The following is a 111,253-nucleotide window of genomic DNA, read 5'->3' as shown; positions in this document are numbered from 1 at the left end:
CGCCGTTAGCCACCCGCTTGCCGTCGCGGCCGATTGCACCGCAAAGGCCAGGTCACGACACCTCCTGCAAAGACAGCGAGCCAGACGACGACCGGTTGCAGCGGCAGCCTGACGGCGTGATACAGCCACTGCCAAGGAGCGACTTCCGGCGCAGTCAGGCTGTCCAGCGCATGCTTGATATTGGCCGGAAAGACGAGCACCGCATAAAGGGCGAGCGCAATGCCGGCATATTTGCGAAGAGCCGGGATCAGCAGACCGATCGCTCCTGCGATCTCGCAAAGTCCTGTCAGCAAGATCATCTGTGGCGCGTCAGGCACCCACGAAGGGGTGATGGCGACAAAGGGCGCTGGAACGGCCATGTGCAGAACGCCCGCCGTTCCATAGAGCGCGACCATGCCGGCCCTGCACCTCAACCGCCAGTGATCAACGCTCGCCATCTGCCGCGATCCGCGCTTCAATCGTCCTTGCCACGGCACTCAGATCGACTTTCCGGCCACTGATCTTTTCGATCGCCGCGACGGCCAGATCGCTTGCGACATAGTCCGACTTGTGCCCGAGATTGTGCACGACCATAAGCCTCGCGCCGCGGATATCCCGGGCCAGGTGCCGTGCATGCACATTGGGTGAGACAATCCTGTCGACGTCGCCGGTTATGATGACCGTCGGCACCCTGATGTTGCGGTATTTCCGACTTGCCGTCCGGGTCCAGTCGTTGAGTGCCGCCACTTCCTGGGCATTGTGCCGGAAGGCTGCGGGCCTGAGGGCCTGCAGTGTCCGGGCTTCACGCAGATAGTGTTTCGGCATTTTGTTCGGCGCAAATGTCGCGCGGGTCGCGCTGCCGATCGCAAGAAGGCCGATTGGCGGGGCGATCAGAGTGCTGAAGAGCGCACCCGACACAGGAACGGCTGCTGCGTCATAATACCAGGCGACGCCGCCGTTCCAGGGGTAGACGGCTGGCGACAGGAAGACGAGACCGACAACCCTTTCGGGATGGCGCACGGCAAGGGCCGCTGCGATCGCGCCGCCAAAGGAGTGGCTGACAATGATCGCCTTCGGGATCCCGCGCCTTGCCATAAGAGTTGCAATGGCGTCCGCCTGTCCGTCAGGCAGTATGTTTTCAGATCCGCCGACATCCGAGCCGCCATGTCCCGGCCGATCGACGAACAAAAGCGTCGCTCTTCCTTCGAGCTTCCCGCGAAAGGCATACATCGGGTCGTAAAGACTGGCGCTGGCACCGTGGATGAAAACGATCGGCGGCAGGCTCGTCTGCTTGCCGGGTTTAAGAAGTACGCTGTTCAGACTGAAGCCGCCGACATCGATGCGAACCGGGCGCGCCTCGTCCGCGATCGCCCTGAGCGGCTCGAAAATGGTCCCGATCAAAATCAGCAGGCTTAGGACTACCTGAAATCTTGCGCGCGCTTTCATGACGTTCCTGAAGAATAGCGACCTCCAGGGGATATACGTGCGAGAAGCGCAATCGGTTTTGGTCTCTAATCCGGTGTGGTTCGCGACAGCATCGAACACTGTCCAACCGTCGATGCGGCGGAACTCCGTCGCATCGCCGAGAGCAGCGTCAAGGTGCGATGCCGAGTGACGTGTCGCGAGCCCGCATTCCTACCGGCTCGCCGGCGCGCGACCATAAAGCAGTAGCATCAGGATAATCACCACACCGTAGATGATCTGGCGCCCGGCTTCGGGCATCTGCGTAACGGAAAGGATCGATTGCAGGAGCGTGATCAGAATGACGCCCGCGACCGTACCGAGATAGGATCCCTTCCCGCCGAGGATTGACGTTCCTCCAAGGACGACCGCCGCAATGGCCGGAAGAAGATAGGCATCACCCATGGATTGCGCGGCCTTAGAGGCATAGCCCGCGAGCAGCACCCCGCCAAGGGCCGAAAGCCCGCCCGAGGCGGCAAAGGCAATCATGACGATGCGGCGGGTGTTGATGCCGGAGAGATAGGCCGCACGCTCGCGATTGCCGATGCCGTAGACCGCGCGCCCGAAGCCCGTCCGGCGCAGAAGAAAGACCATCGCCGCGCCGATCAACGCCCAGATGAAAACCACGTTCGGAATACCGGGAACCAGAGCGCCGGTGGCGAGATAGCGCATGGCTGTAGTGGCGGAATCCTGCGGCGAGAACCCGCCCGTATAGACCACCATCACCCCTTGGGCGACGGCATTGGTCGCCAGCGTCACGATCATCGAGGGGATGCGCAGGTAGGCAACCCCGACGCCGTTGACGAGCCCGATGCCGATGCCGCACAGGACGCCGAAGGGAATGGCAAGCGCTGTCCCGACCGGACCATAGGCCGCGGCCGCACAAGCCATCATCGCGCCCGTGGCAACGGTCCACGGCACCGAAAGATCGATCTGGCCGAGCAGGATGACGAGCATCATGCCGGTGGCGATGATGCCGAGGAAGGACGCCACCTTCAATTGCTGCAGCAGATACTCCGGCGACAGGAAGCTGCGCGAATAGAGGCTGCCGAGCACAAGCAGCAGCAGGATGCAGCCGAACGCAGTGACCACCGCCGGGTCGAGATTGCGTATGAAGGTCGATTTGCGTCCGGTTGCGCCAGTCATTGCCGTCTCGCTCACAGGAACCACTCCAATCTATTGCGCACCCTGAAGAGCGCAAGGGCCCCGAGACTGATGGCCGCCAACAGGATCAGTCCCTGGAACAGCGGTTGCCAGAGTGGATCGAGATCGAAAACGAACAACAGGTCGCCGATCGTGCGGAATGCCAGCGCACCGAAGACCGCGCCGATGGCGCTGCCCTTGCCGCCGAACAGCGAAACGCCCCCCAGCACCACGGCTGCGATCGAAAACAGCGTGTAGGCGTTGCCGCTGGCGAGTGCTGCGTCGCCGGTATAGGTAAAAAAGGTGAGGAACAGCCCCCCGAGTGCGGCGACCAGGCCCGCAAGCGTGTAGGCGAGCAACTTGCCGCGGCGGATCGGCATGCCGGACATGTAGGCGGCCGTCTCGGAGGAGCCCACGGCATAGGCTGCACGCCCATAGACCGACCGGCTGAAGGGCACCCATATCACGACGACTACCGCTGCAAGCGCGACGAGGCTCGCCGGCACAACCCCGAAAATCCGGCCGGTCAGGGCATCCGCGAGCCCCTCGTTGACGGATCCGCCGGGAAAAGGCCGCAGCAACAGGGCAAAGCCGAAATAGACCGCCCCCGTTGCGATCGTCGCCACGATCGGCTGTAGCCGCCCATAAATGACAATGGCGCCATTGATCGCGCCGCAGGAGGCCCCGACGCCAAGGACGACCACGACGCCGAAGGCCGTCTCAAGCGGCGAGCCAACGACCAGCCACGAGGCCAGGCAGTTGGTGAGAAGGAAGATCATGCCGACCGAGAGGTCGATGCCGGCGGTGATCACCACCATGGTTTGAGCCATCGCGACAAAGGCAAGCAGCACGCCTTTGTTGGCGGCCGTCTGGATAACGTTGGCGGTGAAGCCGGCCGGATGGTTCGCTGTGTAGATGATGAACATCACCACGAAAATCGCAACCGCCGCCAGCGTGCCCCGATGCTCCGTCAGTCGGTACCGCCAGTCGTTCATTGGATGGGCTCCCGGTGGCTTGGGTCTGCGGAGGATATGTTAAGTGCGCTCGCAATCAGCGCGCGCTCCGTTATCTCAGGGCCCGCCAACTCCCGTTTTACCGCCCCGTCATAGAGCACGAGGACCCGGTCGCAGCAGCCGATGAGTTCGGCATAGTCGGTCGAATAAAAGAGGATAGCCGCCCCTTCGTCCGCCAGACGCCGCAAGAGCTGGTAGATCTCCTGTTTGGTGCCGACGTCAATGCCGCGCGTGGGGTCGTTGAGAAGGACGATGCGCGGCTGCCGCATCAGCCACTTCGCAATGACGACCTTTTGCTGGTTGCCGCCCGAAAGCGCCCCGACCGGCGCGTCAATGTTGCCCGCCTTGATGGAGAGCAACGTCATCATCCGGTCGATAGCGCTCTCTTCTTTGGGGCGATCGATGATCCCGCCACGCGTCAGCCGGTCGAGAGAGGCGAGCGAGAGATTGTCACGCACCGTCATCGGCAGCATCAGCCCCTCGGTCTTGCGGTCCTCGGGAATGAGCGCCATGCCGATGCCGTGCCGGCGCGCTTGCGCAGGGCTGCCGATGCTGATCGCTCTGCCGTCGACGAGAACCGTGCCGCGCAGCCCGCGCAAGACCCCGAACAGCGCCAGGAGGAGGTCGCGCTGTCCCTGCCCGTCCAGCCCGCCGAGACCGACGATTTCGCCTGCACGCAATGAAAACGAGATGTCGTGAAGGCGGTTCGCCCAGGACAGATTTCGCGTCTCAAGGACGGGTGCCGCTGGTGCAAGCGGGCCCGGCTTGGGTGGATAGACGCTGTGATATTCACGACCGATCATCATCTCGATGACCTCGCTGTCGCTCCTTGTCCCTGCCGCGTAGCTTGCAACCTTGCTGCCGTTTCGAAACACGGTGCAATCGTCTGCCAGTTCCGCAATCTCGTTCATCCGGTGCGAGATGTAGACAAGCGCCAGCCCCTCAGAGCGCAGCCGCTTCAACACGGCAAAGACCTTGGAAACATCGGCCGATGTCAGTGCCGACGTTGCCTCGTCGAGAATGAGGATGCGTGGCTTGCGCGCGAGCGCCTTGGCGATCTCGACGATCTGCTGGCGCGACAGCGGCAGGTCCTTGACCAGCGCCAGAGGGTGGATGTCTGCCGCACCGGCACGCGCCAGCGCCTCTTCTGCCAGACGCCGCTGGGCCTTGCGGTCGATCATGCCGAACCGGGTCGGCGGATTAAAAATGACGATGTTGTCGGCGACGCTGAGTTCCGGGATCAGCGACAGCTCCTGGAAGACGCAGGCGATGCCGGCGGCGTTGGCGGCGGCCGGTGACGCAAACGTCACGGGCTGTCCATCGAGCGTCATCTGCCCCTCGTCGGCGGCGACAACGCCCGCCATGATCTTGATGAGCGTCGACTTTCCGGCACCGTTCTCGCCGAGAACGGCGTGAATGGCGCCGGTCCTGACGGACAGTTCGGCATTTTCAAGCGCCCGCACCCCGCCGTAGCGTTTCGATATACCTTCCATGCGAAAGAGCGGTGCGCCGCTTTCCATTGCGCTCTCCGGAAAACCGTTGTTGACGACAGGGCACTGCACAGCTGTGCGGTGCCCTGATCCTGATCGAACTACTGGTTATCCTTGCTCTGCTTCATGATCTCCTGGGCGGAGAAATTGATCCCGCAGGTGGGGAACGAATTGCCGACGAAGAAATTGTCGGACTCCGCCTGGAAATAATCCTGGCCTTCCTTGAAGTTCGGATCTTCGACGATGGCCAAGGGCAATTTGACCGACTGCGGCACCACCTGACCCTCGAGCGCGGCAATCGCCGTCTTGATGGCGACGGCCACTTGCGCGGGTCCGGTTCCAGCCGACGAGCATTTCAGGCCGTCGGCGGCATGTGCCGCACAGAACTTGCGAAATCCGTTTTCGGTTTCGCCGCCGAAAGGCACGAAGGGGTGCTTTGCATCGATCATCGCCTGAACGATGCCGGTGTCGCCGCCCTGCCCGGTAATGCCGTCGAAGGGGCCGCTGGTTGCGATTGCGTCCGCAGTCACCTTCTGGGCGACGCCGTCGTCCCATTTGCCCATGACCTCGACGACCTCGAACTTCTTGCCCGACGCCTGGAGCTTCTCATGGATGCCGTCGTGCCTGTCGGTATCGACAGACGTGCCGGCGACACCGCGCACCTCAAGCACCTTGCCGCCATCAGGCAGATGTTTGACGAGCCAGTCGCCCCACAATTGCCCGAGCCCCTTCTGGTCGACGTTGACGTTGATGGCGTCCTCGGTGTCGAGGATGTTGTCGAAGGCGACCAGCACCACGCCAGCTTCCTTCGCCCGCTTGATGACCGGCGCAAACGCCGTCGGATTCTGGGCATTGACGACGATCGCGTCATAGCCGGAGTCGATGAAGTTGTTGATCGCCGAGATCTGGGCCGGCACATCCTCGCCCGTCGAAACGACCTTGAACTCCTTCAGTTTGGCTGCGACGTCGGGTTGAGCGGCATAGGCCTTGGCGGTCTGCACCATCTGGATACGCCAGGTGTTGGCGATGTAGCCGTTGGCAAGTGCTATGCGATACGGGCCGTCCTTTTTCGGGAACTTGAAGAATTTCGTGTCCGCCGACCACGGCGCGAAACATTCCGGCTCGGCTGCAGGCCCTGAAACGATTTCCGGATCTGCATAGGCAGCAGATCCCAGCATGAAAAAGGCAGTGGCGGCAACGATGCCGCCAGCGAGTGACTTCACCATCGACATTTCCTCCCATTGGCGCGCCACTTGTTTGTTCTCCAGCCCGGGGATGAAACTCACCCTCGAGCGGCACGAACTCCTGCGGCACCGGCACGCTGGATGCCTGCTTTCACCATTGACGAGGCGCTCTGGTTTCCTCCCGAAAACACCGCTGTCTCTTAATTAGGTAGCGCTACCACATGCGATTGTAAAGTAACATTTGCGGATTACGGAGGACCGAATATCACCGGTTTTAGATCGAAATCAGCGTGATTTCGACGTCTCGGAAGGAAGCCTATTTCCTTCCGCAATGATAGCGCTATCATATCGCGACGCTCAAGAATACGTTCTTTGCCGCATGAGGGAGCCCTATGGCCGAGGATTTCGAGATCGTAGACCCGCGCTTTGCCCGGCTGGTCAACCACAGCGCCCGCGTGGAGCAGCTTTATACGGGGTGTCGCTGGGCCGAGGGGCCGGCCTATTTCGCCGCCGGACGCTATCTCGTCTGGTCGGACATCCCCAACGACCGGATGCTGCGCTATGACGAGACCGATGGGCATGTGAGCGTCTTCCGGCAGCCGTCGAACTTTTCAAACGGCAACACCACCGACCGGCAGGGCCGCCTGGTGACCTGCGAGCACGGCGGCCGCCGCGTGACCCGCACGAACCATGACGGCAGCATCACAACCATCGCCGATCGCTGGAACGGCAAGCGGCTCAACTCACCGAACGATGTCGTCGTGCGCTCCGACGGGTCGATCTGGTTTACCGATCCTGCCTACGGCATCGAGAGCGATTACGAAGGCCACAAGGCCGAAAGCGAAATCGGCGCCTGCCATGTCTATCGCGTCGACCCGGCGACGGGCGCGGTCACTGCCGTCATTAAAGACATGGTGCGGCCGAACGGCCTTGCCTTCTCCCTTGACGAAAGACGGCTCTACGTCGTCGACACCGGACGGACGCACGGCCCTGATCTTCCAGCGCATATGCGTGTCTTTAATGTTGATGAAACGGGTACCGCGTCGGGTAGCGAGGTCTTTGCCGATTGCACCGCCGGGCTGTTTGACGGCTTCCGTCTGGATGACGAAGGCCGGATCTGGACAAGTGCCCGCGACGGCATCCACTGCTATCACCCGGACGGCACCCTGCTCGGCAAGGTCAGAGTGCCTGAAAACACCGCCAACTGCGTGTTCGGCGGGCCCAAGCGAAACATCCTCTACATCTGCGCGACCAGTTCGCTTTATGCCGTTCGGCTGATGGTCAACGGCGCACGTCTCTACTGAGGCAGGAGGTCAATCATGCCGTTCGTGCGGATCACCATCGTACGAGAGGTCCTCGGCGACGATCCTTCGGTCAAGAAAGCTGCGATCGCAAGCAAGGTCGTAACGGCGATTGCCGAAGCGACCGGGCTTGCCGAGCGTGAAATTTCCGTCGTCTTCGATGAGGTCGACGCAAGGAACTGGTACGTCGGCAACACCGATGTGGAGACCTTGCGCGCGCGCAACCGGCAGGGATCGACGTGACGGACGACATTGTCTCCAGAGACCGGGGCCGCAAGGCAAGCCGGCGCGGCAGTGGCAGGCCGACGATCGCCGACGTCGCCAAACTGGCCGGCGTCGCGGCGATCACCGTCTCGCGCGCGCTGCGCGACCCATCGCTCGTTTCGGCCGAACTGCGCGCCGAGATCGATACGGCGGTGATCCAGCTTGGCTATGCGCCCGATCCCAATGCTCGCGCGCTCGCGTCCGCGCGAGCCGATGTGATCGGCGTTCTCGTGCCGTCGCTGACGAACATCGTCTTCGCCGACACCCTTCGAGGCATCTATGACGGGCTCGGCGACGGCCCGCTGCAGATCCAGATGGGCAACACCCACTACTCTCCACGGGAAGAGGAACGGCTGATCCGGATGTTTTTGGGCCAGCGGCCATCGGCGTTGATCGTGTCCGGTATCGACCAGACCGAAACGACCCGCAAACTGCTCGAGAGCGCGGATTGCCCCATCGTGCAGATCATGGAATATGGCGAAGATCCGGTCGATATGCTGGTCGGCTTCTCCCACTTCGATGGCGGCAAGGTGGCCACCAATCATCTGATCGAGGCGGGATATCGCCGCATCGGCTTCATCGGCGCCCGAATGGATCCACGCTCGCAGCGCCGCCTCGCCGGCTACCGCTCGGCGCTCGAGGCCGCACAGTCCTTTGATCCCAAGCTGGTGACCACCACGTTGACGCCGTCTCGCGTCTCGCTCGGCGGGCAGCTCCTGGCCGACGCATTGGCAAAGGTCGCCGATCTCGACGCCGTCTTCTGCAACAATGATGACTTGGCCATGGGCGTGCTGTTTGAATGCCAAAGGGCAGGCATCGCCGTGCCGCACCGCATGGCAATTTGCGGCTTCAACGACCTCGACATGATGCACGTCGCCTATCCGTCCCTCACCAGCATCCGCACGCCGCGCTATGAAATCGGCCGACAGGCTGTACAGATGGTGCTTGATCGACTGGCTGGCCTGCCAATCGCATCGCCAATCGTTGACCTGGGCTTCGAGCTCAAGATACGTGAAAGTACGATGCAATGACAACGCACCGCGCTGGAACCGAGCGGATCGGAACATCCGGAAACTTGCCGCAGACACCTCATCGCCTCGTCAATACCTCTGCTTCGAAGGCTGAGGCCTTGGTGGTATCGTCGGGCGCCTAGCTACCGCCCACTGAAGCGTCCGCAAATTGCCACCATGAACTGACTTTTAGTGCCGATGTGCGGAATGTTCACCGAGCACGGCTACGGCAACTCGAGTTCGGCCTAACTGCGCTTCGTTCGCGACAATGATTGTCGAGGATGGGTGGTGCTGAAGCCGAGCGCGACGATCAGGCAATTGATTAAGCGGCCCGGTCGTCTGGATTTCATCCTAGCCGGCTAAGGATCTTCACGGCGGCTCGATGGAGGTCGGCGTTTGCAGCCATCAACACGGTGTCGTACCGTGTCGCATCCGCAAGAGGCTGCCCATCCCAGTCGGTCACGATGCCGCCTGCAGCCAGAATAATGGGCATCTGTGGCAGGATGTCGTAGTCGAAAACATTGCTTTCGACGAGTAGGTCGATGCCGCCCAGCGCCAGCAGCCCGGCCGCGTAGCAATCATGAGATATGCGGGTGAAGCGTACCTTGGCAGTCAAGGCGTCGAAGCGCTCGTGGCGCGCGCGGTCGAACTGCTCAAGGGCCGAGGTGTAGAGGATCGCCTCGCCGAGTGCGGTCTTTTCGCTGGTGCGGATAGGCTCCTCATTAAGGGTCGCGGAGGAGCCTATGCCGAACCATCGTTCGCCGGTGATCGGCTGATTGATCATGCCGAGGACAGGTTTGCCGCGATGGAGCAATGCGATCTGCGTGCCGAAGGCGAGCGAGCCGGAGATGAAGGACTTCGTGCCGTCGATCGGGTCGAGCACCCATACCCATTCGGCATCCGTTCGGCATGCGCCGAATTCTTCGCCCCTGATCCCGTGGTTGGGAAACTGCGCCTCGATCATCCGCCGCATCGTGGCCTCGGCGTCGCGGTCGGCAATGGTGACGGGGCTGGAGTCTGCCTTGGCGTCGACGACAACACGCTTGCGGAAGTGTGGACGGATAACGCTGGCTGCGGCATCGGCCATGGCGTGCGCAAGTGTCAGGTAGGGCGGTGGGCAGTCAGGCTCATGGGTCATCGGTCGATCCTCAAAGCTTCGGCAGCAATCTGATTGAGCATGGTTCTTACAGTTTCGAGCTGCCGATGAGCGGCGATGGCCTCTTGGCTAAGCCGCGCGCCAAGGTCAGTGGTCCCGATGTCCGTGAAGCTCGCGGAGCGAGCCGCGATGAACGGGTCGCTTTCCTCCGAGGGGAAGCGCAGGGCGGGTGCGAAATAGCCCTCCTCTTCCTCGAGCCCGAAGCTTAAGACCTGCGGACGATCCTGGCCAAGCAGAAGCAGGTCCACGAACATCGCATGCAGCGGCAGATGGCCGGTGCCAGTTTGGCAGGCGAGGTGCGCCCAGCCGTCGCGATCTTGCTGAACGAGGCAGTCTTTGACATGCACTTCGGTCACATAGGGTGCCTGTGCGGCAAGCGCCGGCAACGGCAGCTCATAGGCATTAATCATGTTGCCGAAGTCGAACAGCAGGCCGAGGCGCGGATTGGCGACCGCCTTCACGATGCCGATCAGCTCCTCCGACTTCAGGTCCTCGTGCTGTTCGAGCGTGTAGCGAAGCCGCCCCTCGGGATCGAAGGTCTCCAATCGTCGCAGATCAACAATCGTTTGTGAGACAATTTCCGAGACGCGTCCCTCGTAGCGCGGATAGCAACGCAGCGACGTCGCGCCAGTGGCAAGCGCGATACGTACCGCATCAAAGAGACCTGTCTCCTGCGTCGTGCTGGTCTCGATATGGAGCTCCAGTCCGAACTGCTCGACTGCGGCACCATATTCAGAAAGCGCTGCGTCTGACATACCGGCGAGACTGGCTGCCTCGCCGTCCTCGACATGGACCTTGAGGCCGACGAGCCGCTGCTCATAGGCGAATTCGGCAAGCTGCAGCGGTGTCACTGCGCCAAAACGCATGTTGAGATGAAAGGCATAGGCGTGCGCAAACAGCGGCGCGTTGCGCGCCCGCTCCGCCAGCCGGGCGCGGGCCGGGCCGGAAAGGGTGGCAATTTTTGCGCGCCAGTCCGGCGACGACAGAGCGTCAAACGTCGTTTCGGTCAAAGAGCCGGCTCCTTCACAGGCGACTTCAAAGCTGAGGGAACATCAGGCGGCAAGCACCAGAAGATCGCGATGCGGCAGGCTGACCTCTACGGTGGTGCCAACCGAGGGCGGCGGCCTGTCGGGCTGGTTGAACGTATCGAGCGAAACGAACTGGCCCGCGACCGCCACTTTGATGCGGATCACTGAACCGAGAAAATGCACTGCTGCAATCTCGCCGGAAAGGACGACGCGATCGCAGTCGCTGCGCCCCAGTTCGACCGATTCTGGACGCATCGCCAGGCTGATGCGCTCGCCGGGCCGACCATTAAGCGGCTGGTCCAGCGCCACCGGGACACCACCAAGCCGCACCTTGCCGGTGGTCGCATCCAACACGTCGGCGTCGAGAAGATTGAGCGTACCGACGAATTGCGCAACGAAGCGCGTCGCCGGCCGGTTGTAGATCTCGAACGGCGTGCCGACCTGGTCGGCGACGCCCCGGTGCGTGACCACGACGCGATCCGAAATGGACAGCGCCTCCTCCTGGTCATGCGTCACGAAAATGGCGGTGATGCCGAGATCGCGCTGGATTCGACGGATCTCGTCACGCAGGCTAATGCGAACCTTCGCGTCCAGAGCCGATAGCGGCTCATCCAGCAGCAGCACTTGCGGGCGCGGCGCCAGTGCGCGCGCAAGCGCCACACGCTGCTGCTGGCCGCCGGAGAGCTGGAAGGGATAGCGCCCCCCGAGTTGAGGCAGGCCAATCAGATCCAGCATTTCACCGACGCGCCGTGCAGTGGCCGCCTTGCCCTCACGCGCGACCTTGAGGCCAAAGCCTATGTTTTCCGCCACCGTCAAATTTGGGAAAAGTGCATAGGACTGGAACACCATGCCGATATTGCGCCGGTTGGCGGCAAGCCCCGTCACCTCCCGTCCGTCGATGCGGATCGCGCCTGATGTCGGCGTCTCGAAGCCGGCGACCATGCGCAAAACCGTGGTCTTGCCGCAGCCAGACGGGCCGAGGAAGGAGACGAACTCCCCTTTTTCGATGTCGAGGTTGAAATCCTTGACGACACGGGTCGGGCCAAAGGATTTTTCCAGGTGCTGGATATCTAGGAAAGCCATGGTCAACGCCTCACGGTGGAGAATTTGGAGAAACGGGTGACAAGCTGGATCAGCGCCATACAGGCCCAGGTGATGGCGAAAGCGACAACGGCGAGCGCCGAGGGTTCGTAGGCGCGGTTGCCACCCATCCAGACCATGTAAGGGCCGAACGAGCCGACGTTGAGCAAGGCGGCAAAGACATATTCGCCGATGACGATCGCGAAGGTCAGGAAGGCGCCGGATAGCACCGAAACGAAGACGTTTGGCAGGATGACGACGGCAAGGATCCGCGTCCAGCCGGACCCCAGGCTCTGGGCCGCCTCCGTCAGGCTGCCGACATCGATGGTGCGCAGGCCCGTGTCGACCGAGCGATACATGTAGGGCAGCGACAGTGTCGCATAGCCGAACAGAATGAGGAGATTGGTACCCCACCAGCTTCCTGTGAGCGGCAGGACCGAGGATGTGTTGTAGATGCGGATGTAGCCGAAGACGATGACGATCGGCGGAATCACCAGTGGCAGCAGCGTCAGGAACTCGACGACCGGGCGCAACCCGGGAAACCGCAGCCGGACAAAATAGGCCGTCGGCACGATGAGCAGGATTCCAAGAACGATCGTGAGCAAGGCCAGAACGACGGAGTAGCCGAAGGTTTGCTGGAACTGCGGATCGGCCAGCACCACGCGGTAAGCTTCGAAGCTGTAGCCATCGCGCTGCATGCGCATGGAGAAGTCAAACATGCCGACGAGCGGAAGCAGGAAATAGAGCCCGCCCAAAGCGACGGCGAGCCAGGACCAGAGACGCCCTTCCCTCATTTGGCCCACCTTTCCGCGCGCATGCGCAGGAGGATATAGATTGCGTTTGCAATGGCGGTGAGAAGGATCATGGCAAAGGCGATCGCATAACCCAGATGCGGATCATTGAGCACGTCACCGCGGATCTGGGCGAACAGGACGATCGGCGCGATCGAGAGCGATGAGCCGGTCAGCGCAATGGCGGTCGCAACCGCTCCAAAGGCATTGGCGAAAAGCAAAGCCAGCGTGCCGAGAAGCGAGGGCCAGAGCACTGGCAACGCCACCAGGCGCCAGTACTGAAAACCGTTGGCGCCGAGACTTTCGGCCGCCTCTCGCCATTCGCGGCGCAGCCCCTCCAGTGCCGGCGTGATGATCAGCACCATCAGCGGGATCTGAAAATAGAGGTAGGTAAGCGCCAGTCCGAGGAAGGAGACAATGTTGAAGCCGGCGCCATAAAGATTGATGCCGAACCAGTGGCGCAGCAGCATCGTCACGAAACCAAGGCGGCCGAGGGTTGCGATGAAGGCGAAGGCGAGCGGCACGCCGGCGAAATTCGAAGCGACGCCTGAGAAGGTCAGGATGGCATTGCGAAGGGGTCGCGGAAGGCCGCCGAGCGTGATGGCAGCGGCAATGAGGAAGCCGAACAGACACCCGAGCGCCGCTGTCAGCAGGCTGAGCTCGATCGAGATCCAGAAGGCCGATCGTATGGATGGCGCAAGAAGCTTGCCGAGGTTCTCCAGCGTCATCTGTCCCTCAGCGTTGCGGAACGCGCCGAGCACGATGTTGAGCGTGGGCAGGATGAGGAACAGCGTGGCGAAGACGAAGAAGGGGGCGACCCCGAACCAGCTGAGAACCTGTCGTGGCCGGAAGACGGCCGGCAGGGATGCGACGCTTGTCGTCATCGGATTTGTCCCTGGGAAAATTGCGCCAAAGGGGGGCGAGAGGCTTCACGACCGGTGAAACCTCTCTCTCAAGCGGAGGATTACTTCACGTTGGCGCCGACCACCTTGTCCCAGCCCTCGACGATCGCCGTCTTGTTGGCGGAAAGCTCGTCGACCGTCGGGAAGATCGCCTTTTCATAGGCTTCGGCAGGTGGCAGCTTGTCGAGCAGCTCCTGCGGGAACTTGCCAGCCTTCAACATGGCATTGAAGCGCGCCGGGTGGCAGTAGCCCTTCAGCCAACCGGTCTGGCCTTCGTCGGAATAGAGATATTCCATCCACAGCTTGGCGGCGTTCGGGTGTGGCGCGTAGGCCGAGATTGCCTGAACATAGACCCCGGCGACGACACCGGTTGCCGGTACGACGACGTCCATCGGCGGGTTGCCCTTCAACGCGTCACGCCAGGCCAGCAGATTGTAGTCCCAGGCGGCGACGATCGGGGTTTGCCCCTGCGCGATCGTGCCGGCCTTGCCGAGCACAGGCACGAAATTGCCGGATTTGTTCAGTTCCGCAAAGAGCTCCAGGCCCTTGCCGCCCGATTCCGTTCCAGGCTTGGCGCCCCGCGAGATGCCTGCCGACATCAGCGCCAGGATGGCCTGTGCCGAAGACCGTGGATCGCCGGTGAGTGCCACAGCCCCGGAGTACTCCGACTTCGACAGATCCGACCAGTCGACCGGTACAGTATCAAGCAGGTCCTTGTTCACACCGAAGGCCATGACGCCGTAGTAGTCGCCATACCAATAGCCTTGCTCGTCCTTGATGTTTTGAGGAATTTCGTCCCAGGTCGCCACCTTGTAGGGTTGAAGGAGGCCCTCCTTGGCGGCAGCCGGCGCAAAAGCCAGGCCCAGATCGACGACGTCAGGCGCCTGCGAACCCGTGTTGCCCTTGTTCGCGCGGATGGCTTCGAGCTCGTCGGCGGTACCGGCGTCGGGGTTCAGTTCGTTGACTTCGATGCCCGGATACTTCGCCTTGAAGCCGGCAATGACGTCTCCGTAGTTGCACCAGTCGTGCGGAAGCGCAATGACGGTCAACATGCCTTCCTTCGTTGCGGCAGCGACCAGCTCTTGCGATGCCTCAGCCTGGGCAAGACCCGGCAGGGCCGCCGCCAGGGCGAGTGTGGAGACGAAGGCGCGACTGGTTGCACGCGATAGAAGCTTGTTCATGAATTCCTCCTGTTGACCGTCGACGACGGATCGTGGGCGATGGCTGCTTTTTGTCCTTGCATCCGGTCGTCGGCACCGCCGCCTGTCCCGGTTCCCCCGCACCTTGTCTGCGTCCTGCGAAGGGCTGCATCGGTGCGTTTTCGTGTAGGGACAGGATGTAACAATTGGACGACGAAGAAACGTCCATTATGGTGCATTCTACTGTACCAATTTTTGGAGGCGCACCGGTGGTCAAACAGCTTGAAGGGCCAATCCTGCCTTTCCTTCGCCTCGACGCGACAGTCGCCCTGCCGAAATTCCGCCAGGTGCAGGACCAATTGCGCATGGCAATCCTGAAAGGGCACCTGCGCGCCGGAACACGGCTCCCTGCAAGCCGAATCCTTGCCGAGGAGTTGGGCCTGTCGCGCCAGACGCTGGTGCGGGTGCTCGATAACTTGAAGGCGGAGGGCTATCTGGAGGCACGACAGGGTGCCGGTACTTTCGTCTCGGCCGCCTTGCCGCGCCAACCGGCAAAGCCGCTGTCGAGGCCCACCCGCCACGATGTCGCCGACCGCGCGCCGCCGCGGCTATCGCGAATTGGCGACTTGTCATGCCGGATGTCGGCCGATATCGGCCAAATGGAAGACAGGCCTTTCCTGCCCAACCGTCCGGCGCTCGACCGGTTTCCCTTCGCTGTGTGGAGGAAATGCTGGAACGCCGTGACGCGCGGCGGCAAGGCCGTGGCCATGGGCTATGGCGACGTCGCGGGCGAACTGGTGCTTCGCCAGAGGATCGCCGAATATCTGGCCCTGCACCGGCGCGACCCTTGCGATCCCGATCAGATCGTCATCACGCCCGGGGGGCACGCCGCCTTCACGCTTTCGGCTTTGGCGCTTGCCGATCCTGGCGACGGGATCTGGTTCGAAGATCCGGGGCCGGTGACCACCAGCAACCTGTTTCGCACGCTTGGGCTGCGGCTGTGTCCGGCCGATGTCGATGCAGACGGCATGGATGTCGAGGCTGCGATGGCTCGCTATCCCGACGCGCACCTCGCCTTCGTCATGCCGTCGCGCCACCACCCGCTCGGCATCACCCTATCGCTTCCACGCCGGCTTGCCCTGCTCGAATGGGCGCGCGCGAGCGACGCCTGGATCATCGAGGACGACTACGACAGCGAATTCCGCTACGACGGCGCGCCTTTGCCTTCGATGCGCTCCATCGACAGCGACGACCGGGTGATCTACGCGGGCAGTTTTAGCAAGGCGCTCTATCCGGGCATCCGCGTTGGCTTTCTCGTCCTGCCACCCCAACTCGTCGGGACATTTCGCACGCTCTCGGGGCTGATCCACCGCAGCGTCCCGGTGGAAACCCAGCTCGCGCTCGCCGAGTTTATCGGCGGCGGTCACTTTGCCAGCCATCTGCGCCGGATGCGCGGCCTTTACGCCGAGCGCCGCGAGGCTTTCATGTTAGCCGGGCGGGATGCGCTTGCCGGACTTGCCCGCATCGACTGCTCCGAAAGCGGGCTCAATGCACTCGCCTGGCTGGAGGGCGGCCGGCAAGACCAGGCCTCCCACCGCGCCGTGCTCGATGCCGGACTGCAATGCTATCCCCTGTCCGACTACACGATCGCGACACCTCAGCCGGCTGCGCTCATTCTGGGCTATGCAGGCGTTCCGGCGGATCGAATGAGGCCTCTTCTTTTCCGGCTGGCCGATGCGATCGCCCGATCGCAAGGCCGCATCGGGCGATCAGGCGGTTGAGGAGCCTTTCGACCGCCATGGCCCAATCCTCCGGGTCCTCGTCATCGCCGCGAAGCCGCCGGGCGGCCACGTAACCGATACCGCGCAACATGACGCACCGCCCTTTCCAAGGATCATTATTGCCGGACGGCGCGAAGCGGCTTTCCGCTGCGCTGGGTGACGCCAACGCCGGGGGCGACGCCGACTGCGGCGTTGGAAGCCGCAAGCAGTGGTTTGCCGCGCACCATGTCGGAGGCGCGCTCCGCCAGCATGATGGTCGGCGCATTTAGGTTGGCGTTGGGCTCTGACGGAAAGACGGAACTGTCGATCACCCTCAGCCCGTTGATGCCGCGGACCTTGAGCTCGCTGTCGACGACTGCCATCCCGTCCTCACCCATGCGGCAGGAGCCGCAAGGGTGGTAAGTGCTCTCCATTGTCTCGCGCACCCAGGCGTCGATCTCGTCGTTGCTTCGAACATCCTTGCCCGGCGCCATTTCCTCGCCGCGGAAGCGGTCGAAGGCCGGCTGGGCGATGATTTCGCGCGTCAGCCGCAGGCAGCGGCGGAAGCCCTCGCGGTCCTCCTCGCGGTCGAGATAATTGAAAAGGATATCCGGTTGCTCATGGGCTTCCGGAGAGCGTAGCCGGACATAGCCACGGCTCTTCGGCTTGTTCGGACCGGTCAGCACCATGAAACCGTGGCCGTCGAGCGGCTTCTTGCCGTCGTAGCGCATGGCGGCCGGCAGAAAGTGGAACTGGATATCCGGCCATTGCAGCGACGCGTCGGAGCGAATGAAGCCGCCGCTTTCGAAGTGGTTGGAGACCGAAAGCCCCTTCTTGAACAAGAGCCATTCGGCCCCGATCAAAGCCTTGCTGAAGAGCCCCATCTTGCCGTTGAGCGTGATCGGCTCCTTGCAGGCATACTGGATGTAGACCTCGGAATGATCCTGCAGGTTCTCGCCGACCCCTGGCAGATCGTGCAGCACGGGAACACCGGCCTTCTGCAGCACGGCGGCTGGCCCGATACCGGAGCGCTGCAACAGGTGCGGCGATCCGATCGGTCCGGAGGAAATCAGCACCTCGCGGTTGGCGCGCGCGACATGACGCTCGCCGCCGAGCTCGTACTCGACGCCAACGGCGCGCTTGCCTTCGACAAGCACGCGCCGCGTCATCGCATGGGTGATGACCGTGAGGTTCGGCCTCTCCATCGCCGGCTTCAGATAGGCGTTGGCCGTCGACCAGCGCACGCCGTCCTTGACGGTCATGTGCATCGGCCCGAAGCCCTCCTGCATGTGCCCGTTCGGGTCGTCTGTGGTGATGTAACCCGCCTCGCGGCCGGCATCGACGAAGGCGCCATAGAGCGGGTTCTTCATCCCGTTGCCGGCATTGGTCGCAAGAGGCCCGGAGGCGCCGCGATAGCTGTCGCCTCCGTCCTGCCAGCTTTCGGCGCGCTGGAAATAAGGCAGGCAGTTGGCGTAGCGCCAGCCGCGCGCGCCAAGTTTCTCCCACTCGTCGAAGTCGCTGGCGTGGCCGCGCATGTAGACGAGCCCGTTGATCGAGGACGAGCCGCCGATGACCTTGCCGCGCGGGCAATGCACGCGCCGGCCGTCGAGACCGGGCTCCGGCAGGGTCATGTATTTCCAATTGTACTTCGTTCCGTTCATCGGGATCGAAAGCGCCGTCGGCATCTGGATGAAGATCGACTTGTCGCTGCCGCCGAATTCAAGAACCAGCACCCTGGTCGACGGGTCCTCCGAAAGGCGGTTGGCGAGCACGCAGCCGGCCGATCCTGCGCCGATGATGATGTAGTCGTAGGTGTCGCTCATGGCGGTCTTCTCCAGGCGTTACGGGTATTGGCCCCAACCACGGCCACGGGCAAAAAGCCGCGTGAGCACGTAGTGGGTGGCGCCTGCGGCAAGGCAGGACGGCACGGAGGCGGTCAGGTATTTGAAGGCCGGCAGGCTTGCCAGCGTCTGCGGATTGAAGACGGCGACATAGACGATGAAGCCGACCGCAAGGGCAAAGAGCCCGATGGGGTTGAAGCCCGCCCAGAACCGATAGGGACCGTTTTCCTGCGGTCCGTGCAGGCTGCGCATGTCGAGCTTCTGGCCACGCAGGAAGAAGTAGTCGGCGATCCCGATACCGGCGAGCGCGGAATTCAGCGCCGAAGTCCAGACGAGGAAGATGAAGAAACCGTCATACATCTGCGGGTAGAAGACCACGAGCCCGAACGGGATGAGGCAGAAGAGGAACAGGATCGCGCCCCAGGAAATGGCGCGAACCGATGCAGTTCCGACCTGCCTGAGGCCAACGATCGACGTGTAGAGGATGTTTGCCATCGAGGTCATGTTGGCGAAGGCGACGAAAAGCAGCGCAACGATGCCGATCATCGGACCGGCGATCTTCGTCATCCAGATCGTCGGATCGCTTTCGCCGAGTGCGACTGCTGCAAGCAGGCCGACAATTTCGCCGAGTGCTGCCGCCGCGAAGATACCGAGAACATTGGGCCAGAAGGCGGTGCGCTCGTTCTTCGTCAGCCGCGCCAGATTGCCGATATAAGGCCACCAGGAGAAGCCGGCTGCCAGATTGACCTCGACCGCGACGATGAAGTTCAGCGTCTTGTCCTCGAAAGGCGGCGCAAGGGCCGGCAAGGCCAGAAGCTCGCCGATCGAATGATGGCTGAGGATGAGGTAGAGCATCGCCACCATCAAGAGGACCAGCGCCGGCGACACGACCATGTTGAAGAACTTGATCGAGGTCGGCCCCTTGGCGACGATGAACCAGGTGAGCAGGATTGCGCCGATTGCGGCGATGATCATCTTCGCGCCCGTCGGATTGGCGGCCTCACCGGCGCTCAGCGCCATCAGCCCGTCGATCGAGCGACCGAACATCATCGCGAGAACCGCAAGCCACCCCATGGTGAGAATGACGACGGCGAGCACATAGACGACGCGGCTGCCGTTGTAACCAAATTGGCTGCGCAGCGCCACGAACTGCTCGACGCCGTAGCGGCCGGTCATGGTGGTGGTGGCAAGCGCCGTCAGCACGACGCCGACGATGTTGCCGATGATAATGGCGGCGATACCCTCCTTCGGCCCGACGAAGAGGCCGACAGAGCCGCCGATCAGAAAGGCCCAGGTGGCAATCGCCAGTGCCGAATTGGCATAGGTGAACTCCCAGAAGCCCCAGAGCCGTTCAGACGGCAAGAGGGGCGCATCGCCGCGCTCGGCGGCAGCACGATTGCGGGCGGCCTCTTCCTGTTCCGTCTTCAAAGTGGAGATATGTTCGAGTGCGACATGATCGGTCATCTCAAGCCCCCCAGAGCCAGAAGCCGACGACCAGCACGAGCGTCAATACCGTCATGCCGGTGTAGTCGAGCGCAGTCATCGTGCCCTCGAAGCGGTCGCCCGCCTCGATATCTTCGTAGATGCGGGCGCGCCGCGCCAGTTCGCTCTGCCAGGCGATATCGTTGTTTTCCATCGTCGTTCCCCTTTTCGCGTCGCGCCTTCTGGCGTCTTTCCGCGAAGTCCATTGCGGCTCCATCAGCCGCCGATCTTCGGAAGCGGATAAACCCGCTGCCGGCTACCGAACCGTGACGGGCTCGGAATAAAAGGGCAGTCGGTCAATCCTCGGCGACCAGCTGCCGTTTTCGGCAACACGCCGCACATGGGCGGCAATCTCCTCCATCGGCGCGAACCAGACGTCACCGCGCGTGAGAACCTGTTCGAGGAAGCGATGCACCACCTCCCAACGGGCAAGCCGGCCGGTGGCAAAGGGATGCACGACCGGCACCCAGAGCGCGCCGTGGCGATAGGCCGCCTCGAACTCCTGCGAAAAGGCGGCAAAGCCCTGCTCCGGCGCGCGGATTGGCATCATGTAGTCGAGGTCCATCGACTGAACATATTGCGGCCAATCGTCGAGGCCCCAGTGCGACGGCAGCTCGACGAGGCTGCCGGCGTCGCATTCAAGCAGATAGGGAATGTCGTCACCCATCAACGAGGCGTCGTAGGCAAAGCCCCGCGACACCAGGAGGTCAGCGGACCGGTGGGAAAAGTTGTAAAGCGGCGCCCGCCAGCCACGCGGTCGCTTGCCGCTGGCCTTCACGATCACCTCGATGCCGCGGTCGAGCCAGTGCGCCTCTTGCTCGTCCGAAAGTTCGCGGGGGTGCTCGTGCAGGAAGCCGTGATGCGCCAGCTCGTGGCCGCCTTCCAGTATGGCCTCGATCGCCTGCGGATATTGTTCGATGCACCAGGCCGGCACGAAGAAGGTCTGCTTGATGCCCAGTTGCCGATAGCTCTCGACAATGCGCGGGATCGCGACTTTCGGCCCGTATTGCAGCATCGAGATCGCCGATACGCGGCTGTGGCCATCCTTTGGATGGGCGATATGGACGAGGCTGTCGGCATCCATGTCGAAGGTGATGGAGGCGGCGCATTTGGCGCCGTTCGGCCAGGGAATGGGATTGGCGATCATGGCATGATGCTCCCGCCGTTGCTGCCGATCCCCTGGCCGGTGAAGTAGCGCCCGCCGGAGCCGGCGAGAAACCATGCGAGTTCGGCGATCTCCTCGGGCTTGCCGAAGCGCGCAAGCGGGATCGCCAGTTCCCTGGCACGCCATTCGGCGCTCATGTTCGCCGCCCCAAGCATCTCGGTATCGATCGGACCGGGGCAGATCGCATTGACCAGCACGCGCGGCGCAAATTCCTTTGCCCAGGAACGCACCAGACCGAGCACGCCGTGCTTGGACGCGACATAGGGCGAAAAGGTCTCGCGGCCGTAATAGGCCATGTCGGAGGCAATCATGATCAGCCGCGCTGGCTCCTCAGCCGTTCCCCCCATCAGCCCCAATGCCATCTTGCCGACGAGGAAGCTGCCACGCAGGTTGATGGCGATGACCCGGTCGAAATCCGCAACGGGCGTTTCAAGCAAGGCCGCTTCATGAATGACGCCGGCGCAGTGGACGACGATATCCAGTCCGCCGAACGTCTGTTGCACCACCTCGCCGATGGCGGCGACCGAACCTTCGTCTGAGACATCGCAGGCAAGCGTCAGGGTTTCCGTAGCCCCTGCCTGTACAGCCGAAATCGCCGTCTCGTCCGGTTTGCGAATATCGGCAAGCGCAACCCGAGCTCCTGTCGCTGCGAATGCCAGGGCGCAAGCAGCCCCAATACCGCGATAGGCGCCGGTGACAAGAACGCGCGCACTCATGCCATCACCTCGCCGCGGTCGAGCATCAGCGCCTGGCCCGTCATGTCCCTTGCGCCATCGGAAGCGAGGAAGAGATAGGGTGCAGCGAGGTCTTCCGGTTCCAGGAGGCCCGGCAGGACCTGGGCTCCCACGATCTCGTCCAGCAGGTCCTGCTCGCTGCGCCCGGTGCGCAGCGACATGTTCTTCAGCGACAGCATCGCCGCCTCGGTGCGCACCCAGCCGGGGCAGACGGCATTGACGCGAATGCCTCGTCCCCCAAGTTCCTTGGCCATCACCCGGGTGAAACCAAGATTGGCGTGCTTGGAGGCGATATAGGCGGAGAACTCCGGCACCGCGACACGGCTCCAGATCGACGCGGTGACGACGATGCGGCCCCCCTCGCGCATGTGAGGCAGCGCATGGCGGGTCACATAAAAGGTGCCGTTGGTGTTGATATCGGTGATGCGTCGGAACGTGTCTTCTACGCTATCGTCTTCGTCGGTCACCGGCGTAATGCGCTCGAGCCCGGCATTGTTGACGAGGACATCGATGCGACCAAGCGGCGAAAGCGTTGCCTTAACGGCAGCACTGTCGGTGATATCGCATTCGAGCGCCGCGATCCTGCGGCCGAAGCGTTCAGACATCTCGCGGGCGGCCTCGTAAATTCCACGGCCGGAGGAAAGAATTGTGACCTCTGCCCCGGCGGCGGCAAAACCTTCCGCGACGGCGCGGCCGATGCCGCGGCTGGCGCCCGTCACCAGCACGTGTTCGCCGGAAAAATCGTAAGCGATACGACCCATGGTCTCAGCCTCTCTTGGCGTGCATGACGCGGCCGATGAGGTTCATCAGCACCTGGGCGGCGAGGATCGAGGTCGAGCCTGAGTGGTCGTAATCCGGCGCAACCTCGACCAGGTCGATGCCGACGATGGTGCCGCGCCTGGCGAGTATCGAGAGGATCTCCAGCACCTCGTAATAGATGAAGCCGCCATGGGACGGCGTGCCGGTGCCCGGCGCAATCGAGGGATCGAAGCCGTCGATATCGATCGTGACGTAGTAGCGGGCTCCGGCCGGCACGCGCGAAGCAACCTTCTCCGTGCCGAGCGCGCGGATCTGGCGCACGGACAGGATATCCGAGCCCATTGACCGCGCATCCTCGTAGCCTTCCTTGGCCGTCGAGGAAACGTTGCGGATGCCGAACTGCGAGAGCCCGGAGACATAGGGCTTCTCGGCGGCCCGGCGCATGGGATTGCCGTGGCCGTAGCGAACCCCGTGCCGCTCGTCGACGAAGTCGAGATGCGCGTCGATCTGGACGATATGGATCGGGCCGTGTCCAGCACAGTCGTCTTCAAACGCGTTGATGCAGGGGATGTTGACCGAATGGTCACCGCCGAGCACCACCGGAAGCGCGCCGGCGGCCAGGATCTTGCGCACGCCGAATTCGATGTTGGCATGGCTCTTCATCGTGTCGGTGTGGACGATGTCGGCGTCACCGATATCGACGATCGAAACCTTGTCGCTCGGCAGGTAGGTGACGTCGTCCTCGTGATCGTAGGCGCCCCCATGGCCGAAGGAAAACAGCGTCGATGCCTCGCGGATGGCCCGCGGCCCGAAGCGGGTGCCGGCGCGCCATTGCGTACCGCAGTCAAACGGCGCGCCGAGGATCGCCACATCCGCATCGATCGCATCCCAGTCCGGCTGGTAGGGATATTTGCCGAAGGTGCAGATGCCGACGAACGGCAGGTTCAGCCGCCCGGTTTCATAGGAATTACCCGCCATGTCTCTCCTCCTCAGGATGAAGGGAGTGTGTGGAAGGTCGATACGCTTAAAAATATCTATGATTGGATGTTTAGTTGTGACTTAATCAATGAATGATCAACAAGGTTCGCCATCGCATCCTCAATCTGTCGCTCGGCGATGCAGAGTTGAGATTGTTGCGTGTCTTTGCCTCCGTCGTGCAGCATGGGGGGTTTTCCGCCGCGCAATCATCACTCGGGATGACGCAGGCGACCATCTCCACCCATATGCGCCACCTTGAGGAGCGGCTGGGCTTACGCCTCTGCAGCCGCGGGCGCAGCGGTTTCCTTCTGACCGACGAAGGACGCCTCGTTTATGAGGCGACGCTGGATCTTTTCGGCTCGCTGGAAAAGTTCCAGAGCCGTGTCGGCGAGGCGCAAGGGGAACTGACCGGCAGCCTGACCTTCGGCACGGTCGACGCGATGATCACCAACCGGGATCTCGATCTCCAGGGGGCACTCGCCGCCTTCCACCGACAGGCGCCGCGTGTGCATCTGGAGATCGACGTCGCCGCGCCGCAGGTGCTACATCAGGGCCTTCTAAATGGTGGTTATCAGATCGTGCTGATGCCGACGGTCGGCAGCGCGACGCCGCATTTGCGCACGCAGCCCGTTTTTTCCGAGGTGCAGAAACTCTATTGCGCGCAGGGTCACCCGCTATTCGACCTGCCCGACGATGCGCTCACCGACGCAGTTCTGGAAGCGCAGTCTTTTGCTGGTCGCACCTACATGCTTACCGAGACGATCTGTGGGGTAAACTTCCACTGGGCGGCGGCCACGCCGCACATGGAGGGCACGCTGCTATTGCTCCTCTCCGGCGCCTATATCGGCTTCTTGCCCGACCACTACGCCGACGAATGGGTACGCAACGGTCGCCTGCGGCTGCTCGCCCCCGAGCGCATGACGTTCGAGGACATGTTCCACATCGCCCATCCCCGCAGCAAGCCCTCGCGTGCCGCCGAGACGCTTGCCCAGGCGATCCTCGCAAGCGCGCGCCCCGGCTAGACTCGATGGCGATTTCGGGGTGATCCTCGACACGCGGATTGGATGTGTCGGACGACTCAATCGTGGTAACGATCTGTTCGGTGGACTGCGGCAACGCCCATAGCGAACCTGAATCAGCCGGCGGCACCTTTCCGCTAGCGCCCTCGGCATGATCATGTACCCGACGCGCAGGGATTGCAGCAGCGTCATGCTGAAGGCGCCGATATAGATGACCTGGCGGGCCTGATCGAGCGCTTTCAGCGGTGGAATCGGACCGCCCCGATAGCGAAACTCGCTGCCCAGATCGTCCTCGATGATCAGCGCCTCGTGGCCGGAATGTCGGACATAATGCAGTCATGCAGGTAATCGGCGAAGGTGTCGCCATTCTGTCGGACAGCGCAACGGTCGCCATGGCGGTGCCAAGAGCAATGGCGGCATCCATCAGTATAACCCCGCACGCAACTCGACGGCATGCCAGCTTGCTGCATTCGATGAAGGCGGGCGCATTGCCCATAAGCTGACGACGCGCTCTACAGTTCGAGGCTCGGCGTGCCGGCCGGACCGGGCGAGCGAACGTATGACAGAACGCTTTCGCGCGCTATTGCCCGAGCCATGCGGCACAACATGCTTGAGCAGCACTCGAAGCTGACGCTCCGGGGTTTCGATTCCATCTGGCAGGGCAATCACAGACGGCTCACGCCGCATAAGCGGGTAGGACGGGATGCGTTCTCCCGCCCGCCTCAGGCAAATTTCTGATCGATGGCTCGACGAAAGCCGAAGAGGGTTTTCCTCGTTGTTTGGTATTGGACACGATGTTGTCCACGGCAGGCGCTTCCGTGCCGGGCAAGGTGCGCGATCTCTGATCTGTCAGCCCGTCTTGTGTATCCCCAGCGCGTCCGCGATGGACTTCACGCGTCTGCTAAGCTTGATGTAGAGCTGCACGGCTCTCATGCGGTCTTCGTACGAATACATGAACTATCTCCTGTTAGTCCAAGAATTCGTCCGCACCTCCAGGGGGATCAGTTTTTCATTTCGCCCGACACTGCGACTGCGTGAATGTCTTCATATCGTCTTCCTCGGTTCAGTTCGGCTGGCTAACTCCCCGTTCGAACCTCAAGAGCGGGCGAACGCCAGCAACGGTCCTATGTCGTGGTTATCAGCCGCCCGAAGGGCCGCAACATAACGAGCGCGGGTCTCGCCCGCATCCACCAGATCAGCTCTGCCCCAGGTAAAGGGCGGCCGGCCAAGCCGACGTGCCAGCAGATCACCAGCCAGCCGGGAAAATCTGCCGTTCCCGTTCGGAAAGGGATGAATGGCCACGAGCATATGACTGAACCGCACGGCGATCTCGTCGGGCGGAAAAGTTTCGTGTTCGACCCAGTAGCGTACGTCGTCGACCACCTGCCTGACTGCCACTGAGATGCGATAGGCATCGATACCGATATTGCGAGGCGTGGTTCTGTAGTCCCCAGCCCAGTCCCAAACGTCCCCAAACATGCGGCGATGCAGCTCACAAAGAAAAGCCTGGTCGAGCACGTCCCTTTTTCGCGACGTTGCCCACCGCAGGCCCTCGCCGATATTGACTTGCTCGGCCTCATTCAACTCGTGCCGCAAGGTGATGTAGGAAGGGATGAGCCGCTCCCGCTCCTCAGGGGGTAGAGGGGTGTTTGCCTCGTCGTCGTGCTCGAATAGAGGATCTTCAGCCATGTATCTCAATCCTCATCCCAAAGGCGCCGTGCAGCGTCGGTAAGCAGGGATTCCACGAGCCGCCGACGTTCTGCCTCCAGGTCCGACTTAAGCAGCGCCTGATTCTCCAGCCGCATGGTGTGGTCGAGCCTCGTCATATCCTCGCCCACCTTTTCGGCGGCACGCTCGTAAAGGATATCGTCGAGCGGTTTTATCGGCACGAAAGCGTAGACGAACGTGCAGTTCATTGCCGCAGCGGCCTCACGAAGGGTCTTGATTGTTGTCGCTCCGGAAACCTCGGCCTTCTCGATGGCCGGTATGCGAGACGGAGCCGCTCCCATGCGGTGGGCAAGTTGTCGGGTGGTCATACCAAGAGCTTCCCGGATGGCCTTCATCCAACCGCGAGGCGGCGAGATGATTTTGAGTTCTCGCACGGGCGCGAGACGTCTTTCCAACTGTTTTCGCGCGAGCGCGGCTTGCTTTCTGTTCATATATTTATGTCCATAAAGAAGAAAATTATCACAAATAAATGATCATGGTCAGCTTAATAGAACATATAAAGATAATCAATATTCCCATTCTTGATCATATATCCATGAGCAGTGGCCGCAATTTCAACGTGACTCTCTGGTCGCAGTGAACGCTTGCCGGCTTTCCAACCCGACATCAACAGCTGCATGGCGCCTTTTACCGCTGATTATTTCTACGCTACGAGCTCCACCGCCGGCTCGCGGACCGCATCTCGACCTTGCAATGGGATTGGAGGGTCTACACGTCATGCGCGTTTTTCTGATAACGGGCCTGTTGCGTTTCCGATGAAGCGACATTTCCGCCTGCTGACGGCAGCAAACTTTTGAGAGCTGCTTGATTGTGCGGAACCGTTTGGTTCAGATGCTCGACCACCAGTTTCGAGCCGCCGGAACCGCCACCTTCTTAGAACGCGTCGCGAACTCTTCGCGCAGGGATGGTCAGTATGGTCCAATATCAAGACTGGTGCGACTACAACGACGGGGCTCTTGGAAAAGACTACCTCCGGGTCATGACTGCGCACGGGGCCGATGTTGCGCCGTCCAAATGACAGCAAAAGCCCTGCCCGCTCACTACGTCGCCGAGGAACGGATCGCCAGACCGCTTGCAAGGATGGGTAAGAGCAGCGTGGCCAAGATAATCACCGATCTACTGCCGAAGATGCCGCAGATCCGCTCCGGCGACCTTGGTGCGACCGAAGGGATCAATGCCTATAGCGGCTACAAAGCGCCCATGTCGTTTTGCATTTAACCGCAAGACTCCGACAGCAATAGTTTCAACAAGATAGCCTGGCACTAAATTTAAGAGTTGGCAGTTAATTGAGATTGCCCCTTTGGAGACCGGTAACTTCTCGAGGGTCCGGCGGCGCAAAGGGGGTGGCTTGGGTTTGAATATCGAAGGCACGTTCGGGTCTGGCTGTCGGAATGGTGCCCTGAAGCGATCGCGAAGTCCGCCGTTCAACGCGGTCGTCCGGACCTGCGTGAGCATGTGAGCGCCGTGGAGCGACCATCGCGTCTGCTGCTTCTTGACCATCCGCTTTCCAACAAGCGAATTACCGCCGACATGGAATCGCCGAAACAGCGGAACAAGCTTTTGAGACTGCCAATCAAATTGCACGACTGTTCGACGGCGACCGCGAACGCATCGTAAGGGAGTCTGAGCGTACGGGGTCAGTCCTCCAGATCCACGAAGCCATGCGCACCAGCCCTTATCTGACCGCCCCCACGGCGATGAAACGGAGCGGACTAACCATGCCCACCGTCAACGCAGCTCTAGACCAACTCCAGAAACTTGGGATCGTCGAAGAAGCAACAGGTCGACGGCGTGGCCGAGTCTTCGTCTATCGCGCGTACATGGAAATACTGAGCGAGGGAGCAAGCGGCTAAAGCGTTCCTGTCGATACATTATGCGACCTTGGACGCACAGAAGGAACATTCCATAGCAAAGCGTCCGCCTTGCGTCACATGGAGTCATTGAGATCGCGGACAGCGTTTTTTGGTGGTTCAACCCTGTCGCGCTCTCGCGCGAGCGCGCCCTTGAATTCTATAGTTGTGAAAGCGAGATGCGTCCCGCCGATGTTGGTCAGATCGTGAACCATCGTCTCGTCGGCAGCAAAGGCGAAGACCTTGCAGTCGCCGGCGTTGTAGTCGGTAACGACAGCCTTCCCATCTGAATATGTGGAGCGGGACCGTCCTGACGTCAGCGCAATCCAGCAGTAATCCAGCTGATGTCGGTGGAAACCGAGACGTTCACCGGGGGCGAGGCAGATGTGCCAGACACGCACGAAGTCAGTTTCGGACACGAGAACCTGTCCGACCCGCTCGTCCGCATTCGCAATCTCATCGCGAAAAGCCTTCGACATTCCAACGCTGCTCTCAATCATCGGTATCATCCCGGTTTCTCCGTCACGTGGTGGGTATGACCCCACCATCGATATTGATCACGTCGCCACTAATGAACTCGGAGAGGTCCGAGGCCAGGTAAAGAACCGCCATGGCCACGTCCCGGGCGGTGCCAAGCCGCCCCGCGGGCAGTCTTGATTCAGCAAGGAACGCGTCCACCGCGCCGTCGATCGTGGTACCGTAGCGCTCCGCAAGCGCGTGAAGGAACCCGCCCGGACGGTCCCACAGCTCAGTTCGTATGTGGGCGGGCGCAACCACATTCGAGCGAATGCCCTTGGACGTGAACTCACGTGCAAGCGCTTTGGACAGAAGCGCGATTGCCGCTTTGGAGGTGCTGTAGTCTGGCAACAGCGGATGCGGCATGCGCCCGGCCTCCGAACCACAATGGATAAGCACACCCCTCTTCTGCGCGAGCATGGTGGGAATTACAGCTCGCGCCATACGGACATAGCCCATGAGATTGACATTGAGCGTCTGCGCCCAATCCTCGTCCGAAACGTCGAGAAAACCGCCGCGCGTTGGACAGATGCCAGCATTATTGAAGAGCACGTCGATGCGGCCGAAGGCTTTGAGCGCCGTGTCCGCAGCAGCTTCCCCTGCGCCTTTCTCCCCAAGATCGACCTCGTATGTCCGCCAGCGGGCATGTGCGGCTAGGTCTCTCACCGGCGCCATGTCACGGCTGACCCCCAGCACGCGGGCGCCTTCGGCAAGAAGCGCCTTGGCCGTTTCCAGCCCGATGCCGGAGCTTGCGCCGGTGACGATGACGACCTTGTCTTTCAGGTTCAGATTCATGGCTGCAGTCTCCTCCACATACTTCTCGACGGCCGCAACAAGGATGCCACGGCAATCGAGGAGCGCGTCAAGGTTTCTTCAGCATCCTCCCTCGACCGGTTGGTCAAAGAAGCTTCAGCTTCGTCGTGCGGGAGACCACCGACACGGCGATGACGATGATGATGCCCTTGACGATGCTTTGCACGTAAGTGTCCATGCCCACCAGGTTGAGACCGTTGTTCATGATGCCGATCAGCAGCGCCCCGAAGAACGTGCCCATCACGGTCGCCGTGCCGGGGCGAAGCATCGTCATGCCGATGAACACGGCAGCAAGGCCATCCAGAAGATAGGTTTCACCGCCATTCGGCTGACCCGAACCAAGCCGGGCCGAGAGTATGATCCCGGAGATCGCGGCAAAGAGCGAGCTCAGTGCAAGGCCATAGACCCGATAGGAGCGCACCTTGATGCCCGAAAGTTCGGCGGCGCGGGCATTGCCGCCGACGGCATAAAGGTAGCGACCAAAGGTCGTGCGCTCCATGACGAACCACGAACTGCCAACAATGACCAACATGATCAGCGCCGGATAGGGCAGTATGCCTAAGACCTTGCCCTGGCCGACCGCCAGATAGTCGGCGGGAATGCCGCCATAGATCGCTCGCCCGCCGGAAATCATGAAGTTGATGCCCCACAGAATGGAGCCGGCCGCGAGTGTCGCGATCAGCGACGGAACTCCGACGCCGACGACGAGCGCGGAATTGATGAGGCCGACGCCAAGACCCGCGACGAGCGCGCCGACGATCGACAAGGGGATCGGCACGCCCGCCACCATCAAGAGGGGGGCGAGCAGACCGGCGAGTCCAACGACATAGCCGACGGAAAGATCCATCTCCTTGGCGGCAAACCCAAAGGTCAGACCGACCGCGACGATGGTCAACATCGAGATCTGCTGGAGGATGTTGACGAGGTTGGTGCCGGTGAAGAACCGATCCGTGCCGACCGCGAAAGCCAGGAAAAGGATGATCAGAACGGCAAGCGTGCTGTACTTCTGGATGAGTGTGCCAATGCGCATCGGGCGGGACGCTTTCTCCGGAGCAATAGTCGTTGTCATGGTCATTGGGTTACCCCCGCAATTGCATTGATGAAGACGGCCTCGCTGAAATCGCGACGGGCAATCTGGTCGGCGTCCCGGCCATTCCTGAACGCCACGACCCGGTCAGCCACATGGGCGATCTCGAGGAGATCGCTCGATGCAACGATGACAGCCGCGCCACGTTCGGCGAGCGAGACGATGAGCTCGTGGATCTCGCGCTTTGCGCCGACATCCACGCCTTCGGTTGGCTCGAGAAAGACGAAGAGCTTGTACCTGCCCTCGGAAGCGAATTGCCATTTGGCGACGGAGACCTTCTGCTTGTTGCCGCCACTCAGTTCGACGATCTTCGTCTCCGCACTCGATGTCTTGATGTTCAGCCGCTTGATCAGACGCTGTGTCTCGGCACGCTCGCGGCCGGTCTGAACAATTCCGAAAGGCTTGAGGCTCGTTTCCTGGATCCCGGCCATCGACATGTTCTCGCGCACGGTCCAGTCGCCGATCATGGCATTGATCATCCGGTGATCCGGGATAAGTGCTGCACCACAGCGTTTCATGTCGCGCACGCTGGCCCGCCCGACGTCCTTGCTCTTGAACCGGTATCGACCGGCCGTCGCCAGGCGCGGCTCGAACAGCGACTGGGCGAACTCGAAATGCCCCGAACCGGTCAGGCCGATCAGACCGACAATCTCGCCGCTGCGAACCTTAAGGCCGTCCATATGGAAACGCTCGCCTTGCCAGCCCTCGATATCGACGACGATCTCCGCGTCGGCAGCAAGCGTGCGCTCCGTCAGGGCACCATCAGGCAGACGATGTTGGTTGCCGGCCTGCCCACGATTGAGCATTAGGTCGATCAGTTGACGCTCGGTGACTTCGTGCCCGGCATTGGAAAGGTGGCTCACCTTGCGGCCATCCTGCAGCACGGTGATCTCATCGCAAAGATCGATCACTTCCTGCAGGAAGTGACTGATGAGGACGACCGCCATCCCGGCATCGGACAATTGGCGGATCAGCGTCCAGAGGCTCTGCTTTTCCTTAGCCGGCAGCGTCGCCGTGGGCTCGTCGAGGATCAGAACCTTGGGCCGCGAGTGCAGGGCACGAAGGATTTCGATGACCTTCTGATCGGCATAGGGAAGCTCGTCAACCTTGCGGTTGAGCGCGATTGCCGTATCCGGGAACCACTGTTTCGCGAGCTCTTCCGCCTGCCGCTGAACCCCGCGCCGGTTGATGAAGAACCGGCGTTTGACCGGCTCGAAGCCGAGACAGATGTTCTCGGCGCCGGTCAGATGCGGCACCAGGCTGCCTTCCTGCGATACGAGCGAAACGCCGTTTGCCACAGCCGCCGCCGGGTTTTCGAATGCGACCGGTTGGCCCGCCATGCTGAGCGTGCCGGCCGTCGGCTGGACGGCACCGCTCAAAATGCTGACAAGCGTCGTCTTGCCGGCTCCGTTCTCGCCGACAATGCCGTGCACACGGCCCTCGACGATCTCGATGGATACGCCATCGAGTGCGAGCGTGCCCGGCCATTGCTTGGTGATGTTCTCAAGAACAATCGACATGTTGCACCTCCGAAATGGACGGGCGGCAGCACCGCCCGCCCGACGGTTCACTTGCAGTTGTCCTTGGTGAAGAGCGTGGCACCGTAATAGACGATGTCCTTGCCGTTCGTGACTTCCTTTGGATGATCACCGTCCAGCATGACCCGCTTGGCATAGGTCGCAAGGTTCACGCCCCACTCCTCGAACTGCTGCCGCCCGGTCGCAACGAACATCGAGTTCGGCTCGCAGATCGCCTTGATCGCTTCCGGGTGCCCGTCCATGCCAGAGACCGGAACGTTCAGCCCAGCGCCTTGGAGAGCCGTGATTGCCGCTTGCGCCGGCTCGTCCCAAGGTGTCCAGACGGCAGTGATCTCTTCGCCGTAGCGTGTGGCGAAGTCCTGCACGGCGTTCAACGTTTCCTGATAGAAGTTGGCGACGTCAAAGTTGTATTCGCCGATGACCTTGATGTCGGGATATTCCTTCAGGATCGCCCGCAAGGTGTCGGTGCGCTCGCGCACCGGCTTGATCTTGTCGGTGGTGATAATGATGAGGTTGCCCTTGCCCTTCATCTGGCTGATCAGGCTCAGCGACACCTCAGCAGACATCTGCCAATTGTTGGTGGTGATGTCAGCGGTCGAGCCGGGGATCCAGCCGGAGTCGACCGTGTAGACTGGAATGTGGGCTGATTCTGCGCCCTTGAGGGCGTTGCTGGAGGCGCGCAGATCCGCATAGGTCACGTAAATGACGTCGACACCGCGGTTAACCGCATCCTCGATGTTGTTGGCGACCTTCTCGGCAGAACCGGCAGAGTCGAGATAGGTCACCTCCCAATCATCGATGTTGTTTTCGGTCAGGTACTTCTTGAAGCCGTCCTGGGTGCGCTGTTCGGCCTGGAAAGCGGCGTTACCCTGGATCCAGCCGATCTTGACGGGCTTGGCGAGCGCCGGTGACGCGGCCAATAAGGCGATGATCGCGGCGCTGGTAAATTTCAGAACTGTCGACATGATTTCTCCTCCCACTCTGTCGTCAGATTGATAGAAAACCGCCGTCGATATTGAGATCGACACCGGTGCAGTAACTCGCCGCCTCGCTTGCGAGGAACACCGCCGGCCCGCCCACTTCGTGTGGCTGCCCCATGCGTTTCATCGGTGTCATCTCGGCGAACTTGCGGACGTTCTCGGCCACTTCCGGCCGGCTGTTCATGGGCGTGGCCATGAAGCCTGGACTGAGGCAGTTGACGCGCACACCCCGCCCGGCCCATTCGGCGGCAAGGCTCTTCGTCAGGCGGATCACCGCCGCCTTCGTCGCGTCGTAGTGCACCTGCTCAAGACCGGGGATGGCGGTCGAGCCACAGATCGACGCCATGTTGAGAATGGAGCCGCGGCCACGCTCCAGCATGCGGCGGCCCTCGACCTGGCAGGACCAGAAGAGCCCGTTGAGGTTGATGTCCATCATCCGCAGGAACTGCGACTGCGGCATAGTCTCGGCCGCACTGACATTGGCGATGCCGGCGCTATTGGCGGCGATATCGATCTCGCCGAGCTCGCGCTCGGCTCGATCGAATGCGGCCTCGATGGAACTGCGATCGGTGACGTCGCCCTCGAGGGCCAGCACTCTGTTGCCGGTCGCGGAGATGGCTGCCAGCGTCTCGTCCTGGCCGGCTGCACGCGGCAAGTCGAAGCAGGCGACATGGGCACCCGCTTCGGCAAGCGCGATTGCGATTGCCTGCCCGAGTCCACTTGCTGCGCCAGTGACGAACGCACGCTTGCCGCCAAGATCAAATCTGTTCACCTGCACCTCCCGAAACCTGCTGATTTTATTGATAAACCGATTGGTGCTTGCGATTGAGGACGTTGCCCTGAATTCACTCTTCAGCCCCGCTGAAGAAGGCTCAGAGAATGGCCCTGATGGTGCCGCCCTCCGCACGCATCGCCATGCCGTTGAGGTGCGAGCTTGCCGCCAGATGCACGACGCTGCGCGCCACCTCGTCTGGCTCGATCATTCGCCTGATGAGCGAGGTCGGCTCGGTTTCGTCGAAGTAGTCGGAGACGACCGTGTCGCGGGTCGTACCCTTCTCGTCGGCGATTTCCTGGTGGTATCGGCGCACCGCTTCGGTGTTCGTCGGCCCCGGCAGGATGGTGTTGACCCTGACCCGGGTGCCTTTCGTCAGTTCGGCAAGCGCGCGCGACAGACCGAGCAGGCAGGTCTTCATGGCGCCGTAATGCGCCATCCATGGCTGCGGCTTGACGGCGCTTTCGCTGCTGATGAAGACAACGCTGCCTTCGCCTCGCGCCAGCATGTCCTTCAGCACCAGCCGCGACATGCGCACACCAGTCATGACGTTCACGTCGAAATAGCGAAACCAGTGTTCATCCGTCGTCTCGAAGAAATCGCGCACTTCGAAGATACCGATGTTGTTGATAAGGATATCGACGGGGCGGTGGGACGAAGCGAATGCATGGAGCCGCTCGGCTTCACCCGCAGCGGTCAGATCGCCTGCGATCCCCCGGCATCGTTGACCGAGAGCGGAAACCGCCTCCTCGACCTCCGCGGCACTGATGCCGCTTACCGTGACATCCGCTCCCTCGGCGAGAAAGACGGAGGCGATGGCGCGCCCGATGCCCGTGGCACCACCCGTTATCAACACGTGCTTGCCGGTAAGACCATAATCCATTCTAAAAAACTCCATGCGTCGTCGTTCGGTGGTCAGCAAGGGCGCACCGTTGGAAACAAGGGCGATGAGAAAGCGATCAGGCGGCGCCGCGCAGCCTTGGGTACTCGGTCCTGCAGAGCTCCGCGCTTCGGCTCAGGCGCTTCACGCGCTGCAGGAGAAAATCGATGAACTCGGCCGTCCGCAAAGGCAGGCGGTGTCTCGGTTCAGACAGAAGATGAATGATCTCCGGGTCGCAGTCGAAGTCCCTGAGGACCGCAACCAGCGTTCCCTCTTCCAGTTCGCGCGCAACATCCCAGGACGACACGCGAATGAGGCCTTGTCCGGCCTTGGCAAGGTCGATCAGCGCCTGCCTGTCGGAAACAATGCGGTTGCCGCTGACGCGAACGAGCGTCGGTTCGCCATCGACGGCGAAACCCCATTTGTCGGCAACCATCTTGCCGTCGAGATAGACGAGACAGTTATGGGCAGCGAGATCGGACGGGACATCCGGTGCCCCCACCCGCGCCAGATAGTCGGGAGCCGCACAAATGACCATCGGGTTTTCGCCAAGCTTGCGCGTGGTGAGCGCGCTGTCAGGCACGGCGCCAAAGCGAATGACGATGTCGCAATCGTCGTCGACCAGATTGACGTCCTCGTCACCAAGGATGAGGCGGAAACCGATCTCCGGGTGAGCGGCGCCGAACTCGCTGGTCAAGGGGATCAGGTACTTCCGCCCGAATTCAGTGGGTGCTGCGATCGTCACCGTTCCGTTCGGGTTCTTCTTGCGCGCGCGCATCGTCTTGTCGAGCCGCTCGAAATCCTCAAGGATCGTCTGCGAGGTTTCGAAGAGATAGCGCCCTTCCTCCGTCAGGCAAAGCGAGCGTGTGGTCCGCTTCAACAACGCGACCCCGAAGTGACATTCGAGCGCCTTCAGCCGTCCGCTCATCGTTGCCGGCGACAGGCCGAGCTTCGAGGCTGCTAGAGAAAAGCTGTTCGATTTGACGATTTCCGAGAAAACGCGGAGGTCTTGGATGCTGTTCATCGGCTGACCTCCAACTCGGGCAGGAACTGTCCGAGATCGCTCATGCTCGCGGCAAGGCCGGTGACAAACACTTCGACGCGCGCGCGGATAATCGGATCGAGATCATCCGGGATATTGTTGCGGTAAACGTATTTCCGCACGCCCATGTAGAAGAAACTGGAGTGAAAACCCCAGACGATTTCAAGCACCAGTTCGTCCGCCTTCGGACCTGTCGGAACCTCGACACCCACTTCAGCCGCGATTTCGGCGAAGATCAGCGGAAAGGTCGTCTCATGCAGCAAACCGAGATATTTCTGGGTGATCTGCGGGTCTTCCAGCGCCGACGCGATGAAGATCCGGATCCAGCGCTCATCGAGGATCGCAGCCGTGTAGGCCCTAAGGTAACGGACGAGGCGTTCGCGGATCGACAGCGAACGATCGGCGAGCAGATCGTTCCAGCCCGCATCCCAACGCTTCAGGTAGACTTCGTCATAGATCTTCTGGAGCAGGTCGTCGCGGTTCTTGAAGTACCTGTAGAGCAGCGGCTGAGAAACGCCGAGCGCATCGGCCAGTTCGCGCGTTGTGAACCGCAGTCCTCGCTGGGCGACGAAATCGATCGCAAATTCGAGGATCTGCTGCTCCCGATCGGCCGCGTCGAGGTATTTTCGTGCTGCTTTTGCCATAGCCAATCGTTCTGACACCTTAGCGACGTCAGCCCTCATGCTTTGAAAATCAGACTTGGCTCCGACCCTAACGGCGGTCGGGAACCTCCCATGCTCTCTCCCTGAGCTAACACAAGAGGTAACACCATCGCCAAAACTGATCAAGTGATAATTTATCAACTGATCACTTCTCGTCAGATCGCGCGCGCCAGGAAATCCAAGAACCTGCGAATTCTCTGCGGCACATGCGTCTGGGCCGAATAGATCGCCGATATGGGTTCAGTCTCCCCTGCATCCCAAGGACCGAGCAGCTGAACGAGGCGTCCTTCGGCAAGATCGCGACTGATATGAAATGCAGAAAGCCGGGCGATACCGGCCCCCTGCAGCGCGAAGTGGCGCATGGATTCGCCGTTGTTGACGACCAGCCTGCCGGCCACGTCGACATGAACCGACGCACCGTCTACCGGGTCCTTGAACTGCCAGGTGTTGAGATGCGGACGGCCGCCAAAGGTAAGACACGCGTGCTTGCGCAGGTCCTCCGGTCTGGCCGGCTCGCCGTGCCGGGCGAGATAATCCGGCGCGGCGACGACGTGCCTTGGTGAACTCAGCAACCGACGGGAACGTAACGAAGAATCGCGCAGAACGCCCGTTCGGATCGCGATATCGGTCTTCTCCGCAATCAGGTCGATCGGTTCGTCGCTGAATTCGAGATCGATCCGCATGCCCAGGTTTTCGTCGAGAAACCGCACGACGAGAGGTGACAACACGTGCGTGCCGAACGGCAGGTTGGTGCTGACTTTCAAAAGCCCACCGACGGCCTCTGCCTTGCGTGCGATCTTTGCTTCGGCCTCGGCAATTTCCTGAACGATGGCCCGGGACGTCTTGTAGAAATCGTTTCCTTCGGTGGTCAGTCGGAAACTGCGGGTCGAGCGCACCACGAGCTGTACGCCGAGGCGTTTTTCAAGACGCGTGACCAGCTTGCTGATGGCCGAAGGCGACATCGAGAAGACCCGGGCCGCCGCCGAAAAGCTGCCGGCTTCGACGATCGTCACGAAGACTTCCATCTCGAGTGCCCGGTTTTGCATTCCAATCGCCTTCGTGAACTTAATTCACTTCAGTTATTCCTCAAGCCGGCCTACCTGACCAGAGGGTAAACCGTCATCCTCTCCACCACATGTCACAAAGGGAGGAATCCATGTATCAAAAACGCGCATTGATCGTCGGTGCGACGGGTATCGTCGGGCTGAACGTCGCCGAGCATCTGAGAGATCTCGGCGGCTGGGAAATCCATGGCGCTTCACGGCGGCCGCCGCTCGGGTCGTCCTACATCAAGCCGCACGCGGTTGACCTTTTGAAGCGGGACGAGGCGATCGCGGCCCTCTCCCACCTGGCCCCTACACACATCTTCTATTGCTCATGGACGCTCGGATCGAACGAGGACGAGAACATTCGCCTCAACGGCAATATGCTGAAGAATGTGCTCGATGCCTTCAAGGACAAGGGCTGCGTCCAGCATGTCGGCATTGTCACCGGCACAAAGCACTATCTCGGGCCCTTCGAGGACTACGGCAAGGTCCAGCCAGTCACGCCCTTCCGTGAAACAGCGCCGCGCCTGCCGAAGAAGAATTTTTATTACGAGCTCGAAGACATCGTCATGGCCTATGCCGCCGAGTACGATTTCGGCTGGTCTGTGCACCGCTCTCATACGATCATCGGCTACGCGGTCGGCAACCTGATGAACATCGGCGCGACGCTGGCTACACACGCCTCGATCTGCAAAGCCACGGGCCGTCCCTTCCGCTTCCCCGGAAGCCCGACGGCCTATCGTGGCCTCAACGATATCACCGACGCGCGCATCCTCGCCAAGCAGATCGTCTGGGCCGGCACGGAACCGAACGCCCGTAATGAAGCCTTCAACGCGGTCAACGGCGATGTCTTCCGCTGGGAGCAGCTCTGGAAGACGATCGCCGACTATTTCGACATTCCCGTGGCGGAGTATCCCGGCCAGTACAATTCGCTTGCCGAGCAGATGAAGGACCTCGGCAATGACTGGGACCGGCTCGTCACCCAGCATGCCCTGCAGCCGAACAAGCTCGATCGCCTTGCCTCTGCCTGGCACACCGATCTCGACCTCGGGCGACCGATGGAATGCGTGCATTCCATGGCCAAGGCGAGAGCGCTCGGCTTTATGGAAACGCAGGACACGGAACGCTCCTTCATCGACGTGTTCGACCGCCTGCGCGCCGAACGCATCATTCCCTAGTCGACCAAACCAATTCGAACGAAACCGCGGCGCGCCAATGGCGCGCCGTTTTCTTTTCTGGTTCGCGAAAATTCGGAACGCGTCCCGTGACGCAAAGAAGCCGCGCTCCTTGCGGGGGCGCGGCTTCTGACGTTTCTCAGTCTCTCCGCCTTTTCAGGCGATGAGCGGCCTTGAACCCAGTCTACGGGCAAGTCGATCGAGCGTCTTGATGCTTGCATTGACCTGTTCGCAGCGGACCTCCGCAACGCCGTCCACTTCCATGAGATAGGTGCGGATCGGCCCGACATAGGTCATCGCCATGTTGGGGCAGGCCTTGCAGGCGCCAACGAGCTTGATGCTCACGACGCCGTCCGAGCTGATATCGGCGATCTCGATATCGCCGCCATGGCCAAGGATCAGGGGGCGGATGCGCGCAAAAGCAGCTTCGAGCGCATCCGTCGATATGGCAGAGCGGGCCGTCATCAGACCAGCCCCAGTTCGATCTTCTTGGCCTCGATGTCGATGCCCATGCCGCGGGCAAAGGCCTTGCCGAGGATATTTTCCTTCATCTCCCGGGTGATCTCCGGATAGCCGTAGCGCTCCTGCAGCTCCTCCGGCATTTCGAGATTGGCGAGCATATCGATGTAGGTCTGGACATGCGGCCAGATGAAGGCCTCGGAGCCGTAGCAGATGCGGTCGGAGCCGACATAGAGCAAGGCTTCGCCGAGGCGTGCCAGCATCTTCCAGGGCTGGAGGTAGTACTGGTTAAACCAGAGCGGCAGGATCAGGTAGATGTTGTCAAAACGGCTGGCGATCGAGATCGTCTCGTCGACATAGGGATCACCGAGGTGATGTATCCCGAAGTTCAGCTCGGGGAAGTCCGCGGCGGCATACTGGATGTCGTTGGGTTTGAAGGCCTCGACCGGGCCGAGTTCCAGCGGAAAACCCTTGTGGAACTGCACCATCTTGATGCCAAGCTCGATCGCCTTCTCCCAGAGCGGATAGGCGATGTCGCGATCGTCGGCGCGCCATGAACAGCCACGGCGCTGGTACTGATAGAACTTCATGCTAACGGCGCCGAGTTCCCTGACCTGGCGCTCCATCTCTTCGAGCGCAAAATCAAGCCCGTGATAGGCCGGGTCAACACCACCGGTGAGTACCACGCGTTTCGGGTTCGACTTGGCGAAGGCATCGCTGAGTTCGACCGGACCAAGCCCGGCCCGCCAGTGCGAGAACAGCGGCACGGAGCAGGCGCTTGCCATATCGGTGTCGGAGTTCTCGAAGAGCATCTTGTTGCCCCATTCGAGATCGGGGTTGGAGAAGGTTTCCGTTTCCGGCGGCGGCCCTCGGCGACCCGTCAAATTGATGAACCCGGCGATCTGCGAGCGCAGCAGTTTCACACGTCTGCCGTCGCTTCCCGGCTTGATCTGGTTGTCGCCGAAGTCCTGGGTATGGACCGCCGCGTCGAAAACAAACATCCCGTCTTTCATTGTTTACCTCCTTGAGAAAACCGCCGCCTTCACTTGCGTCCCTCACTAGGTAACATGAGCCAACCCGTTCATTTCTTTGGAATAGTTGAAGATTGTTTTCAGCTATTCGTGCGGGCGGCCGCGCGTTTCTAAAGCTAAAACAGACCTCGTGATCAAGCATTCCGTGGGGCGACCCACCTTGAGGACGAGGACAGCACGTGACCCAACCAGGCAGGATCGAAATAACCGGGGGCCGAAACAGCCTCAGACCGACTGACGAGGAAATCGCGTTCCTCAAGGACCGCGCGAAGTTCTGTCGCCTCGAGACAATCAGGCTGATCGAGATCGCGAAAGTCGGCCATTATACCTCGGTCTTTTCCGCAGCCGAGCTGTTCTCGGCTCTCTATTACGACGCGATGGACCTCAGACGTGGCGAACCGAAATGGGAGGATCGCGACCGTTTCATGATGGGCAAGGGGCACGCGGCCGTCGGGCTCTTTCCGCTTCTCGCCGACCTCGACTTCATCGATCGTGACGTGCTCGACGGCTATACCCGCCTCGGCAATCCGCTGGGCGATCATCCTGATATGACGAAGGTGCCCGGCATTGATTTCAGCTCGGGCTCGATCGGCCACGCCCTTTCGGCTGGTTGCGGCATGGCGCTTGCCGGCCGGATGCTGGGCAAGGACTTCTACACCTACGTGATGATCGGCGATGGGGAGTTACAGGAAGGTCAGGTCTGGGAGGCTGCCCTCTTCGGCGCGCACAACGGGCTTGGAAAACTGATCGGCATCATCGATCGCAACGGTTACCAGCTTGACGGATCGGTCGACGACATCATCGGCGTCGAGCCGATTGTCGAGAAATGGCAGGCCTTCGGCTGGGAAACCCATGTCGTTGACGGCCACGATGTGGCGGCAGTCGCAACCTTGCTTCGCACGCTCAAGGCCGATCGCGAGCGGACACGCCCTGTGATGATTATTGCGGAGACGGTCAAGGGCAAGGGCGTCTCCTACATGGAAACCGAACCAGGCTGGCACCTCGGCTATCTCGACCCTTCGGATGCTGCGCGCGCAATTGCCGAAATCGAAGCGATGGAGATCTGAGATGAACAAGCCGCTTTCCGACAAGTCCTGGCAATACCGCCAGCTCAATGCCGTGACACCCGGCCTCGATGCACTCTCGGACGCTCTTATCGAACTCGTCGCTGCGGGCGAGCCGATCGTCGCGGGCACCGCCGACCTGCAATATTCGAACGGCCTTGCGAAGTTCCACGCGCTCCATCCCGATCGCTTCGTCCAGTTCGGGATCTCGGAGCAGAACATGGTGTCGGCCGCAGCAGGCATGGCCGCTGTCGGCATGAAACCTTATGTCGCAACCTTCGCATCTTTCCTCGCACTGCTCTGCTGCGAGCAGATCCGCATGGACGTCGCCTATTCCAAACTGCCGGTTCGGCTGATCGGCCACCACGCCGGCATTTCGCTCGGCTTTTACGGCACCTCGCATCATGCGACTGAAGACCTCGCCATCATGCGCTCGATCGCCAACCTCACGGTCATCGCGCCGGCCGATGGCAATCAGCTGAAGGAAGTGATCAAGGCTGCGAACGACTATCCTCATCCGATCTATATCCGTATCCAGCGAGGACGCGATCCCGAGGTCTATGCGCAGCGCCAGCCGTTCACCATCGGCAAGGCGATTTCGCACTATTCGGGAACGGACCTCATGATCATTGCCACAGGCTCCACGGTTCACCCCGCCCTCGAAGCGACCCGCGCGCTGCGGGCCGCAGGCGCAAGCGTCGGCTTCCTCGACATGGCGACGGTGAAACCGATCGACCGTGACGCCATCCTAGACGCCGCTGGTCAAAGCCCGCGAATCCTAACGGTGGAAGAGCACAATGTGCTCGGAGGACTGGGCGGTGCGGTCGCCGAGGTGCTGGCAAGCGAGGGCCTGCCGGTCAAGTTGACCCGGCATGGTATCTACGACGAGTACAGCCTGATTGCGCCGCCGACCCATCTCTATGCGCACTACGAACTCGACGCGAAAGGCATTGAGGCGCGCGCCACGAGGCTGCTCGAAGGCCGCGCGTAAAAAGCCGCAGCGCGCGTGACGTTTGGCTCTAAAGACCACTCTACTTGAAAGACCGCGGGGCTCGAGCTCCGCGGTCTTTTCCTTGTCTCTTATCAGCCAACGCCGCCGAGGCAGACATATTTGATCTCGGTGAACTCCTCGATGCCGTAGCGCGAGCCCTCGCGGCCAAGGCCGGAAAGCTTGACGCCGCCGAACGGCGCTTCCGCCGTTGAGATCAGCCCGGTGTTGACGCCGACCATGCCGTATTCCAGCGCTTCGGCGACCCGGAACACCCGCGCCAGGTCCTTGGCGTAGAAGTAGGACGCGAGACCGAATTCGGTGTCGTTTGCCTGCTCGACGACATCCGCCTCGTCGGTGAAGCGGAAGAGCGGCGCCACCGGCCCGAAGGTTTCCTCACGCGCAACCGCCATCGCCTGGGTGACGTCGGCCAGAACCGTCGCTTCATAGAAGGTGCCGCCGAGCGTGTGGCGCTTGCCGCCCTGGATCACCCGCGCACCCTTGGACGTCGCATCGGCGATATGCTCCTCGACCTTTTCCAGCGCCGCCTTGTCGATCAGCGGGCCAAGGATCACGCCTTCGTCGAGACCGTTGCCGATCTTCAGCTTGGCGACCGCCTTGGCGAGCTTGTCGGAGAAGGCATCATAGACCTTGTCCTGAACATAGATGCGGTTGGCGCACACGCAGGTCTGGCCGTTGTTGCGGAACTTGGCGATCAGCGCGCCTTCGACCGCGGCATCGAGATCGGCATCGTCGAAGACGATGAACGGCGCATTGCCGCCGAGTTCCAGCCCGAGCTTCTTGATGGTGGCAGCACTCTGGCGATAGAGCTCGGCGCCCACCTCCGTCGAGCCGGTGAAGGTGAGCTTGCGCACGACCGGGTTCGAGGTCATCTCGGCGCCGATCTCGCGGGCAGAACCGGTGATGACGCTGAAGAGGCCCTTCGGCAGGCCTGCACGCTCGGCAAGGATCGCAATGGCGATCGCCGAGAACGGCGTCTGGGCAGCCGGCTTCAACACCATGGCGCAGCCGGCGGCAAAGGCCGGGCCGGCCTTGCGGGTGATCATCGCATTGGGGAAGTTCCAGGGCGTGATCGCCGCAACGACGCCGATCGGCTGCTTCATGACCAGGATGCGCTTGTCGGGCTGATGGCCGGGGATCAGGTCGCCATAGATGCGGCGCGCCTCTTCGGCAAACCACTCGACGAAGCTTGCACCGTAGACAATCTCGCCGGTCGCCTCAGTGAGCGGCTTGCCCTGCTCCAGCGTCAGGATGCGGCCGAGATCGTCCTTGTTCTCGATCATCAGCTCGAACCACTTGCGCAGCACGCCGGCGCGGTCCTTGGCCGTGCGCGCTGCCCAGGTCTTCCGGGCGACACGCGCGGCCTCGATCGCAGCCCTGGTTTCCTTGGCGCCGAGCTTCGGCACCCGGCCGATGATCTCGCCCGTCGCCGGGTTGTTCACCTCGATCGCGTTTGCCGCGTCCGCCTCGATCCACTCGCCGCCAACGAGGGCCGCCTGGCGAAACAATGATGGGTCTTTAAAGTGTGAGAGCATTGGTCCTCCGACGATCTCCTGGAGCTTCCGAAACACACCTCCGGCAATCCGGGCGGCGCACGGCGCTGCCTTTAGTTTTGAGGATTTCGGCGGCCTTGTTTCATCGAAAATCCTGAAAGCTCTCTTCGGCATTCCGTGCGTGATTTGCGAGCCGGATAGTCAGTAAGATCAACGCAGGTGAGAAATCCGTCGCGCCATGAGGAAAATGGAGGCCGCACACTGAAGCTCGCCAGATCAAAAAATTGGGAGGATGCCAGCAACATGCCGACGACTATACCGGCTCGAAAGAGCGAATACCGGATGACCCTTCTTGAACGAGTGATTGTTTTGCTCGGTCAGGGCAGCATCTGGTACACCTGCTACGCCTATCCGTACGACCGGCGGGAATTTAACCCATCCGTCGATTTCGGGTTCATCTGAAGAGAAAGCTCTCCCGGCGGTCCGGCGGCAAATCTGCACCGTGAACAGGCTGCTGAAGCGACCGACGCTCCAGGGCGGCGCCCCGAAGCGTCGGTTCGGCTACCTTACTCTGTCATTGCACGCCAGCAGATGACGAGGCCGTCTTCGGCATCGACACGTTGGCCGACACGCAGGAAGCCATTTCGCTCCAGAACGCGTTGCGACGCGATGTTTTCGACGCCCGTCTCAGCCGAAATCTGAGCGACCCGTGGATCGCTCCGCGCCCAGGAGAGTATCTGGCTTACGGCCTTTGTAGCAAAGCCCCGCCCTTGACGCGTCGGTGCGATGCCATAACCGATATGAACGTCTCTTTCATGGGGAACTCTGATGACGGAGCAAAGGCCGACGACTTCGCCTTCATTCACGATCCACCAAGCCGCGGGCGCGAACCGTTGCCCAACGTCGTCGGCAAGGCTGCGGAGCATGACCAGCACTTCCGGAGGTGCGATTACAACGTCGGGCGCAAGACAGAGCCCTTCTCGTGCGAAGCCGGCAAGCATCGCATCGAAATCATCTTTCGTTACTTCAGTGATCATTTTCGGCTTTCTGACAAACCCAAAGGTATTCAAAGCCGAACGGGAGCGCTGACTATCCTCTGCTCGAGGACAAGACTGCCATTCCGCTCGCCGCTGCGGCCAGCGATGTCGGAAGCGATACGAAGGCAATCATAGGCATTCTCCTGAGGGTGAAAGCAACGCTATCCAACCGTGACTATAACCACAAGGCGTATACGCCAGTCTTGATATCAGGGCACCGTCCTATAAGTCCATCAGGCGGCATTCTGCGGAGAAATCTCTGGTCTCGCTCCCGGCCCTGTCCACGCAGGCCATGCCGCCCGCCATCCGACCATTACATATTCGGATAGACCGGGCCTTCACCGCCTTGTGGCGGCACCCAGTTGATGTTCTGGTTCGGGTCCTTGATGTCGCAGGTCTTGCAGTGCACGCAGTTCTGCGCGTTGATGACGAAGACTTGCCTGCCGTCCTTCTCCACCCATTCGTAGACCCCGGCCGGACAGTAGCGCGTCGACGGACCGGCATAGACGTCATGCTCGGAGCGCTTCTGCAGCTCCATATCCTTGACCTGGAGATGGACCGGCTGGTCTTCCTCGTGGTTGGTGTTCGACAGGAACACCGAGGACAGCCGGTCGAAGGTCAGAACCCCATCCGGCTTCGGATACTCGATCTTCTGGTGCTGCGCTGCGGGTTCGAGCGACTGCGCGTCGGTCTTTCCGTGCTTCAGCGTGCCGAAGAAGGAGAAGCCGAACAGCTGGTTGGTCCACATGTCGAGACCGCCGAGCCCAACGCCGATCGCCGTGCCGAACTTCGACCACAGCGGCTTGACGTTCCTCACCCGCTTCAGGTCCTGGCCGATGGCGCTGTCGCGCCAGCCGCGTTCGATCTCGATCGGCTCGTCATTGGCGCGGCCAGAGGCGATCGCTGCCGCCAGCTTCTCGGCCGCGAGAATGCCTGAAAGTACCGCATTGTGGCTGCCCTTGATGCGCGGCACGTTGACGAGACCGGCCGAACAGCCGATCAGCGCGCCGCCGGGGAAGGACAGCTTCGGCACCGACTGGTAACCGCCCTCGGTGATGGCGCGGGCGCCATAGGAAAGCCGCTTGCCGCCCTCGAACGTGCCGCGGATCGCCGGATGCGTCTTGAAGCGCTGGAACTCCTCGAAGGGGAACAGATAGGGGTTCTTGTAATTGAGGTGCACGACGAAGCCGACGGCGACCATGTTGTCTTCGAGATGATAGAGGAACGAACCGCCACCGGTCTTCATGCCGAGCGGCCAGCCGAAGGAGTGCTGTACCAGACCCGGGCGATGGTTCTCGGGCTTGACCTGCCAGAGTTCCTTCAGACCAATGCCGAACTTCTGGACGTCGCTGTCCCTGGAGAGATCGAACTTGGCGATCAGCTGCTTGGCGAGCGAACCGCGCACGCCCTCGCCGATCAGGGTGTATTTGCCGAGCAGCGCCATGCCGCGGGCGAAGTTCGGGCCCGGCTCGCCGTTGCGCTCGATACCCATGTCGCCGGTGGCGACACCGATGACCGCACCCTCGTCGTTGTAGAGCACTTCGGTGGCGGCAAAACCCGGATAGATCTCGACGCCGAGTTCCTCCGCCTTTGTCGCCAGCCAGCGACAGACGAGCCCAAGCGATACGATGTAGTTGCCGTGATTGTTCATCAGCGGCGGCATCAAAAAGTTCGGCAGGCGGATCGAGCCGGCGGGTCCCAACAACAGGAAGTGGTCGTCCGTCACTTCGGTCTTGAACGGATGGTCGGCCTCGTCGCGCCAGCCCGGCAGCAGCCGGTCGATGCCGATGGGATCGACGACGGCGCCCGACAGGATATGCGCACCGACTTCGGCGCCCTTTTCCAAGACGACGACCGAAAGCTCCGGATTGACCTGCTTCAGCCGGATCGCTGCCGCAAGACCCGCCGGCCCCGCACCCACGATCACAACGTCGAACTCCATGCTCTCGCGTTCGGGCAGATCACTCATCTTGGACATGTTCGCTTCAAAGTGCTTTTTCGAGTTCCGGCAGAGCGTCGAAGAGATCGGCAACCAGGCCGTAGTCGGCGACCTGGAAGATCGGTGCCTCTTCGTCCTTGTTGATGGCGACGATGACCTTCGAGTCCTTCATGCCGGCGAGGTGCTGGATGGCACCGGAGATGCCGCAGGCGATGTAGAGATCGGGCGCGACCACCTTGCCGGTCTGGCCGACCTGCCAGTCGTTCGGCGCGTAACCGGCATCAACCGCAGCGCGTGAAGCGCCGACGGCAGCGCCGAGCTTGTCGGCAACCGGCAGGATCACTTGCCTGAACTTCTCGGAAGAACCGAGCGCACGGCCACCGGAGATGATGATCTTGGCAGACGTCAGCTCCGGGCGGTCGGACGACGACAGGGCGTCGGCGACGAAGGAGGAAACGCCCGGGTTGGCGGCAGCCGAGACGCTCTCGATCGCGGCCGAACCGCCTTCAGGGGCGGAAGCGAAGGAAGCGGTGCGCACGGTGATGACGCGCTTGGCTTCGGTCGTCTGCACCGTCTGGATGGCGTTGCCGGCATAGATCGGGCGCTTGAAGGTGTCGGAAGAGACGACCTCGATGATTTCCGAGACCTGGGAAACGTCGAGCAGGGCTGCAACGCGCGGCATGACGTTCTTGCCGACCGAGGTCGCGGCGCTCACGATGGTGTCGTAGCTGCCGGCGAGCGAGACGATCAGGGCAGCGAGCGGCTCTGCCAGGTTGTTGGCAAGCGAAGCGTCGTCGGCAACGAGCACCTTGGCAACGCCCGCAAGCTTGGCGGCCTGCTCGGCTGCAACCTTGGCGCCGGCGCCGGCGACCAGCACATGCACATCGGCTCCAGTCCCACTGGCGATTTTCGAGGCCGCGCTCAGCGCCTTGGCGGTCTGGTCGGAAAGGTGGTTGCTGTCGTGGTCAGCCAGAAGAAGAATGGCCATGATAAAATCTCCCTTCCTAATCAGAGCACGCCGGCTTCGACTTTAAGCTTTTCGACGAGCTCGGCGACCGACTTGACCTTGATGCCGGCCTTGCGGCCCGACGGCTCCTCGGTCTTCAGCACCTTGAGGCGGGCAGCGGTGTCGACGCCGAAGTCGGCCGGCGACTTCTTGTCGAGCGGCTTCTTCTTCGCCTTCATGATGTTCGGCAGCGAGGCGTAGCGCGGCTCGTTCAGGCGCAGGTCGGTGGTGACGACGGCCGGCAGCTTGATGTCGATGGTCTGCAGACCGCCGTCGACTTCGCGCGTCACGGTTGCCTTGCCATCGCCGATCTCGACCTTGGAGGCAAAGGTGCCTTGCGCCCAGCCGAGCAGGGCGGACAGCATCTGGCCGGTCTGGTTCGAATCGTCGTCGATTGCCTGCTTGCCCACGATGATCAGGCCCGGCTGTTCAGCCTCGGCCACACCCTTGACGATCTTGGCGACAGCGAGCGGCTCGACCTGGTCTTCGGTCTCAACCAGGATGGCGCGGTCCGCCCCCATGGCGAGCGCGGTGCGCAGCGTCTCTTCGGCCTTGGCCGGACCAACGGAAACGACGACGACTTCCTCAGCCTTGCCGGCTTCCTTCAGCCTGAGCGCTTCTTCGACCGAGATTTCGTCGAAGGGGTTCATCGACATCTTCACGTTCGCAAGTTCGACGCCCGAACCGTCTGCCTTCACCCGGATCTTGACGTTGTAGTCAACGACCCGTTTGACGGTGACCAGGATCTTCATGTTTGCCTCCCAAATCGTCAGCAGCCAAATCGTCAGCAGATTGTGCGGAAGCGTTCGACCATTACGTCGAGGACTTCGCCCGGGTCCCGCTTCCACCAGTTGTTTGCGGAAAAGATCTCGACCTCGCAGGGACCCGCATAACCCGCGTCTTCGACGCTCCGTCGCAGCGTCTTCAGGTCAGCGACCCCATCGCCCATCATGCCGCGATCGAGAAGCACGTCGCGCGTGTCGGCAAGCCAGTCGCAGAGGTGATATCCGAAGATCCGCGCGGCGCCCGCGCGCTGCAACTGGGCTTGGATCTCGCTGTCCCACCACACATGGTAGACGTCTATGGCGACGCCGAGATTGGTCGCCCCGACCACATCACAAATATCGACGGCATCCCGCAGCGTCGTCAGGCAGGACCGGTTCCCCGCATAAACAGGATTGAGCGGCTCGAGCGCCAGCTTGACGTTGCGGCCGGCGGCATAGGGCGCAATCTCGCCGACGCGATCGGCGACGATCTTCAGGCTCTCTCCCGTGCCCTTGGTTCCCGGATGCACGCCGCCGACCACGATCGTCAGCACCGGTGCTCCGAGCCCCGCTGCCATGTCGATCGATGACTTCGCCTCGTCGATGACCCTTTGCCGATCGACAGCTTCCGCACCGACGAGAAACGGTGTGCGGCAGAGACCGGCAATCGAGAGGCCGCATGCCCGCGCTCGTTCGCCGATTTCAATCGCGCGCGAGCCGATCTCGCGGCGCCAGAAGACGATCGAGCCGAAGCCACGTTCCGCACAGGCGTCGATAACGCGCTCGGGCGACCAGCCCGCCCCATGGCCATCGAGGTTGTGCCCGAGGCTGGCGGTGTTCAGCGCCAGGGCGGAATGGTCGGTGGTGAAATCACGCATAGCTACGCTCCATAGAGCGCAAGCAGCTTCTTCATCCGATCCACGGCAAGCGCCGGATCCCGCAAGAGCCCGCATTGGTCAGCGAGCCTGAACAGCTCGACGAAGTAAGGCAGCGGCCGCATGGCCTGCGCGCCATTCAACATCACGAAGTGATCCTGAAAGCCGTTCAGCCAGGCAAGGAAGACGACTCCGGTCTTGTAGTACTGCGTCGGCGCCCGGAAGATCAGCCGCGCGAGCGGCACGGTCGGATCAAGCGTTGCGCGAAAGCCTGCGCGATCCCCTTCGCCAAGTCTCTCCACCGCGTAAGCCGCAGCCGGGGCCAGGGGGTCGAATATACCGAGCAAGGCATGCGAAAATCCTTCGCTGTCGCCCTCGATCAGTTCGGGATAGTTGAAGTCGTCACCCGTGTACATCTTAACGCCGGCAGGCAGCCGGCGGCGCATGACGATTTCCTTCTCCTTGTCGAGAAGGGAGATTTTTATGCCGTCGACCTTGGCTGCATCTGCGTTGATGACGGCAAGCGCGGTCTGCATCGCCGGGTCGAAATCCCTGCTGCCCCAATAGCCGGCGAGCTGCGGATCGAACATCTCGCCCAGCCAGTGCAGGATCACAGGCGCGTCACAGGCGGCCAGCACATCGGAGTAGACCTTGACGTAATCGTCCGGTCGCTCAGCGACCCGCACCAGGGCGCGAGACGCCATGAGGATAAGTCGCCCGCCGACCTTCTGGATCGCCTCGACCTGTTCCAGATAGGCTCTCCGAACATCTTCGATACTCGTGACGGTCGCCGGGTCGAGATGATCAGTTCCGCAGCCATTGGCGACGACGGCGTCCGGCAGTTCTTCCCGCGTGCGGCGGATCAGTTCCAGAGCGCCCGGCCAGTCGAGGCCCATGCCGCGCTGCGCCGTATCCATCGCCTCGGCGATGCCGAGCCCGAGGCCCGCGAGATAGCGGCGGAACTCCATGGTTTTTTCCCAGTCAACGGCGGCGCGGCCGGACGGATCGCTGGCTGTGAACGGGTCGGCGACCACGTGAGCCGCGGAATAGACGACACGCGCCGGGTTCCTGCCAAGTGTCGCAGTCGCGATCGGCGTGCCGCTGAGGGCATAGTCGGACAGGCGTCCATCAGTATCGGGAAGCGCGATTTTCATGGGGACCTCAAAAGCGCGGGACGAGCATGCCGGCGTCAGCCGGGATCGTCATTCCAGTGGTGTAGGGAAGACGCCCCGCCGCAAGCGATGCGATCAGGGCACCGACTTCCTCGGGCCTTCCGACGCGCGGGAAGAGCGTGAGCCCCTCCTCAGCCCGCTCGCGATAGGCGTCGATGACGGGTGCGGTCATCTCCGTGGCGATCAGACCAGGCTGGACGTCGTAGACGGCGACATCTTCCCGTCCAAGCCGGACGGCGAGCGTCTTGGAGACCATCGCGGCTGCCGCCTTCGACGCGCAGTACTCCGACCGCTGTTCGGCCACCGCGACGGCATTCGACGAGGTGACATTGATGATCGAATGGAAGAGCGCCCCCTTGCTACGGGCGACAAGACGCCGGGCAAAGGCCTGGCTCAGAAAGAACATGCCCTTGGTGTTGACGGCGAAGCAGCGATCCCAGCTTTCCTCCGACACCTCCAGCATGTCGCCGCGCCTGAGAACGCCGACACCCGCATTGTTGACGAGCGTCGTGATCTGGCCCAGTTCGGCTTCAATCGCTGCGAGCGCGCTATCGTGGCCGGCAATCGCGCTGACATCGAAGGCCGCAGCCATGACCGGGACACAGTAAGCGGCGATCCGCTCGACTGCTGACGGCAGCTCGGCATCATCCGGCAGTCCGTTGAGCGCGACCGCAAATCCTTCCCGCGCCAGGGCTTCTGCGGCGGCAAGCCCGATCCCGCGCGAGGAACCCGTCACCAGTGCGACGGGGCGAGGCTCAGACCCGGTCATGCCCGTGCGCCCTTCTTCAGGAGTTCGCGCGCGATGATCATGCGCTGGATCTGGTTCGTGCCCTCATAGATCTGCGTGATTTTCGCATCGCGGTAGAGGCGTTCGACTTCGAATCCGCGAATGTAGCCGGAGCCGCCAAAGACCTGCACTGCATCGGCCGTCCGCTGCACGGCCACATCACCGGCAAAGCACTTGGCGATCGAACAGGCCTTGGTGGCGTCGGCGCCGCTATCGATCTTGGAAGCGGCCGAATGGACGAGCAGACGGGCAGCCTCGATGTCCTTCGCCATGTCGGCAAGGAGCCACTGCACACCCTGGAAATCAGCGATGGCCTTGCCGAACTGCTTGCGTGTCCCGGCATAGTCGAGCGCCGCTTCGAGCCCCGCCTGGGCGATACCGACGGCGAGCGCCGCGATGCCGACCCTACCCTTGTCGAGCACCGACATCATCATGTGGAAGCCGCGGCCTTCCGTGCCCAAGAGAGCGTCGGCCGAAAGCTTGACGTCGTCGAAATTCAGCGCGCCGACCTGGCTCGCCCGCTGTCCCATCTTGTGTTCCTTGGGCCCCTTTTCGACACCCGCCGCGTGCAGGTCGACGATGAAGATCGACATGCCGCGGTTTCCCGCTTCCTTGTCGGTCCTGGCCAGTACGAAGCCGTAGTCAGCGACTGGCGCGTTGTGGATCCAGATCTTGCCGCCATTGAGCCGCCAGCCGTTTCCGTCACGCTCTGCCGTGGTGCGGATGCCCGAAACGTCAGTGCCGGCTTCCGGTTCGGTGATGCAATAGGCGACCTTGGCGCGCATGCCGAGGATATTAGGCAACATCGCCTGCTGGCTTTCGGTCCCGTGGCGGACGAGCAAGGTCGAGATGAGCTCGATCAGGCCGCACTGGTCGGCAACGGATGCGTAGCCGCGGCTCAACTCCTCCATGACAAGCGCGTAAGTGAGCGTATCGAACCCCGGCCCGCCGAGTTCTTCCGGCACGCCGATGCCAAAAAGGCCGAGCTTTGCCATTTCATCGTAAAGCCCCGCTGGGAAGCGCTCCTCGCGGTCGAGCTCCTCTGCCATCGGGCGGATCATTTCGTCGGCAAAGGCACGCGCCATGTCGCGCACCTGCTCCTGCGTTTCGGTGAGATACATCTGCCTCGCCTCATCTCTAGTAACTATCTAGTTACATATATTCTGAAGCCGGATGTCGTCAAGACGAAAAACTTGGAGGCCGAAAAGGATGCTGCTTGCACAGCCGTTTAGGGCCATGCATACTATTCACCATTCAGTTACTTATGGAGGAAAACATGCACCCTGGGCAAAAGAGAAAATTCGGAAGGACGGAGCTGGAGGTGACCGCCTTCGGCTTCGGAACGGCACCCCTCGGCAACATCTTTCGCGAGATCGACGAGGCGACCTCGGAAGCAATGTTCGCGCGCGCCTGGGAGGCCGGCGTCCGCTTCTTCGACACCGCCCCGATGTATGGCCATGGCCTCGCCGAGCTGCGCACGGGTCATGCGCTGCGCTGGAAGGAACGTGACGACTTCGTGCTCGCCTCCAAGGTGGGCCGGCGTTTGCGCCCGGCGCGGCGCGACACGATCGATTTTGCCCCCTGGACGAATGCCGCACCTTTCACGATGCATTTTGACTACAGCTACGACGGGACGATGCGGGCTTTCGAGGACAGCTTGCAACGACTGGGACTGGAGCGCATGGACATGTGTTTCATCCACGATATCGACGCCTTCACGCGCGGCAGCGAGCAACCTGAAGTGTTCGAGCAGGCGATGGACGGCGCCTGGCGGGCGCTGGAAAGATTGCGAGCCGAGAAGGTCGTGAAGGCCATCGGTGTGGGCGTCAATGAATGGCAGGTCTGCGAGCAAGCGTTGCTGCGTCGCGACTTCGACTGCTTCCTGCTGGCGGGGCGCTATACGCTACTCGAACAGGATGCGCTTGATAGCTTTCTGCCGCTCTGCCAGGAGCGCGGCGCCGCCGTTGTCGTGGGCGGCGGGTTTAATTCGGGGATCCTCGCGACCGGCGCCAGGGAAGGTGCGAAGTACAACTATGCGCCGGCACCGCGCGAAATCCTTGAAAAAGTTGCAAGGATCGAAGCCGTCTGCGCTGCCTATAACGTGCCACTGGCCGCAGCCGCGCTGCAGTTTGTTGTCGCCCATCCCGCCGTTCCATCCTTCATGGCGGGTACGCGCACGATCGAACAGCTGGAGCAGAACCTGGCCTGGTTCTCGCATCCGATCCCGACAGATTTCTGGGCGGACCTGAAGCACAAGGGCCTCCTGCGCGACGACGCGCCCGTTCCGGCCTGAGCAACGCCGAACCCGCGCCGGCAACGGCGCGGGTTAGCGGATCAGGATTGCCCTGAAGTCGTTGACATTGGTTCCGGTCGGCCCGGGAACGAACAGGTCGCCGAGATGATGGAAGGCCGTCCAGGCGTCATTGTCGGCAAGCAGGGCCGAAGGATCGCACCCCAGGTTGCGCAAGCGCGCCATGCTCTGCCCGTCGGCAAAGGCGCCGGCATTGTCTTCCGAGCCATCGATGCCATCGGTATCGGCGGCGATTGCGGAGAAGCCGATCCCGTCGGCCGCAAGAGCGAGGGAAAGCAGAAACTCCGTGTTGCGCCCGCCCTTGCCGCCGCCTTTGATCGTGACGGTGGTTTCTCCACCCGAAAGAATGACGACAGGGCGCGAGAACGGCCGGCCGCGACCGGCGACTTCACGCGCAATGGCCGCGTGAACGCGCGCGACATCGCGAGCCTCTCCTTCGATCGAATCGGAGAGGATGACCGCGGGAACGCCAAGTGACGCAGCGCGGGCGGCGGCGGCCTCCAGCGAGAGGTTCGCAGACGCGATCACCCGGACCTCGTTCCTCGTAAAGACCGGATCGCCTGGGAGAGGCGCCAGACCTTCGTTGCCCTCCAGCCATGCGGCAACCCGCGCCGGAAGGGCAATGCCCCAGGTCTTAACCAGGTTACGTGCCAGCGCGCGATCCGTCGTGTCCGGGATGGTCGGCCCGCTGGCAACCTGCGCCGGATCGTCACCCGGCACGTCCGACACCACCAAGGTGACGACCTTTGCCGGATGGCAGGCGGCCGCAAGACGACCGCCCTTGATACCCGAGACCTGTTTGCGGATGGCGTTCATGACAGAGATCGGCGCGCCACTTGCAAGCAGGGTCTGGTTGAATAGCACCTCCTCTTCCAGCGTAAGCTGGCCCGGCGGAGACGGCAGCAGGGCCGAACCGCCACCGCAGATCAACGCAACGACAAGGTCATCTTCGGTAAGATCGCGCACAGCCTCGAAAAGCGCATCTGTTGCCTGCAATCCGGCTGCATCGGGCACGGGATGGGAGGCCTCAAGTACGCGGATGCGCGTGCACGGGGCGGCATAACCATAGCGCGTGACGACAACGCCTTCGAGCGGACCGCGCCAGAGCCTTTCGAAAGCGGCGGCGAGCTGGGCCGCCCCCTTGCCCGCCCCAATGACGACGGTCCGTCCGCGTGGCTGGCTCGGGAGATGGGCGCGCAGGGCATTTTCCGGGTCCGCAGCCTCGATCGCAGCGCGAAAGAGGTCTGCGAGGAATTTTTTATCGTCAGATTTCATGAGACACCGCCATCAAGGGCCGGGTCACCGGGAGAACGGCGCCGACCTATCGGTTGAACTTTGGCGAACGCTTCTGACGGTAGGCCGCAAGCCCCTCCATTAGATCGCTCGAGGCTGCTGCCACCGCGCCAGCAAGCGCCTCAACCACGCGTTCGCTCTCTTCACCCTCGGCCGCATTGATCAGCATCTTGGTGAGTTCCGTCGCCCGCGGCGAACGTTGCAGCACCCGCTCGGCAGCGACTTGTGCTGCGGCAAGCCCCTCGCCTTCTGCAACCACCCTGTCGACAAGCCCGAGCGACAGCGCCTCCCCGGCACCGTAGGCCTCGCCGAAAAGCGCCATGCGTCGCACCAGCTGGGCTCCGAACCGGCGCGAGGCGCGTTGCGTGCCCGACCATCCGGGGATGATGCCAAGCCCCGGCTCCGGCTGGCCAATCTTCACATGCGCCTCGGCTATGCGCAGGTCGGCACAGGCGGCGAGTTCCAATCCGCCGCCGAGCGCATGCCCGTTCAAGACGGCGATCAGCGGCACGGAAAGGCGCGCCAGCGCATCGAAGGCGTCGTGGCCATCACGCAGCCAGCGACGGGAAAACATGTCGGCGTCGAGACTGCTCCACGCATCGATGTCGCCGCCGGCGCAGAAGGATCTTTCGCCTTCGCCCGAGAGGATGGCCACACGCGCATTCGAACGCTCGATGGCGCGGCAGGCCTCAACAAGCGCCTCCACCATGTCCGCATCGATCGCATTCAGCTTCTCCGGACGACGGAGCGTCAGCCGCGCGATGCGATCAGTGACGACCAGTTCAATCCGCGCATCACTCACAGCGAAAGCCCCATGGCTTCGGGGCGGAACAGGGCGCCATCCATCCGCTTCAGCGTCTTTGAAACCCGAAAGGGCGTTGCCGCCTGATCAAGCACGTCCCGTTGAAGGTCGAGACCCGGCGCAACTTCGGTGACAACGAGCCCCTCGCTGTCGAGACGGATGACGCAGCGCTCCGTGACGTAGCTGATGTCCTGCCCTTGAGCGCGGGCGCGCTTGCCGGAGAAGCTCACCTGATCGACCTTCGGCACGAACTTGGCGATGCGCCCCTCCTTGTCGATCACGAGCCGGCCATCGTCGACGCGCATCTTGGCGCCGGCATTGAAATTGCCGGAGAACACGATCTTCTTTGCGCGCGACGTGATGTCGACGAAGCCGCCGGCGCCTGCCGTGCGGTGCGGGGTGGCTGCAAGACGGCTGACATTGACCGAGCCCTCGGCGTCGATTTCCAGGAAGGACAGCAGCGAGCAGTCAAATCCGCCCGCCTGGAAGTAACAGAACTGATGCGGCGAGGCGACGAAGGCTTCGGCGTTAGATGCACAGCCGAACTTGAAGTCGAGCAGTGGAACACCGCCGACAGCGCCCTGTTCGATCACCCAGGTGACCTTGCCGTGATGCCCTTCCTCGATGAGTATCCGTGGCACGTTGGCTGATATGCCGAAGCCAATGTTGACTGCCCAGCCATCCTCGAGCTCCTGCGCCACACGTCGAGCAATCACCTTGCCGACGTCCAGCGCCGGCGTGCGAAACGTCTCGAGCGGCCGGAAGAGCTCGCCCGAGATCGCCGGGTCGTGGGGCGTTGCCGTCGTCTGCAGCTGATCCGGCGCCTCAACGATGATGTCGACGAGGATGCCGGGCACGCGCACATCGTGGGGACGAAGGGTGCCACTTGCCGCCACCCGCTTGACCTGAGCGATCACAAGACCGCCGGAATTGCGGGCTGCGAGTGCCATTTCCATCGCGCCGAGCGTCGCCCCTTCCTGTTCGAAGGTCAGGTTGCCCTTCTCATCGGCGGTCGTTGCGCGAATGATCGCCACATCGGGGCGGATGGCCGGAAAATGCAGCCAGTCCTCGCCCTCGAACGACACGCGCTTGACGATCGGTTCAGCCCGCGCGCGGTCATTCATGGCACAGCCATCCTGTTCGGGATCGACGAAGGTCTCCATCCCCACCTTCGTCAGCACGCCCGGACGCTTGGCAGCACCTTCACGCAGCATGTCGAAGACGATGCCGGAGGGCACGTTAAAGGCGGCGAGTTCCTCCTTCAGGATCATTTGCCAGATGAGCGGCGGCTCGGCGTTGCTTGGCCCGGAGGGATAGGAGCCGCCGATTATCTTCACCAGCATTCCGGGCTTGGCGATGTGATCGACGCCGCGCGTCCCGAAAAAGTCGCCGGCGGCGATCGGGTGAATGGAGGTGAGGCCGCGCGGATGGCCTTCGCTGTCAAAGCGCTCGCCGAGCGCTTTCAACACCGCATCGGGGCAGCAAAGGCCGGACGAAGAGTTCACGGCGACGACCGAGCCATCCTTGATGAGCCGCACCGCCTCCTGCGCGCTCTTCACCTTCTTCATCGCCTGATCCTCCGTTTTTCATTGCCTGAAGTAACTAACTAGTTATATGTTAATTCGCGACAAGACAAGCCGGCCGGCGCGATTTTCGAATGACCGGCATTCGACGCCAGCTCGGCAATCGACCAAGGGGGAGGCATGAACATCTACTTCCAGAAGAGCTTTCAGCGCGGCTTTGGCACGTACCCGCTGAAGGGGGACGAACTGCGACGAGCGATCGAGGCCGCTATCGACGTCGGCTATCGTGCCTTCGATACGGCGCAGATGTATGGGAACGAGGCTGACACCGGCGAAGCACTGGCGGAATGCGGCGTTCCCCGTTCTGAACTCTGCATCACCACGAAAGTGCATCCGGACAACTACACGGACGAGACGTTTCTCCCCTCGGTCGAGACGAGCCTTCGAGCCCTGAAGACCGATTGCGTCGACGTTCTTCTCTTGCACTGGCCGCCGGCCCACGGAGAGATCGCCCCCTCGCTGCGCATGCTTCGATCCGCGCTGGAACGAGGGCTGACGAGATCTGTCGGCGTGTCGAACTACACGGCGGCCATGATGCGGGAAGCGCGGTCCATCGTCGACGTTCCGCTCGTGACCAATCAGGTGGAATTCCACCCGCTACTCAACCAGGAGAAACTGCTCGCGGCCGCCGCGGAAACAGGAATCCCGATCACCTCCTATGCGTCGATCGCCCGTGGAGAGATCTTCAAACACGGCCTTTTTTCCGAGATCGGCGAGACCTACGGCAAGTCCGCAGCACAAGTGGCGCTGCGCTGGATTATCCAGAAAGGCGTTCCGCTCAATACCATGTCCACCAAGCCGGCAAACATCCGCGCGAACTTCGAGATCATGGATTTCACTCTCTCGTCGATCGACATGCAAAGGATCGACGCGCTGACGGCCACCGGTTACCGCATCATCAAACCAGGACAACTTCCCTGGGTTCCTGAATGGGACTGATAGAAAAAGGGCGGCCCACGAGCCGCCCTTTTTTTTACGATCGGCCAGCCTGATCAGGCATTGCCGCGGATCATGTCTGCGGCCTTTTCCCCGATCATGATCGTTGCCGCGTTGGTGTTGGACCCGACAAGGCTCGGCATGGTGGAACTGTCGCAGATGCGGATGCCGTCAAGCCCGTGCACGCGCAGTTGCGGATCGACCACCGACATCTCGTCGCGCCCCATCTTGCACGTGCACGTCGGATGATAGGATGTGCGGCCGTACTGGCGGGTATAGGCGACGTAGTCCGCTTCCGTGCGGACATCCCGGCTCGGGAAGTGCCTCATCTTGATGTACTTCTCCAGCGAAGGCTGAGCGAAGATCTCCTGACTGATCTTGACGCCTTCGACCGAGATCTTCACGTCTTCGGGGTCGGCAAGGAAGTTCGGATCGATGATCGGAAGATCGCGCGGGTCCGCTGAGCGAAGAGTGACAGTCCCACGCGACTTCGGGCGCAACGTGTAGGAATTGAGCGTAATGCCGGAGGAACCCTTTGGCACACTGGGCACGCCGGCTTCCGCGCCGGCGCCGGCGAGGAAATGGAACTGCAGATCCGGATAGGGACTCGTCTTGTCGCCGTACCAGAATGCCCCGCCCTCAACCACGTTGGAGGTGATTGGGCCGGAGTTAAACAGTGTGTATTGAAGACCCGCCCAGATCGACCAATGCAGCTTGTTGTACTTGTCGAGGCTGTCGTGATCTTTCAACTCCGCGACGATATCGACGCCGAAATGGTCTTGCAGGTTTTCGCCGACGCCGGCCAGATCCTGGATCACATCGATGCCGTGGCTGCGAAGTGCTGCGGCAGGACCCACACCCGAAAGCATCATCAGCTTCGGCGTGCCGATCGCACCCGAGGTCAAGAGCACCTCGCTGTCGGCGCGCGCGGTCATCCGCTTGCCATCGACCTGATAGTCAACGCCGACGGCGCGTCGCCCTTCAAAGACGACACGCAGCACGAGCGCCCCGGTGATGACCGTGAGGTTCTTGCGCTTCAGGGCCGGCCTGAGATAACCGACCGCTGCAGAGCAACGGCGGTTGTTCCGGGTTGTTGTCTGGTAGACGCCAGATCCTTCCTGGAGCGGACCATTGAAATCAGGATTGTAGGGTATGCCGAGTTCCTGGCAGCTTTGCACGAAGGCGCGCGTCATGCGCTGCGGCTCGGGAATGTTCGACACACCGAGCGGGCCGTCCGTTCCGTGCCATGTGCCCGAGAGGATCGTATTGCCCTCGGAGCGCAGGAAGTACTTCTGGATATCCTTGAACCCCCAGCCGTCAGCCCCCTCCTCGACCCAGCGGTCGTAATCACCAGGATGCCCACGCGTGAACACCTCCGCATTGATCGAGGAGCCACCGCCGAGCACCTTTGCCTGGGCGTAGAGGATTTCACGGTTGTTGGCGTGTTTCTGGGGCGCGGTTTTCAGTCCCCAGGTCAACGGACCGGCGGTCATCTTGGCAAAGCCGACGGGCATGTGGATCAGCGGATGACTGTCGCGCCCGCCGGCCTCGATGAGGCAGACGCGCGCCGACGGATTTTCAGAGAGTCGCGCCGCCAATACGCAACCGGAGGAACCGCCTCCGACGATCACATAATCATAGCCTTGCGACATCATGCAATCCAATGCGAACGCTTGCCGATCTCGACGTGAACGGACTTCACCTGCGTATACTCCTCAACCCCGTAGACGCCGGCCTCACGGCCCCAACCGGACTGCTTGAAACCACCGAGCGGCATCTCAGGGCCACCCGCCATGATCGTGTTGACCCAAAAGCGGCCGGCACGCACTTTCCGTGTCACGGTCAGTGCCTTGTCGATGTTCTTCGTCCACACGCTCGCCGCCAGGCCGTAGACCGTATCATTGGCGAGCTGGATGGCTTCCTCGACCGTGTCGAAATGCATGGAGCACAGAACCGGGCCGAAAATCTCGTCGCGCGCAATCGCCATGTCGCGGGAAACGCCGGAGAAAAGCGTCGGTGCGATGTACTGGCCGTGGCCAAGATCGATCGTCTCGCCACCAGTGAGAAGCTTGGCGCCTGCCGCCTTGCCCTTGGCGATATAGTCCAGGATCGTGGCGTTCTGGGCCTCAGTGGTGATGGCGCCCACCTGGGTGCCTTCGTCCAGGGGATCGCCGACCCGGATCTTTTTCATCTTCTCGACCAGGAGTTTTTCGAACTCCGCCGCGACAGAACGCTCGACGATCAGGCGCGACGACGAAACGCAGCATTGTCCGGTGTTGAAGCTGATGCCGAAAGCGGCGCCGTCAGCGGCATCCTCAAGGTCGGAGTCGGCAAAGACAATGATGGGGTTTTTGCCACCGAGCTCGAGGCCCAGCTTCTTGAAGTTGCTGTCGGCGGCAGCGTGGACGCAGGAGCGCCCAACGGCCGTCGATCCCGTGAAGGAAAGCATGTCGACGTCAGGATGTTCGGCAAGCGCCTGCCCGATCGAGCGGCCGGAACCGGTGACGACATTGTAGACGCCGGCAGGCAGGCCGGCTTCCGCCAGAACCTCGGCCAGAAGCAGCGTGGTCACGGAGGTGACTTCAGACGGTTTCACCACCATGGTGCAGCCGGACGCCAGGATGAAAGGCACGCGCTCGCACAGGATCAGGAACGGGAAGTTCCAGGGCGTGATCAGGCCGATGACACCGATCGGCTCGCGCAGCACCATACCGAACAGGTCGTCACCGAGCGAATTGAAGCTGTCGCCGTGCAGGAGGCGGGCGGCACCGGCGCCGACCTCGAAACAGGCAATGCAATGATCGATCTCGCCGCGCGCCTGCGAGATCGGCTTGCCGTTTTCGAGCGTCTCCCAATAGGCGATCTCGTCCCGGCGGCGACGCAGGATTTCGGCGACGCGCAAGAGAACGCTGGCGCGCGCAGCCCCGGAAAGCCCGGACCAGCGGCGGTCCTCGAAGGCATTGCGCGCCGCAGCTACCGCCGCGTTCAGATCATCGATCGTGCAGCGAACGGTGCGCGTGACCGGCGTACCATGGCCTGGCGAGGCGCGTTCGAAGTGGTCGGTCCCTTCTTTCCACTGCCCGTCGATGAAGAACCCGAAGCTGCGCGCTGCGGACGGGGGAGCAAGAAACGTCTTCGTCTGGTCCATCTGGTACCTCCACTTCGATAGTTTACGCCGCGATGGCGATCTGGGTCTTCAGGTGTTGCGGCCGCTCGCCGATCGTCTCGAAGGCTTCCTGAATGGCCTCCAGCGGATAGCTTGCCTTGGTGAAATCCTGCGTGCGGAACCGGCCATGCGACAGAAGCGTGAGTGCGTCGTGCATATCCTCGCCCATCCCGGCAACAGAACCTTTGAGGCTCCCTTCTTCCAACACCGTTCGCAGGCTGTCGAGAGCTACGGTCTCGCCGGGCGGGGTGATGCCGAAAAAGGCGACATGGCCGCCGCGTCGCGCAAGATCGAATGCCTGTTCGTAGAGCTTCCGGTTGCCGACGCTCTCGATCACGAGATCCGCCCCGCGTCCGCCGGTCATCTTGTGAACCACGGCTTTCAGTTCGGTTGGATCCGACACCGCCGCATCCGCCCCGGCCTCGATCGCCATGCGGCAACGGTCTGGCGAAAGGTCGGCGACAATGATCGGCGCCGCGCCGACAAGGCGCATCATCTGCACATGCAGGTTTCCGATCGGTCCGGCGCCAAAGATGAGGACCGATTGGCCGAACGTCGCCTGCGCCTTGCGCGCCGCACGAACGACGCAGGCGACCGGCTCCGTGAGCGCAAGCACCGCATCGGCGATATCAGCCTGAACCGGGATCGCCAGTCGCGCCGGAACCGCTACATATTCGGCAAAGGCGCCGTCCCGACCGATACCGACCTGCGTAACCTCGGCGCAGTTCAGAACCTCGTTGCGACGGCACCAATAGCAGCTGCCGCAGCCGATGTTGATATCGACCACCACGCGTGCTCCGGCCGCAAGATGGCGGACGTTGGCGCCAAGCTGGGCGATCGTTCCGCAGAACTCGTGTCCTGGGACGAGCGGAAGCCGGTCAGCCGCGTAGTGGCCGTTGAAGATATGAATGTCAGTACCGCAGATGCCCGTGCGCGCGACCCGGACGAGCACATCGTCCGGTCCGACGATCGGCATGGCGACCTCCCGAACCTCGAAGCGTTTCGGGGCAGTGAGCACGGCGGCGCGCATGGTCGTCATTGCAACTCTCCTACTTCACGGTGCGCAGCTTGGCGCGGTCGATCGTCAGGGCAATGGCAATGATCAACACGACGCCGAAGACGATCTGCTGCCGGGTCGCGTCGATCTCGAAATACAGCATCGACGATCGGATGACCGCAACGATCAAAGTACCGACCACGGTGTTCATCACGCCGCCGACACCGCCCGTCAACGGCGTGCCACCGACCAGCACGGCAACGATTGCCGGCAACAGGAATCCATTGGCGATCGTCGGTGCGCCGCCGGAGAGCTTGACCGCAAAGAGCAGGCCGGCAATGGACGCAAGTGCACCGGAGATCGCGAATGCAAGGATCTTGTAGCGCGCAACATCGATACCGGACGCGGCGGCGGCCAATTCGCCGGCACCGACCGCCTTCAAAACGCGGCCGAGCGTCGTGCGCCGTTCGATGAAGAGGCAGAGGGCCACGAGCCCCGCGGCAATCAAGAGTTCGTTGGGGACGCCCCAAGTATGACCAATCATCCAGCCGAAGGTTTCGTTGCGCTGAGCGGCGTCCATGTTGAGCGCGCGCTGACCCGAAAGCCACTGCGCAACCGAGAACGCAACGCCGCCGACCGCAAGCGTGGAGATGAAGGACGGCACGAAAAGCCGTGTCGTCACAAAGCCGGATAGCGTGCCAAGGAGAAAGCCGGCAACGACGCAAAGTACGGCAACCCAGGCACCGAGCGAGGCAAGGTAAACCGAGGCGATGACCGTCACCATGTTCGCCATCGACTGGGCCGACAGGTCGATGCCGCCGATATAGATGGCGAAAGTGAGACCGAGCGCCATGATGAAGAGTGGCACGATGTCGCCGGCAATGCCGAGAAGGTTCGTGGGTCGCAGGAAACCGGGATCGGTGATGCCGACGACGGCGACGAGCACCAGGAGCGTTATCCAGGGAAGGTGCGGTTTGAGGCGCTGAATATCCATTGGTCCCTCAGATCATGTAGTGCAAAAGGTCATAGGGCGTGGGCTTGGAACCCGGTTCGCAGGCGAACTGTTTCTGGATGCGCCCGTCCTTGACGACGATGATGGTGTGCGAAAGGCCGATTGCCTCTTCCAATGTGTCGGCAACCAGCACGATGCCGACGCCCGCCGCACTCATGGCGCGGATCATGTCGTAGACATCTTCCTTGGCGCCGATGTCGAGACCGCGCGTCGGATGGTCGAGCAGCATGATGTCGGAACCGGCCGAACGCCACTTGGCCAGAACCACCTTCTGCTGGTTTCCGCCTGAAAGATTGCCACAATCCGCAAACTCGGAATGGGCCTTGATCGACAATTTCTTGATCCATTCACGGGCAAGCGCCCGCTCCTCGCCGACGCGCAGCACACCACCTTTCGAGCGGTGTTTCATCTGCGAAAGCGTCATGTTTTCGTAGACGTTCATGCCAGCAACAATGCCCTCGATCTTGCGCTCGCGGGGCACATAGCCGACGCCACGAGAAACCGCGTGCCGCGGTGAAAGATCGGTCGCATCGCCTCCCTTGATGCGGAGACGGCCGGTGCTCGGCGTCAGCATGCCGTAGATCGTCCTGAGGATTGCCTCGCGCCCCGAACCTTCCGTACCGACAAGACAAAGCACTTCACCGGCATGCAGCTTGAGCGAGATGTCCTGGATGCGGCCAGGAAGGCCCACCTGGTCCATCTCGACGAGTGCCTTTGCGGCGTCGAACGGCTTTTGCAGATGCTCGCGGTAATATTGCTTGTCGACATTGCGACCGACCATCTTGTGCTGGATGGCCTCGGCCGGGGCAGCACCGCGGTCGACGACGTCCACGACCTCACCATCCTTCATCACGTAGATGCGATCGGAAAGTTCCATCACCTCGTCCATGCGATGCGAGACGAAGATGAACGAGGCCCGCGTCACCAGTTCCCTCACAAGCTTGAACAGCAGCTGCACCTCTTCCTTTGAAAGAACCGAGGTCGGCTCGTCGAGCAGGATGACAAGATCCCCCTCCACGCGCTCTTCGAGCGTCAACACCTTGGCAAGCTCGACGAGCTGACGTTGGGCAAAGGAAAGCTTCGACGTCACCATCGCCGGATCGATATCGAGTTTCACCTTGGCGAGCTGACGGCGTGCGGCTTTCGCCATAACCTTCCAGTCGACGACACCGAAGCGGGTGAACTGTCGTTCATAGCCGAGGAAGATGTTCTCCATGACGGTCAGGTTCGGGATCAGCGACTGCTCCTGGAACACCATCCCGATGCCCTTCTCCATCGCCTGGCGCGGATTGGCAAAGCGAACGGGCGTTCCGTTGATGAGGACCTTGCCGCCATCGGGCTGGTAGGCGCCATAGATCACCTTCATCAAGGTGGATTTGCCGGCGCCATTCTCCCCCACAAGTCCGACGATCTCGCCGCGCTTGATGTGGAAGTCGATTGCCTTTAGCGCGTGAACGCCGGGGAATTTCTTGTCGACAGCCTTGAGCTCGTACATGGCGTGCCTCACTTGACGAAGGAAAGCATCTTGCGGTCGGTCGAAAGCACGACGGCAAGAATGACGAGCAGGCCGAGCATGCCGTCCTGGATGAAGTCGGGCAGGCCGATGACGACCATGCCATTGTCGATGACGTTCACGATCAGCACGCCGACAAGTGCGTTCCAGACGCCGCCGATGCCGCCCCAGAGCGCCACGCCACCGACAACGACCGACGTGATGGAGACGAACATGAAGTTCGCACCGGTCACCGATTCCGCCTGGCCGATGCGCGCCACCACGAGGATTGCGGCAATGGCGTAAAAGACGCCGGCAAGCGCAAAGCCGGTCACGCGAACGCGGGTAACATTGAGGCCCGAGGCATGCGCGAGATCCTCACCGCCGCCAACCGCGTAGAAGTTGCGGCCAAGCGTGGTGTGGGTCTGAATGAACCAGGCAACGACGAGGAAGAAGGCAGCGACGTAGACCATTAGCGGGAAACCCAACAAACGCACCGTCAGCAGGCCCCGAAAGGTCGCATCGCTTACTTTGACGATGTCACCGCCGGTGAGCAGGATCGCGGCCCCCGTCCCGACGAAGCCCATGGCAAGGCTCGCCATGAAGGACGGTATCTTCAGCTTCACATGGACAAGCCCGTTTAGCAGTCCGATCACGCCGCCGAGAAGGAGAACAAGCGGAATGGCGACCCAACCGGAAGGGGCGAGCGAGCCACCGAAATGGGCAAAGATGAACGCAAAGGCCACGGCCGTGAGGGAGACCGTTCCCTCCATCGAGAGGTCGATCGATCCCATGACGATGATGAAGGTGACGCCGACGGCAACCATGAGTGCCGGAGCTGCCGCAATCGCGATGCGGGCGAAGTTCCGCGAGGAAAAGAAAGTCGGGTTGAGCGCGGTGAAGAAGATCACCAGTGCAATCAGCACCAGAAGCGGCGCCCATTTGATCAAGGTTTCGCGCGATAGGCGACGTGTCACGTCAGACACCCCTCTTTTAGAAAGTCACAAGGGGAACGGGGCGGCGGCACACAGGCTGCCGCCCAGCTGGTCGAAAGTTCAGTACTGGATCTGGCCGTTGGACGGCCCCCAGAAATCCGTCCAATTGTAGGTCGGGACGGAGTCGAGATACTTCGCCTTGAACTCGGCGGCATCCTTGGCCGTGACCAGGATCGTCGGGCCGTAGAACTCGCGGTGTTCCTTCGGCTCTTCGGACGGCTTGAAGCTGCCGATCGCCGCGTGATAGGCGAGTGCCGCGCTGATGCCGCCGCCCCAGTGCGGGTTGGTGAAGACGGTCGCCAGGAGCTTGCCGTCCATTACCATCTGCACGGCCTCCGGATTGCCGTCATAGGAAACGATCGGCATGTCCTCGATACCCTCGGCGCGCAGGGCCTCGATGACACCATAGGCGATGTTGTCGTTGGCGCAGTGTACGCCCTTGATCTTGTCGCCGTAGCGGGTCAGGAACGACGCCATGAGGGCCGCACCCTTCTGCGTGTCCCAGTCGGCCGGCTGCGCATCGAGCAACTCGATGTTCGGGAAATCTTTGAGTGCGTTCTTGAGGCCGTTCAGGCGCTCGACTGCCGGGTTGTTGGCGGCGATGCCACCGAGGTGCACCACGCCACCTTCACCACCCATCGCCTCAAACAGGATCCGCGCGGTCTGTTCAGCAGGCTTCTCATCCGACCAGGTCATATGGGAAACGTAGTTGTCGCCGAAATCCCAAGGATGCAGGTCGTCGGTCTTGTTCCAGATCGTTGAAATGTAGGCGCCCGCTGCCTGAACCGCCTCGACAACGGGTCTGGCGTTGGGGCTGTCATTTGCATCGCAGGCGATCGCGCAATTGCCGTTGTTCTTGGCGAGAAACGCCTTGATGTCGGCGAGCGACTTTTCCGTCGACCCCTCGTTGATCAGGCTGACGAGTGCGCTCTTCGGCTTGCCGAGCGATTCCACGAAAGCCTCGCCCCCGGAAACGACCGAATTCCAGTAGGCAGACGCCCGGTCGCGATAGCTCCAGGCAATTGCCGGATCCGTCAATGCTGCCTGCGCCGTGCCGCGACCGAACGCCATCGGCACCGCCATGGCGCCAACGCCGGCTGCAGCGGCAAACAAGAAGTTGCGACGGCTTACCGTCTCGCGTTCGATAAAATCCTTAATAAAGGTCGACATGCCAATCCTCCCATATCCTCGGTGAGCGTTCCCCGTCCCACACGGGTTGAAAATGCAGGTTCGCAGGTGGCGGCGCACGCTTGTCGCCCTGGCCTCCTCCGGCCTCGTCAGTCCCACTTAACGCACTAACTAGTTACTTCTTTACAAAACCCCGAGTCAAGTGCTTTTAATGGGCACAGGCGCCGACCGACCTGACGAACCGCTTTGACGGATCAGCTTTCCGGCGTGTATGACTTTCAGCGCAGCAGGCGCGAGGGCGACGGAGGAAGGGCTTTGAGCATCACGAACGAAGACACGGAAAAATCTGCCCGAAAGCCACGCATCAGAGACGCCGAGGCAACGAAGGCGCGCATTCTGGACGCGGCCAAGAAAGAGTTTGCGAAGAATGGCTTGGGAGGCGCGCGGGTCGACGTGATCGCCGAGAAGGCCAACGCCAACAAGCGGATGATATACCACTATTTCGAGAGCAAGGAGCGGCTGTTCCAGACCGTTCTCGAAGATGCCTATATCGACATCCGAACGGCTGAACAAAAACTCAAGCTCGACGACCTGGAACCGACGGCGGCCCTTGCCAAACTCGTCCAGTTCACCTGGGAATATTACCTGAAGAACCCGGAGTTCATCACGCTGGTCAACAGCGAGAACCTTCACCGCGCGAAGCATTTGAAGAAGTCCGAGGTCATCAAGGCCGCCAGCCGCAAGTTCGTCAACATGGTCGGCGACATTCTCGAACGCGGCGCGGCACAGGGCGTGTTTCGGTCGGGCGTCGACCCTGTGCAGCTCAACATCACCATTGCAGCGATCGGCTATTACTACCTGACCAACCGTTTCACCGGATCGATCATTTTCGAACGTGATCTCATGGCCAAGGAAGCGATTGACGAACGCCTGCAGTTCAACGTCGACACCATCATGAGGCTGGTATGTGCCTAACGCGTCGCGCCAGGCACATACACCAACGATAGCCGGACATCGGCCCGGCGCTTGGGCTAGGCCCAATCGATAACGATGAAGGGCTGCTCAATCGCGCGCCGCGCAATGTCCGAATAGAGTGACGCGGGATCGTCTGGCGTCACGTGGCGGATCAGGCCTTCGACCTCTATCAGGCCTTCAGACAGCCATTCGAGCGCGCGCGAGAAGCCACCGAAGACGCTATGCGGTGCATTGTTGTACCCTTCGAGCAGTTCTTCCCAAACGAAGTCGCGACCGAGCATCGGAACCTCCCATTCCCAGCCTGAGCGCAGCGTCACCAGGTTGAAGAAGACCGCCTGCATGAGTTCGTGCGCAGAGAATTCGGTTGCCCGCCTCCAGGGAACACCAACCATGACGACTTCACCAAGCTTGCGGACAAGACGGCAAGCATCGATGATGGCACCCTCATGACCTGAACAATCGACGACGAGGGCGACTTTTCCGGTCAGGTCCGATGCGTCGCCTATAGACGCTCGGCAATCCGCAATTCCGCTTCGACCGGCCTGAGCGCGCCTGACCGGATCCGGATCGACCACCGTCACGCGATAGCCGCCGATCGCAAAGAGGTGCGCAGCCAGGAAGCCAACCGGCCCCGCCCCCGAAACGACCACGCGGTCACCCGGACGCGCCTTCGTCGTCATCAGGCTCGTCATCGACACCCCCATCAAGCGGGCGAGAACGGCGCGATCCGGGGCCAATCCATCCGGCAACGCCAGAGTGTGTCGGGCATCGTGGGTCTGCGTGGAACGATGCTGCCCCATTGCAAAGCGCCGGTCACCGACGCTGACGCCATCGACATCCTCTCCGATCTCGGTCACCTCAAAGACAGCCGCATAGCCCGGCCGGATGGGAAACACGTGACCGTTGGCCCAGCCAAGCTCCGTGCCCTGACTGATCAGAGTACAGAGCGTTCGCCCACGGATCTGACCGGGCAGTAGCGCACCGTCTTCGTAGTTGCCGAGCACAAATGTCTGCTTTGTGCTTATCAGGATTTCTTGAGGCACGGCTTTCCTTTCCGGCTTTTGGCCAGGGGTTCTCATGTCTTTGATTTTGATTGGCCGCTTGAGATGCAGCGACTACGGCCGGGAGTTAGCTGCCGCTGACGGGCGACCACTGCCGTGGACCGCCAGCGCTTTCGTATCCGAGCGGTCCCGGCATGCTGACGATCTCCAAAAACTGCCCCCAGGGAGCTTTGAGATAGAGCCAGGTAAGCCCGGCCATCGCGCCGCTTTCGACAAGAGTCGGCCCTTCAAGCAAATCGACGCCGGCGGCACGAAGCCGCTCTGCCGCGCGTTCGCAGTCGTCAACCTCGAAGGCTAAGTGAAAGCCACCGGTCTGGCTGTTGCGCTTCAGCGGCTCTTCCTCGCCGGTCTCGCCGGAGTACTGGAATATCTCGAGGTTCGTGCCGTTCCCGACCCTTAGAACCTTGATGTTCTCTATCCGTCTGCCCGAGGGAACACCGAGGCGCCGAAGCATGAACGCGTCGTCAGCTTCCACTTTGCCTGTTTCAAGGCACGTCACCGCTCCGAAGATCACCTCGAAAAAGCGGACAGCCTCTTCGAGGTTCGGCACAGTGAACCCCACATGCTGCATCCCGTAAATCTTCACTCGAACCTCCCAATTCGCAAGAACATTCGTCACGCAATTATGTAACTAGTTAGTTATTTTTGAGTCAAGACGTCAAGAGATCGGAGGTCGAATGCGATGGTGTGGAAAAGGCCCGAATTGTTGAGAGGATATCGACCGCGACAGTACCGGCCACATGACCTGAGCTCTCGGTTTTTCAGCGAAGGGGCACGCTCGCGGTGATGCTGCGGCGATGTTCGGGCGGTGGGCTGTTCACAGCCGGCGAATGCGGCGGCAGAACCTCAGCTTCCGGCGGGCGCCCCTGAGAGCGCCTCGCCGGCGACGGCATCTCGTTTGGGGATGGTTCCCACCTCAGCTACAGCATTTGGAAGCGGATGAACTACAGCACGAGGCTTCCGTAGCGCCTTTCTCGGCCAACCAACGGTCCCGAGGCTTGCAGCTCGCAGGCCGTGGCGTCAACGCGACCTGGAGAGTGCCGTCTTCCGCGACAGGAGCATTCGCGCAGAACAACTGCATCGGCCGGACGCCATCGCTCACTTCGAAGGTCAGCTTTGCGGAGCCGTCGAGACGGACGCGTTCGGAAACCTTGCGGACGATGGCCGAGAACTTCCCGGCCGTCATATGGGTCCGCTCGCCCTCCTCGATGTCCCACAGCTGCACGAAAATCTCCGACCAGGCTTCCGGATTTGCCCCGCAATCAAGCGCGGAGAAATGGCCAGCCTTGACCTCGGTCACGTGATAGCCGGGCTTCACGGGCTTTCCGTCATACAGGAAGACCAAGGGCAGGTCCGGTGTCTCTGCGGCTCTGCCGAGCAACTCCCCAAGCGAGATATCGGTTTTGTCGGATTGGCTATTGTCGATCGCGCTCATTTGCGGCTATCCTCAATTTCAATGATTCAAGGATTATTGAAATATGGATGATCGTCAAGCCCTCTCCTCCTTCGCCGCGCTTTCACAGGAAACCCGACTTTCCATCGTGAGGACCCTGGTCATCGCCGGCCCGGTAGGTCTGGCCGCCGGCGCGATTGCCGAACGCATGGGCGTCTCTCCATCAAACGTCTCGTTCCACCTCAAGGAACTCGAACGATCAGGCCTCATCTCCCAACGCCGGGAGTCGCGCTCGATCGTCTATAACGCAAGTTACGACACGCTGGCCGATCTGGTGACTTTCCTGATGGAAGACTGCTGCGCGGGGCATCCCGGCATCCGCGGGTCCGTCGAGCGATCCGCCAGTTGCTGTTCAAGCGAAGTATAGCCCGTCAAGGAACACGTCATTGCATACGATCAAGGTTCCGGCGGGCATCGTCTCCGCTCTCGGTGTCACGCAGATCATCGGCTACGGCACTCTCTACTATTCCTTCAGCATCCTCGCACCCGGAATGGCCAAAGACCTTGGCATCAGCCTGGAGCGGGTCTTCGCCGTCTTCTCGGTCTCGCTGTTCATCGGCGGCCTGTCTGCGCCGTTCATCGGCAGGCACATGGACAAGATCGGTGCGGCAACGGTGATGACGCTGGGGTCGGCCCTTGCGGCGTTAACGCTGGTGCTTTGTGCATGGTCGCCGTCTGTGTCGCTCTTTGTCCTTGCGATTGTCCTGCTCGAAGTGTCCTCCGGGATGGTCCAGTATCAGGCGGCCTTCGCAACACTGGTCGAAAGCGAACCTCGCACCGCGTCCCGCAGCATCACCTATCTGACACTCATCGGCGGCTTTGCCTCCACCATCTTCTGGCCGATCGCCGCGGCACTGACCGGATATCTGACGTGGCGGGAAATCTATCTGGTGTTCGCCGTCCTGAACCTTATCGTCTGCATGCCCCTACACTACTGGATCATGCGTGCCGGAAGGCTGAGTTCCAAGACGGACGAGACAAGAACCCGCGAGGTCGTTGTCGGCGCTCTCGAACCCCAGGCGCGTCGCCGTGGCATGCTGCTGGTCTCCTTTGCCTTCTCTCTTTCGGGCTTCACCCTCGCCGCGATCCTCGCCCACATGGTGCCGATGCTCGGCGCGATCGGACTTGGCAGTGCGGCGGTCCTGATCGGTTCCTTGTTTGGTCCGGCCCAGGTCATGAGCCGCCTGATCAACATGGTCTTCGGAAAGAGCCTGTCGCCGCCCGCGCTTGCGATTGTCTCTGCCGCTCTCATGGTCACTGGCGCGGTAATACTCGGGGTGTCAGGTGATTGGCTGCCCGGTGCGGTGGCTTTCGCCATCTGTCTTGGCCTTGGGTCAGGGATCAACAGCATCGCTCAGGGGAGCTTGCCCCTCTATCTCTTCGGGTCCGCTGGCTATGGCGCGATCACGGGCAAGATGGCTGCGGCAAGGTTGGCGACTGGCGCGGCCGCCCCGTTTGCGTTCGCAGCCGCTATGAACCACTTCGGGACAACCCTCTCGCTTTTCGTGATCGCCGCGCTGGGTACGCTTGGGATCCTGGCGTTCGTCGCTGTCGCCTCATCGGTGCGTCGCGACCGCGTTGCCCGATAATGGAAGAGCGTACATAAAAGTCCGCGGATCACCGCCATGAAAGCCAAGCCTCCGTGAACACTACGATCAAATCCACGACGTCACGCAGTCATCCGGCCGCTTTCGGCGGCGGCGCCATCATCGGCGCACTCGGCGGGTTGATAGGGCTTGGAGGGGCAGAATTTCGTCTGCCGCTGCTCATCGGCGCATTCAATTTCGCGGCCCTCGAGGCGGTGATCCTGAACAAGGCAATGAGCCTTGTCGTCGTGTCTTGCGCCCTGCCGTTTCGAGCCGGCACGATCCCTTTCAGTCAGATCGCATCGAATTGGCCGATCGTACTGAACCTTCTTGCAGGAAGCCTGATCGGTGCCTGGTTCGGCGCAGGATGGGCCACACGGTTGAAATCTGAGACCCTCTACAGGGTGATATCCGTTCTTCTTGTCGCAATCGCCGTCGTGCTGGTGCTTGGCCACGGCACCTCGGCGGGTCAACCGCTTCTGACCGGAAACTGGCAGATTGTCGCCGGTATATCCGCCGGCTGCGTGATCGGCATCGTTGCGTCGCTGCTGGGCGTCGCCGGGGGCGAGTTGCTCATTCCGACGTTGGTTCTGCTCTTCGGCGCGGACATCAAGCTCGCCGGTAGCCTCTCACTGGCGGTGAGCCTTCCTACAATTCTGGTAGGCTTTACCCGCTACAGCCGCGACCAGAGCTTTTCGGTTCTGGGTCGCAACAGGGTGTTCGTCCTCATCATGGCCGCGGGATCGGTGGTGGGGACGTTCGTCGGCGGTCTACTCCTCGGCATTGTCCCGAATTCGATCCTCCTTCCCGCACTCGCCGTGATCTTGTTGCTGTCAGCCGTGAAGGTCTGGCGGCACGGCTGACAGGATTTCTTCCCTAGATCAATTTGACGCGCTTTTCGAGCTCGACCCCGTGGCCTCAGGCGACGGACCATCCGCCGTCCACCAGCAGGTTCGCGCCGGTGATCAGGCTCGCAGCCGGCGATGCAAGGAAGACTACGGCACCCACCACATCATCGGTTTCCCCGATCCGGCCGAGTGGAATGTGATCGACCGTCGCTTTGCGATTTTCGGCATCGGATAAAAACGGTGCTGTACCATCCGTGTGGATGAATGTCGGGGATACGGTGTTTACGGTGACATTATAGCGTGCCCATTCGGCTGCAAGGCAGCGCGTGAGGTGATTAATTGCCGCCTTGCTCATGCAATAGATTGCCTCTCCGCGCAGTGCGACCGTACCGGCCTGTGAGCTAATGCTGATGATCCGGCCACCATTTCGCGCGATCATGTGAAGGCCCACTGCCTGTGTCATCAGGAAGGTGCCCTTGATGTTGACATCGAGTATCTCGTCAAGGTCCTTCTCCTCAACGAGTTCCGCAAGATTGCCCGGGGCCACGCCGACATTGTTGACGAGGACGTCGATCCGACCGAATGCAGAAACCGCCGCGTCGACGGCTTGTGCGATATGGGCCTTGTTGGGAATGTCCAGTTCAACAGGGAGAACCTTTCGTCCCGCGCCCTCGATTTCGGCGATCAGGCCCGCGGACGCTGCGACATCGCGGACCCCCAAGACAATATCTGAGCCTGCTGCAGCACAGGCAAGTGCGCAAGCACGTCCAATGCCACGGCTCGCGCCCGTCACCAAAGTCACCTTGCCCTCAAGGCTGAAATCCGGCGCACTCTTCCGCATCATTGCCTCCCTCGATGAAGCTCAATTATTGCAGCGTCGGCGTGCGGATGCCAGTTGTTCTGCTCATGTCGCGCACGTGAAGTCCGTCCGACGAACGTCATGCTCGTCGAGAACGATCTTGTGGCAGAGGTGCGCGGGCTCTAGGCTTGGCTCGGTGGGGAGATAGAAGCTTCCGGCTTAGTGCGGGCGCGATGCCTGACCGATCTTGGTCTCATTGATGAGTATCGGCCTGGGCGTTTCGATCCATGCTTTCGCCAGACCTATGGAAGTTCGATCTCACCGTTCACCACGTGGTTGAGACCAGTGCCCTCCGCCGTCAGCGTCATGCGCACCTTCAGCTTCTCGCCGCCGAACTGCCCCCCGCGCACGGCCTCTTCGATCTTACGCTGCGAGGTGATACCGACTTCTTTCAGGAACTTGCGGATCGACATGTTGAAGGCGTCTTCGCTCATCGTGGAACTCCTCGGCGTCCGTGAGGGAGCAGCGTGGGCGCTTGTCTATCGCCCGGAATGCGCCGGCATAGCCCAATGGGATGTCAGCCTTGCCTCTCATCCCACGTTAGGAACCGACGCAACAACTTGCGGCTCCGTTGTTATGTTTGGCCTCCTGGATTGGCGCGCAAGGCACGTCGCCAAAGGAACAGAACACACAGCAGTCCCCGGATTTTGGCCGGAGCATCATACCGCATCCATTGCAATCATAGAAAAACTGACAGGCGTCGGTGGGCATCGTTTCCGTAGCCCGCTGGCCGCAATTGGGACAGCTGAGGGTTGATCGAAGCTGTATGGTCACACTTTGTGCCTCGGCAACGAATGCTTTCAGATGACGCCCGTCATCCATTGCTAAATAGCCTATTGGAAATATCGCCTCGTGCATAGTTTTGCGTCATGAGCGCTAGGTCCGTCTTTCGAAAGGCTGCAATGGGCCGCCACAAGCGGACAAGGCGTTGGTTCGCTTTGGCGCGGCCATTGCGATTGCAAGATGGCCGCTATCGGAACATTGCCGATGGCCTTTGACTAAATCGATCTCAGTGACACTCGCTTCTCCAACTCGGCCGCGTGCTCCTTCCGCTCGCTGTAGCGGTCTGTAAGGTGGGCCGAGGCGTCCCGTGTCAGCAGCGTGAACTTCACCAGTTCCTCGCAGACATCCACGACGCGGTCGTAGTAGGACGACGGCTTCATGCGGCCGTCGGCGTCGAACTCCTGGTAGGCCTTGGCGACCGACGACTGGTTGGGGATCGTGATCATCCGCATCCAGCGGCCGAGCACGCGCATCTGGTTCAGGGCGTTGAAGGACTGGCTGCCGCCGGAGACTTCCATGATCGCCAGCGTCTTGCCTTGCGTCGGCCGGATCGATCCCAGGGACAGGGGAATCCAGTCGATCTGGGCCTTCATGATGCCCGTCATCGCGCCGTGGCGCTCGGGGCTAACCCAGACTTGGCCTTCCGACCATTGCGACAGGTCGCGCAGCTCCTGCACTTTCGGATGGCTGACCGGCGCCTCGTCGGGAAGCGGCAGCCCCCTCGGATCGAACATCCGCACCTCGCACCCCAACCGCTCGAGAAGGCGTCTGGCTTCGTGCGCGAGCAGCCGACTGTAGGAAACCTCCCGGAGCGAGCCGTAGAGGATCAGGATGCGCGGCTTGTGCGTCGAGAACGCCGGACGCAACGCGTCAATGTCAGGTTGGCGAAGATGCCGCTCCTGCAAGGCGGGAAAAATTTCAGACAACGCGCTTGCCCTCCTGATCGAGGACCTGCTCGCCGTCTTCCTTGAAGAAGGCACCCTTGAAGGCATCCGGCAGGATGTCGAGCACGGCCTCGGAGGGTCGCGCAAGCCTGGTGCCGAGCGGCGTGACGACGAACGGACGATTGATGAGGATCGGGTCCTTCAGCATCGCGTCGAGCAGCTGGTCGTCCGTCAGGTTCGGGTCGTTGAGACCCAGTACCGCGTAAGGCGTGCCCTTCTCGCGGATCGCCTGTCGGACGGTCAGTCCGGCATCGGAGATCATCCTTGCCAACGCGTCGCGCGACGGCGGTGACTTGAGATACTCGATGATATCAGGTTCGATCCCGGCTGCGCGGATCATCTCCAGCGTGTTGCGGGACGTGCCGCAGGCGGGGTTGTGATAGATGGTGGCGTCCATTGTCATGTCCTTTCAGTGATGGTGTTCCGGGAGACAGCGGGAGCTGCCTCGTACCAGCCCTTGGTGCGGTTCACGGCCCAGACGACCGTGAGCATCACGGGAACTTCGATGAGCACGCCGACGACGGTTGCCAGCGCAGCACCTGACTGGAAGCCGAACAGGCTGATGGCCGCGGCAACCGCAAGTTCGAAGAAGTTGCTGGCTCCGATCAGTGCTGAAGGCCCGGCGACGCAATGGCGCTCTCCCGACATCCGGTTCAGGAGATAGGCCAGGCCTGAGTTGAAATAGACCTGGATCAGGATGGGAACGGCCAGCAGTGCGATGATGGTCGGCTGTGCGATGATCTGCTCGCCCTGGAAGCCAAAGAGGAGAACAAGCGTCGCGAGCAGGGCGAGGAGCGAAAGCGGCTGGAGTTTCGTCAGCATGGCGTCCAGCGCTTTGGTCGTGCCGTCGGCGGTCAGCCGCGCTCTCAGGACCTGAGCGATGATGACCGGGACGACGATATAAAGAACGACCGACAGAACGAGCGTGTCCCACGGTACGGTGATAGCCGACAATCCGAGAAGCAGTCCGACGATCGGCGCAAAGGCGACGACCATGATCGCATCGTTGAGCGCTACCTGGGAAAGCGTGAACAGCGGCTCGCCGCGCGTCAGGTTACTCCAGACGAACACCATCGCGGTACAAGGTGCTGCCGCGAGGATGATGAGGCCAGCGATATAGGAGTCAATCTGGTCGGCCGGCAGATACGGACGGAAGAGCCAACCCACAAATAGCCATCCCAGCAGCGCCATGGAGAACGGTTTGATGGCCCAGTTGATGAACAGGGTCACGCCGATGCCACGCCAATACGTGCTGACCTGCGCCAACGAGCGGAAGTCGATCTTGATGAGCATCGGGATGATCATCAGCCAGATCAGGATGGCGACGGGCAAGTTCACTTTCGCGACCTCTGCCGCGCCGATGACCTGGAAAACGCCGGGCATCAAATGACCGAGGGCGACGCCGACGACGATACAAAGGAAGACCCAGATGGTGAGGTAGCGTTCGAAGGTAGACATCAGGCCGTCTTTCCCTGGGGTGCCGTCGAACCTTCCATCGCGCCGATTTGGCGGAGTTTCGTTTCGAGCGCCAGGCGGTCGATCGATGCCAGCGGAAGGCTGATGAAGGCCATGATGCGGTTCTTGAGGAAGCGAGCGGCCTGTGCAAAGGCGCGCTGGATTTCGACCTCAGAACCCACCACAGCCGCGGGGTCCTCGACACCCCAATGCGCGGTCATCGGATGACCGATCCATACGGGGCAGGCCTCGCCGTGCGCGCTATCACAGACGGTAAAGATGAAGTCCATTTCGGGCGCGCCCGGCTGTGCGAAAACGTCCCAGCTCTTCGAAGAGAAGCCAGTCGCCGGATAACCGAGGACGTCCAGTTCCTTCAGGGCATGTGGATTGACTTCGCCCTTGGGCTGGCTGCCCGCGGAAAACGCCCGGAAGCGCCCGCCGCCTTCCTTGTTGAGGATGGATTCGGCGAGAATAGAACGAGCGGAATTGCCCGTGCACAAGAAGAGCACGTTGTAAGTCTTGTCGGTCATGGTTGTGTTCCGTGGTTAGGTCGGAGCTCTGTCGAGTTTCATGATCGTTGCCGATGCCGGGCAGATGCCCGACAGTTGACGGGTTGCGAGAACGGCGGGCGGCACATCGGCCCGCTCGACCACAATGAAGCCAAGCCTTTCGAAGAACGGTGCGGCGGAGGTCGTCGCAAGGAAGACTGCCGAGCTTACATCGACGGCCTTCAGCGTTTCCCTGGTCAGCGATTTTCCAAGCGCCTTGCCACGATGCTCGGGCAAGATGACTATCGACCTGAGAAGCACGTCGTCACCGCACGCCTCAATGCCAGCATAGCCAACCGTGCTTCGATCTGAGGAAACCGCCCTGAAAAACGAGCGCCCAGTGTCTTCGAGGTCTTCGGTTGGAAGACCGGAAGCCGACAGCGCCAGTTTCAGTTCGGGATCGCTCCCCGTGACTGGCTCTAGCCTGATGTCGCTCATGACAGCTTCACCTCGGGAGCACAGCAGGGTGTGAGTTCTGCGATGAGCGGCGCGCAGAGTTCCGCCGAGCCGCCGCAGCAGTCTTTCAGCAGGAAGAGGGTCAGGTCGCGCAGCCCCTGAAGGTCCGCCCGATAGATAATTGAACGGCTCTGCCGCTCGCTTGAAACCAGGCCCGCACGCGACAGCGTCGCAAGGTGCGCCGACATGGTGTTTTGCGGTACGTCGAGAAGCCGGGCGAGTTCGCCGGCAGGAATGCCGTCGGGTTCGTGTCGGACGAGAAGTCGAAACGTCTCGAGCCTGGTAGACTGGGCGAGTGCGGCAAGCGCCGCGATTGCTGTATTGCTATCCATACATCCAGAATAACGGATACGATTTTCGTGTCAACCTCCGCCGGCTTATGGAGGGCCAGAAAACTTGGCGGATCGAAATCCGCCAAGGCCCCCTCTCGATTTCACGCTGGCTCAGAACCGGCATCGGCTGGTTTTGAGCGAGGTCTGCCGGACGGCTCCTGTGTGGATGCTGAAGGCTTCATCTGGAATTGCCGCGTCGCCGGCGGCGGATGTGTGGTCCGATTTGCACCCGCCGACGGCTCCGCTGGAGAGCCTGTGGCTGGATCCCGGTGCTCAACGCCGTTTCACGCCGCCCGCCGTAAGCCGACTTTAGTCGGATATAGCGGCCACAGAACTCTTAGCATTTTGAGCCAGGCTTACCCGCCATCGGCGACGCTCTATTGCAATTCGCCGGGGCGGATCACCCGCGTTTTCCCGACATCAGGCGCCGGTGTTTTGATTTCAGTGTCGCCGACGCGAGGGGGCTTCAACACCCCATCGCAATCGTCCAGTTTTTCTGAGAGATTCTTCTGGTTCGTGTCGTCGCCCGAAGCAACGCGACAACGATCCTTGTCCTCAGCGTTCGCCGGCTGGGTAAAGACCGCCGCCGAGACCAAAACGGTCACTGCTGAAAGTGCGTTAAGGACGGATCTAAAGGCGCCGATCGGATTCCCGCTGCTTCTGAAAGCGGGTGAAGTGTTGACACCCACAAATCAAACCTTCGGGTGGCCGGATTGGTTCCAATTTTTTCGGCAATGACCCCTGAGCTTGTCAGTCGTTTCCTAGTGGACCGGGATGGGCGATGTCTCTATGGCTGCGGTCCCGCAAAGCAGTATGGCATCCTTCAGAACGTAACGGGTGACCGCATCGACGCCGATCTTTTTCGTGGGCACTGTGACGACATCCTGCGCCTGATGACCTCTCTTGGCACCCCGCACCGTCAGCGCCTCGGAACACAATCTACACCGGCCGCGTCGTCCATAAACGCGGCAAGCTTTAGAAGTGCTCGGCGAACTTCGCCGAGCACACAATGCTACGGAAGCTGGCGAGTTCCAAACGAGCCGAACACGGATCGAGTTTGAAGAGCGTCTCTTCGATCAATTGGGGAGCGCGCCGCTCTTCTTGGCTGCCCATGTGGCGACATCCATCAGGACCGGGTTGAGGCAATCATAGGGTTCAAGTCTTAGCTCGCGCAGCCGCGCGCGCACACCGTCCATCTTCGCTGGATCGTAGCCACTTTCGATGATCGAGGAGACGAAGGCGGCAAACCCGGGCTTCGCCCAGCCGCTTTCCTGGAAGCGCTCAGGAGGGCTGCGCGCCCCGGCCTCGAGCTCGTGCTACTGCGTCACGCGAAACGTTATATCGAGGCTCGCCTCGACGCCAGCACGCTGAACATCGTTGCGATCTGCAACATTGTCGCCGTATCCCGCCGGACGCTTTATCGCTTGTTCGAAACGGAAGGTGGCGTTGTCCATTACATCCAGAGCCGTCGGCTCGAGCGGATTAGGTCTATTTTGGCCAATCCCAGGGATATGCGCCGCATCTCCGACATTGCGGCCGACTTCGGATTTTTGAGAGGCGATCATTTCGCCCGCGCCTTCAAACAGCAGTACAGGCAAAGCGCACGGGAGCTTAGGCAATCGGTGAAATCAGACGGACGACCGAATACGGGTCTGGCGGTACAGGCCCCACACGCTGGATTCGACGATTGGATAAGGCAACTTCCGTCATAGGAGGTTGACCGATTTGCTGCTTGGCACGTTTCTCAGCGTCTGCGGACGATTCCCTCGCCTTGAAGGGAATCGAACCTGAGGCCTATTGGTTATCGAGACCTTGGAAGTCTCAAAAATGCTCGGGTCTGAATACTGAGCGAAATTCTCACGCGCTACCGCCACAACGCCGATATTGGCACAGCGGACAAACGTTCTCCGAAAGGGACCACTTTGTGGTGGTCATACAAGACCATGCCCGAAACAAACCGTTCTCCGGATGCTTCGGCCAAAATTCGCAATCCGGAAAAATCGGAATTCGAGACGGATGCTGCCGCCTTTATTTCGATACCGACGATCCGCCCCCTTGTATCTTCGATGACGATATCGACTTCGTTCTGCTGCTTGTCTCGAAAATGCGAAAACTCGAAGCGGGTTTGCCCGCCGCTGGCGAGTTTAAGGATCTCGGCAAAAACGAAAGTCTCCAGCAATGCCCCGAACTGACCCCTGTCGCCGTGGAGACGGTCGAGAGAGAGGTCACGAAGGGATGCGAGAAGACCAGAATCGAGGAAATGTATTTTCGGTGTTTTCGTGAGGCGTTTTAGTTTGTTCGAAAACCAGGGTTGTACGGTTCGAGCGAGGAACAGGCTCTCGAAGATGCCGACATATTTTTGCGTTGTAATGTGGTTCATCCCAATGGCCGCGCCAATTCCAGAATAGTTGACGAGCTGTCCCGAATGCTCTGCCAGGATGCGTAGGAGGCGCGGCATTTGAGCAATCTGCTCGATTTGCGCGACATCGCGAACGTCGCGTTGAACGATCGCCTGGATATAATCCGCATACCAGTCCTGTCTGCGGTTCAAGGTTTTGCGGGCCAGCGCCTCGGGATATCCACCGGCCAGAACCGCAGCCATGAGGTCGTCTCCGAAGAATGGCTCTCCGGCCTTGGCTTCGTTTTGGAAGGCGTCGCGCAGGAAGCTGCTGCCGGCGGTTCTGATCTCGCTTTGCGCAAGCGGCAGCAATCGAACAACCTCCATTCGCCCTGCGAGCGAGTCTGCCACGCGTGGCAACGTCATGAGATTGGCTGAACCGGTCAGAAGGAACCGCCCTGGGCGCTGGTCGGTATCCACGCTTTCCTTGATGGCCAACAGCAGTTCGGGCGCGCGCTGAATTTCATCGATGATGGCGCGATCCATACCTCTTACAAAGCCAACGGGATCCTGTCGCGCTGCGTCCAGGATGGTTGCATTATCCAGCGTGTAATACTCCATCCCCTCGTTGGCCATCTTCTTAGCCAACGTCGTTTTTCCTGATTGTCTGGGACCTACGATCAGTACGACTCGCGTGTCTGACAGGGCGTCGGCAACGCGTTGCTCAACGAGCCTTGGATACAGCGCCACAGCTTCATTCCTTTGATGACTGTTTGAAACTACGACGATGACCAATTGAAAGTCAAGGAGTGACGGTTTGAAATCTCCGTGGCGACTGATTGAAACTCGAAACCAGAAGTGGGTAGCATGTCAGATTGCGGCATGAGGGAAGCCACAGGCCATGAAAGGGGAGTGGGAAAAAGGTGGGGGTAAGAAATTTCGGCTAAGCAGGAGCCTTTTCTGAAGGGGCTTTCGTTGGCGTACGACATCCACAAAGAGCGGCGGCAGCGCCTGAGGAAGCTTGTGCGGCACCCGCAATTGCGCGAGCTTGTGATCGAGCAGCTGAAGACACCTTGGTCACCGGAACAGATTGCCGGTCGTCTGCTCGCCGATGGCGTCAGCGCCGTGCGGGTCTGCAGCGAGACGATCTATCGCTTCATCTATGGCAAGGAAGATCAGGCGCTGGAACTCCATCAGCATCTGGCGGAAGGCCGCAGCAAACGCCGCCCCCCGCAGCTCGAGGAAACCCCGTGACGGCACTTTTCCGGCTGCCTGCAGGATATCGCAACGCCCTGATTTCATGGTGATCGTTCGCAGTTCGGGCATTGGGAGGGCGACTTGTTGATCTTCGAACGTGATTTCGGCAACGCCAACCTGATCTCGTTGGCCGAGCGCAAAAGCCTCTACACCGTGATGATCAAGAATCCGAGCCGGCGCTCGAGACCGATCATGGACAAGATCATCGAAACGTTCTCACCTTTGCCAGCCTTTGCCCGGCAGAGTTTCACCTTTGATCGCGGCACGGAGTTCGCCGCTTTAGGGCTTTGGAAGATGGCATCGGCGCGCGGAGCTGGTTCTGCGACCCCAGTGCGCCGTGGCGGAAAGGTGCGGTGGAAAAACGCCAACAAGCGCAGCCGCCGCTTCACGCCCAGCGATACCGATCTCACCGCCGTCACCCAGCAATAGCTCGTCGCGCTCGTCCACCATCTGAACGCGCTGCCACGCAAGTGCCTGGGTTACCGCACACCCGCCGAGGTCTTCATAGCGCATTTGCGAGACTGCGCGTGATGCCCTACCCTTCACACGGCAATGTTGCACTTGGACTAGATTCTCCAGGGTTAACATTGGACCTGGAGGCATTGGCAACCAGAGCCGCTGTGATAACTGAGACCCTCGGATCTTATTCCGCATCGAAGCTATGTTCGACGAACAGAGAGCCGCTCGATGTTCTTCGTCTTGGCGGAACCACGGTCACGCCCAGCTCTCCTCCCCAACGAGCCTGGCTAAGGCTTTAATGCCGCAGTTCCTCGGGAGCGAGGTCTACGTACCGGCCAGTTGTATGGTCCTGACGGATAACAGCCAAACGACACCGTCAATCGACTACGATTGAAGGAAATATGGGTTAGTTATCGTCCGGTAATGCCCGGGAACGCGATCAACATGGAGACGGCGAGGATCTGTAACATGATGAACGGAACAAGAGCCCGGAAGATGATCCCCAGCGTAATGCCCGGAGGGGCCACTGACTTCAGGTAGAAGGCGGCCGGCCCAAAGGGCGGCGACAGGAACGACACCTGCATGTTCATGCAGAAGAGAACGCCGAACCAGACCGGGTCCATGCCGAGCGACTTGATGATCGGTACGAAGATCGGCATCGTGAGAAGGGCTATCCCGACCCAATCCAGAAAGGCGCCCAGCACGAACAGGATCAACATCATCACCAGCACGATCACAGTCGGACTATCGGAAATGCCGGTGATCATGCCAGAAACGAAATTCACGCCGCCCATCAAGTTGTAGACGCCCACGATGGCCGTGGCACCTATGCCGATCCAGACGATCATGCCCACAGTCGATAGCGTCTGCATCGCCGCATCGCGCAGCAGTCTATATGAGAACTCCCCCCGCAGAATGGTCGAAAGGATGACCCCACCGACTCCGATTGCGGAGGCTTCAGTTACGGACGCGATGCCGCCGTATATCGAGCCGAGAACAACGAAGACGACAAGCACCGGCAGGGCAAGACCCTTAAGGAGCCGGAGTTTCTCTTCTGTTGGGATCGGCGTCATATCTACCGGCGGCACAACGCCGGGCGTAAAGTAGGCGCGCACGAGAATATAGGCTACATAGAACATCGCCAGCATGAAGCCAGGCAAGAAGGCTGCCGTGAACAAATCACCGATAGAAACGTTCGCCGTCAGGCCATAGATGATCAGGACGATGGAAGGCGGGATCATCGTGCCGAGCGAACCGCCCGCGCAGACGACGCCGATCGCCAGGTTGCGATCATATCCGAGACGCAGCATCTGCGGCAGCGCGATAAGGCCGAGAAGAACGATCTCGCCGCCGATGATACCGCGCATGGCAGCGAGGATCACCGACACAAAGACGGTTTGAACCGCAACGCCGCCGCGTATTCGGCCGGCAAAAAGCTTCATGGCATCGAAGAGGTCGCGTGCGATGCCGGAGCGGTCGAGTATCGCGGCCATAAGGACGAACATCGGCACCGAAACGAATACGAAGTTCATCACAAAGGAATAAACGCGGCTCGTAATGAGCGGGATCGACATGGGCCCGAACCAACCGAGCGCGAAGATAAGTGCTACGAGAAGTGTGACAAAGGCGAGCGGCATGCCGGAGAGTAGCAGCCCTACCATCATCACGAACATAAGCAGGGTGCCCCAACCGATGCCGAGCGCCTGCAGATTGATGCTGAAATCAAACAGATCGGTCATCGTTCAGTCCTTTGAAGCTCGCTTGGCGTAGTTGACGGCAAGAATCAGAAACTGAACGACGAGCAGGATCATAACCAAGAGGATAAAGATCTTGATCAGGGCCGGCGTCGGCGGGCTCCAGGCACTACCGGTCGTCTCCAGGCGGACCTCGCCGGAAGGAGTGACCACGGCCCGTTCGACCATGTGATAGGCGGCAAAGGCGAAGAAGCCGCTGGCAAGGGCGCTAACAAGGGAGATGACGATGTCGGCGATCCGGCGCGCGCGGGGAGAGAAATGATCATAGAGCAGAACGACGCGGATATGGGTGTTGCGGGCGGTGCAATAGAGGCCGCCGAAGATGAAAGCGACGCCGCAAAGGAATACCGTCGTCTCATGTGCCCAGATCGTCGGGCTGTTCAACACGTATCGCAGGAATACTTCCACAAGCAGTATGAGCGCTGCGAGCACGATGCCGACGGCAAAAACATAGCCGGCTTCTCGATGAGACGGCCGAGCATGCCGGCTTCGGGAACGGCCCCGACGACCTCGGCGCCCATGGCGGCCCCGGCGTCCTCTGAAAACGTGTCTCTTGTCATGCCCCTCTCCCTCGGCACGAGAAAACGACGGCCCGGAGCGGGCCGCCGCATGGTTGGGTCAGAGCAAGCCCTTTTCCTTCAGGTAGGCCGTCAGCGTGTCGAACACCTTCTGGGCCATTGGCGAACGCTTCGCGATATTCTCCCATTCGGCGACCCCAAGCTTGCGAAACTTGGCACGCTCCTCGGCCGACCAATCGTGGATCGTAATCGAGCCTTCGGCCTTGGCCGCCTCCACCGCCTTCTGGTCGGCGGCCTTGAGACCGTTGTTCTGGGTCTGCTGGAATTCCTTGACAGTTTCCTCAAGGATTTTCTTGAGGTCATCCGGCAGCGCTTCCCATTTCGCCATGTTCATGGAGACCCTCGACGAGTGGCAGCGAGTGGAAGCCTGGATACACCGGATGTTTCGCAACGCCATTGAGGCCCTGCGCCTGATTGACCGAGAATGCGGAATAATCGGCCGCATCGACGACGCCCTTGTCGATCGACGTATAGACTTCGGAGGACGGCAGATTGACCGGGGCAGCGCCAGCGGCTGCAAACACGTTGGCAATCGGACCTTCCGGGGCGCGCATCTTCAGCCCCTTGAGATCATCGACACCATCAAGCGGCACACGCGAGACGAACGCTTCCAACCCCGGAGTGGAAACGCCGATAAAATGCAGGCCGTAGGAGCCCAGCAATTCCTGCATGATCTCCTTGCCACCGCCGTTCTCCACGAAGTCGATCATCTGCGCCGGATCGGACCAGGCGCCGACCGGATTGGAGATCAGGCCGAAAGCCGGATCCTTGCCGGCCCAATAGGACGAATCGCAGATCTGACCATCGAGAATGCCGCCTGCAACCGCATCAAGCGTTTCGTTATATTCCACGACCGAACCGACCGGCAGAAGCTCGATCTTCACCTTGCCGCCGGAGCGCTCGGCGACGAGGTCGGTCCAACCTTTCTGATATTCGAAGTTCGGGTTGCCCGCCGGGTCCGAAGACTGGAAGCGGAACGTGAATTCCTGCGCAAGCGCAGTGCCGGCAAGGCCGATGGCCGTGACGACGGCAAATGCACCAATAAGAAAACGCTTCATGCCTACCTCTACCCCTTCGGCGAAGCCCTTGCAGGTATCCTGATGATCGCTGGCGTATGGTTGTGGCTTGCAATTCCGGTTGCGTTCGTAGTCGGCACCATTGGTGCCATTTCCGTTTTCAAGGCCGTATACATTGACCGCCGTAAGCTGAAATGTGCTTGCGTCGGCGGCGACAGCAATGTCCCGTTGGGCCTTATCTCACTCACTGAAAACCTAATGTTGATTGCTATGGCGGTCTGGATGCTCATCAATCGAATAGAGGGATAGCATGTCCTATGTAACGGGGCTGGTAGGGCTCGGCCATGGGTTACGATGCGACGGCTACGAGGAGAAAATCAAGCCAGCCCACCTATTCAACCTCAGAGATTGAATAGGTGGGCTGGCGAGTTCCATCCTGCCGGCCCGGCAGAAGGACGACACTCTCATGGCCCCTTAATCGCCTTTCGGGGCCATTCTTTTTCTGGCCTGCCCTTGGAAGCGAATTCTACGCCTCCTATATAAGCTAATGCGCATTTAGATCCCCGCCCTTCGGAGACTGAAGGCGCCTGACGGCTTCACCATTAGTGAAGTCGTGTAGCCGGCCTCGTCGCCCCCCACGACGAGGCCGTTTCTTAGAGTCGCCTTTCCGAGCACACCCGTAGAATCTCTGAACCATTGGGCGCATAGTATAGCGCGTTAGAACTAGCGCGGGCCGCCTGCCGCCCCACGCGAAGGAGGCCGCATGTCTTCCAAGGATCCAGATCTAGATATAGACGCCGAAGACATCAGCCTTTTGGTTGAAATACTAAAAGCCGCTGGTTATCTCGAAGCCAAAGAAAGAGATGAACGCGCAGAAAAGCTTGCTCTGGCGCGATTCCTGACGGCCGCCATTCAGCGGGGCGAACTGACAAAGGCGCAACTGACCGCCTTTCTTGGGAAGAGCGGCGCGCCAGGCGGACAAAATCAAATTGCAGCCCAAACGAAAACGGAAGCCATCAATCGGTGCGAGAATGAAGGTGGCGCAATCGCAGGTTCACCTTTTGAGCTTCCTCCAAGTCCGGTTCGACGCGCACCCCCTTCATTCATAGGAGGTGTCAGTGCACATACCGCCCAAACTCGCAATTCAACATCTTGGTCCCCGAGATCTTGCCTTGATACGAAAAGTCTTCGAAACGGCCTGTGCCAAAACTCGCATTCCACATCTCAGCAAGCGAGCCGTCCGCCTAGCAAGCTTCATCGCTGATGAATACCGGCTTGGGAACAAGGATGAAACTTCCCTTCTAGAGTGCGCTATCTGGTTCGGTACCGCCCGCATTCCCTTAGCAACTGAGGACAGATCACCCAGCGACACCCAAGTTGCAGCGACGAGAGAGGCTAGAGGTCGGGCGGGCTTGCGCAAAACCGGCGTGCCCAAAAGCCAGGGCTAGACACGCTCCCGAACATGCCATCGCCACCCAGTTAGCGCCCGGATTGGCGATACCACCGCCAGGACGCAGCGGTAGAGGAGCTTTTCCACGCAGGTGAAGAGAATGCTCAAAGTCTTTATAGCCGCGGGCGAATATCGAGAAGTTCAATGAACTGATTTCGAAGGAGGTGGCCCGGTAATGGCTTTCAGGCCTCACGTCTTTGCAGGGTCTCTGCCCAATGCATCACAGATTTTCTGCCACGATTTTGCGCCCATTCCCTTCATCCGCAACGCGTCCGTCGTGGGAACGTGCTTCATGTCATCGACGGTCTCAAACCCCCGTCGTTTGAGCTCGCCGAGGAGCTTTGGGTTTCTCAGCCTCAAGTCTGAAAGCTTCGTGGTCATGCCCGCATCAGATCAGGCTTTCGCCCGACGCGCAATTTGTAGGATTCTCCAAAGGGCTCGGAATTTGTCGCCGCACGTGATAGTCTTAGAACGAGCCCGAGTGATCCCTTTCGCCTGCTCGGGCTTCTTGGCACAGCACACAATTCGGCCCCGCACTTTGGGGCCATTTTTTTTTGCGAAGGCAGGAACTCAATAACGCCGTCGGCGTTTCTCGCCTGTGGCAGCCCTGAGTCCCCCGATCAGGATGACGCCTTCACGATCCGCCCGGATCTGAAACTCATGAAAGTGCCCCATGGCCTCGCTCTCCCCGGCGAGGCCATACTTTTTGGCGGGGACCGCTTTGCTCCTCTGAGGAAGCGCCTTTCCCACCCACCCACAATCTGGCATTGTGCGCGGCCGAGAGGGGGAACCTCATGTCCTACGATTGGGAACGTACCAGGCGTCGACGGTACAGGCACGCGCGGCTCGGGCTTTGATTGCCTTAGCAGCATGACTGGTCGCTCTCGCTTCAGCGCAATAGCCTAGCGGATCTCCCGAATCCCTACCCTTCCTGCTCGATCAAAGGAGGATTAATATGGCCCAAAGCAAGCCGCGAAAGATGAAGCCGAGCGAAATACCGGATTTCGTGTCTGAGATTATTGCGGCCGGTTGCGATATCACCGCCATAGGGCATGACAAGTACGTACTTGGTGATATCGAGGAGCAGGATGCAGCGCTTGAGGATCTTGACCGGATCGGCGACAAATTCGGCGAGCGCGATCACCTGAAGCTGCAGATCGTCGCCTATCTCTGGTCCATCGGCCGATACATAGAACTGGAGATCGAAGGGACGCGGCATTGACTGCGTCCTAGCCAGTGGTAGGGACAACAGACAAGCAGCGCTGTGTATATGAGGAAAATGGACTTTTCGTCATATGTGCAATCGTGCATTGTGCGCCACCGAGAGGGAGGCACTGATGTCTTACGATTGGGAAGGGGCAAGACGACAAAGGTACAAGGGCGCTCGGATTTGGCTTCTGATCGCCTTGGCCGCTTGGCTTATCGCCCTCGCGTTAACGCCATAGCTGGAACGAACCAATGGCCCGAAAGATCGCCGTCATCGCCTGCATTGTGGCTACTGGATTAGCTCTGGCGAGCTGTGCGGGTCGCTCTTGCCGGGATTGGCCGGGCACCTGCATTATTCGGTGATGGCGGCCCGAAAGATGAAATCCCCCGCAGCGCCAGCAAAGCAGTTCGCGCCCCCCAAATTGATTACGCGACTACCCCTTTCGCATGGTTGCGATCGGTCCCCATTTTTGCGACGATACAACCGTGATCGCGCAACAGAAATAATCCATGGTTGTACTTCTCATTGCCGTGCGATCACTGAATTAATGTACGCATTGCGTTTTTTATGGTTTGACGACCTTCCACGATGAAGCCCCGCATCCCCTGCGGGGCTTCATTCGTTTAAGTGCGTGCGAGTAGATGACGCACACGCTCTTTCGTGGCCCGTTGGCTGCAATTTGGGGCCATTTTTTTGCAGAGACGGAACTCAGTACCGCCGTTTGCGTTTCTGGCTTTGTGGAACCCTTTCCCCGATCAGGGTGACACCTTCACAATCCCTCCGGAAGTGAAGCTTGCTCAGTGCCGATGGCCTCGTCGCCGCCCGACGGGGCCATTTCTTTTCAAGCCCCCAAAATTTCCGGGGAGTATTCTTGCTCCTGTCGGCCATGGCAGGTCTCGTCATAACGTCAACGGAGGACCTGACATGACGGAGAATGACCGCCGCCAAATGAACGCCAGCGAGACCCCCGCATTCGTCGTCGACGTGATCGAAGCCGGGTGCAACATCTGCGCAGTCGGGCATGAAAGCTACGTGCTCGGGGATATAGACGAGCAACATGCCGCGATCGAGGAGCTTGAGCGGATCAGGGAGAAGTACGGCGACCGTGATCCGCTGAAGCTGGAGATCGTCGCCTATCTCTGTCGATCGGACGGTTCATAAACGTCGCCCCTGCGGGAACCAGTTATAAAGCCCCCGTAACAGGCTTCCCTACTCAATTTGGAGTAAGTGAAATCGAGCAGTGGTTGCGGTACGGTCACTACGAGAAGGGCATCCGTGGGGAGGGAGAGTTGCCGTTCAAGCCAACGTGGGCGTGCTGCCTCGGCCTACTATCCGGCGCAATTGTGGGTTATCTCACTGGCTTCGGCGCCGGCATGGGTATGCCCGAACTGGGAACGGAACTTGTCGGGCTGATTGGCGCTGTTGCCGGAGGCGTCGGTAGCTTGGTCGAGCCGGCTCCCGAGGATGAGAGACGGCCAAGATGATGCTTTCTGCTGGTTCTTCGGGCCAGATAGGTCAGGACCCCGGCAGGCCGATCGTGAGCGCGTAGAGCGCCAGATAGCCGTACCAGGGCGTGCCCTCGGGCATGAACGCCAAGAGCTTTCGAGATGCTACCCATTATTGTGCTTCCTTCAGTGCGAGAGATATGGTCGCGTATGCGGTCGCAGCGACGACGAGCGCGTTGGCAGCCGTGACGCTTCCCGGATCGGCGCAGCTGACGCGAACGCCGTCGTAGGCGGCCTTTTCCTTGGCGATGGTCGAAGCCTTGATGTTGCCCGAGACCGAGGCCGCGATGAACGCGGCGTGCGCCGTCTCGAGCAGAGCGCAGGTCTTCGGAAGGCTGGTCTTGATCGCAGTGTCGATCGAACCAGTGGCGGTGCAAGCGGACAGCACAAGGGCCGCCGCCGATACGATGATCAGCGAACGCATGTTCGTTTCCTTCGATGTTGGAGAGGGTTAGAGGCGTGCTTTGACGTCGGCGCGCATCTTATCGCCGCATGCTTTGGCGCCGATGACGTTCGTCGCGAACGGGAGCCGGGTGAAATCCTACTTCCCGGCCTGTTTGATGCCCAGATTCGTTTGAACCTCGGCATGGGAAAGGATCGTCTTCGAGGTGACCGGGATTTTGTAGAACTCGGCCAGGTGCGCGATGACGTCCATGGCGCAATGCCACTGCGTTTCCGTCATGGGATATTTGCCCGCATGGGATGGACTTTCGATCGCGCCGGCCATGCAGGCCAGCGAGACGCCGATCGAACCGGTGTTGCAGCCCCGCGTATGGGCGGCGTAGTCGTCATCGGCAGTGCTCACGTTGTCGGCGATCGTGTGATCACCGCGGACCACGTTGCCGGAGCCCTCGACGATGAAGTAGTAATGCTCCTTGTCGAGATCGGATGCTCGATAGGCGCCGGCGCTCCATTGCCGAAGCGAACCTGGGATCTGGATCTGGTATTGATCGTTGTCGTGAACAGTGGCGCGTTGCTGGCGCCTTGCTATTTTTCACGATTTGACAGTGAAGGGCCCGAATGCCGACGTGAGTGTGACAAAGTTCGACCAGATGGTTTCGGACCGGCGAATGCCGAGGCCGAAGCGCATCGATGGTTGTGTGGTATGGGACCGGCTGATGATCGACGCGGCGTTCTCCGATTTGCACGACGAGAACCATAACCGTATTGATGAGCTTCTATCCGGAGCCGCCGATCGCCGAGCGACCGCGTTCGATAATGCTAAGAAGCGTTAGGGCATTGATGCCGTCGATTTGGCTCTGTTCAGGCGCTCACTAAAAGGCGCGCGCCTCGCATAGGCGAGCAACGTCGTTCTGTTCATCGGGTTTTCCTTCGGTTGGGAGAGTGATAAATAGTTGTGGTGTATGCGCGGAGGCAGCCGTGGATTGCTCAGACACCTTCGATATTCAGTGCCTGACGGGCAGTGGGCGGGAGAGGTTCACTTTCGCTCAGATGGAGACCAGGGAGCGGGTTCAGCGCACCCATTGCGGCGCTGCCCGCAGCATGCAAAAAGAAGACATTCTGGAAATCTGTCGTGACGCGGCAAATATGACGCGACAAAGGCTGTGACAAATGTCGTTGGTCAAGCTCGGACGGGCGCGGCTCTCCTTGGTATTGCCTTATCACCGTGAACAGTTGCGAGCAGCCAGGAATCCGACTCTGTACGATCTGTTCGAGTCCTACGCGTTGGCCGCGCAGACCCTCGACAGACTGCTGACGGAGCACCGCCGCCGCGAGGAATTGATCAACGAGTATCAGGCGCTGTGCCTGGACATGCAGGCCGAAGTCATCGCGCTGCTGAAGCAAATTGAGCTAGCGGCACCTCAATCCCGAACCCGAGGTTTTGAAGGATAGCCAGCCCGCCTCCAGAGGTGCATACTCAGCCCATCGCCGGACTGTAAAACAGCCTCTGACAGCCGACATATTTCTCGGCACAGTAAGGAAAGTGAGTGCCTGGCGCGATATGCGCTCAAGTTTTGCATGAACGGCACGGGGGATGCGTGGGAACTTGAACAGAGGCTCAAGACCGTTTGTGTGTTCGTCAATCGTCCGCCGCAACCTGCCCCTCGCGACGACGAGTTCTCGGCTTTTCTGCCTGAGCTACTGGCATGGGCGCGCAGCCTAACGACCTCACCGGTTGAGGCGGACGCTCTCGCCGAACAGACACTCGGTTTGAATAGCACCGAGATTTGTAGACGCCTTCTTTCCTAATTTTGAGGCAAGAAGAGCATCATGAGCAAATCGAATTTCAGCGAAGAGTTTAAGCGTGACGCGGTGCGCCAGATCACGGAGCGAGGCTATCCGGTTGCTGAGGTTTCGCAGCGTCTCGGCGTCAGCCAGCATTCGCTCTACGAATGGAAGAAGAAGTTTGCTGCGTCGAACGCCAAGGGCAACGACGAGACCGAGGAGATCAGGCGGCTAAAGAAGGAACTGGCTCGCGTTACCGAGGAGCGAGATATCCTAAAAAAAGCGGCCGCGTATTTCGCCAGGGATGCAAAGTGAAGTACGCGTTCATTGCTCTGCATCGCTTGCAGTTTTCGGTGCGGACGATGTGCCGCCTTCTGCGGGTTCATCCCAGTGGATTTTACACCTGGCTGAAGAACCCGCTGAGCAGGCGAGCCAACGAGGACAAACGACAGACCGATCTGCTCCTGAAGGCATGGGAAGAGAGCGGGAAGGTCTACGGTTATCGCAAGCTGCACGACGACCTTCTCGATCAGGGCGAGATATGCTGCCCGAACCGGGTTGCGCGTCTGACCCGTCTCGCCGGGATCAAGGCGCAGATTGGCTACAAACGCCGTCCCGGCATCTATGGCGGCAGGCCTGCCGTCGCTATCGACAACACGCTCGACCGGCAGTTTGACGTAGCGGCTCCGGACAAGGCCTGGGTCACGGACATCACCTATATCCGGACCTGCGAAGGTTTTGCTTATTTGGCCGTCGTCATCGACCTCTATTCCCGCCGGGTCATCGGCTGGGCGATGCAGAGCCGCCAAACCACGGACGTCGTATTGCAGGCTCTGCTCATGGCGGTGTGGCGACGCAAACCGAAGGACAAAGTGCTGATCCACTCCGATCAGGGCTCGCAATTCACCAGCATGGACTGGGCCTCGTTCCTCAGGCACCACAATCTGGTTCACTCGATGAGCCGACGCGGCAACTGCCATGACAATGCGGTGGCCGAGAGCTTCTTCAATCTTCTGAAGCGAGAGAGGATACGTCGCAGGGTCTACCGTTCACGCGATGAAGCTCGCCAGGACGTGTTCGACTACATCGAAATGTTCTACAACCCGAAACGCAAACACGTCAGGAACGGGATGCTGTCACCCGTCGAGTTCGAGAAGCAGCAGAAAATCTAACCCGAGGGTGTCTACGAAACTCGGGGCTATTCAGTTACGCCATCGAGCATTTCGACGAGTTTCGCAAAAACCCCGATCTACGAGAGTGGCTCGTCCGGCTGATGATGGAGCGTCGCTTTGGCCGCGGGAGTAACCGGCGCCCACATTGACGTGAAGCAGAGCCGAAAGGCGCTCGCGCTATGGTGATTTGCATGCGACCGGAGGCAGTTGATATGTTGTATTCACGATGCGATAAGCTGGACCTGTAGGGTGAAGCGAAAGAGTTCTGGGCGCTTCACCCTTTTTTTGTCTCGTAGCCTTGTCAGCGAAAGACGCGGCAACGGCTTGAAACGCCCCCATGATCACGTCCGTGTGGAAACACTAAATTAACCCGCTCCCGCGCAATCTACGGTCGGTTGCCATTGTCCCTGCACGTTACAACTGGCACTCAGAACCGCAGCCACCGACCTCGGGGTTGCGGTTTTGCCGTTGGGCGCGGGGAAAAATCGGCAGGAGAGCTCGTCGCTTTAGCGAGGTCGCTCGCAATTGAAATTTCGATTTAACCCTTCCTTGGCTGCGCCATCTTAGATTGCCCTGAAATGGGGGAGAAAATGCAGAAACTCAGAGAACTAGGACGGCGCCGTTTATCGGTGAGACTACCGAAATTCCGACGGGCGCTCGAAGGTGATGTCTGTCCGGCGGAGCTGGATGACCTTTTCGAGGCGTATGCACTCGCAGCCGAACGGTTAGAAGAATTCCGAGAAGCAGAACAGCCAGATCAACGTCTTGTATTCGAGTACGAGGTGGCAAGCAGAGGGATACAAGAGGAGGTATCCCGCCTCCTGACTGCTATCCAGGGCAATGCCGCGAACACCACCATTCCTGTTGCATCGCTCCGAGACGCAAAAAGGCCCCAGAGTCCCACGAGGGTGATCCGGGGCCTTTCCGTCTGAGCGTTCGACTTCTACAGACACAACATTTTACGCCGCCAACCAGTTGGGACGCAATCGGTACGCTCGGTCAGTGTCAGGGGTTTGATCGCCCATAGACTGCAAGCTCAGGGTCAATCGTTAGATGCTCTTGCCGAGCGGCCTCAGGGGCCTGGTTCGTTCGGTATGCCTGAATGAGCAAATGCCGATCGTCGTTCAATTCAGGCGCCTGCTCTGTCGGACGCCAATAGAGCAAATCAAGAACGGCCTCGCCGAGATCTCGCATATGAATAGACATTTGATTCCTCACCGCTTGGTCGGGGGGATAACGCGCGAGCACGAATGGGGTTTCACGACATTCCGGTTGCCCGACGAGGCATCGCGAACCCGCTAGCGGCGATGGCGCTCATCGGATTTACCTCTTTGTCAGGAAAACGCGCCACCATCCACGCACGGCATGATGCCGGCTGGGGGAACACGATAGGCTATGATTGGGATGGCGCTCGCGGGCGCCGCATGAAGATCGCGCGAATTGGAACGGCCGTCGCGCTAGCGGCCCTGCTGGTGTCCGTCGCGACCGAGGTGGTGACCCGATCGCTGTAACCGTTATGCGGGTTGGCCCACGCCGCCCGGCGCTATGAGAGCCTCGAGGGCTTCAATCCGAGCGACGAGATCCGTCGTCTGCGTAGCAAGAGTTTCGATCTGCGCTCAGCAACTCTATCGGATGCCACGCTGCTGTCATGGCCGAGGAGCAGGTCAAGACCATCGCGATCGGACCCGACTGGGCAAGCAGGCGCTGGACTTTCCCTTGTCCTGTTTTGTCGCAGTGCCGTCGTTTGGCACGGTTGTAATTAATGCCCGCTCTGCACATTTACCGCTTGCCCAAGCCGCACGGCGGTAAGTCGGCTGCGGACTCTTCGCCTTGATGAGAATCGAGCGAACTTTTGTGCCCACCGTTTATTAAGCGAGTACGGTAATAAACAAAACTTCCGTTTCGTTTATTAAGAGACGGTGCGATTTAACTTCAGCGCAACAATCGACTCAGGAAGGCCATGGACAGCAACGATTCCAACACCAACGGGCGAGTGGACCGCTTTGTGGAAATCGCTGTCGGTGGTGAACGAGTCGCGGCCGAGATAAACACCGTGCTTTTTCAAAGCTGCGCCCGTTGAGGCTGCAACTGCCAGATCCCCGGTTACGGCCGATTCACTATGGCCTTGGACGTCAACCCGTCTTCGTCGCCGCCGGCAGAACCCACGATCCGTCGAGGATCGACGGGTTTCCTTCCTTCGGCCAGTACAGCCGCATCATCAGGATAAACTTACCCTTCGGGGAAGGCAGCCAGTTTGACTCCTTGTCTGCGCCAGGAGATTCGTACTGGATGTAGATATCGGTCGTCCCGTCAGCATTGGCTTTGAGCTCCTGACGGGCGCTAATTGAATAGCGGTTCAGCGGGTTGTCCACGAAGAAGTATCCCGCGTCATACATCGTTATCGACCAGAACCCGTTTACCGGAGGCAGATGTCCCTTGGCAAAGTTGATTACATAGTTTTCCGAGCCGTTATAGTCGCGAGTAAAAAGGCCACTGCCCGACTTCGTACTCGTTGGATAAATCGCATCCTGAGGGCGATTGGCGCCAAGTCCGATGGCGGTGATCAGAGCGCGTTGCAGATAATCCGTACCATAGAGACCGGTTTTTGTCGTGTATGCCCACCCGTTGATGTCCTCGACGTCGCCCCCGCTATCCTTGAAGTGCAACATAATTCGCGCGTACGCAATCTGTGGAAGCCGCTTCTGGAGGACGACATCGAGTTTGCTCTCGTCGAAATCCTTGCCAGGAACAATCCCTATGGTGGCCAACTGCTCCAACAATGGAGCATCGGCCGCGGCGGGGGGATTAGTCTTCAGCAGGTCGCAGAACAGTTTGAAGTAGGCGACCGCATCCAGCGCGTTGACCTGCTCACGAACTGCAGTCTTCATGTCAATAGCTGGATCGGTCTTGCCGGCAGGTGGGGTGTAGTCCGTCCCGAAGCCACTCAAGGGAACGAGCTTCACCTCATCCTGAAGCCTGTGGACTTCGGCATAGTCCTCAGGCGTTCCGGTGCAATAGATACGCCCGAGCAGCCACACCATGCTGGTGGGTGATTTGTATTCAGTCACGCCTTCAGGCAGCGCCCCCGTCCAGCCCGGGCCGGTGATCGCATATGTCTGCGCACCCGGTCCCGTAGTTCTCTTTCCGGGTACTTCAAAGACGTTGGTCCAACCATCGAGCATCGGGAAAAGCGCATAACGATCGCCAAGATCTGGAAGGCTCAAGACATAGGGTTCCTTGGCGACATCAAAGAAAGCATAGGTGTAGAGAGTATCGGCATTAGGAGCGGTCACGTCGCGAAACGATGCGTCGGGGTAGGCGCGCAGTCGACCAATCTGGCCCATCGGCGCCTTCGTGCCTTGGGGTTCGGCGACGTTCGTGATCACGCGCCGCGTGTACTCCATGGTGACTAACGGATAGGCATAAATGTAAGCTTCAAGTGCTGTCCAGAAGTCTGTCCGTCCTAGCAACTCGTCGCCAATCGATCCGTCCTGCGCAACAGCGGGTCCCGCAATCATCCCCATGGCTAGTCCCGCACAGGTCGATGTCGTAAATGCCCGACGCGAAATATTCATGTTCCCCTCCGAACAGGATGTGTATTAGCGGCGAGATGCTAACTCATAACGGGAGGGAAATCGAATCCGAAACTTAGCGTGGAAAACGACCTGGCTGGGCCAGAGATCCGCAAGCGTGCCATACACAGCGACTGCTGATTTGACGATGCTGCCACCATCCCGACTCAACACCCTGACCTGATCATCGGCGGCGTGATTGTCGCCGTAATCATCGGCGCATACATCTATCGGGAGGAAACGAAGCCGGCCGACGCTGCATTTTGGTTTCATCAGAATGGTGTGCCCGTTCAGGAAAACGGATGTTGGAGACAGAGGGAAGAATTGGCAGTTGAACTCGCGTTCATCAGGCGTTTCAATGGTCGCGACTTCACCCCTTGATGCCTTTAGCACATCGATGCCCACGGGTTCTGGCGATTGCCATCCCAACGGCGCCACGCTGACTGTTTAAGAAGGGTACTCTTCGTGGTATTTTGCAATTCGAGCCTGCACCAGGGACCCGTGTGACCGGAAGAGATCGATGAGCGGTGACAATTCGCCAATCGTCTCCGAAGAGGAGATCGCTCTCTACGATGCCATCGAACGAGCGATCGCGAATGTTCGCGCGGCTCTTGTTGAAATCGATCGCGCTTGGGTTCGCATCACTGCGGAACGGCCCAATCCGACTGCCGCTGCTTTCGGCGCTCTGGATAGGGCAGACGAGATGCTGACCGTCGCCCGAGCAGATCTCGCCCGCGCCCGCGCTTCTTTGATGGCCTATCCACGGACGAGACCTCTGCAGTAATCGCTAACATATGCGGCGGTTTCGCCCGCCGCATGTCACGACCGTGAAGTCGATGTCAACTCGCCTTCACCTCGATCTTCCTAACACGCGACAACGCTTCCTCCGTTTTTGGAAGCGTCACGGTCAGGACGCCGTTCTTGAACTGGGCGGCGGCTTTGTCCGCGTCGACGCCCGATGGTAACGGGATCGAGCGGTAGAACGACCCGTAGGAGCGTTCCAACAAGTGATACCCCTTCTTGCTCTCTTCCTGCTCACTTTTCTTTTCTCCTTTGATCGTGAGCGCGCTGTCCGTCAGGGAGACATCGACGTCCTTCTGGTCGATTCCAGGAAGCTCCACCGAAACCTCAATCGCACTCTCGGTTTCGGTGACGTCCATTCGCGGCCCGCCGGTATCCCAGCGCCCGAAGGCACCGAACGGTTGATCGAGCCGCTTCCAGAAATCTTCGAAAATACGGTTCACGTCGCGCTGCAAGGAAAAGACGGGATTTCCCTGGTCTGACTTCGCAATTTCGCTTCCCTTGTTACTGCCCCAGGGGATCAGATCTCTAATCTGCATGGTCAACCTCCTTTCTCCGCACGAATTACGCCATCTTCAGCTTGATCTTTCTCGCCTTTGCCGGCGCGACCTTGGGCAGGACCAACCGCAGGACGCCGTTCTTCTGCGATGCCTCGATACTGTCCCGATCGATATCTTCGGACAGGGTGAAGACGCGCTCATAATTGCCCGCGCCGTATTCGGCATAGATTTGGCGATAGTTGTCGTGCTGTTCGTCCGTCGCGTAGCCCCGAATCGCCAGCGTCCGCTTCTCGAGTGTGATGTCGACACCCTCTGAAGCGACGCCCGGCATGTCCACGAGAACAACGACATTGTCCTCTGTCTCATAGATATCGGTGCGCGGGGCAAACACCGGGCGCGAACGGGTCGGTTCGCCACCGTCAAGCTTGCTTGGAGCCCGGCGTTCAGTCGTTTTCAGTTCCTGAGCCATTTTGGCCTCCTATCCTTTGATCTGGATCTTCTTCGGTCGATCCGTCTCGGGCCGGTGTAGTTCGACTTCAAGAAGCCCGTTTGCGAAACGCGCCTCGACCTGTTCCGGATCGACGCGGAAAGGCAATTGCACCGTTCGAGAGAAGTTTCCGTACACTCGTTCGCGCCGGTGCCAGACGGATCTCTCGTCCTCCGTCGGGGATCCGCGTTCGCCCCTCAATGTCAACGTGTTCTCGCGAACCGTCAGATCGACCTCTTCAGGCGCGATCCCAGGCAATTCAGCAGTCACCGCTACGCTGCCCTCACCCATCCAGAGGTTGACGGGTGGAAACTCGTGGGCGGCTTTGGCAGTCATGTCGGACAAACGCTGATTCATTTCCTGCTGCATTCGCCGCATTTCCAGAAATGGGTCGAATCCCATGCGGCCAAAATCCGATATCAGCATGTGCATCCTCCTTCGTTTCATAATCAGCCGTTGTTGTTGCTTAAAACGCGCCAAGTACGTGCATGCCGGAGGCCGCAGGATCGGAGACGGACGGAACTGACGATCAGAAGACCGAGACGGTCGATCGCACAACAGCTACGCAAGGGGGTCGGGCAGACGCCGGACCATATCCTCCTTGCGAAGAGATATGAACCGAACCAGTCCAACGCATAAATGGACCATCGTTCCCGTGCCAGGATCCGAGAGGGCATCCGGCAAAAATGAGGTAGGTGAGAAAAGCGCGCGTTTCAAGGGCCGACGTTGCTTGAGAGTAGGACACACGGGAGATGGTTGCGAACCACTACGGCCGTTCCTTGCCGCAGGACGACGCGGCGCTTGCTGCCAGGATCTTGAACCAAGGGTGGGAGGCGGCAAGTCTCCGCGATTTTTCCCGACAACTTGATAGGTGTAGCACCTAGTGCTATATGAAGCGATGCAGACGGACTTTCAGAACAGCATGATTTTTCAAGGCAGCGAAGAAAGCGCGGATCTCAGACAAGGCCCTCCGCAAGGCGATTGAGCAGGCCGCGCGCACAGGCTGACGATCTCGGTGGCGGCGTGTTCAAGAAGCGCTCAACGATAACCTGCACCGTTCGTTCGTTCTGGCGAAACCCGGTGAAGGTTGTTCGCCTATCTGTTCGCGAAGAAGGACCGCGCAAACATCGATGACGACAAGCTCCTGGCTTTTCGGAAGCTCGCCGAACTCTAGCGGCGCAAGACGCAGGCGGAGCTTGATGCCGAAATCGGGACCGGCGCCCTAGAGGAGATTTGCAATGGCGACCAAGCGCAAGTTCAAGAGCGATGTCTTTGATGCGATCCATAGCGCCGTCGAAGACATGTCTGCGGCAGGTACCATCGACAAGGAAACCATGAGGACCTTCGATGAGACTTGCCTGTCCATCCCCCAGGAAATGACGCCGGCTGAGATCAAGGCATTACGCGAGAACAATCATGTCAGCCAGCCAGTCTTCGCGCGCTATCTCAATACCAGCGGGTCCACCGTACAAAAGTGGGAAACCGGCGCCAAGCGGCCGAGCGGCCCCGCATTGAAGCTGCTCTCGATCGTCCGGAAACACGGTCTCGAAATGCTGTCTTAGGAGACGGCGCTGCGGACTGGTCGTGCGGCCTTCATGCAGCGCCTACGTCTCACCTGCCCGGCCGCGCCAGGGATCGGGCGCACCCTGCGTGCCCTCCTGAGAACCTTGTCAAAGTTCATCGTCCTTTCCCGGGCTTTGCGACAGGAACGTTACCCAGCTTTGTGGGGGCCATCAGCCACAGCCTTTACGATGAGTGACGTTAATACGGACGTGGCGATTTGCTGGGATATCGCCCCGGCTTGTGCCTCGGAGGCAAGGGCCTCCGCTGCGCCTAGAAGACCGACGCACACGGGGCGCAAGTGCTCATCTTCTAGGCCGGAGAACGGCCGAAGCGCGTCACACATCAGCTCGACGTATACGTTGAGCATGAGCCGTTGCTATGCGGCCATCTCCTCTGTCCCTTTTAGTGCGGCGGAGATTGCGAGAGCTTCTGGACCAAACTGGGCAAGGCACTTGAAATACGCATCGCTGATGACGTCAGCTACGGCGGTGAGGTCAGTTGGCGCTTCACGGAGAGCAGAGCGGAGCCAGTGGACAATAGTTGTCCTCCAACCGCTTGAACAGCGCCACCAAGAGGCCGGCCCGGGTAGAAAAGTGTTCGTAAGCAATTGGGCGACTGACCCCTGCTTTTCCGGCCAAGGTCCCGAGCGTCAGTTCATCCGCACCCTGATTGCGGACGATTTCCATCGCGACATCGAGCATCTGTTGTGAGCATTCAAGTGTCTTCCTTTCTTCACTGGTAATAGGAACTGCCGCGGATGTTGCCATGCGGCGGGGCTGGCTTGACCGGCTCGGCGGCTGGTGGAGCTTGATCGAGGCCGGATTTGAGGATGGTGCTGACGGAGGAATAGCTGGTCGCATTGATCATCAGCGCCCGATCGCACGCGGCTTCAAGACGCTCAGGTCCGTACCGGCGCGCGAGTGATAGAACGCCTTGAGCGGCGCGGTATCCCTGCTGGGGATGGGGCCTGTCGCGCATCAGCCGTTCGATCAGGATCGCAGCGTTGCGGCCAATCTTTGCGGCCTGCTTGATCAGGCTCGCCGGGGTGGTGTTGGCATAGTGCTGATGCGTCTTCGGCATGTGTTCGTTGACGGTGACGTGACCAGCCCGCTGCGACGTCCGGCGGTGACTGGCGACGCGTTGGTGATCATGGAAGACCTCGACGATCCGGCTTGTGAGCCGGACATCGACCTGGCGGCCAATCAGGCGGTGCGGCACGGAGTAGACGGCCTTATTGACCTCGACATGATAGTCGGGATGAACCTTTGCCGATTTCCATTCGGAATATTCGAATGGCGTTGCTGGCAAGGGGGCGAGCGCTTCGCGTTCGATCGCCTCGAAGAGTTGATGTCGGGATTTGCCAACACGCCGCATCGGCCGGTTATTGAGATCGCCGAGGAGCTGGTTGATCCGCACGTTGAGATCAACGAGGCTGAAGAAGCGCTCATTCCTCAGTCGCGCCAGGATCCAGCGCTCAACGATCAGAACGCTGCCTTCGACCTTGGCTTTGTCCTTCGGCCGTTTTGGGCGGGTCGGCAGGATCGTCGTGTCGTAATGTTCGGCGAATGCCGCAAAAGTGGCGTTGATGGTCGGCTCGAACCACAAGGGCTTGGCAACGCCGGCCTTGAGGTTGTCGCAGACGATCGCTTTCGTTACGCCCCCGAAGAAGCTCAAAGCCCGTTGCTGACCCTCGATCCAGTCTGGCAGCCGTTGAGTGAAGCTCGCATAGGCGAAGGTGTACAAAGAGGCCGGCAGAACCGCGACGAAGATCTGCGCCGGCCGGATCTCGCCCGTCGCCGGATCAATGACGGGGACGGTGTGACCAGCATAGTCGGTCTGCATCGCCGCGCCAGCGGTGTGGCGATTGCGGAAAGTGGCGCTGGCGCGCTGTTCGAAAGCGGCGAAGCGCTCACAGAACCAAGTGTATCCATAACCGTTCGGGTGCCGCTCGCGATATTCCTGCCACAACAGCGTCAGCGTCACGCCCTTTCGCTTCAGTTCACTGGCGATCTGGCTCCAGTCGGGCGCGTGCATATCCTGGGGCGGGCGGCCGCGACGATGGAACAGGCGACGCTGCAACACAGCGTCCTCGTCAAGCCCAGGCGGCAACGGCCAGCCCGTCAGCCCGGCCTCACGCGCCCGCAGCAGGTAGGTCGAAATGGTCGTTTTGCTGATCTTCAGCCGTTCCGATATCGCACGAACCGAAAGCCCCTGTTCGTGCGTCAGTCGCAATATCGATCGAATGTCCTTCACGTCAGTAAGTCTCGCCTGCTTCCGTCTCGCCATTCCCCGCACCCCTCTCAAATCGGGGTCCAGAATGGCAAAACGGCGCGTGCGAAAGTCGATGTTTTAATCGCCGAAAGACTGTCCGGGATTTAATGGAAACCCTATCCGCGAATTACCGAAACCCGCAAAGATCCGCTTCCAGTCGATACATCATGCGATTTGGAAACCCAAAACGTAAATTTACAGCAACAAGCCGTAGCCGGCTCGTGGGAGCCCGGTCTGTCCGCCCCCTAAGGCGACGTCCACGCTTAAGGCTGTGACAGGCTCTGACGCCGCCTTGCACTTGGCAATATGCTGTCCGGTATGGTCTCTAGGTTCGGGAAGGACTGGTGGCTCTGTACTGGATGAAGCGCGCGCCCGTATCTCCTCACGCTAACGGCGGGAGGAGATACGGGCCGTCTCATTGCCCTCAGCGTCAGTAACATTCCTGGGTGAGGCAATAGGCGGGGTCAGATCCTCACTTCGTTTGACAGCCCGCTGAGTCTGCGAAATGCAAGAGCCCGAGGTCGCGCTGGAATCCATGCCGCAGGCGAGGTCGGGTCGTCGAGGACCTATTCCCGTACCGGCTGACGCTTAGGGCGCTCCGCTGTCGCTCCTCCGTGCAGACCTAACGCGAAGCGGACCGTTTCGCGCGCGGAGGCCAAGGGTGAACGCGACTGTCGGGGGGCAGCAGCTTGATTCTCGTCAGCGGCGCGACAATCGCAAGGCCGCCGTGCGGATATCTACAAACAGGACTTGGACATAGATCCGTTCAAGGTGAGCTCCCGGAGCTTCCATTGAGTTTCGGCTGCTTCTCATGTGGTGAGCCACTGGGCGACGAGCCAAATGTGGTCTAAGGGCGTCCGTTCATTTTGCTGCTGCTCTGCGATTGACCGGCACCCGGTCCTCCGCGCGAAACACCACGCCCGTGGCTACTTCCTCTATTTGTCGAACTCGGCCCGTTACCCCAACCATTGTTTCCTTTGCTGCCGCCACCGCCACCACCGGAAGAGGCAATCGCTTGCGACGTCAGGCTGGTTGACAGAAGCATTGTGACGACTGGTGGGTTACGACCGCAAATCGACCGCAGCTCTTCAGAAACTCGCGCCGATCATGGTCGCTTCGTGATTGGTTGAATTCTTCGGCCATCTGCCCTCCCACCCGTCCAACGGATGTTAGATATATTAGCACTAACTACTTTTACATTAAAAGCTACGAGTTATCCATATATCTTTAGATGTAGCTGGGGTGCCCTCCGCATATGCGCCCGAGGTCAATGCTCGGTTGCAAACTCGAAGGCTTCCCAATCGGCTACAGTTTTCCGGGAGGCTTGGCGCGGAAGTTCCGCCGCAATTCGCGAGCCTTTCGCACAAGCTCCCGGCGCTTAGAAGGATAAGGCTCGCCCCCAAAACGATCCCAGGAGCGATAGTGGGCAACTTCCGAGATGAGAGTCAGGAGCGTGAGCGGAGCCCGCAGGTAGTCACAGCCGAGCTGAAGTCGCCGCCGGGCAAACTGGATCCTGGCCGTCGATCCCACTCCCCTAATCGCCGTTCGGTCTAGGCCGAGAAGCGCGGCAGCTGTTACGATTTGGGTCTCGACCGCGTTCCTCTCATAGCCGCTCGCAAAAAGCGCTCTAAGTCCGTTCCAGTCGACCGAGGACGCGCGGGCGAGCGTTGCTATGTCCAGCAGATGGCGCAGGTCGAGTAGCCCGCGCCAATAGTCACCATCTTGAAACTGATCGTGAAGAATGAAAAGAATGATCTGCGCAAAGGCCGTTGGAACGCGTACACGGCCTCCGCCAATATCGACCACGCAACTATCGCCACAAAGCCATTCCGCGTCTCCGAAGGAGGCCGGCCCTTTCGGTCGACACTGAAGATCAATGCTTCCGACATCCGTTGGACGGATCAGGACGACTGGGAGATGGTATTCCGCATTCCCTGGCCAGGAACCTTCACCGGAAGATAGCGCAACCTCATATCCCTGACGGCACAGTGCGTTTGATGCCTCTCGCATATCCTGGGGGCGGACAAGAATGTCCAAATCGGTCAGAAGCCGTGCACCAAGCGCTTCAGGGACAGCACTCGCAAGGATGGCTGTCCCCTTCAGCACGATGGGCTCTATACCGATCTCGTTCAGCGATGCGGCCGCCTCGCCCAGCTGAGCTTTCAGTCTGCAATTTCGGTCAGTGTTCCGCCGATATATCATCGATAGATAGTTGGAGAGATCCTCCGGCAAGTGCGGGTTGGCTTCCTTCACCGCGCCTGCAAGTGAGGTGATCGTCAGGCTTCTGTTCGCAAGGGCTACGATCCCGTCCCAGTTCGCCTCTTTCGGTATGTGCCCGTTGAGGCAGGAGGCGAGCGTAACCAGATCGCGCCAACTATTGCCTGTCATGAAGGCGCCTCAATGTCTCTACGGCTCTGTCGAGGGAAGAGTAGGTAAGCTCGACGGTGCGCGCCTGTGAAACCATATCGAGGAGCCGCTGAAACTGCGGCAAGGCGAGGCGACGCTCTGGCGTGTGCGCACCGGCCAGTAGTTCCGAAAGGGCACGCATGGGCTCAACGTCGCAAAAGACTGGCCCGGTGCGACGACGGCGGATCAGCACGACAGCTTCAGGCTGAACCCGCACGCGTGCAGCATAGGGCAGCCCTGTCGGATAGCGCACACGCTTATTGTCGAGCCGACTATGGATTGGCGCTGCCAGAATTGCATCTGACATGTGGCCGAGCAGCCCCCAAGACCCCTGCTTCAATGCGGGCGAGAAGGGCACTCCCACAAGCAGTCCATCCTCATCCATCAGCGCGATATCATCTCCGCCGTAGGTGAAGCCTGCCGCGAGCAATGCCACGGCGAGTGTCGTCTTGCCGGCCCCCGCCGCGCCACATATCAGGAGGCCTTTTCCGTTCTTGACGAGCAATGCCGCGTGAAGTGCGACATTCAGGCCAAGGTTGGCAAGAATGTCGTCTGCCACAAGCGCCTTGATCGCTGGGGCAACCTCCAAGTCAGCGAGAATCATACCCGAGGAACGATGTCGGCTGATGCATACGCGCTCGCCAAAACGCGCCACGTCGTACGCAGCCGTGTGTGACGTAGCGGCAGCAGCCCCATTGTGGGCGAAAATCGGGACAACGAGGTCGCGAAGCTCTCGATCATAAAAGGCGAGCGATACGGCGGTACCTTCGAAATCAAATGTCTGGTGTCTAACGCAGTGCCCTCGTTCTCATCAAACATGATCTCCAGCAGATTCCATCGTGACAAATGGGCCAGATAGTCTTGCACCGACGCGTGCGCACGCGCTCGGCTTACGCCCCGGGCCACCAGGGCGCCTTCCAACTGATGCGCCGGCGCGGCCTCGGCGAGGAGGCAGGTAAGAAAGGCGCTCAACTCATCCAGTTGGAAAATCTGCTGGGACGCTTCGTCAAAGATAGTCTTCCGTTCCCCAAGCAAGAAGAAACTCTCACCGGCGGAGAGGCGGAACTTCATCGGCGCTTCTCGTTCGCTAAAGACAATTGAATCCACATTCTAGTCGAAAAAAGGGTTGCAAGAGCCGAGCGCCCTCAATCTCATGAAAATAGTCGCTCATCTGTGAGCGTGAGGAGGACCACGACCTCTGCCTGCAAGTCCGAGCCTCTACGCGCGCCGGGTACTCCTGCATCAGGTCGTCGAGAGTCGTCGCGGCGAGCCCGTACGCCTCGAAAAAATCTAGGAGGCAAGGTTCTCTGGCTTGGCGCAGCTGAGGGCGATACCGAGGTAAAGCCATCCCCAGACGGGCTCGACCTAAATGCATCAATCTCATGGTTGCTCCCTCGCTAAAGCTCAAGGCTATTTTGACGTTGGGGCGGGGGGGGGAGAAGGATGGCACTGGTTTGGTGAGGATCGTTCGAGAGCGCGCTGCCCACGAAGAGATAGGCTCCGATGACAACTATCGCCAAGAGCGTGATGCCGATCGGCAACCCTCTAGACAATTTGCGCGGTGGCTCGCCGTAGCAGTATGGTTCGTACATTCTCGATCCTCCTGTCGGCAACGACACCAGAACGAACCGAAGGGCGGGTAGGCTGCCTCGGCGTCGTTGTCGCTATGGAGCACTGGATGGATTGTCCACAGGCTAAAGCTAAAATAACGCGACGATATGGGACCGCTACGGATTAGGACCTTTGCGGCCAGATCATGGGACTAAAGTCCAATCGCCGTTCTTCCTCGCGTAGCTCGCGAAGACGTCCCTTCCCCGAAAGGAAGGGACGTGTCTTCAGTCATTCGATAACGCGAACGATCTTGCGAGTGCCTGGATCTACCAGCACGGTGCGATTATCGATGACCACATAGCGGTATTTGATGTCCGGCGCATCAATGGTGTGCAATTCCACCGTCTCGGGGAGTGCGGAGCCCACATTCAGCTCAACGCCCGGAAGATTGATGGAAGCGAGGGGTTTCTTCTTCACGTATTCGCGAACGACCGTTTCCTGCTCTGGCGTGACTAGGACCGTTTGAGCAAAACCAAAGCCGGAAGCCCCGAGCAGAAACAAACCTGCAAGGGCAGAACTGACAACCTTCTTCATGTACGTCTCCATCTGTTTTGAATTCCCTGCTCTCAAAGCGGGAACACTTTGCAAACGTTCTTGGGCAATTAGCGTTCCAGGGTCAGACTTCAGTCGCACGCACTTCGACTTAGGTCTTGCCCCCGCCCAGACCATAGTCTGGCTTGAATCGGTTCAACGAGGCCCAAGCAGTTCCCTCCTCCTCCTCTTTTGACCCTGCAACGCCGCGGTGCAACGGGCCGCCGCGAGGTCCTGAATGGCCTTCGAGGTGGCACGGCTATCGCCTCACCATGCTGAAGCGGGCAACGTGAGGGCAATCACCCGTGGCGGTCACGACGACGAAAAGTTCGGGTCGCCGAGCCTCGCGAGTACGGCCATCTGGCGAGGCGGTTGTTCTCGACGACCAGGGTCCGACTTCGGCCTGCTTCAGCGCAGCGGTTGGCAGGCATCCGAGCCTGCACGATGCCGCCGAAATCATCTTCTTTGCCTTCGTTGTTCCGCATCTATCTCGGGATGATGCCACTTGCCGAACAACAGCAACTGCTCATAACCGATCGTCTCTGGCAGGACTGGCGCGATCCGCTTCTGCAAGGAAATGCACGCTTACGGCGCCGAGTTCTTCCGCGCCGCGTGCGAACACGGGCACGAAGGGATCAAGCCAAGCAGGGGGACCCGCCCTATCGATCGGGGCGCTGGCCGGAGCGTCAGAAGATTAAATGCGTGCCTCGCGACACCTTTGTGATCGGAGGTTATGGGGGCGCGACAGTAACTGGCGCCATTGACCGACTGCTGCTGGCGGCGAAGAAGGGCGCGGAACTTGTACGGTGCCGGATGGAACAAGGAATCCGTGCAGCTTCGCGAGCCTCTCGACATCATGCCGGCGATCCGCCCGCCAGTTGTGCTGAAACGAAGGGGCGCGCCATTTCTGCTACCTATAGCTGTCGCTGAAGCATGGCCCCATGACCGCAACCTGCGTCATCCGTCATTTAAGAGGGTCGGCGAGCGAAACGATACGTTTACCAGCTCAATCGATCTCTACCGCGGTCGACGCCCCAGGCGGAGCTCCACCATCAGACGCACCAACCATCTTCTGACATCCGAGGTCGCAATAAATTCTTCTACATGTTCGATCGCGTAATCGAGCGTTTGTTCAGTCAGGGCAGTCGCCTCACTCGGCGAGGCAGTCAGGCTCCGCGCCCATGCTGACAAATCAGGCAACAAATCTACTACGCGGGATTTCCCGTCGCCGCTCATGGGGAGGCTGAACTCCTCCAAACGCGTTTCGAGTTCCCGCGCATCACGCGTGCCGCTCATGAACAATTCAAGGGTGTATCGGGCCAGCCACTCTCCCTCGTCGCTTTGGCGGTTTATCGCGCGAGCACTCACGATCTTCTCATAGACCGTGGCAATTACAGTGAAATCTTCAGGAAGTATGTATCCGGATTGTTGCGGAACAAACATGGCGCAATCTCCTCCAGTTGGGGCGAAAGCGCTTTTTGATCTTCCAGCCGCCGGAGCCCTTCTTAAAGTCCAGCGATGATCACATTGTGCGCCTCTGAAGGCTCAATTGAAAGTAACTTTGACATATTGAGCGGAATTCTGGTTTTCTGCTTTCGGATTTCAAGTTTCCGGCAATCGTACTGCCTTTGACAATGCCTCTTTGTTCGCGGCCGGCCAGAAACGTGTGTAGATCCTCAATCGCTGCCAGTCCTTGCCCAACCACCCGTCCAAGTTCTCGGGCGCCCAGGCGTTGGTTTGACCCTTGTGGCGCGAGGCACGCACTCCGAGCAGGAAGGCCGGTCCGCGCAGGCTCAACCTTCCCAGCGCGATGGATGCGCGCGGGGTAACAGCGATGACAATGAGGTACGACCGGATCAATAAGGCAGTTCTAAACGCCGCCGCCAGCGGCCTCTTGCTTCGGCGCTGGGTAAGGTCCTGCAGCAAAACACAGAGCACTCAGCTGCTTCGCTTGCCGATCCCTTTGCGGGCTTTCTGATGGATGAGTTTCGTGGCGGCGTCAGCGACGAGGCGGAGCTATTTGAAGAAGCGATGGCGCGTGAGGGTGTCCGCCACGGCCGGCATCCGTTCGTTGTCAAACCGCCCGCAGTCGCTTGAGCTTGATCAACTAGAAGCAATGGCGCGCCACCCAAGCTGGGGTGGCGTCTAACAAGAGGACGTGACGATCGGCACCGTGCCAAAGCCATTCATAACCTATCGCGTTGGTCTAACTTAGACCCCTGAGGACACTCTCGATCTCCACGGCGAGTTGTTGCTGACTGTAGGGCTTTGCGAGCCTCGCCACGTCGAAATCGATGCCGGGTGGCAGCTCGGCATATCCCGATGCAATGAGAATCGGAAGATCCGGAAATAGGTCCCGCGCGGCATTTGCGAGGTCTCCCCCCGTCATTTCCGGCATAGAATAATCCGTGATGAGCAGGTCGAAGCGGCCATCGTCCTTAAGATGAGCGAGTGCCTCCTTTCCAGAATGCGCCTCGACGACCTCGTGGCCCAGATCGACGAGCATGTCGACCGAACTCATGGCGATCAGGAAATCATCGTCCACCAGAAGAACGCGTAGCGGTTTTACCCTTTGGTCCGGTTCCGAAACCTCTGTGTCCTTTGACACAACTGGGCTTTCGTCCGAAACCGGAATCCAGAGCTCGGCTCTGGTGCCTTTCCCTGGCGTGCTAGTGAGCCGCAGCGCTCCCTGCAACTGAAGGGCGAGGCCATGAATCATCGACAAGCCCAAACCCGTCCCCTTGCCAAGTTCCTTGGTCGAGAAGAACGGCTCTATCGCCTTTTGCAGCGTGTTGTCATCCATGCCGTGGCCCTCGTCGGCAACGGAGAGCACGCCGTACCGACCCGCCGCGAGCTCGCCCTCCGGCTTCGCCACATTCTCCACCTGAAGCGATATGCAGATCGTCCCGCCGTTCGGCATAGCATCTCGGGCATTCACCACGAGGTTGAGAAGGGCGAGCTCCAACTGGTTGGAGTCAGCAAGTACCGGATCCATTCGATCGGGAATGCGAATTTCGATCACAATGCCCGTGCCGACTGATCGATTAAGGAGATCCGTCATCTCCCTCACCAACTCGCCCAGATCTACTGGATCTACACTGAGGTCCTGCCGGCGCGCGAATGCCAAAAGCCGCTGTGTTAGCGACGCACCGCGCTTTGCGCCCTGAAGCGCACCATCGATCAAACGCTCGGCTTTCGCGTCACCACCAGTGTGTTTGCGCAGGAGCTCCAGGTTTCCTAGCACCGCCATCAAAAGATTGTTGAAATCGTGAGCGACTCCACCTGTCAGCTGACCGATAGCTTCCATCTTCTGGGCCTGCCGAAGCTGCGCCTCGGCACGCTCGCGCTGGGCCACTTCCGCCATGACGGTTCCGTGAGCCTTGTGCAGTTCAGCCGTCCGCTCGGCGACACGCTCTTCAAGGATCTCGTTCAATCGCTTTTGCTGCTCTTCGGACGATACCCTGGCGGTGATATCAGAAGAGACGCCAACCAACTTGACCGCGTTCCCTCTCCGGTCGCGATAGAGCTGCGCGCGCATTTCCGCCCAATGAATGGACCTGTCGGGCCAGACGGTACGATATTCGATTGCATAGTCGGCCCCGCTCTCGATGGTGGCCTGCATCGCCGTTTTCATCCTCTCCACATCGTCAGGATGAGTAGCGGCAAGGAGGTCGCCATAGGTGAATGCCCCGCCAGCGCTCCTGCCGAACACCCCCCGACAGGTGATCGATGTGGTGAGAGCATAGGTGGTGAGGTCGAGTTCCCACGCACCCAGATGGCCTGCCTCAAGCGCCGTCTTTAGCCGCCGTTCCCCCTCGTCCAGCGCCTCGATCCGGAGTCGAGCTTCGTACTGGCGTCGGCGGCCCCGCAGCGCCGACCTCGCAACGCTGATGAACGTCGTGGCATGAAATGGTCGTTCTACAAAGCTGACGTTCCCCAGCACCTCCAACAGGCGGCTCGCGGAAGGGTTACGCTCAGGCCCACCTCCTCGATGGGTCAAGATGATAAAGGGAAGGTCGGACCAGCTCGGTTGCGATTTGATCCACGCCGAAAGTGGGCGAAGGTCGGCCGAGCGCAAGGCCTCCTCCGTCACGACAGCAAAAGCAACATCCTCATCCAGAGCCGAGACGAAAGCGGCAACGTCCTTGCCGATTTTCGGCCGAATGCCG

At 60.5% G+C, this 111,253-nt stretch carries 112 protein-coding genes and 8 pseudogenes (1 of these 120 cut by a window edge); 33 read left to right on the top strand and 87 right to left on the bottom strand.

The genetic code is table 11. The features are described from left to right. Positions 1–5: 5 nt before the first annotated feature. The 6 genes from FA04_RS29185 to FA04_RS29160 all read right to left on the bottom strand — a co-directional run bounded on the left by FA04_RS29185 (position 6) and on the right by FA04_RS29160 (position 6,312). On the bottom strand, positions 6–437 hold the full coding sequence (locus FA04_RS29185; RefSeq protein ID WP_034798570.1) for a DoxX family protein: 432 nt from the start codon (positions 435–437) through the stop codon (positions 6–8). Then, positions 424–1,425 (bottom strand): alpha/beta fold hydrolase, encoded by a 1,002-nt coding sequence (locus tag FA04_RS29180; RefSeq protein WP_034798568.1) that lies wholly within the window; start codon positions 1,423–1,425, stop codon positions 424–426. The genes FA04_RS29185 and FA04_RS29180 overlap by 14 nt, the downstream gene beginning before the upstream one ends. Positions 1,426–1,614: 189 nt before the next feature. Next, the gene (locus tag FA04_RS29175) at positions 1,615–2,586 is read right to left on the bottom strand and encodes an ABC transporter permease (RefSeq protein ID WP_089046050.1); all 972 of its coding nucleotides are present in this window, start codon (positions 2,584–2,586) and stop codon (positions 1,615–1,617) included. An 11-nt stretch (positions 2,587–2,597) separates the two neighbouring features. After that, on the bottom strand, positions 2,598–3,578 hold the full coding sequence (locus tag FA04_RS29170) for an ABC transporter permease (RefSeq protein ID WP_034798566.1): 981 nt from the start codon (positions 3,576–3,578) through the stop codon (positions 2,598–2,600). Beyond that, positions 3,575–5,116: a sugar ABC transporter ATP-binding protein gene (locus tag FA04_RS29165; protein WP_034798564.1), complete on the bottom strand. Its 1,542-nt coding sequence runs from the start codon at positions 5,114–5,116 to the stop codon at positions 3,575–3,577. Before FA04_RS29165 ends, FA04_RS29170 begins: the two co-directional genes overlap by 4 nt. Positions 5,117–5,187: 71 nt before the next feature. Further along, positions 5,188–6,312, bottom strand: coding sequence for a sugar ABC transporter substrate-binding protein (locus FA04_RS29160; RefSeq protein ID WP_034798635.1), 1,125 nt, complete (start codon positions 6,310–6,312; stop codon positions 5,188–5,190). 350 nt (positions 6,313–6,662) lie between these two features. Between FA04_RS29160 and FA04_RS29155 the strand changes: the two genes are divergently transcribed. The 3 genes from FA04_RS29155 to gntR are packed head-to-tail and all read left to right on the top strand — an operon-like array spanning position 6,663 to position 8,866. Further along, positions 6,663–7,574 carry an SMP-30/gluconolactonase/LRE family protein gene (locus FA04_RS29155; RefSeq protein ID WP_034798562.1) on the top strand — a complete coding sequence of 304 codons (912 nt, stop codon included), beginning with the start codon at positions 6,663–6,665 and terminating at the stop codon, positions 7,572–7,574. A 15-nt stretch (positions 7,575–7,589) separates the two neighbouring features. Beyond that, positions 7,590–7,814, top strand: coding sequence for a tautomerase family protein (locus FA04_RS29150; protein WP_034798561.1), 225 nt, complete (start codon positions 7,590–7,592; stop codon positions 7,812–7,814). Then, complete coding sequence (gntR, locus tag FA04_RS29145) at positions 7,811–8,866, top strand: HTH-type transcriptional regulator GntR (RefSeq protein WP_234798870.1); 1,056 nt, start codon at positions 7,811–7,813, stop codon at positions 8,864–8,866. Before FA04_RS29150 ends, gntR begins: the two co-directional genes overlap by 4 nt. A 325-nt stretch (positions 8,867–9,191) precedes the next feature. Here gntR and FA04_RS29140 read toward each other — a convergent pair whose 3' ends face one another. The 6 genes from FA04_RS29140 to FA04_RS29115 all read right to left on the bottom strand — a co-directional run bounded on the left by FA04_RS29140 (position 9,192) and on the right by FA04_RS29115 (position 14,983). Next, positions 9,192–9,983: an inositol monophosphatase family protein gene (locus FA04_RS29140; RefSeq protein WP_034798559.1), complete on the bottom strand. Its 792-nt coding sequence runs from the start codon at positions 9,981–9,983 to the stop codon at positions 9,192–9,194. Then, complete coding sequence (locus FA04_RS29135; protein WP_051659445.1) at positions 9,980–11,011, bottom strand: TIM barrel protein; 1,032 nt, start codon at positions 11,009–11,011, stop codon at positions 9,980–9,982. Before FA04_RS29135 ends, FA04_RS29140 begins: the two co-directional genes overlap by 4 nt. A 42-nt stretch (positions 11,012–11,053) precedes the next feature. Then, positions 11,054–12,112: an ABC transporter ATP-binding protein gene (locus FA04_RS29130; RefSeq protein ID WP_034798557.1), complete on the bottom strand. Its 1,059-nt coding sequence runs from the start codon at positions 12,110–12,112 to the stop codon at positions 11,054–11,056. Positions 12,113–12,114: 2 nt separating this feature from the next. Next, the gene (locus FA04_RS29125) at positions 12,115–12,903 is read right to left on the bottom strand and encodes an ABC transporter permease (RefSeq protein ID WP_034798556.1); all 789 of its coding nucleotides are present in this window, start codon (positions 12,901–12,903) and stop codon (positions 12,115–12,117) included. Continuing rightward, complete coding sequence (locus FA04_RS29120) at positions 12,900–13,784, bottom strand: ABC transporter permease (protein WP_051659444.1); 885 nt, start codon at positions 13,782–13,784, stop codon at positions 12,900–12,902. Before FA04_RS29120 ends, FA04_RS29125 begins: the two co-directional genes overlap by 4 nt. A gap of 80 nt (positions 13,785–13,864) precedes the next feature. Continuing rightward, the gene (locus tag FA04_RS29115; protein WP_034798554.1) at positions 13,865–14,983 is read right to left on the bottom strand and encodes an ABC transporter substrate-binding protein; all 1,119 of its coding nucleotides are present in this window, start codon (positions 14,981–14,983) and stop codon (positions 13,865–13,867) included. 227 nt (positions 14,984–15,210) lie between these two features. Between FA04_RS29115 and pdxR the strand changes: the two genes are divergently transcribed. Then, positions 15,211–16,722, top strand: coding sequence for a MocR-like pyridoxine biosynthesis transcription factor PdxR (pdxR, locus tag FA04_RS29110; RefSeq protein WP_051659443.1), 1,512 nt, complete (start codon positions 15,211–15,213; stop codon positions 16,720–16,722). 116 nt (positions 16,723–16,838) lie between these two features. Here the strand turns inward: pdxR and betA are convergent, their stop codons facing one another. From betA to speB, 7 genes are all read right to left on the bottom strand, one after another. Continuing rightward, positions 16,839–18,524 carry a choline dehydrogenase gene (gene betA / locus FA04_RS29105; RefSeq protein ID WP_034798552.1) on the bottom strand — a complete coding sequence of 562 codons (1,686 nt, stop codon included), beginning with the start codon at positions 18,522–18,524 and terminating at the stop codon, positions 16,839–16,841. An 18-nt stretch (positions 18,525–18,542) separates the two neighbouring features. Next, positions 18,543–20,006: a cytosine permease gene (locus FA04_RS29100; RefSeq protein WP_034798550.1), complete on the bottom strand. Its 1,464-nt coding sequence runs from the start codon at positions 20,004–20,006 to the stop codon at positions 18,543–18,545. A 1-nt stretch (position 20,007) separates the two neighbouring features. Continuing rightward, a complete protein-coding gene (locus FA04_RS35430) occupies positions 20,008–20,178 on the bottom strand; it encodes a hypothetical protein (RefSeq protein WP_089046047.1) in 171 nt (56 codons plus the stop codon). A 102-nt stretch (positions 20,179–20,280) separates the two neighbouring features. Then, the gene (locus FA04_RS29095) at positions 20,281–21,171 is read right to left on the bottom strand and encodes a polysaccharide deacetylase family protein (protein ID WP_034798548.1); all 891 of its coding nucleotides are present in this window, start codon (positions 21,169–21,171) and stop codon (positions 20,281–20,283) included. After that, positions 21,168–21,905 (bottom strand): SDR family NAD(P)-dependent oxidoreductase, encoded by a 738-nt coding sequence (locus FA04_RS29090; protein WP_034798547.1) that lies wholly within the window; start codon positions 21,903–21,905, stop codon positions 21,168–21,170. Before FA04_RS29090 ends, FA04_RS29095 begins: the two co-directional genes overlap by 4 nt. Next, positions 21,902–22,684 carry an SDR family NAD(P)-dependent oxidoreductase gene (locus FA04_RS29085; protein WP_034798545.1) on the bottom strand — a complete coding sequence of 261 codons (783 nt, stop codon included), beginning with the start codon at positions 22,682–22,684 and terminating at the stop codon, positions 21,902–21,904. Before FA04_RS29085 ends, FA04_RS29090 begins: the two co-directional genes overlap by 4 nt. Positions 22,685–22,688: 4 nt before the next feature. Next, positions 22,689–23,660: an agmatinase gene (speB, locus tag FA04_RS29080; protein ID WP_034798543.1), complete on the bottom strand. Its 972-nt coding sequence runs from the start codon at positions 23,658–23,660 to the stop codon at positions 22,689–22,691. Between the two features lie 92 nt (positions 23,661–23,752). Here speB and FA04_RS29075 point away from each other — a divergent pair, with 92 nt between their 5' ends. Next, positions 23,753–24,682: a LysR family transcriptional regulator gene (locus tag FA04_RS29075; protein ID WP_051659442.1), complete on the top strand. Its 930-nt coding sequence runs from the start codon at positions 23,753–23,755 to the stop codon at positions 24,680–24,682. 1,092 nt (positions 24,683–25,774) lie between these two features. On the opposite strand, the gene FA04_RS29070 is transcribed toward FA04_RS29075, so the two are convergent. Beyond that, positions 25,775–26,368: a mobile mystery protein B gene (locus FA04_RS29070; RefSeq protein ID WP_034798541.1), complete on the bottom strand. Its 594-nt coding sequence runs from the start codon at positions 26,366–26,368 to the stop codon at positions 25,775–25,777. 5 nt (positions 26,369–26,373) lie between these two features. Beyond that, positions 26,374–26,838 carry a mobile mystery protein A gene (locus tag FA04_RS29065; protein ID WP_034798540.1) on the bottom strand — a complete coding sequence of 155 codons (465 nt, stop codon included), beginning with the start codon at positions 26,836–26,838 and terminating at the stop codon, positions 26,374–26,376. A gap of 583 nt (positions 26,839–27,421) precedes the next feature. Here FA04_RS29065 and FA04_RS34640 point away from each other — a divergent pair. Both FA04_RS34640 and FA04_RS36605 read left to right on the top strand, forming a co-directional pair. Continuing rightward, positions 27,422–27,625, top strand: a complete 204-nt coding sequence (locus FA04_RS34640; RefSeq protein WP_176960320.1) for a hypothetical protein — start codon at positions 27,422–27,424, stop codon at positions 27,623–27,625. A gap of 314 nt (positions 27,626–27,939) precedes the next feature. Beyond that, positions 27,940–28,260 (top strand): annotated as a pseudogene (locus FA04_RS36605) (Fic family protein); the annotation flags it as partial. A gap of 74 nt (positions 28,261–28,334) precedes the next feature. Here FA04_RS36605 and FA04_RS29060 read toward each other — a convergent pair. The 10 genes from FA04_RS29060 to FA04_RS29015 all read right to left on the bottom strand — a co-directional run bounded on the left by FA04_RS29060 (position 28,335) and on the right by FA04_RS29015 (position 37,593). Next, positions 28,335–28,757: a cupin domain-containing protein gene (locus FA04_RS29060; protein WP_177235763.1), complete on the bottom strand. Its 423-nt coding sequence runs from the start codon at positions 28,755–28,757 to the stop codon at positions 28,335–28,337. Between the two features lie 22 nt (positions 28,758–28,779). Continuing rightward, positions 28,780–29,568 carry an SDR family NAD(P)-dependent oxidoreductase gene (locus tag FA04_RS29055; RefSeq protein ID WP_034798539.1) on the bottom strand — a complete coding sequence of 263 codons (789 nt, stop codon included), beginning with the start codon at positions 29,566–29,568 and terminating at the stop codon, positions 28,780–28,782. A gap of 103 nt (positions 29,569–29,671) precedes the next feature. After that, complete coding sequence (locus tag FA04_RS29050; protein ID WP_234798869.1) at positions 29,672–30,616, bottom strand: ABC transporter permease; 945 nt, start codon at positions 30,614–30,616, stop codon at positions 29,672–29,674. 41 nt (positions 30,617–30,657) lie between these two features. Beyond that, positions 30,658–32,193 carry a sugar ABC transporter ATP-binding protein gene (locus FA04_RS29045; RefSeq protein ID WP_034798537.1) on the bottom strand — a complete coding sequence of 512 codons (1,536 nt, stop codon included), beginning with the start codon at positions 32,191–32,193 and terminating at the stop codon, positions 30,658–30,660. Between the two features lie 47 nt (positions 32,194–32,240). After that, entirely contained in the window at positions 32,241–33,176 is a 936-nt protein-coding gene (locus tag FA04_RS29040) for a sugar ABC transporter substrate-binding protein (RefSeq protein ID WP_034798535.1), read from the bottom strand. Positions 33,177–33,198: 22 nt separating this feature from the next. Beyond that, a complete protein-coding gene (locus tag FA04_RS29035; protein WP_051659440.1) occupies positions 33,199–33,963 on the bottom strand; it encodes an SDR family oxidoreductase in 765 nt (254 codons plus the stop codon). 100 nt (positions 33,964–34,063) lie between these two features. Continuing rightward, positions 34,064–34,846, bottom strand: coding sequence for an SDR family NAD(P)-dependent oxidoreductase (locus FA04_RS29030; RefSeq protein ID WP_034798533.1), 783 nt, complete (start codon positions 34,844–34,846; stop codon positions 34,064–34,066). Between the two features lie 76 nt (positions 34,847–34,922). After that, positions 34,923–35,867 carry a LysR family transcriptional regulator gene (locus FA04_RS29025; protein ID WP_051659439.1) on the bottom strand — a complete coding sequence of 315 codons (945 nt, stop codon included), beginning with the start codon at positions 35,865–35,867 and terminating at the stop codon, positions 34,923–34,925. Continuing rightward, positions 35,864–36,529, bottom strand: a complete 666-nt coding sequence (locus FA04_RS29020; RefSeq protein ID WP_051659438.1) for a TetR/AcrR family transcriptional regulator — start codon at positions 36,527–36,529, stop codon at positions 35,864–35,866. Before FA04_RS29020 ends, FA04_RS29025 begins: the two co-directional genes overlap by 4 nt. Before the next feature lie 173 nt (positions 36,530–36,702). Then, entirely contained in the window at positions 36,703–37,593 is an 891-nt protein-coding gene (locus FA04_RS29015) for a LysR family transcriptional regulator (RefSeq protein ID WP_034798531.1), read from the bottom strand. Between the two features lie 110 nt (positions 37,594–37,703). On the opposite strand from FA04_RS29015, the gene FA04_RS29010 reads away from it, so the two are divergent. Further along, positions 37,704–38,771: an SDR family oxidoreductase gene (locus FA04_RS29010; RefSeq protein WP_034798529.1), complete on the top strand. Its 1,068-nt coding sequence runs from the start codon at positions 37,704–37,706 to the stop codon at positions 38,769–38,771. 153 nt (positions 38,772–38,924) lie between these two features. Here FA04_RS29010 and FA04_RS29005 read toward each other — a convergent pair whose 3' ends face one another. Next, complete coding sequence (locus tag FA04_RS29005; protein ID WP_034798527.1) at positions 38,925–39,233, bottom strand: NifU family protein; 309 nt, start codon at positions 39,231–39,233, stop codon at positions 38,925–38,927. Next, on the bottom strand, positions 39,233–40,240 hold the full coding sequence (locus FA04_RS29000) for an amidohydrolase family protein (RefSeq protein ID WP_034798525.1): 1,008 nt from the start codon (positions 40,238–40,240) through the stop codon (positions 39,233–39,235). The genes FA04_RS29005 and FA04_RS29000 overlap by 1 nt, the downstream gene beginning before the upstream one ends. A gap of 263 nt (positions 40,241–40,503) precedes the next feature. Between FA04_RS29000 and FA04_RS28995 the strand changes: the two genes are divergently transcribed. Together FA04_RS28995 and FA04_RS28990 are read left to right on the top strand one after the other, a co-directional pair. After that, a complete protein-coding gene (locus tag FA04_RS28995) occupies positions 40,504–41,325 on the top strand; it encodes a transketolase (RefSeq protein ID WP_418235977.1) in 822 nt (273 codons plus the stop codon). A gap of 1 nt (position 41,326) precedes the next feature. Beyond that, on the top strand, positions 41,327–42,313 hold the full coding sequence (locus FA04_RS28990; RefSeq protein WP_034798524.1) for a transketolase family protein: 987 nt from the start codon (positions 41,327–41,329) through the stop codon (positions 42,311–42,313). Between the two features lie 92 nt (positions 42,314–42,405). Here FA04_RS28990 and gabD read toward each other — a convergent pair whose 3' ends face one another. Beyond that, complete coding sequence (gene gabD, locus FA04_RS28985; RefSeq protein WP_064817062.1) at positions 42,406–43,866, bottom strand: NADP-dependent succinate-semialdehyde dehydrogenase; 1,461 nt, start codon at positions 43,864–43,866, stop codon at positions 42,406–42,408. A 261-nt stretch (positions 43,867–44,127) separates the two neighbouring features. On the opposite strand from gabD, the gene FA04_RS35425 reads away from it, so the two are divergent. Beyond that, entirely contained in the window at positions 44,128–44,286 is a 159-nt protein-coding gene (locus tag FA04_RS35425; protein WP_156553113.1) for a hypothetical protein, read from the top strand. A gap of 104 nt (positions 44,287–44,390) precedes the next feature. Here the strand turns inward: FA04_RS35425 and FA04_RS28980 are convergent, their stop codons facing one another. From FA04_RS28980 to FA04_RS28945, 8 genes are all read right to left on the bottom strand, one after another. Further along, positions 44,391–44,861: a GNAT family N-acetyltransferase gene (locus FA04_RS28980; protein WP_034805413.1), complete on the bottom strand. Its 471-nt coding sequence runs from the start codon at positions 44,859–44,861 to the stop codon at positions 44,391–44,393. A 313-nt stretch (positions 44,862–45,174) separates the two neighbouring features. Beyond that, complete coding sequence (locus FA04_RS28975; RefSeq protein WP_064817061.1) at positions 45,175–46,839, bottom strand: electron transfer flavoprotein-ubiquinone oxidoreductase; 1,665 nt, start codon at positions 46,837–46,839, stop codon at positions 45,175–45,177. 7 nt (positions 46,840–46,846) lie between these two features. Continuing rightward, a complete protein-coding gene (locus FA04_RS28970; RefSeq protein WP_064817060.1) occupies positions 46,847–47,788 on the bottom strand; it encodes an electron transfer flavoprotein subunit alpha/FixB family protein in 942 nt (313 codons plus the stop codon). A gap of 20 nt (positions 47,789–47,808) precedes the next feature. Then, entirely contained in the window at positions 47,809–48,558 is a 750-nt protein-coding gene (locus FA04_RS28965) for an electron transfer flavoprotein subunit beta/FixA family protein (RefSeq protein WP_064817059.1), read from the bottom strand. A gap of 32 nt (positions 48,559–48,590) precedes the next feature. After that, positions 48,591–49,448 (bottom strand): sugar phosphate isomerase/epimerase family protein, encoded by an 858-nt coding sequence (locus FA04_RS28960; RefSeq protein ID WP_034801584.1) that lies wholly within the window; start codon positions 49,446–49,448, stop codon positions 48,591–48,593. Positions 49,449–49,450: 2 nt separating this feature from the next. Beyond that, positions 49,451–50,599: a dihydrodipicolinate synthase family protein gene (locus FA04_RS28955; protein ID WP_034801582.1), complete on the bottom strand. Its 1,149-nt coding sequence runs from the start codon at positions 50,597–50,599 to the stop codon at positions 49,451–49,453. A gap of 7 nt (positions 50,600–50,606) precedes the next feature. Next, a complete protein-coding gene (locus FA04_RS28950) occupies positions 50,607–51,386 on the bottom strand; it encodes a 3-ketoacyl-ACP reductase (protein WP_034801580.1) in 780 nt (259 codons plus the stop codon). After that, on the bottom strand, positions 51,383–52,525 hold the full coding sequence (locus FA04_RS28945; RefSeq protein ID WP_034801577.1) for an acyl-CoA dehydrogenase family protein: 1,143 nt from the start codon (positions 52,523–52,525) through the stop codon (positions 51,383–51,385). The genes FA04_RS28950 and FA04_RS28945 overlap by 4 nt, the downstream gene beginning before the upstream one ends. A gap of 155 nt (positions 52,526–52,680) precedes the next feature. On the opposite strand from FA04_RS28945, the gene FA04_RS28940 reads away from it, so the two are divergent. After that, a complete protein-coding gene (locus FA04_RS28940) occupies positions 52,681–53,697 on the top strand; it encodes an aldo/keto reductase (RefSeq protein ID WP_034801575.1) in 1,017 nt (338 codons plus the stop codon). Between the two features lie 33 nt (positions 53,698–53,730). Here the strand turns inward: FA04_RS28940 and FA04_RS28935 are convergent, their stop codons facing one another. The 3 genes from FA04_RS28935 to FA04_RS28925 are packed head-to-tail and all read right to left on the bottom strand — an operon-like array spanning position 53,731 to position 57,378. Then, positions 53,731–54,990 carry a glycerate kinase type-2 family protein gene (locus tag FA04_RS28935; protein ID WP_034801573.1) on the bottom strand — a complete coding sequence of 420 codons (1,260 nt, stop codon included), beginning with the start codon at positions 54,988–54,990 and terminating at the stop codon, positions 53,731–53,733. A gap of 46 nt (positions 54,991–55,036) precedes the next feature. After that, positions 55,037–55,810 carry an enoyl-CoA hydratase/isomerase family protein gene (locus tag FA04_RS28930; protein ID WP_051659588.1) on the bottom strand — a complete coding sequence of 258 codons (774 nt, stop codon included), beginning with the start codon at positions 55,808–55,810 and terminating at the stop codon, positions 55,037–55,039. After that, the gene (locus FA04_RS28925) at positions 55,807–57,378 is read right to left on the bottom strand and encodes an acyl CoA:acetate/3-ketoacid CoA transferase (protein ID WP_034801571.1); all 1,572 of its coding nucleotides are present in this window, start codon (positions 57,376–57,378) and stop codon (positions 55,807–55,809) included. The genes FA04_RS28930 and FA04_RS28925 overlap by 4 nt, the downstream gene beginning before the upstream one ends. 135 nt (positions 57,379–57,513) lie before the next feature. Between FA04_RS28925 and FA04_RS28920 the strand changes: the two genes are divergently transcribed. Then, the gene (locus FA04_RS28920) at positions 57,514–58,332 is read left to right on the top strand and encodes an aldo/keto reductase (protein ID WP_034801569.1); all 819 of its coding nucleotides are present in this window, start codon (positions 57,514–57,516) and stop codon (positions 58,330–58,332) included. Positions 58,333–58,385: 53 nt separating this feature from the next. Here FA04_RS28920 and FA04_RS28915 read toward each other — a convergent pair whose 3' ends face one another. The 7 genes from FA04_RS28915 to FA04_RS28885 form a co-directional block, all read right to left on the bottom strand. Beyond that, complete coding sequence (locus FA04_RS28915; protein WP_034801605.1) at positions 58,386–59,981, bottom strand: GMC family oxidoreductase; 1,596 nt, start codon at positions 59,979–59,981, stop codon at positions 58,386–58,388. Then, complete coding sequence (locus FA04_RS28910; protein WP_034801567.1) at positions 59,981–61,477, bottom strand: aldehyde dehydrogenase family protein; 1,497 nt, start codon at positions 61,475–61,477, stop codon at positions 59,981–59,983. Before FA04_RS28910 ends, FA04_RS28915 begins: the two co-directional genes overlap by 1 nt. 22 nt (positions 61,478–61,499) lie before the next feature. Then, positions 61,500–62,534, bottom strand: coding sequence for a zinc-dependent alcohol dehydrogenase (locus FA04_RS28905; RefSeq protein WP_034801565.1), 1,035 nt, complete (start codon positions 62,532–62,534; stop codon positions 61,500–61,502). A gap of 10 nt (positions 62,535–62,544) precedes the next feature. Then, positions 62,545–63,486 (bottom strand): ABC transporter permease, encoded by a 942-nt coding sequence (locus FA04_RS28900; RefSeq protein ID WP_034801563.1) that lies wholly within the window; start codon positions 63,484–63,486, stop codon positions 62,545–62,547. A 7-nt stretch (positions 63,487–63,493) separates the two neighbouring features. Beyond that, the gene (locus tag FA04_RS28895) at positions 63,494–64,999 is read right to left on the bottom strand and encodes a sugar ABC transporter ATP-binding protein (RefSeq protein ID WP_034801561.1); all 1,506 of its coding nucleotides are present in this window, start codon (positions 64,997–64,999) and stop codon (positions 63,494–63,496) included. A gap of 8 nt (positions 65,000–65,007) precedes the next feature. Next, positions 65,008–65,973, bottom strand: a complete 966-nt coding sequence (locus tag FA04_RS28890) for an ABC transporter permease (protein ID WP_034801603.1) — start codon at positions 65,971–65,973, stop codon at positions 65,008–65,010. Positions 65,974–66,051: 78 nt separating this feature from the next. Beyond that, positions 66,052–67,161 (bottom strand): sugar ABC transporter substrate-binding protein, encoded by a 1,110-nt coding sequence (locus FA04_RS28885; protein WP_034801559.1) that lies wholly within the window; start codon positions 67,159–67,161, stop codon positions 66,052–66,054. A 279-nt stretch (positions 67,162–67,440) separates the two neighbouring features. Here FA04_RS28885 and FA04_RS28880 point away from each other — a divergent pair, with 279 nt between their 5' ends. Then, a complete protein-coding gene (locus FA04_RS28880; protein ID WP_034801602.1) occupies positions 67,441–68,094 on the top strand; it encodes a TetR/AcrR family transcriptional regulator in 654 nt (217 codons plus the stop codon). A 56-nt stretch (positions 68,095–68,150) separates the two neighbouring features. Here FA04_RS28880 and FA04_RS28875 read toward each other — a convergent pair whose 3' ends face one another. The 3 genes from FA04_RS28875 to FA04_RS28865 form a co-directional block, all read right to left on the bottom strand. Further along, positions 68,151–69,137, bottom strand: coding sequence for a zinc-dependent alcohol dehydrogenase (locus tag FA04_RS28875; RefSeq protein WP_034801557.1), 987 nt, complete (start codon positions 69,135–69,137; stop codon positions 68,151–68,153). 85 nt (positions 69,138–69,222) lie between these two features. Next, a complete protein-coding gene (locus FA04_RS28870) occupies positions 69,223–69,774 on the bottom strand; it encodes a VOC family protein (protein ID WP_234798868.1) in 552 nt (183 codons plus the stop codon). 297 nt (positions 69,775–70,071) lie between these two features. Next, on the bottom strand, positions 70,072–70,590 hold the full coding sequence (locus FA04_RS28865; protein ID WP_034801553.1) for a DUF6428 family protein: 519 nt from the start codon (positions 70,588–70,590) through the stop codon (positions 70,072–70,074). A 43-nt stretch (positions 70,591–70,633) separates the two neighbouring features. Between FA04_RS28865 and FA04_RS28860 the strand changes: the two genes are divergently transcribed. The 3 genes from FA04_RS28860 to FA04_RS28850 are packed head-to-tail and all read left to right on the top strand — an operon-like array spanning position 70,634 to position 73,057. Then, complete coding sequence (locus FA04_RS28860) at positions 70,634–70,975, top strand: ArsR/SmtB family transcription factor (protein ID WP_034801551.1); 342 nt, start codon at positions 70,634–70,636, stop codon at positions 70,973–70,975. A 19-nt stretch (positions 70,976–70,994) separates the two neighbouring features. Next, on the top strand, positions 70,995–72,197 hold the full coding sequence (arsK, locus tag FA04_RS28855) for an arsenite efflux MFS transporter ArsK (RefSeq protein ID WP_156553109.1): 1,203 nt from the start codon (positions 70,995–70,997) through the stop codon (positions 72,195–72,197). Between the two features lie 53 nt (positions 72,198–72,250). Then, the gene (locus tag FA04_RS28850) at positions 72,251–73,057 is read left to right on the top strand and encodes a sulfite exporter TauE/SafE family protein (RefSeq protein ID WP_034801549.1); all 807 of its coding nucleotides are present in this window, start codon (positions 72,251–72,253) and stop codon (positions 73,055–73,057) included. Between the two features lie 55 nt (positions 73,058–73,112). On the opposite strand, the gene FA04_RS28845 is transcribed toward FA04_RS28850, so the two are convergent. The 9 genes from FA04_RS28845 to FA04_RS28810 form a co-directional block, all read right to left on the bottom strand. Beyond that, a complete protein-coding gene (locus tag FA04_RS28845) occupies positions 73,113–73,883 on the bottom strand; it encodes an SDR family NAD(P)-dependent oxidoreductase (RefSeq protein ID WP_034801598.1) in 771 nt (256 codons plus the stop codon). A 260-nt stretch (positions 73,884–74,143) separates the two neighbouring features. Then, positions 74,144–74,335, bottom strand: a complete 192-nt coding sequence (locus tag FA04_RS28840; protein ID WP_034801541.1) for a DUF6494 family protein — start codon at positions 74,333–74,335, stop codon at positions 74,144–74,146. 106 nt (positions 74,336–74,441) lie between these two features. Next, entirely contained in the window at positions 74,442–74,723 is a 282-nt protein-coding gene (locus FA04_RS36095; protein ID WP_335669430.1) for a GDCCVxC domain-containing (seleno)protein, read from the bottom strand. Between the two features lie 176 nt (positions 74,724–74,899). Then, positions 74,900–75,628, bottom strand: coding sequence for an arsenical resistance protein ArsH (gene arsH, locus FA04_RS28835; protein ID WP_034801596.1), 729 nt, complete (start codon positions 75,626–75,628; stop codon positions 74,900–74,902). Beyond that, a complete protein-coding gene (gene arsC / locus FA04_RS28830) occupies positions 75,603–76,025 on the bottom strand; it encodes an arsenate reductase (glutaredoxin) (protein ID WP_034801540.1) in 423 nt (140 codons plus the stop codon). Before arsC ends, arsH begins: the two co-directional genes overlap by 26 nt. A 2-nt stretch (positions 76,026–76,027) precedes the next feature. Then, positions 76,028–77,086, bottom strand: coding sequence for an ACR3 family arsenite efflux transporter (gene arsB / locus FA04_RS28825; RefSeq protein WP_034801539.1), 1,059 nt, complete (start codon positions 77,084–77,086; stop codon positions 76,028–76,030). Beyond that, positions 77,086–77,613 (bottom strand): arsenate reductase ArsC, encoded by a 528-nt coding sequence (locus FA04_RS28820; RefSeq protein ID WP_034801538.1) that lies wholly within the window; start codon positions 77,611–77,613, stop codon positions 77,086–77,088. Before FA04_RS28820 ends, arsB begins: the two co-directional genes overlap by 1 nt. 15 nt (positions 77,614–77,628) lie before the next feature. Continuing rightward, a complete protein-coding gene (gene arsN2, locus FA04_RS28815) occupies positions 77,629–78,069 on the bottom strand; it encodes an arsenic resistance N-acetyltransferase ArsN2 (protein ID WP_034801537.1) in 441 nt (146 codons plus the stop codon). Beyond that, positions 78,066–78,419 carry an ArsR/SmtB family transcription factor gene (locus tag FA04_RS28810; RefSeq protein WP_034801535.1) on the bottom strand — a complete coding sequence of 118 codons (354 nt, stop codon included), beginning with the start codon at positions 78,417–78,419 and terminating at the stop codon, positions 78,066–78,068. Before FA04_RS28810 ends, arsN2 begins: the two co-directional genes overlap by 4 nt. Before the next feature lie 117 nt (positions 78,420–78,536). Here FA04_RS28810 and FA04_RS34625 point away from each other — a divergent pair. Further along, positions 78,537–78,651, top strand: a pseudogene (locus tag FA04_RS34625) (SMP-30/gluconolactonase/LRE family protein); the annotation flags it as partial. 145 nt (positions 78,652–78,796) lie between these two features. Here FA04_RS34625 and FA04_RS34620 read toward each other — a convergent pair. Further along, entirely contained in the window at positions 78,797–79,108 is a 312-nt protein-coding gene (locus FA04_RS34620; protein ID WP_234798867.1) for a hypothetical protein, read from the bottom strand. A 78-nt stretch (positions 79,109–79,186) separates the two neighbouring features. Between FA04_RS34620 and FA04_RS36710 the strand changes: the two are divergent. After that, positions 79,187–79,349 (top strand): annotated as a pseudogene (locus FA04_RS36710) (Tn3 family transposase); the annotation flags it as partial. Between the two features lie 146 nt (positions 79,350–79,495). Here FA04_RS36710 and FA04_RS34615 read toward each other — a convergent pair. Then, positions 79,496–79,705: pseudogene (locus tag FA04_RS34615) on the bottom strand (S-(hydroxymethyl)glutathione synthase); the annotation flags it as partial. 27 nt (positions 79,706–79,732) lie between these two features. Here FA04_RS34615 and FA04_RS28805 point away from each other — a divergent pair. Then, a complete protein-coding gene (locus tag FA04_RS28805; protein WP_051659587.1) occupies positions 79,733–80,131 on the top strand; it encodes a helix-turn-helix domain-containing protein in 399 nt (132 codons plus the stop codon). A 152-nt stretch (positions 80,132–80,283) separates the two neighbouring features. Here FA04_RS28805 and FA04_RS28800 read toward each other — a convergent pair whose 3' ends face one another. Continuing rightward, the gene (locus FA04_RS28800; RefSeq protein ID WP_034801592.1) at positions 80,284–81,507 is read right to left on the bottom strand and encodes an ATP-binding protein; all 1,224 of its coding nucleotides are present in this window, start codon (positions 81,505–81,507) and stop codon (positions 80,284–80,286) included. 225 nt (positions 81,508–81,732) lie between these two features. On the opposite strand from FA04_RS28800, the gene FA04_RS35415 reads away from it, so the two are divergent. Beyond that, a complete protein-coding gene (locus FA04_RS35415; protein WP_156553107.1) occupies positions 81,733–82,011 on the top strand; it encodes a hypothetical protein in 279 nt (92 codons plus the stop codon). A gap of 84 nt (positions 82,012–82,095) precedes the next feature. Next, entirely contained in the window at positions 82,096–82,443 is a 348-nt protein-coding gene (locus tag FA04_RS35410; protein WP_143106295.1) for an IS30 family transposase, read from the top strand. A gap of 440 nt (positions 82,444–82,883) precedes the next feature. Here FA04_RS35410 and FA04_RS28785 read toward each other — a convergent pair whose 3' ends face one another. From FA04_RS28785 to FA04_RS28775, 3 genes and pseudogenes are all read right to left on the bottom strand, one after another. Continuing rightward, positions 82,884–84,212: a TRAP transporter large permease gene (locus tag FA04_RS28785; RefSeq protein ID WP_034801534.1), complete on the bottom strand. Its 1,329-nt coding sequence runs from the start codon at positions 84,210–84,212 to the stop codon at positions 82,884–82,886. Positions 84,213–84,215: 3 nt separating this feature from the next. Beyond that, on the bottom strand, positions 84,216–84,614 hold the full coding sequence (locus FA04_RS28780) for a TRAP transporter small permease subunit (RefSeq protein WP_200953435.1): 399 nt from the start codon (positions 84,612–84,614) through the stop codon (positions 84,216–84,218). Positions 84,615–84,845: 231 nt separating this feature from the next. Next, positions 84,846–85,863 (bottom strand): annotated as a pseudogene (locus tag FA04_RS28775) (TRAP transporter substrate-binding protein). Here FA04_RS28775 and FA04_RS36090 point away from each other — a divergent pair. Together FA04_RS36090 and FA04_RS36085 are read left to right on the top strand one after the other, a co-directional pair. Then, positions 85,861–86,130, top strand: a pseudogene (locus FA04_RS36090) (MauE/DoxX family redox-associated membrane protein); the annotation flags it as partial. The pseudogenes FA04_RS28775 and FA04_RS36090 sit on opposite strands and share 3 nt — an antisense overlap. A 454-nt stretch (positions 86,131–86,584) precedes the next feature. Beyond that, complete coding sequence (locus FA04_RS36085; protein ID WP_234798866.1) at positions 86,585–87,085, top strand: hypothetical protein; 501 nt, start codon at positions 86,585–86,587, stop codon at positions 87,083–87,085. A 375-nt stretch (positions 87,086–87,460) separates the two neighbouring features. Here the strand turns inward: FA04_RS36085 and FA04_RS28765 are convergent, their stop codons facing one another. Further along, positions 87,461–87,652, bottom strand: coding sequence for a helix-hairpin-helix domain-containing protein (locus FA04_RS28765; RefSeq protein WP_034801532.1), 192 nt, complete (start codon positions 87,650–87,652; stop codon positions 87,461–87,463). 574 nt (positions 87,653–88,226) lie between these two features. Between FA04_RS28765 and FA04_RS28755 the strand changes: the two genes are divergently transcribed. Then, entirely contained in the window at positions 88,227–88,493 is a 267-nt protein-coding gene (locus FA04_RS28755; protein ID WP_034801529.1) for a hypothetical protein, read from the top strand. Positions 88,494–89,402: 909 nt separating this feature from the next. Further along, on the top strand, positions 89,403–89,639 hold the full coding sequence (locus FA04_RS28750; protein WP_335669428.1) for a hypothetical protein: 237 nt from the start codon (positions 89,403–89,405) through the stop codon (positions 89,637–89,639). A gap of 456 nt (positions 89,640–90,095) precedes the next feature. On the opposite strand, the gene FA04_RS28740 is transcribed toward FA04_RS28750, so the two are convergent. Both FA04_RS28740 and FA04_RS28735 read right to left on the bottom strand, forming a co-directional pair. Then, complete coding sequence (locus FA04_RS28740; protein WP_034801528.1) at positions 90,096–90,407, bottom strand: hypothetical protein; 312 nt, start codon at positions 90,405–90,407, stop codon at positions 90,096–90,098. Between the two features lie 117 nt (positions 90,408–90,524). Continuing rightward, positions 90,525–90,821: a peptidoglycan recognition protein family protein gene (locus FA04_RS28735; protein ID WP_051659586.1), complete on the bottom strand. Its 297-nt coding sequence runs from the start codon at positions 90,819–90,821 to the stop codon at positions 90,525–90,527. A 190-nt stretch (positions 90,822–91,011) separates the two neighbouring features. Between FA04_RS28735 and FA04_RS28730 the strand changes: the two genes are divergently transcribed. From FA04_RS28730 to FA04_RS28690, 4 genes are all read left to right on the top strand, one after another. Beyond that, complete coding sequence (locus FA04_RS28730) at positions 91,012–91,218, top strand: hypothetical protein (protein WP_143106294.1); 207 nt, start codon at positions 91,012–91,014, stop codon at positions 91,216–91,218. A 337-nt stretch (positions 91,219–91,555) separates the two neighbouring features. Beyond that, positions 91,556–91,837, top strand: a complete 282-nt coding sequence (locus tag FA04_RS28720; protein ID WP_051659584.1) for a hypothetical protein — start codon at positions 91,556–91,558, stop codon at positions 91,835–91,837. 378 nt (positions 91,838–92,215) lie between these two features. Continuing rightward, positions 92,216–93,342 (top strand): IS3 family transposase gene (locus FA04_RS28705; RefSeq protein WP_156553061.1). Its coding sequence is split into 2 segments (ribosomal slippage): positions 92,216–92,444 and positions 92,444–93,342, totalling 1,128 coding nucleotides; the frame shifts between segments, so codons are not numbered across the junction. A gap of 1,250 nt (positions 93,343–94,592) precedes the next feature. Next, positions 94,593–94,853 carry a hypothetical protein gene (locus FA04_RS28690; RefSeq protein WP_034803529.1) on the top strand — a complete coding sequence of 87 codons (261 nt, stop codon included), beginning with the start codon at positions 94,593–94,595 and terminating at the stop codon, positions 94,851–94,853. A 621-nt stretch (positions 94,854–95,474) separates the two neighbouring features. Here FA04_RS28690 and FA04_RS28685 read toward each other — a convergent pair. Together FA04_RS28685 and FA04_RS35400 are read right to left on the bottom strand one after the other, a co-directional pair. Then, the gene (locus FA04_RS28685) at positions 95,475–96,917 is read right to left on the bottom strand and encodes a DUF1254 domain-containing protein (protein WP_034803526.1); all 1,443 of its coding nucleotides are present in this window, start codon (positions 96,915–96,917) and stop codon (positions 95,475–95,477) included. A gap of 24 nt (positions 96,918–96,941) precedes the next feature. Then, a complete protein-coding gene (locus tag FA04_RS35400; protein ID WP_060644034.1) occupies positions 96,942–97,319 on the bottom strand; it encodes a hypothetical protein in 378 nt (125 codons plus the stop codon). Between the two features lie 115 nt (positions 97,320–97,434). Between FA04_RS35400 and FA04_RS28680 the strand changes: the two genes are divergently transcribed. Beyond that, positions 97,435–97,698 (top strand): hypothetical protein, encoded by a 264-nt coding sequence (locus tag FA04_RS28680; RefSeq protein ID WP_034803523.1) that lies wholly within the window; start codon positions 97,435–97,437, stop codon positions 97,696–97,698. Between the two features lie 55 nt (positions 97,699–97,753). Here the strand turns inward: FA04_RS28680 and FA04_RS28675 are convergent, their stop codons facing one another. From FA04_RS28675 to FA04_RS28665, 3 genes are read right to left on the bottom strand one after another with little or no spacing between them, the layout of a single operon-like run. Further along, entirely contained in the window at positions 97,754–98,254 is a 501-nt protein-coding gene (locus tag FA04_RS28675; RefSeq protein ID WP_034803519.1) for an Hsp20/alpha crystallin family protein, read from the bottom strand. Between the two features lie 25 nt (positions 98,255–98,279). Next, on the bottom strand, positions 98,280–98,684 hold the full coding sequence (locus FA04_RS28670; RefSeq protein ID WP_034803516.1) for an Hsp20/alpha crystallin family protein: 405 nt from the start codon (positions 98,682–98,684) through the stop codon (positions 98,280–98,282). 9 nt (positions 98,685–98,693) lie between these two features. Then, entirely contained in the window at positions 98,694–99,128 is a 435-nt protein-coding gene (locus FA04_RS28665; protein WP_034803514.1) for an Hsp20/alpha crystallin family protein, read from the bottom strand. Positions 99,129–99,655: 527 nt separating this feature from the next. On the opposite strand from FA04_RS28665, the pseudogene FA04_RS36080 reads away from it, so the two are divergent. Together FA04_RS36080 and FA04_RS28655 are read left to right on the top strand one after the other, a co-directional pair. Then, positions 99,656–99,978, top strand: a pseudogene (locus FA04_RS36080) (type II toxin-antitoxin system RelE/ParE family toxin). Continuing rightward, the gene (locus tag FA04_RS28655; protein ID WP_034803512.1) at positions 99,941–100,264 is read left to right on the top strand and encodes a helix-turn-helix domain-containing protein; all 324 of its coding nucleotides are present in this window, start codon (positions 99,941–99,943) and stop codon (positions 100,262–100,264) included. The pseudogene FA04_RS36080 and the gene FA04_RS28655 overlap by 38 nt, the downstream one beginning before the upstream one ends. A 507-nt stretch (positions 100,265–100,771) precedes the next feature. Here FA04_RS28655 and FA04_RS36075 read toward each other — a convergent pair. The 9 genes and pseudogenes from FA04_RS36075 to FA04_RS28610 all read right to left on the bottom strand — a co-directional run. Beyond that, positions 100,772–100,966 (bottom strand): TetR/AcrR family transcriptional regulator, encoded by a 195-nt coding sequence (locus FA04_RS36075; RefSeq protein WP_234798865.1) that lies wholly within the window; start codon positions 100,964–100,966, stop codon positions 100,772–100,774. A 31-nt stretch (positions 100,967–100,997) separates the two neighbouring features. After that, entirely contained in the window at positions 100,998–102,551 is a 1,554-nt protein-coding gene (gene istA, locus FA04_RS28645) for an IS21 family transposase (RefSeq protein WP_060644032.1), read from the bottom strand. An 832-nt stretch (positions 102,552–103,383) separates the two neighbouring features. Continuing rightward, positions 103,384–103,679, bottom strand: a pseudogene (locus FA04_RS36070) (hypothetical protein). A 162-nt stretch (positions 103,680–103,841) separates the two neighbouring features. Then, positions 103,842–104,924: a nucleotidyltransferase family protein gene (locus tag FA04_RS28640; protein WP_034799904.1), complete on the bottom strand. Its 1,083-nt coding sequence runs from the start codon at positions 104,922–104,924 to the stop codon at positions 103,842–103,844. Continuing rightward, positions 104,911–105,501, bottom strand: coding sequence for a phosphoenolpyruvate carboxykinase (ATP) (locus tag FA04_RS36065; protein WP_234798864.1), 591 nt, complete (start codon positions 105,499–105,501; stop codon positions 104,911–104,913). The genes FA04_RS28640 and FA04_RS36065 overlap by 14 nt, the downstream gene beginning before the upstream one ends. A gap of 41 nt (positions 105,502–105,542) precedes the next feature. Then, positions 105,543–106,013 carry a hypothetical protein gene (locus FA04_RS36060; protein WP_234798863.1) on the bottom strand — a complete coding sequence of 157 codons (471 nt, stop codon included), beginning with the start codon at positions 106,011–106,013 and terminating at the stop codon, positions 105,543–105,545. Positions 106,014–106,781: 768 nt separating this feature from the next. Continuing rightward, positions 106,782–107,087: a DUF1236 domain-containing protein gene (locus FA04_RS28625; protein WP_034799902.1), complete on the bottom strand. Its 306-nt coding sequence runs from the start codon at positions 107,085–107,087 to the stop codon at positions 106,782–106,784. Positions 107,088–108,101: 1,014 nt separating this feature from the next. Then, positions 108,102–108,527 carry a hypothetical protein gene (locus FA04_RS35395; protein ID WP_034799901.1) on the bottom strand — a complete coding sequence of 142 codons (426 nt, stop codon included), beginning with the start codon at positions 108,525–108,527 and terminating at the stop codon, positions 108,102–108,104. Positions 108,528–109,290: 763 nt separating this feature from the next. Further along, positions 109,291–111,253, bottom strand: the 3' portion of a protein-coding gene (locus FA04_RS28610) for a hybrid sensor histidine kinase/response regulator (protein WP_234798862.1). Its footprint extends 44 nt past the window's final position; the window shows 1,963 of its 2,007 coding nt (coding positions 45–2,007); its start codon lies beyond the right edge, outside the window; the stop codon is at positions 109,291–109,293.

This window comes from Ensifer adhaerens, from assembly GCF_000697965.2.
GTDB lineage: Bacteria > Pseudomonadota > Alphaproteobacteria > Rhizobiales > Rhizobiaceae > Ensifer > Ensifer adhaerens.
The sequence above is the reverse complement of the archived record's forward strand: the minus strand, read 5'-3'. Positions and strand labels throughout refer to the sequence as shown.

Excerpts from the sequence above, each read along its gene's own strand:
- FA04_RS29185 (WP_034798570.1), bottom strand. The coding sequence starts at position 437 with ATGGCGAGCGTTGATCACTGGCGGTTGAGGTGCAGGGCCGGCATGGTC.
- FA04_RS29180 (WP_034798568.1), bottom strand. The coding sequence starts at position 1,425 with ATGAAAGCGCGCGCAAGATTTCAGGTAGTCCTAAGCCTGCTGATTTTG.
- FA04_RS29175 (WP_089046050.1), bottom strand. The coding sequence starts at position 2,586 with ATGACTGGCGCAACCGGACGCAAATCGACCTTCATACGCAATCTCGAC.
- FA04_RS29170 (WP_034798566.1), bottom strand. The coding sequence starts at position 3,578 with ATGAACGACTGGCGGTACCGACTGACGGAGCATCGGGGCACGCTGGCG.
- FA04_RS29165 (WP_034798564.1), bottom strand. The coding sequence starts at position 5,116 with ATGGAAAGCGGCGCACCGCTCTTTCGCATGGAAGGTATATCGAAACGC.
- FA04_RS29160 (WP_034798635.1), bottom strand. The coding sequence starts at position 6,312 with ATGGTGAAGTCACTCGCTGGCGGCATCGTTGCCGCCACTGCCTTTTTC.
- FA04_RS29155 (WP_034798562.1), top strand. The coding sequence starts at position 6,663 with ATGGCCGAGGATTTCGAGATCGTAGACCCGCGCTTTGCCCGGCTGGTC.
- FA04_RS29150 (WP_034798561.1), top strand. The coding sequence starts at position 7,590 with ATGCCGTTCGTGCGGATCACCATCGTACGAGAGGTCCTCGGCGACGAT.
- FA04_RS29140 (WP_034798559.1), bottom strand. The coding sequence starts at position 9,983 with ATGACCCATGAGCCTGACTGCCCACCGCCCTACCTGACACTTGCGCAC.
- FA04_RS29130 (WP_034798557.1), bottom strand. The coding sequence starts at position 12,112 with ATGGCTTTCCTAGATATCCAGCACCTGGAAAAATCCTTTGGCCCGACC.
- FA04_RS29125 (WP_034798556.1), bottom strand. The coding sequence starts at position 12,903 with ATGAGGGAAGGGCGTCTCTGGTCCTGGCTCGCCGTCGCTTTGGGCGGG.
- FA04_RS29120 (WP_051659444.1), bottom strand. The coding sequence starts at position 13,784 with ATGACGACAAGCGTCGCATCCCTGCCGGCCGTCTTCCGGCCACGACAG.
- FA04_RS29115 (WP_034798554.1), bottom strand. The coding sequence starts at position 14,983 with ATGAACAAGCTTCTATCGCGTGCAACCAGTCGCGCCTTCGTCTCCACA.
- betA (WP_034798552.1), bottom strand. The coding sequence starts at position 18,524 with ATGAGCGACACCTACGACTACATCATCATCGGCGCAGGATCGGCCGGC.
- FA04_RS29100 (WP_034798550.1), bottom strand. The coding sequence starts at position 20,006 with ATGACCGATCATGTCGCACTCGAACATATCTCCACTTTGAAGACGGAA.
- FA04_RS35430 (WP_089046047.1), bottom strand. The coding sequence starts at position 20,178 with ATGGAAAACAACGATATCGCCTGGCAGAGCGAACTGGCGCGGCGCGCC.
- FA04_RS29095 (WP_034798548.1), bottom strand. The coding sequence starts at position 21,171 with ATGATCGCCAATCCCATTCCCTGGCCGAACGGCGCCAAATGCGCCGCC.
- FA04_RS29090 (WP_034798547.1), bottom strand. The coding sequence starts at position 21,905 with ATGAGTGCGCGCGTTCTTGTCACCGGCGCCTATCGCGGTATTGGGGCT.
- FA04_RS29085 (WP_034798545.1), bottom strand. The coding sequence starts at position 22,684 with ATGGGTCGTATCGCTTACGATTTTTCCGGCGAACACGTGCTGGTGACG.
- speB (WP_034798543.1), bottom strand. The coding sequence starts at position 23,660 with ATGGCGGGTAATTCCTATGAAACCGGGCGGCTGAACCTGCCGTTCGTC.
- FA04_RS29075 (WP_051659442.1), top strand. The coding sequence starts at position 23,753 with ATGATCAACAAGGTTCGCCATCGCATCCTCAATCTGTCGCTCGGCGAT.
- FA04_RS29070 (WP_034798541.1), bottom strand. The coding sequence starts at position 26,368 with ATGGCTGAAGATCCTCTATTCGAGCACGACGACGAGGCAAACACCCCT.
- FA04_RS29065 (WP_034798540.1), bottom strand. The coding sequence starts at position 26,838 with ATGAACAGAAAGCAAGCCGCGCTCGCGCGAAAACAGTTGGAAAGACGT.
- FA04_RS34640 (WP_176960320.1), top strand. The coding sequence starts at position 27,422 with ATGACAGCAAAAGCCCTGCCCGCTCACTACGTCGCCGAGGAACGGATC.
- FA04_RS29060 (WP_177235763.1), bottom strand. The coding sequence starts at position 28,757 with ATGATTGAGAGCAGCGTTGGAATGTCGAAGGCTTTTCGCGATGAGATT.
- FA04_RS29055 (WP_034798539.1), bottom strand. The coding sequence starts at position 29,568 with ATGAATCTGAACCTGAAAGACAAGGTCGTCATCGTCACCGGCGCAAGC.
- FA04_RS29050 (WP_234798869.1), bottom strand. The coding sequence starts at position 30,616 with ATGCGCATTGGCACACTCATCCAGAAGTACAGCACGCTTGCCGTTCTG.
- FA04_RS29045 (WP_034798537.1), bottom strand. The coding sequence starts at position 32,193 with ATGTCGATTGTTCTTGAGAACATCACCAAGCAATGGCCGGGCACGCTC.
- FA04_RS29040 (WP_034798535.1), bottom strand. The coding sequence starts at position 33,176 with ATGTCGACAGTTCTGAAATTTACCAGCGCCGCGATCATCGCCTTATTG.
- FA04_RS29030 (WP_034798533.1), bottom strand. The coding sequence starts at position 34,846 with ATGGATTATGGTCTTACCGGCAAGCACGTGTTGATAACGGGTGGTGCC.
- FA04_RS29025 (WP_051659439.1), bottom strand. The coding sequence starts at position 35,867 with ATGAACAGCATCCAAGACCTCCGCGTTTTCTCGGAAATCGTCAAATCG.
- FA04_RS29020 (WP_051659438.1), bottom strand. The coding sequence starts at position 36,529 with ATGGCAAAAGCAGCACGAAAATACCTCGACGCGGCCGATCGGGAGCAG.
- FA04_RS29015 (WP_034798531.1), bottom strand. The coding sequence starts at position 37,593 with ATGCAAAACCGGGCACTCGAGATGGAAGTCTTCGTGACGATCGTCGAA.
- FA04_RS29010 (WP_034798529.1), top strand. The coding sequence starts at position 37,704 with ATGTATCAAAAACGCGCATTGATCGTCGGTGCGACGGGTATCGTCGGG.
- FA04_RS29005 (WP_034798527.1), bottom strand. The coding sequence starts at position 39,233 with ATGACGGCCCGCTCTGCCATATCGACGGATGCGCTCGAAGCTGCTTTT.
- FA04_RS29000 (WP_034798525.1), bottom strand. The coding sequence starts at position 40,240 with ATGAAAGACGGGATGTTTGTTTTCGACGCGGCGGTCCATACCCAGGAC.
- FA04_RS28990 (WP_034798524.1), top strand. The coding sequence starts at position 41,327 with ATGAACAAGCCGCTTTCCGACAAGTCCTGGCAATACCGCCAGCTCAAT.
- gabD (WP_064817062.1), bottom strand. The coding sequence starts at position 43,866 with ATGCTCTCACACTTTAAAGACCCATCATTGTTTCGCCAGGCGGCCCTC.
- FA04_RS35425 (WP_156553113.1), top strand. The coding sequence starts at position 44,128 with ATGCCGACGACTATACCGGCTCGAAAGAGCGAATACCGGATGACCCTT.
- FA04_RS28980 (WP_034805413.1), bottom strand. The coding sequence starts at position 44,861 with ATGATCACTGAAGTAACGAAAGATGATTTCGATGCGATGCTTGCCGGC.
- FA04_RS28975 (WP_064817061.1), bottom strand. The coding sequence starts at position 46,839 with ATGTCCAAGATGAGTGATCTGCCCGAACGCGAGAGCATGGAGTTCGAC.
- FA04_RS28970 (WP_064817060.1), bottom strand. The coding sequence starts at position 47,788 with ATGGCCATTCTTCTTCTGGCTGACCACGACAGCAACCACCTTTCCGAC.
- FA04_RS28965 (WP_064817059.1), bottom strand. The coding sequence starts at position 48,558 with ATGAAGATCCTGGTCACCGTCAAACGGGTCGTTGACTACAACGTCAAG.
- FA04_RS28960 (WP_034801584.1), bottom strand. The coding sequence starts at position 49,448 with ATGCGTGATTTCACCACCGACCATTCCGCCCTGGCGCTGAACACCGCC.
- FA04_RS28955 (WP_034801582.1), bottom strand. The coding sequence starts at position 50,599 with ATGAAAATCGCGCTTCCCGATACTGATGGACGCCTGTCCGACTATGCC.
- FA04_RS28950 (WP_034801580.1), bottom strand. The coding sequence starts at position 51,386 with ATGACCGGGTCTGAGCCTCGCCCCGTCGCACTGGTGACGGGTTCCTCG.
- FA04_RS28945 (WP_034801577.1), bottom strand. The coding sequence starts at position 52,525 with ATGTATCTCACCGAAACGCAGGAGCAGGTGCGCGACATGGCGCGTGCC.
- FA04_RS28940 (WP_034801575.1), top strand. The coding sequence starts at position 52,681 with ATGCACCCTGGGCAAAAGAGAAAATTCGGAAGGACGGAGCTGGAGGTG.
- FA04_RS28935 (WP_034801573.1), bottom strand. The coding sequence starts at position 54,990 with ATGAAATCTGACGATAAAAAATTCCTCGCAGACCTCTTTCGCGCTGCG.
- FA04_RS28925 (WP_034801571.1), bottom strand. The coding sequence starts at position 57,378 with ATGAAGAAGGTGAAGAGCGCGCAGGAGGCGGTGCGGCTCATCAAGGAT.
- FA04_RS28920 (WP_034801569.1), top strand. The coding sequence starts at position 57,514 with ATGAACATCTACTTCCAGAAGAGCTTTCAGCGCGGCTTTGGCACGTAC.
- FA04_RS28915 (WP_034801605.1), bottom strand. The coding sequence starts at position 59,981 with ATGTCGCAAGGCTATGATTATGTGATCGTCGGAGGCGGTTCCTCCGGT.
- FA04_RS28910 (WP_034801567.1), bottom strand. The coding sequence starts at position 61,477 with ATGGACCAGACGAAGACGTTTCTTGCTCCCCCGTCCGCAGCGCGCAGC.
- FA04_RS28905 (WP_034801565.1), bottom strand. The coding sequence starts at position 62,534 with ATGACGACCATGCGCGCCGCCGTGCTCACTGCCCCGAAACGCTTCGAG.
- FA04_RS28900 (WP_034801563.1), bottom strand. The coding sequence starts at position 63,486 with ATGGATATTCAGCGCCTCAAACCGCACCTTCCCTGGATAACGCTCCTG.
- FA04_RS28895 (WP_034801561.1), bottom strand. The coding sequence starts at position 64,999 with ATGTACGAGCTCAAGGCTGTCGACAAGAAATTCCCCGGCGTTCACGCG.
- FA04_RS28885 (WP_034801559.1), bottom strand. The coding sequence starts at position 67,161 with ATGTCGACCTTTATTAAGGATTTTATCGAACGCGAGACGGTAAGCCGT.
- FA04_RS28865 (WP_034801553.1), bottom strand. The coding sequence starts at position 70,590 with ATGAGCGCGATCGACAATAGCCAATCCGACAAAACCGATATCTCGCTT.
- FA04_RS28860 (WP_034801551.1), top strand. The coding sequence starts at position 70,634 with ATGGATGATCGTCAAGCCCTCTCCTCCTTCGCCGCGCTTTCACAGGAA.
- FA04_RS28845 (WP_034801598.1), bottom strand. The coding sequence starts at position 73,883 with ATGCGGAAGAGTGCGCCGGATTTCAGCCTTGAGGGCAAGGTGACTTTG.
- FA04_RS28840 (WP_034801541.1), bottom strand. The coding sequence starts at position 74,335 with ATGAGCGAAGACGCCTTCAACATGTCGATCCGCAAGTTCCTGAAAGAA.
- FA04_RS36095 (WP_335669430.1), bottom strand. The coding sequence starts at position 74,723 with ATGGATGACGGGCGTCATCTGAAAGCATTCGTTGCCGAGGCACAAAGT.
- arsC (WP_034801540.1), bottom strand. The coding sequence starts at position 76,025 with ATGGACGCCACCATCTATCACAACCCCGCCTGCGGCACGTCCCGCAAC.
- arsB (WP_034801539.1), bottom strand. The coding sequence starts at position 77,086 with ATGTCTACCTTCGAACGCTACCTCACCATCTGGGTCTTCCTTTGTATC.
- FA04_RS28820 (WP_034801538.1), bottom strand. The coding sequence starts at position 77,613 with ATGACCGACAAGACTTACAACGTGCTCTTCTTGTGCACGGGCAATTCC.
- arsN2 (WP_034801537.1), bottom strand. The coding sequence starts at position 78,069 with ATGAGCGACATCAGGCTAGAGCCAGTCACGGGGAGCGATCCCGAACTG.
- FA04_RS28810 (WP_034801535.1), bottom strand. The coding sequence starts at position 78,419 with ATGGATAGCAATACAGCAATCGCGGCGCTTGCCGCACTCGCCCAGTCT.
- FA04_RS28785 (WP_034801534.1), bottom strand. The coding sequence starts at position 84,212 with ATGACCGATCTGTTTGATTTCAGCATCAATCTGCAGGCGCTCGGCATC.
- FA04_RS36085 (WP_234798866.1), top strand. The coding sequence starts at position 86,585 with ATGTCTTCCAAGGATCCAGATCTAGATATAGACGCCGAAGACATCAGC.
- FA04_RS28765 (WP_034801532.1), bottom strand. The coding sequence starts at position 87,652 with ATGACCACGAAGCTTTCAGACTTGAGGCTGAGAAACCCAAAGCTCCTC.
- FA04_RS28755 (WP_034801529.1), top strand. The coding sequence starts at position 88,227 with ATGGCCCAAAGCAAGCCGCGAAAGATGAAGCCGAGCGAAATACCGGAT.
- FA04_RS28750 (WP_335669428.1), top strand. The coding sequence starts at position 89,403 with ATGACGGAGAATGACCGCCGCCAAATGAACGCCAGCGAGACCCCCGCA.
- FA04_RS28740 (WP_034801528.1), bottom strand. The coding sequence starts at position 90,407 with ATGCGTTCGCTGATCATCGTATCGGCGGCGGCCCTTGTGCTGTCCGCT.
- FA04_RS28720 (WP_051659584.1), top strand. The coding sequence starts at position 91,556 with ATGTCGTTGGTCAAGCTCGGACGGGCGCGGCTCTCCTTGGTATTGCCT.
- FA04_RS28690 (WP_034803529.1), top strand. The coding sequence starts at position 94,593 with ATGGGGTTTCACGACATTCCGGTTGCCCGACGAGGCATCGCGAACCCG.
- FA04_RS28685 (WP_034803526.1), bottom strand. The coding sequence starts at position 96,917 with ATGAATATTTCGCGTCGGGCATTTACGACATCGACCTGTGCGGGACTA.
- FA04_RS28680 (WP_034803523.1), top strand. The coding sequence starts at position 97,435 with ATGAGCGGTGACAATTCGCCAATCGTCTCCGAAGAGGAGATCGCTCTC.
- FA04_RS28675 (WP_034803519.1), bottom strand. The coding sequence starts at position 98,254 with ATGCAGATTAGAGATCTGATCCCCTGGGGCAGTAACAAGGGAAGCGAA.
- FA04_RS28670 (WP_034803516.1), bottom strand. The coding sequence starts at position 98,684 with ATGGCTCAGGAACTGAAAACGACTGAACGCCGGGCTCCAAGCAAGCTT.
- FA04_RS28665 (WP_034803514.1), bottom strand. The coding sequence starts at position 99,128 with ATGCTGATATCGGATTTTGGCCGCATGGGATTCGACCCATTTCTGGAA.
- FA04_RS28655 (WP_034803512.1), top strand. The coding sequence starts at position 99,941 with ATGGCGACCAAGCGCAAGTTCAAGAGCGATGTCTTTGATGCGATCCAT.
- FA04_RS36075 (WP_234798865.1), bottom strand. The coding sequence starts at position 100,966 with ATGCTCGATGTCGCGATGGAAATCGTCCGCAATCAGGGTGCGGATGAA.
- istA (WP_060644032.1), bottom strand. The coding sequence starts at position 102,551 with ATGGCGAGACGGAAGCAGGCGAGACTTACTGACGTGAAGGACATTCGA.
- FA04_RS28640 (WP_034799904.1), bottom strand. The coding sequence starts at position 104,924 with ATGACAGGCAATAGTTGGCGCGATCTGGTTACGCTCGCCTCCTGCCTC.
- FA04_RS36060 (WP_234798863.1), bottom strand. The coding sequence starts at position 106,013 with ATGAAGTTCCGCCTCTCCGCCGGTGAGAGTTTCTTCTTGCTTGGGGAA.
- FA04_RS28625 (WP_034799902.1), bottom strand. The coding sequence starts at position 107,087 with ATGAAGAAGGTTGTCAGTTCTGCCCTTGCAGGTTTGTTTCTGCTCGGG.
- FA04_RS35395 (WP_034799901.1), bottom strand. The coding sequence starts at position 108,527 with ATGTTTGTTCCGCAACAATCCGGATACATACTTCCTGAAGATTTCACT.